The 86620-nt window shown below is 69.0% G+C and carries 72 protein-coding genes, 1 tRNA gene and 8 pseudogenes (1 of these 81 only partly in view); 29 read left to right on the top strand and 52 right to left on the bottom strand.

The annotated features are described in order from the left end of the window. Positions 1-267, top strand: a 267-nt coding sequence (locus StrepF001_RS22935; protein ID WP_346656960.1) for a beta-propeller fold lactonase family protein, incomplete at its 5' end; no start/stop codon positions are given. A gap of 118 nt (positions 268-385) precedes the next feature. Here the strand turns inward: StrepF001_RS22935 and StrepF001_RS22930 are convergent. Together StrepF001_RS22930 and StrepF001_RS22925 are read right to left on the bottom strand one after the other, a co-directional pair. Next, a pseudogene (locus StrepF001_RS22930) lies at positions 386-643 on the bottom strand (transposase); the annotation flags it as partial. 268 nt (positions 644-911) lie between these two features. Then, positions 912-1124, bottom strand: a complete 213-nt coding sequence (locus StrepF001_RS22925) for a hypothetical protein (protein WP_129800062.1) — start codon at positions 1122-1124, stop codon at positions 912-914. A gap of 988 nt (positions 1125-2112) precedes the next feature. Between StrepF001_RS22925 and StrepF001_RS22920 the strand changes: the two genes are divergently transcribed. Next, positions 2113-2682 carry a GrpB family protein gene (locus StrepF001_RS22920; protein WP_240797625.1) on the top strand — a complete coding sequence of 190 codons (570 nt, stop codon included), beginning with the start codon at positions 2113-2115 and terminating at the stop codon, positions 2680-2682. 447 nt (positions 2683-3129) lie between these two features. Here the strand turns inward: StrepF001_RS22920 and StrepF001_RS22915 are convergent, their stop codons facing one another. The 3 genes from StrepF001_RS22915 to StrepF001_RS22905 all read right to left on the bottom strand — a co-directional run bounded on the left by StrepF001_RS22915 (position 3130) and on the right by StrepF001_RS22905 (position 4671). Beyond that, positions 3130-3510: a hypothetical protein gene (locus StrepF001_RS22915; protein ID WP_129800060.1), complete on the bottom strand. Its 381-nt coding sequence runs from the start codon at positions 3508-3510 to the stop codon at positions 3130-3132. A 406-nt stretch (positions 3511-3916) separates the two neighbouring features. Then, positions 3917-4288, bottom strand: coding sequence for a VOC family protein (locus tag StrepF001_RS22910; RefSeq protein WP_129800059.1), 372 nt, complete (start codon positions 4286-4288; stop codon positions 3917-3919). Positions 4289-4332: 44 nt separating this feature from the next. Then, the gene (locus StrepF001_RS22905) at positions 4333-4671 is read right to left on the bottom strand and encodes a helix-turn-helix transcriptional regulator (RefSeq protein ID WP_240797624.1); all 339 of its coding nucleotides are present in this window, start codon (positions 4669-4671) and stop codon (positions 4333-4335) included. 222 nt (positions 4672-4893) lie between these two features. Here StrepF001_RS22905 and StrepF001_RS22900 point away from each other — a divergent pair, with 222 nt between their 5' ends. Further along, on the top strand, positions 4894-7329 hold the full coding sequence (locus tag StrepF001_RS22900) for a SpoIIE family protein phosphatase (RefSeq protein ID WP_129800058.1): 2436 nt from the start codon (positions 4894-4896) through the stop codon (positions 7327-7329). A 28-nt stretch (positions 7330-7357) separates the two neighbouring features. On the opposite strand, the gene StrepF001_RS22895 is transcribed toward StrepF001_RS22900, so the two are convergent. The 3 genes from StrepF001_RS22895 to StrepF001_RS22885 form a co-directional block, all read right to left on the bottom strand. Next, positions 7358-8215: a hypothetical protein gene (locus StrepF001_RS22895; protein ID WP_129800057.1), complete on the bottom strand. Its 858-nt coding sequence runs from the start codon at positions 8213-8215 to the stop codon at positions 7358-7360. 93 nt (positions 8216-8308) lie between these two features. Continuing rightward, on the bottom strand, positions 8309-10144 hold the full coding sequence (locus tag StrepF001_RS22890; protein ID WP_129800056.1) for an MFS transporter: 1836 nt from the start codon (positions 10142-10144) through the stop codon (positions 8309-8311). A gap of 199 nt (positions 10145-10343) precedes the next feature. Beyond that, positions 10344-12881: a D-alanyl-D-alanine carboxypeptidase gene (locus StrepF001_RS22885; protein ID WP_129800055.1), complete on the bottom strand. Its 2538-nt coding sequence runs from the start codon at positions 12879-12881 to the stop codon at positions 10344-10346. A 225-nt stretch (positions 12882-13106) separates the two neighbouring features. Between StrepF001_RS22885 and StrepF001_RS22880 the strand changes: the two genes are divergently transcribed. From StrepF001_RS22880 to StrepF001_RS22870, 3 genes are all read left to right on the top strand, one after another. Continuing rightward, on the top strand, positions 13107-13859 hold the full coding sequence (locus tag StrepF001_RS22880) for a GPP34 family phosphoprotein (protein WP_129800054.1): 753 nt from the start codon (positions 13107-13109) through the stop codon (positions 13857-13859). A 356-nt stretch (positions 13860-14215) separates the two neighbouring features. After that, entirely contained in the window at positions 14216-15073 is an 858-nt protein-coding gene (locus tag StrepF001_RS22875) for a helix-turn-helix transcriptional regulator (RefSeq protein WP_129800053.1), read from the top strand. A 184-nt stretch (positions 15074-15257) separates the two neighbouring features. Then, complete coding sequence (locus tag StrepF001_RS22870) at positions 15258-15446, top strand: DUF397 domain-containing protein (protein ID WP_129800052.1); 189 nt, start codon at positions 15258-15260, stop codon at positions 15444-15446. Between the two features lie 107 nt (positions 15447-15553). On the opposite strand, the gene StrepF001_RS22865 is transcribed toward StrepF001_RS22870, so the two are convergent. Continuing rightward, positions 15554-16405 carry a MerR family transcriptional regulator gene (locus StrepF001_RS22865; RefSeq protein ID WP_240797623.1) on the bottom strand — a complete coding sequence of 284 codons (852 nt, stop codon included), beginning with the start codon at positions 16403-16405 and terminating at the stop codon, positions 15554-15556. Between the two features lie 217 nt (positions 16406-16622). Between StrepF001_RS22865 and StrepF001_RS22860 the strand changes: the two genes are divergently transcribed. Continuing rightward, the gene (locus StrepF001_RS22860) at positions 16623-17636 is read left to right on the top strand and encodes a LuxR C-terminal-related transcriptional regulator (protein WP_165396330.1); all 1014 of its coding nucleotides are present in this window, start codon (positions 16623-16625) and stop codon (positions 17634-17636) included. Between the two features lie 3 nt (positions 17637-17639). Here the strand turns inward: StrepF001_RS22860 and StrepF001_RS22855 are convergent, their stop codons facing one another. The 12 genes and pseudogenes from StrepF001_RS22855 to StrepF001_RS45695 form a co-directional block, all read right to left on the bottom strand. Continuing rightward, positions 17640-18968, bottom strand: a complete 1329-nt coding sequence (locus tag StrepF001_RS22855; protein WP_129800049.1) for a methylaspartate mutase — start codon at positions 18966-18968, stop codon at positions 17640-17642. After that, positions 18965-19384 carry a cobalamin-dependent protein gene (locus StrepF001_RS22850; protein ID WP_129800048.1) on the bottom strand — a complete coding sequence of 140 codons (420 nt, stop codon included), beginning with the start codon at positions 19382-19384 and terminating at the stop codon, positions 18965-18967. Before StrepF001_RS22850 ends, StrepF001_RS22855 begins: the two co-directional genes overlap by 4 nt. A gap of 129 nt (positions 19385-19513) precedes the next feature. Further along, positions 19514-20746, bottom strand: coding sequence for a fatty acid desaturase (locus StrepF001_RS22845; RefSeq protein ID WP_206306911.1), 1233 nt, complete (start codon positions 20744-20746; stop codon positions 19514-19516). Then, entirely contained in the window at positions 20743-22167 is a 1425-nt protein-coding gene (gene pcaB / locus StrepF001_RS22840; protein ID WP_206306910.1) for a 3-carboxy-cis,cis-muconate cycloisomerase, read from the bottom strand. The genes StrepF001_RS22845 and pcaB overlap by 4 nt, the downstream gene beginning before the upstream one ends. Next, positions 22164-24098 (bottom strand): annotated as a pseudogene (locus tag StrepF001_RS22835) (FAD/NAD(P)-binding protein). Before StrepF001_RS22835 ends, pcaB begins: the two are co-directional and overlap by 4 nt. Continuing rightward, positions 24088-25326, bottom strand: a complete 1239-nt coding sequence (locus StrepF001_RS22830; RefSeq protein WP_129800047.1) for an ATP-grasp domain-containing protein — start codon at positions 25324-25326, stop codon at positions 24088-24090. Before StrepF001_RS22830 ends, StrepF001_RS22835 begins: the two are co-directional and overlap by 11 nt. Position 25327: 1 nt before the next feature. Continuing rightward, on the bottom strand, positions 25328-26563 hold the full coding sequence (locus tag StrepF001_RS22825; RefSeq protein WP_129800046.1) for an MFS transporter: 1236 nt from the start codon (positions 26561-26563) through the stop codon (positions 25328-25330). Continuing rightward, positions 26560-27789 (bottom strand): ATP-grasp domain-containing protein, encoded by a 1230-nt coding sequence (locus tag StrepF001_RS22820; protein ID WP_129800045.1) that lies wholly within the window; start codon positions 27787-27789, stop codon positions 26560-26562. Before StrepF001_RS22820 ends, StrepF001_RS22825 begins: the two co-directional genes overlap by 4 nt. Continuing rightward, positions 27773-29044: an ATP-grasp domain-containing protein gene (locus tag StrepF001_RS22815; protein WP_129800044.1), complete on the bottom strand. Its 1272-nt coding sequence runs from the start codon at positions 29042-29044 to the stop codon at positions 27773-27775. The genes StrepF001_RS22820 and StrepF001_RS22815 overlap by 17 nt, the downstream gene beginning before the upstream one ends. Then, the gene (locus tag StrepF001_RS22810) at positions 29037-31043 is read right to left on the bottom strand and encodes a hypothetical protein (RefSeq protein ID WP_129800043.1); all 2007 of its coding nucleotides are present in this window, start codon (positions 31041-31043) and stop codon (positions 29037-29039) included. Before StrepF001_RS22810 ends, StrepF001_RS22815 begins: the two co-directional genes overlap by 8 nt. Then, positions 31027-31377, bottom strand: coding sequence for a 4Fe-4S dicluster domain-containing protein (locus StrepF001_RS22805; protein WP_129800042.1), 351 nt, complete (start codon positions 31375-31377; stop codon positions 31027-31029). Before StrepF001_RS22805 ends, StrepF001_RS22810 begins: the two co-directional genes overlap by 17 nt. 69 nt (positions 31378-31446) lie before the next feature. Continuing rightward, positions 31447-31608, bottom strand: a complete 162-nt coding sequence (locus StrepF001_RS45695) for a hypothetical protein (protein WP_165396329.1) — start codon at positions 31606-31608, stop codon at positions 31447-31449. A gap of 268 nt (positions 31609-31876) precedes the next feature. On the opposite strand from StrepF001_RS45695, the gene StrepF001_RS22800 reads away from it, so the two are divergent. Then, positions 31877-33103 carry a pyridoxal phosphate-dependent aminotransferase gene (locus StrepF001_RS22800; protein WP_129800041.1) on the top strand — a complete coding sequence of 409 codons (1227 nt, stop codon included), beginning with the start codon at positions 31877-31879 and terminating at the stop codon, positions 33101-33103. A 54-nt stretch (positions 33104-33157) separates the two neighbouring features. Here the strand turns inward: StrepF001_RS22800 and StrepF001_RS22795 are convergent, their stop codons facing one another. Together StrepF001_RS22795 and StrepF001_RS22790 are read right to left on the bottom strand one after the other, a co-directional pair. Further along, the gene (locus StrepF001_RS22795) at positions 33158-33664 is read right to left on the bottom strand and encodes a glutathione peroxidase (RefSeq protein ID WP_129800040.1); all 507 of its coding nucleotides are present in this window, start codon (positions 33662-33664) and stop codon (positions 33158-33160) included. A 10-nt stretch (positions 33665-33674) separates the two neighbouring features. Then, a pseudogene (locus StrepF001_RS22790) lies at positions 33675-34657 on the bottom strand (winged helix-turn-helix domain-containing protein). Positions 34658-34730: 73 nt separating this feature from the next. Here StrepF001_RS22790 and StrepF001_RS22785 point away from each other — a divergent pair. After that, entirely contained in the window at positions 34731-35915 is a 1185-nt protein-coding gene (locus tag StrepF001_RS22785) for an MFS transporter (RefSeq protein WP_129800039.1), read from the top strand. A gap of 110 nt (positions 35916-36025) precedes the next feature. Here StrepF001_RS22785 and StrepF001_RS22780 read toward each other — a convergent pair whose 3' ends face one another. Both StrepF001_RS22780 and StrepF001_RS22775 read right to left on the bottom strand, forming a co-directional pair. Beyond that, on the bottom strand, positions 36026-37603 hold the full coding sequence (locus StrepF001_RS22780; protein WP_129800038.1) for a CBM35 domain-containing protein: 1578 nt from the start codon (positions 37601-37603) through the stop codon (positions 36026-36028). 216 nt (positions 37604-37819) lie between these two features. Beyond that, positions 37820-40630, bottom strand: coding sequence for a BTAD domain-containing putative transcriptional regulator (locus tag StrepF001_RS22775; RefSeq protein WP_240797622.1), 2811 nt, complete (start codon positions 40628-40630; stop codon positions 37820-37822). A 213-nt stretch (positions 40631-40843) separates the two neighbouring features. Between StrepF001_RS22775 and StrepF001_RS22770 the strand changes: the two genes are divergently transcribed. After that, positions 40844-41146 carry a hypothetical protein gene (locus StrepF001_RS22770; RefSeq protein WP_129800037.1) on the top strand — a complete coding sequence of 101 codons (303 nt, stop codon included), beginning with the start codon at positions 40844-40846 and terminating at the stop codon, positions 41144-41146. Between the two features lie 25 nt (positions 41147-41171). Here StrepF001_RS22770 and StrepF001_RS22765 read toward each other — a convergent pair whose 3' ends face one another. Beyond that, positions 41172-41462 (bottom strand): zinc-ribbon domain-containing protein, encoded by a 291-nt coding sequence (locus StrepF001_RS22765; RefSeq protein ID WP_129800036.1) that lies wholly within the window; start codon positions 41460-41462, stop codon positions 41172-41174. 180 nt (positions 41463-41642) lie between these two features. On the opposite strand from StrepF001_RS22765, the gene StrepF001_RS22760 reads away from it, so the two are divergent. Further along, the gene (locus StrepF001_RS22760; protein ID WP_129800035.1) at positions 41643-43328 is read left to right on the top strand and encodes a SpoIIE family protein phosphatase; all 1686 of its coding nucleotides are present in this window, start codon (positions 41643-41645) and stop codon (positions 43326-43328) included. A 149-nt stretch (positions 43329-43477) separates the two neighbouring features. On the opposite strand, the gene StrepF001_RS22755 is transcribed toward StrepF001_RS22760, so the two are convergent. The 3 genes from StrepF001_RS22755 to StrepF001_RS22745 all read right to left on the bottom strand — a co-directional run bounded on the left by StrepF001_RS22755 (position 43478) and on the right by StrepF001_RS22745 (position 46406). Then, complete coding sequence (locus StrepF001_RS22755; protein WP_129800034.1) at positions 43478-45067, bottom strand: multicopper oxidase family protein; 1590 nt, start codon at positions 45065-45067, stop codon at positions 43478-43480. A 166-nt stretch (positions 45068-45233) separates the two neighbouring features. Further along, entirely contained in the window at positions 45234-45782 is a 549-nt protein-coding gene (locus StrepF001_RS22750) for a cupin domain-containing protein (RefSeq protein ID WP_206306909.1), read from the bottom strand. Between the two features lie 63 nt (positions 45783-45845). Beyond that, the gene (locus tag StrepF001_RS22745; protein ID WP_129800033.1) at positions 45846-46406 is read right to left on the bottom strand and encodes a DinB family protein; all 561 of its coding nucleotides are present in this window, start codon (positions 46404-46406) and stop codon (positions 45846-45848) included. A gap of 379 nt (positions 46407-46785) precedes the next feature. Between StrepF001_RS22745 and StrepF001_RS49560 the strand changes: the two are divergent. Then, positions 46786-46962 (top strand): annotated as a pseudogene (locus StrepF001_RS49560) (serine hydrolase); the annotation flags it as partial. A 165-nt stretch (positions 46963-47127) separates the two neighbouring features. Here StrepF001_RS49560 and StrepF001_RS22730 read toward each other — a convergent pair. The 4 genes from StrepF001_RS22730 to StrepF001_RS22715 all read right to left on the bottom strand — a co-directional run bounded on the left by StrepF001_RS22730 (position 47128) and on the right by StrepF001_RS22715 (position 49734). Further along, the gene (locus StrepF001_RS22730) at positions 47128-47358 is read right to left on the bottom strand and encodes a helix-turn-helix transcriptional regulator (protein ID WP_240797621.1); all 231 of its coding nucleotides are present in this window, start codon (positions 47356-47358) and stop codon (positions 47128-47130) included. A 221-nt stretch (positions 47359-47579) separates the two neighbouring features. Further along, entirely contained in the window at positions 47580-48248 is a 669-nt protein-coding gene (locus StrepF001_RS22725) for a PaaI family thioesterase (RefSeq protein ID WP_129800032.1), read from the bottom strand. Between the two features lie 51 nt (positions 48249-48299). Beyond that, positions 48300-49310, bottom strand: a complete 1011-nt coding sequence (locus StrepF001_RS22720) for an alcohol dehydrogenase catalytic domain-containing protein (protein WP_129800031.1) — start codon at positions 49308-49310, stop codon at positions 48300-48302. After that, the gene (locus StrepF001_RS22715) at positions 49303-49734 is read right to left on the bottom strand and encodes a tautomerase family protein (protein ID WP_129800030.1); all 432 of its coding nucleotides are present in this window, start codon (positions 49732-49734) and stop codon (positions 49303-49305) included. Before StrepF001_RS22715 ends, StrepF001_RS22720 begins: the two co-directional genes overlap by 8 nt. Before the next feature lie 104 nt (positions 49735-49838). Here StrepF001_RS22715 and StrepF001_RS22710 point away from each other — a divergent pair, with 104 nt between their 5' ends. After that, entirely contained in the window at positions 49839-50423 is a 585-nt protein-coding gene (locus StrepF001_RS22710; RefSeq protein WP_129800029.1) for a TetR/AcrR family transcriptional regulator, read from the top strand. Between the two features lie 101 nt (positions 50424-50524). Here the strand turns inward: StrepF001_RS22710 and StrepF001_RS22705 are convergent, their stop codons facing one another. From StrepF001_RS22705 to StrepF001_RS22690, 3 genes are all read right to left on the bottom strand, one after another. Continuing rightward, on the bottom strand, positions 50525-51001 hold the full coding sequence (locus StrepF001_RS22705; RefSeq protein ID WP_129800028.1) for a tautomerase family protein: 477 nt from the start codon (positions 50999-51001) through the stop codon (positions 50525-50527). Between the two features lie 82 nt (positions 51002-51083). Then, entirely contained in the window at positions 51084-51419 is a 336-nt protein-coding gene (locus StrepF001_RS22700; RefSeq protein ID WP_240797620.1) for an NAD(P)H-binding protein, read from the bottom strand. Positions 51420-51831: 412 nt separating this feature from the next. Beyond that, the gene (locus StrepF001_RS22690) at positions 51832-52053 is read right to left on the bottom strand and encodes a hypothetical protein (protein WP_129800027.1); all 222 of its coding nucleotides are present in this window, start codon (positions 52051-52053) and stop codon (positions 51832-51834) included. A gap of 217 nt (positions 52054-52270) precedes the next feature. On the opposite strand from StrepF001_RS22690, the gene StrepF001_RS22685 reads away from it, so the two are divergent. Continuing rightward, on the top strand, positions 52271-53287 hold the full coding sequence (locus StrepF001_RS22685) for a DNA-directed RNA polymerase subunit alpha (RefSeq protein ID WP_129800026.1): 1017 nt from the start codon (positions 52271-52273) through the stop codon (positions 53285-53287). Between the two features lie 911 nt (positions 53288-54198). Here the strand turns inward: StrepF001_RS22685 and StrepF001_RS22680 are convergent. From StrepF001_RS22680 to StrepF001_RS22660, 5 genes are all read right to left on the bottom strand, one after another. Then, on the bottom strand, positions 54199-55158 hold the full coding sequence (locus tag StrepF001_RS22680; protein ID WP_206306908.1) for a bile acid:sodium symporter: 960 nt from the start codon (positions 55156-55158) through the stop codon (positions 54199-54201). Between the two features lie 4 nt (positions 55159-55162). Beyond that, a complete protein-coding gene (locus tag StrepF001_RS22675) occupies positions 55163-56497 on the bottom strand; it encodes a Dyp-type peroxidase (RefSeq protein WP_240797619.1) in 1335 nt (444 codons plus the stop codon). A gap of 20 nt (positions 56498-56517) precedes the next feature. Next, a complete protein-coding gene (locus StrepF001_RS22670; protein WP_129800025.1) occupies positions 56518-57531 on the bottom strand; it encodes a hypothetical protein in 1014 nt (337 codons plus the stop codon). A 10-nt stretch (positions 57532-57541) separates the two neighbouring features. After that, positions 57542-58075, bottom strand: coding sequence for a hypothetical protein (locus StrepF001_RS22665; protein WP_129800024.1), 534 nt, complete (start codon positions 58073-58075; stop codon positions 57542-57544). A gap of 258 nt (positions 58076-58333) precedes the next feature. Then, entirely contained in the window at positions 58334-58729 is a 396-nt protein-coding gene (locus StrepF001_RS22660) for a nuclear transport factor 2 family protein (protein ID WP_206306907.1), read from the bottom strand. 232 nt (positions 58730-58961) lie between these two features. On the opposite strand from StrepF001_RS22660, the gene StrepF001_RS48175 reads away from it, so the two are divergent. From StrepF001_RS48175 to StrepF001_RS48170, 3 genes are read left to right on the top strand one after another with little or no spacing between them, the layout of a single operon-like run. Beyond that, on the top strand, positions 58962-59291 hold the full coding sequence (locus StrepF001_RS48175) for a hypothetical protein (RefSeq protein ID WP_240797618.1): 330 nt from the start codon (positions 58962-58964) through the stop codon (positions 59289-59291). Then, on the top strand, positions 59282-59518 hold the full coding sequence (locus StrepF001_RS50135; protein ID WP_346656959.1) for a hypothetical protein: 237 nt from the start codon (positions 59282-59284) through the stop codon (positions 59516-59518). The genes StrepF001_RS48175 and StrepF001_RS50135 overlap by 10 nt, the downstream gene beginning before the upstream one ends. After that, positions 59425-60078, top strand: a complete 654-nt coding sequence (locus StrepF001_RS48170; protein ID WP_240797617.1) for a site-specific integrase — start codon at positions 59425-59427, stop codon at positions 60076-60078. Before StrepF001_RS50135 ends, StrepF001_RS48170 begins: the two co-directional genes overlap by 94 nt. A gap of 73 nt (positions 60079-60151) precedes the next feature. On the opposite strand, the gene StrepF001_RS22650 is transcribed toward StrepF001_RS48170, so the two are convergent. The 4 genes from StrepF001_RS22650 to StrepF001_RS22635 form a co-directional block, all read right to left on the bottom strand. Next, positions 60152-60493 (bottom strand): hypothetical protein, encoded by a 342-nt coding sequence (locus StrepF001_RS22650; protein WP_129800022.1) that lies wholly within the window; start codon positions 60491-60493, stop codon positions 60152-60154. Positions 60494-60605: 112 nt separating this feature from the next. After that, a tRNA-OTHER gene (locus StrepF001_RS22645) sits at positions 60606-60672 on the bottom strand. A 105-nt stretch (positions 60673-60777) separates the two neighbouring features. Beyond that, positions 60778-61194 carry a hypothetical protein gene (locus StrepF001_RS22640; RefSeq protein WP_240797616.1) on the bottom strand — a complete coding sequence of 139 codons (417 nt, stop codon included), beginning with the start codon at positions 61192-61194 and terminating at the stop codon, positions 60778-60780. A gap of 278 nt (positions 61195-61472) precedes the next feature. Further along, positions 61473-61793 (bottom strand): GYD domain-containing protein, encoded by a 321-nt coding sequence (locus StrepF001_RS22635; RefSeq protein WP_129800020.1) that lies wholly within the window; start codon positions 61791-61793, stop codon positions 61473-61475. Between the two features lie 2089 nt (positions 61794-63882). Here StrepF001_RS22635 and StrepF001_RS46485 point away from each other — a divergent pair. From StrepF001_RS46485 to StrepF001_RS48165, 4 genes and pseudogenes are all read left to right on the top strand, one after another. Beyond that, positions 63883-64725 (top strand): annotated as a pseudogene (locus tag StrepF001_RS46485) (IS5 family transposase); the annotation flags it as partial. 12 nt (positions 64726-64737) lie between these two features. Further along, a pseudogene (locus tag StrepF001_RS46480) lies at positions 64738-65100 on the top strand (replication initiator); the annotation flags it as partial. A gap of 2 nt (positions 65101-65102) precedes the next feature. Next, the gene (locus StrepF001_RS22620) at positions 65103-65312 is read left to right on the top strand and encodes an excisionase family DNA-binding protein (RefSeq protein ID WP_129800017.1); all 210 of its coding nucleotides are present in this window, start codon (positions 65103-65105) and stop codon (positions 65310-65312) included. Then, the gene (locus StrepF001_RS48165; RefSeq protein WP_240797615.1) at positions 65312-66817 is read left to right on the top strand and encodes a site-specific integrase; all 1506 of its coding nucleotides are present in this window, start codon (positions 65312-65314) and stop codon (positions 66815-66817) included. The genes StrepF001_RS22620 and StrepF001_RS48165 overlap by 1 nt, the downstream gene beginning before the upstream one ends. A gap of 231 nt (positions 66818-67048) precedes the next feature. Here StrepF001_RS48165 and StrepF001_RS46475 read toward each other — a convergent pair. Continuing rightward, positions 67049-67195 (bottom strand): annotated as a pseudogene (locus StrepF001_RS46475) (IS5/IS1182 family transposase); the annotation flags it as partial. A 295-nt stretch (positions 67196-67490) separates the two neighbouring features. Here StrepF001_RS46475 and StrepF001_RS22600 point away from each other — a divergent pair. Then, positions 67491-67706: a hypothetical protein gene (locus StrepF001_RS22600; protein ID WP_129800016.1), complete on the top strand. Its 216-nt coding sequence runs from the start codon at positions 67491-67493 to the stop codon at positions 67704-67706. Positions 67707-68082: 376 nt separating this feature from the next. Beyond that, positions 68083-68829 carry a phosphotransferase gene (locus StrepF001_RS22595; protein ID WP_129800015.1) on the top strand — a complete coding sequence of 249 codons (747 nt, stop codon included), beginning with the start codon at positions 68083-68085 and terminating at the stop codon, positions 68827-68829. 76 nt (positions 68830-68905) lie between these two features. Here the strand turns inward: StrepF001_RS22595 and StrepF001_RS22590 are convergent, their stop codons facing one another. After that, the gene (locus tag StrepF001_RS22590; RefSeq protein WP_129800109.1) at positions 68906-69706 is read right to left on the bottom strand and encodes an IS5 family transposase; all 801 of its coding nucleotides are present in this window, start codon (positions 69704-69706) and stop codon (positions 68906-68908) included. 372 nt (positions 69707-70078) lie between these two features. Further along, positions 70079-70954, bottom strand: coding sequence for a hypothetical protein (locus tag StrepF001_RS22580; protein WP_129800014.1), 876 nt, complete (start codon positions 70952-70954; stop codon positions 70079-70081). A gap of 519 nt (positions 70955-71473) precedes the next feature. Between StrepF001_RS22580 and StrepF001_RS22575 the strand changes: the two genes are divergently transcribed. Continuing rightward, a complete protein-coding gene (locus StrepF001_RS22575; protein WP_129800013.1) occupies positions 71474-72232 on the top strand; it encodes a hypothetical protein in 759 nt (252 codons plus the stop codon). Positions 72233-72853: 621 nt separating this feature from the next. On the opposite strand, the gene StrepF001_RS22570 is transcribed toward StrepF001_RS22575, so the two are convergent. Together StrepF001_RS22570 and StrepF001_RS22565 are read right to left on the bottom strand one after the other, a co-directional pair. Next, positions 72854-73864 carry an alpha/beta hydrolase gene (locus tag StrepF001_RS22570; RefSeq protein WP_129800012.1) on the bottom strand — a complete coding sequence of 337 codons (1011 nt, stop codon included), beginning with the start codon at positions 73862-73864 and terminating at the stop codon, positions 72854-72856. 257 nt (positions 73865-74121) lie between these two features. After that, on the bottom strand, positions 74122-75075 hold the full coding sequence (locus StrepF001_RS22565) for an alpha/beta hydrolase (protein WP_129800108.1): 954 nt from the start codon (positions 75073-75075) through the stop codon (positions 74122-74124). A gap of 1114 nt (positions 75076-76189) precedes the next feature. Between StrepF001_RS22565 and StrepF001_RS22560 the strand changes: the two genes are divergently transcribed. The 5 genes and pseudogenes from StrepF001_RS22560 to dnaA form a co-directional block, all read left to right on the top strand. After that, complete coding sequence (locus tag StrepF001_RS22560; protein WP_206306920.1) at positions 76190-77428, top strand: IS256 family transposase; 1239 nt, start codon at positions 76190-76192, stop codon at positions 77426-77428. A 489-nt stretch (positions 77429-77917) separates the two neighbouring features. Continuing rightward, a complete protein-coding gene (locus StrepF001_RS22555) occupies positions 77918-78397 on the top strand; it encodes a hypothetical protein (protein WP_240797614.1) in 480 nt (159 codons plus the stop codon). Beyond that, complete coding sequence (locus tag StrepF001_RS22550; protein WP_129800011.1) at positions 78394-79941, top strand: ISKra4 family transposase; 1548 nt, start codon at positions 78394-78396, stop codon at positions 79939-79941. Before StrepF001_RS22555 ends, StrepF001_RS22550 begins: the two co-directional genes overlap by 4 nt. Positions 79942-80733: 792 nt before the next feature. Then, complete coding sequence (locus StrepF001_RS22540) at positions 80734-82332, top strand: DUF4041 domain-containing protein (RefSeq protein WP_240797613.1); 1599 nt, start codon at positions 80734-80736, stop codon at positions 82330-82332. 1668 nt (positions 82333-84000) lie between these two features. Beyond that, positions 84001-85254: pseudogene (gene dnaA, locus StrepF001_RS22535) on the top strand (chromosomal replication initiator protein DnaA); the annotation flags it as partial. Between the two features lie 145 nt (positions 85255-85399). Here dnaA and StrepF001_RS22530 read toward each other — a convergent pair. Then, a complete protein-coding gene (locus StrepF001_RS22530) occupies positions 85400-86281 on the bottom strand; it encodes a nucleotidyltransferase (protein WP_129800010.1) in 882 nt (293 codons plus the stop codon). A gap of 2 nt (positions 86282-86283) precedes the next feature. Continuing rightward, positions 86284-86620 carry the 3' portion of an SLATT domain-containing protein gene (locus tag StrepF001_RS22525; protein WP_129800009.1) on the bottom strand. The gene runs 185 nt beyond the window's last position, so only the last 337 of its 522 coding nucleotides appear in the window; its start codon lies off the right edge, out of view; the stop codon is at positions 86284-86286.

Raw genomic sequence — 86620 nt, 5'->3', positions numbered from 1 at the left:
AACACCGCGACGAACCGCAAGGAGGGCAATCCCATCCCCGTCGGCCGCGGCCCGACAGGAGTGGCGGTGTCCCCGAATGAGGACCGGGTCTACGTGACCAACTTCAGCGAGGGTTCGGTGTCGGTGATCAACACCGCGACGAACCGCAAGGAGGGCAAACCTATCCCCGTCGGCCGCGGCCCGCTGGGGGTGGTGGTGTCCCCGATTGAGGACCGGGTCTACGTGGCCAACTTCAGCTCGGATTCGGTGTCAGTGATCCCAATCTAGAGGACGTCTGAAAGTCAGGACTGCGCTCGGCCGATTCGGCGGACCAGCAGCATGGCCATCCGCCCGGAAAGGAAACGTCTCCCCCGGAAGCGCGACTGACCCGCGCAGGCGCTGGCGCGGTCTTTGTCCGGTGGCCTGCTCGGCGGCGGTCCCACACGGCGTCTTGCCGGGCGCAGGCCATGACGGTGATGGCCTGGGCCAGTTCGCTGTCCGCGGGCAGGGGCCGGTGTTCGGCGATGCCGGTGCGCAAGAGGTGCGCCAGGACCTTGGCGTCCAGGTGGTCGGACCTTTTGCGGCCCAGGGCGTAGCGGTCGCGGTAGCAGGCGGTCAGCGGGTTGATCGCATAGACGGATCGGCCGGTGGCGCGCAGGCAGGCCGCCGCGTCCAGCGGTTGCCCCTCGGCGCAGTGGTGCCGACGGGGACCGGCTCCTCACAGCCGGAGCATGCGGCACAGGGGAATCGTGCAAGTGCTTCTTTCCGCGCAGCCAACAGGACCCTCGACGATTCCTGTTGTTGCGGGTCAGAAGCGTTTCTCGGGTTTGTGATCAAGCCTTGGGCGACACACTTGATGAAAGCGTGAGGCCACTGTCGGTGACCCACCCCAGGTCTGGTGAAAACGCGAAGTCCGTGGTGGTTGCCTCACCTCATGGCGGGATGCAGCCCGGCGGTGCCCACGTGCCGTCCTTGTTTTGCTTCTTGCAGGTCTCCTGTGGTGCCGCGCTCGACGATTCCACCGTAGCCTTCGTTGTCTGAGGCATCGCCTCGGCGCTCGCCACGCCCACCGTTCCGGCGAGCAGCGCAGCAGCGCAGGACGCGCCGACGAGGTGTCGGATACGCCTTCGGGTGCTTGTCTCCATGATGACCTCCTTTGGGGGTGGATGGGCTGCTTACCCACCAGCGTGGGAGGTCGGCCATGAGGGCGTCAACGGACATTGGGGGCTTGTCACAGTATCGGGACATTCCATTGCATTGGTGACTTTCTGTAGGTCTTCCCCCTCGCCCGGAGGCCCCTCCCAGACCCTTAACACCGGCGCTCGTGGTCGGCATGGGGTGCATCGCCAGCCGTCCTCGGCCGCCCGATGGTGTTGGACCAGCAAAGAAGCCACAGCGTCGATGGGGTACCAGGAACGCATGGCGAACCCTTTGGGTCACGGCAACGTGACCCATTGCCTGGCCCCGGCAATGTCTGGTCCCGGCCGGCACGTGCCGACTCGACTCCAGGTGATCTCGGGTCCGTTCTGGCCTGATGGCTCTTGTGTCCGGTGCTCGTTCTGTAAGTCACGGATTCACGCCGCTGGGCCTGCTCGCCGCCTCGCCATTCCATGGAAGGTACTTCAGGTGTGACCTGAGGGAACGGAGCACGTCATGCCTGTTGATCCGAAACTCAAATGGTTCTATTCGAGGATGTAGCGGACGTGGGGCCGCCGCAGTAGCCGCGGATGATGTGCGGCTGGCGCTGGCGGCGGTGGAAGAAAGGTCCGCACCTGGCTCGCCGATCACCGAGATCGGGTAATGGCCCTTATCCTCTTCGTCTCTTTGCGTTGGCGTTGATGAGTGCCTTCGCGCCCACTCTTTATCGGAGAAGTGTCCGACCGGTGGCCTGCCCGGTCTGGGGGCCCGCGGAGCCGACCGCCCCAGCCACAGGCCGTGTCTGCGCTGGTCAGCGCCTGACCACGGGATGAGCGAGTGATCGCGGCTGGCTGTGGTTGTGTGCTGCTGTCGGCGTACGGCATAGCGTATGCCTACTCCTTGATCGTGGCCTTCGACAGTGACGTGATGCCAAGGAACGGAGCCTTCCCCATGCCGGAAGAGGAACGTCAGGCCCCGGGGACTCCACGCGTGCCCATGACCACCGCTGAGATCGAGGCGGCCCACCTCGGCGAGGCCCGCAAGCTCAACGGCCAGGTCACCTTGGTGGAGTACGACCCACAGTGGCCGCAGGTATTCGAGCGGGAAGCCGAGCGCATCCGCGACCGGCTCGGCCATGTCGAGCACCGGATCGAGCACGTCGGCTCCACGTCAGTGCCGGGGCTTCCCGCCAAACCTGTCATCGACATGCTGCTGATCGTCCCCGACTCTGCGGACGAGACGGCCTATGTGCCGCCCCTGGAGGGCATCGGGTTCCAGCTGGTTATCCAGGAACCCGAGTGGTACGAGCACCGCGTCCTGCGCCGGCACGGTCTCGCACCCAGCGCTGAGTCGGCCAATCTGCACGTGCTGTCGACTGGCTGTCCCGAGGTTGGGCGCATGCTGCGCTTCCGCGACCGGCTACGCACGCACAGCGGTGACCGCGAGCTGTACGCCCGTACCAAGCGATCCCTGTCCCAGCAGTCCTGGCAGTACATGCAGAACTACGCCGACGCCAAGACTGAAGTGGTCGAGGAGATCCTCGGACGAGCAGGTCACGAAGCCTGACACGCCCAACCGCCCGACAGCAGCGTGGCAACGCGCAAGGGCCCCGCGCCGGGTGCTGGCGGTCCCTCGGGCGAGGCTACGGGTTCGCGTGAGAAGGAGCTCATGCCCCTCAGGCCGTGTCTGCCCTGGTCATGGCCTGATCACGGGGTGATCGGGTGACCTCCGTCGGTCGCGGTTGTACGCCGCTGTTGGCGTACGGGTTGGCGTACGCCAACGATGCGGTGCACTGTCCCCCTGCGAGGCTCTTCGGTGAACGGCCCTGCGATGGACCTGAGGGGATTGAACCCCTGACCCCTCGATGTGAACTACCGGCGGGGCGGTCGCTGAGGTTGGCTCGGGCTCGGCTGGTCAGTTGGTCGGCTGCGGCTCGTGTCGCCACACCCGTTCGCGCAGATCGGCCCCGGGTCCAGGAAGATCAGCCCCGGATCCAGGACAACCGCGTGCCTCTCAACTGCGGAACCTCTCAACTGCGGAAGTCGGCTTCCCGCCGTTGCTGGCGGCACCGCCGGTACCGCCCGTTCCGCCGGTGTCTGCGGGGTGATCCCATGGGCCGACTACACCGGTGCAACCTCCCTCGCCGGTATCGCCGCCGCCGTTCCCGCTGAGCCCCTCACCGGTGCCGCTGCGGCTACCCCATCGCTCGTCACCGCCCTTTCCGCCGTCGGTGACGACGCTTGCGACCGTGGACTGGCTCACGGCCGTCGTTGCGGCGGTTGCCGGAAGGATGACGCTTCCGGAGATCAAAGCGGTCGAGGCGAAGACCATGGCGAGGCGGAAGCCCCGCCGCTTGAGCTGTGCGTCGTTGTGTGTGTGAACGCCGTGGGTCATGGGTTTTCTCCTTCTGCACCGAGGGGTTTTCCGACGCGCCCGGGAATTCGGGGTGACGGCTGGCGGACTGGTTCTGACCGTGACCGCCCTGCCGGGATAGCCGACGGTTCGGTGAGCGGGAGAATCCTCGCTGAGGATTTCCGCCCTACCGCGCGGCCCCGTCTCCTTGACCGGTGAGGCCCGCACTTTCAGTAGGTCCGACCGGCACAACGCCGTCACGCTCCGACAACTCGTGACTTGACGGAGCCGGAGGCGCCCGGTAAATGCCCGCCGAACTGCCGCCGGGCAGCCCCCGACCGTTCGGGAGCGCGGCTGCTGAGCGGTGCAGGGCCGAGCGGGCTCGAGGCCGACGGCCGGGCGACCGGCCTCGCTCACGGGCCGCCGGGCGAGTAACGGGGTTGGTCGGTCATGGCGAGGTCTCCTGAGGTTCCCAGTACGTTTCGACCTGGTGGCCGTCCGGATCCGTGCATTTGAACGCGACGTAGGCCGGCTCGTCATGGTGCTCGATGATGTTCAATCCGTCCGCTCGCATCCGGGCGAGCAGGGCGCGTACCTCGCCAGGGTCGGAGAGCCGGAAGCCGAAGTGGAGGAACGGGGGCAGTGGCCCGACGTCCTGGCCGCCGTGCAAGGCGAGATCGAAACCGTCGGCGTTGCGGATGATGACCGTGCCGTCGTCGTACTGCTGCGCGGTGCCGGGGTCGAAGCCGAAGTAGGTCTCGTAGAACCGCCGGCTGCACAGCATGTCCCGAACGGGCAGGCCGAGATGCATCAGATGCATGACCCTTCCCGGAAGGCATCCTGTTCGGCGGCCGGGCGTCACTGTCACAGCCCGAGGGCGATGGCCAGCCGCGTGAGTTCTGCCGTGCTGTTGATGCCGAGCTTGGCCCGGATGCGGCGCAGATAGGCGTCGACCGTGTGCTGCGAAAGCTCCATGCGGCGGGCCGTTTGGGCGTAGGTGTGCCCTGCGGCGATGTGCCGCAGAACCTCCTGCTCGCGCGGCGCCAGGGGGGCCTGAGCGGCTGTGGGGGCTTCGTTGTACGGCGTGGGTGTGGAGCTCATGGGATTACTGGGGCTTTCCTCCGACGGATCGACTCGGTCGTCGCCGCTCACACTCTCGAAGCGGTTGATATGCACCGAGATGTCGCTGTTGCCGTACTTCACGCGGAGAGCTCGGGACGCGGTTCCACGACGTATGTACTTTCTGAAGATTTTTTCGGGCCGCCCGGCCGGGGCGGGACAGCGTGCCGACCGGCTTCCTGCCGTCTGATTCGCCCGCAGCCGGCTGGACCCCTCCTGACGGCGTTGCGTTGGTGCTGTGTGCCTCGCAGGATCATGCTTGTCAGTAGGCGGGGAAAGGATCTAGCGAGGACGAGATGAGCGGCGATGGAGCGACTTCCCACCCCTCCTGGTGAGTGGCCCGACAGGGCGGACGACTTCGGTGAGTCGGCGTACACGGCCGCGGCCACCGTCGATGCGCAGGGCATCGTGACGGGGTGGAGCGAGGGGGCGCGGCAGCTGCTCGGCTATGAGCCCCCGCAGGTCGTGGGGCGCCCCGCCGCCCATCTGCTCGCCGACGAACCCGGCGGGAGCGCGCGGCGGGATGCACCCGGGCGGGACAGGTGGAGCGGCAGCGTGGCGGTGCGGCACCGCGACGGCAGCCGGCTTCGGCTGCGACTGCTCGCCAACCGGCGCCCGCCCGGCGGGCAGGCCGACGAGTGGCTCGTGGTGTCCGCCGTGGCGGGCCGGCCCCGCACGCCCGGCGAAAAGACGCTGGGGGAATGGGTGTTCACCCAGTCCCCTTGCGGTCTGGCGGTCTTCGACACGGATCTGCGACTGGTGCGGGCGAACGTCGCCATGGAGCGCGCGCTCGGCTTCACGGAGACCGAGATGCGCGGGCTGCGTCTGCCGGAGATCGCGCCGCATCCCGCGAGCGAGGAGGCCGACAGGAGGATGCGCCTGGCCTTCGAAACCGGCGAGCCGCAGTACCTGCAGGCCGACATCCGCCCCGCGACGCCGCCAGGCCCGCAGCACGGCCGGCCGGCCTCGCTGACCCCGATAAGAGACACGGACGGCCGGGTACGCGCCGTATGCCTGGTGGCACACCACAGGGCGCAGGAGCCGCCCGCCCGGCAGCACACGCTCCTGCTGAAGGACGTCGGCGCCCGCATCGGCACCACCTCGGACATCGCGCGCACCGCACAGGAACTGGCCGACGCCGCCGTCCCCCGCCTCGCCGACTTCACCGTCGTCGACCTGCTCGATGTCCCCGGGAGCAGCGAGGAGTTGTCCTCCGCCCTGCTGACCGGGGCCGTCACCCTGCGCCGCACCGCGGTGCAGTCGGTTCTCGACGAGCACCCCGAGTCCGTGGCCGGGGCGGGCGAGACAACCGCCTACCCGGCACTGTCACCCGTGGCCGAATGCCTGGTCCAGGGCCGCGGCGCCCTGTACGCGACGGCTGACTTCGCCGTCGCCCGGTGGGCGGGCGAGGACCCCCAGGCCGCCCGGCTCCGCGAGGTGGGGACACACTCACTGCTGGTGGTGCCGATGCGCTCACAGGACACCACGGTCGGCGTGGCCCTCTTCGGCCGTCACCGGAGCCCGGAGCCCTTCACGCCGGAGGACCTGTGGCTTGCCGAGCAGCTCACGGCCCGGGCGGCCGTCGGCATCCACAACGCCCGCCGGCCCGCCCGCGATCGCACCACCACCATGACCCTGCAGCGCAGCCTGCTCCCGCAGACACTGCCCCACCAGGCGGCCCTCGAGATCGCCTCCCGCTATCTGCCCGCCGGCAGCCGGGCCGGCGTGGGCGGCGACTGGTTCGACGTGATCCCCCTGTCCGGCGCGCGGGTGGCCCTCGTGGTGGGCGATGTGGTCGGCCACGGCATGCGCGCCTCGGCCACCATGGGCCGGCTGTGTACCGCGGTGCGCACCCTGGCCGACGTCGACCTGCCGCCCGACGAGCTGCTCACCCACCTCGACGACCTCGTCATCCGCCTGTCCGCCGACGAGGCCGTCACGGGCGGCGCCGCCGAGACCGCCGGGGGCATCGGCACCACCTGCCTGTACGCCGTCTACGATCCGGTCTCCCGCCGCTGCACCCTCGCCCGGGCCGGCCACCCCCCACCCGCCGTGGTCACCCCGGACGGCGCCGTGTACCTCCTCGACGTCCCGGCCGGCCCGCCGCTGGGCCTGGGCGGCCTGCCGTTCGAGACCAGCGAGGCCGAACTGCCCGAAGGCAGTCTCCTTGCCCTGTACACCGACGGTCTGCTCGAAATCCGCGACCGCGACATCGACGAGGCCCTGGACAAGATGTTCGCCGCCCTCGCCCACCCCGTCCAGACACCGGAGTCGGTCTGCGACCGGGTACTCACGGCCCTGCTGACCCACCGCCCGGACGACGACATCGCCCTGCTCATCGCCCGCACCCGGGCCCTTGACACCGACCGCGTCGCCGCCTGGGACCTGGCCTGCGACCCCGCCGACGTCGCCCGGGCCCGCCAGCTGGCCACCGGCAAGCTGGCGGCCTGGGGACTTACCGACGCCGAGTTCGTCACCGAACTGATGGTCAGCGAACTCGTCACCAATGCCATCCGCTACGGCCGGCCGCCCATCCAGCTCCGGCTGATTCACGAGGGCAACACCCTGATCTGCGAAGTCTCCGACTCGAGCAGCACCACCCCGCACATGCGGCGTGCCCGGATCTTCGACGAAGGAGGGCGCGGCCTGCTGCTGGTCGCCCAGCTCGCCCGCCGCTGGGGCACCCGGCACGCCCCCGCCGGCAAGACCATCTGGGCCGAGCAGTCCCTGACCGGGAGCTGAGTGGGGATTCAGGCGGTCCTGAAGGGGGTCACCGCAGCTCGTCCGCGTAGCGGTCCGTCCCCGGGACGGTGGGGATGAAGGGGGCGACGAACGTGACGTCGCCCAGCCCCGACGCGGCGACTGCCGTGTCCAGGTCCGTGAAGTGGTCCTGCCAGGCGTCGCGTGGGTCGTGCTGGAGGAACCACAGCAGGGTCAGCCGGGTCCCGACGCCCTCGACCTGCTTGACGTAGGTCATCCGGTCCAGGGGCAGCGGCGTCGGCGTGAAGACGGTCACGATGGCCGCGGGGGAGCCCGCCAGCCGTTTCGGGAGGTGGTCGTTGCGCAGCCAGGCGAGCAGTTCCTCGCGCCTGCCGGGGGAGCCGGCGTCGATGACCTGGACGACGAGCCCGGCGTAGGGGTGGTCGAGGGCGTGGATGTCACGCGGGCCGTGGCCGCCGTCGCGGTAGACGGTTGCGGTGTGGTCCTGGAAGGCGGTGAAGATGTGGGTGCGGTCCTGGAAGACGCGGTGGTCGCGGTTGAGGCGCTTGTTGATGCCGACGGTCCACCGCATGTGGTCGGCGTAGCGGCCCGCGGTGATCCAGTAGACGGATAGGTAGCATCCCGCCGTGACCGGCTGCGCGATGGCGGACTTCTCGGGGTAGCGCAGGAGCTGCAGTTCGCGTGGGGCCACCCAGCGGCGCCCCGCGTACATCCAGGGCATGGCCATCGCGCCGGCGATGTAGTGGTCGTCCTCGTACCAGCGGTTGTACTCGCGCTCCCGGCCGGGGTGCGGCTCGACCATGGTGATCAGGGCGTGTCCGAGGTCGGCTCCGTAGGGGCCGACGGCGGCCAGTTCCGCGTACAGGTCGCTGCGGGTATCGGCTGTGTGTGCCGCGTCGTCTGTCATGCGTCCGGTCTAGCTGACGCTACGTCAGATGGGGAGAGGTATTCCGTCCGACTTCGCCCGGAGTCCGTCCAGCAGGTGGAGCTGCGCCGAGCGTCACCGCAGCTCCTGAGGGCACGGTGTCCCCCGGGGCAGGTCGTAGGGCGAGGCCAGCCGATACGTCCCGGCCCGCGGAGCGAGCAGCACCGTCCACCTGTCGCCCTCCGCGTCCTCCTCCGTCTCCATCAGACAGCCGCTCACGTTGCGGTACGTCTTCGGAGTGCCGTCGGGGCGGTCCTTGGACGCCTCCGTCTCCTGCGGTGCCTGGACCCCCTTGCCCTCGGCGTCGACGAGCTTGAGCCAGGGGGAGTAGGGGACGCGGATCAGGACCCGGCCCGGCTGGGTCACATGGAGGGTCATCTCGCCCTGCTCGGCCCGCTCGACGGTGGCCGGCGGATCGGCCAGCGGCGTCGGGTCGTCGACCGCGAACAGCTGCCAGTTGGCGTCGCCCCAGATCTGCTCGAGATACGGCAGCCCGCGCTGCACCAGCTCGCGCTCCCGCTCACCGCCGTCGCCGTCCGGGTCGTCCTTGGGCAGGACGACGTAGCGCACCGCCCAGCGCCCCAGCCACTCGCGGTAGTTCGCCGAGTTGAGGGTGTCGTCGTAGAAGAGCGGGTTGCGCTTCATGTCGGCCTGGCGGTTCCAGCCGCGGGCCAGGTTGACGTACGGGGCGAGGGCGGAGGCCTCGCGGTGCGAGCGGGCCGGGACCACCTCGACGCGGCCCTTCTCGGCGCCGGCCTCCTGGAGCTGGTTGACCAGCGGCGCCAGCTCGCGCGCCCAGGACGCCGTCGGAGTCGTGTGGACGACGTCGTCGACCGACTTGAAGCCGATCCAGGCGACGAAACCGGCGAACGCCACCACGATCGCGTACCACTTGCGCGAGCGCGGCACCGTGAACGGCAGCGCCGCCAGCAGCGCCACCCCGGCGAACAGCATCGCCAGCCGGGTGATGTTCGAGCCGATCTGCGAGCTGATCAGCCACACCAGCAGCACCGCGAGGCCGTACACGGCGGCCGTGATCCGCACGGTCTTCCAGCCGTGCGGGACCAGGAGGAAGACGAAGACCGCGTAGAGCAGCGGAAGGGACGCCGACCCGAAGGACATCGGCTGGGTGCCGGAGAACGGGAACGCCCACGCGGACACCGCCACCACGGCGCTCGGCGCCAGCCCCAGCGCCCACGCGCCCGGCCGCCGCTTCTGCAGGAACAGCGCCGCCGCCACCAGACCCACGAACAGACCGGCGACCGGTGAGGACATGGTGGCGAGCGCGGCCAGCGGCGCCGCGCACAGCGCCTTCGCCCACCGCTTGTAGCGCCAGCGGTACGGCCAGCAGAACACGACGGCCACCGCGCCCAGCGCGAACATCGTGCCCAGCCCGAACGTCACCCGCCCCGACGCCGCGTTGCACAGCAGCGCGTACACCCCCGCCAGCGCCGGCCAGAGCGGCTGCCGGACCACCCGGCTGCGCACCAGTATCAGCGTCAGCAGCCCCGCGGACAGCGTCCCCGCGATCATCATCGTGGTCCGCACCCCGAGCACCGACATCAGATACGGCGAGACCATGCTGTACGACACCGGGTGCATCCCGCCGTACCAGGCGAGGTTGTACGCCGAGTCCGGATGCCGGCCGACGAACTCGGCCCAGGCGTCCTGCGCCGCCAGGTCGCCGCCACTGTTCGCGAACGTGAAGAACCAGATGACATGGAGGATTCCGGAGAGGCCGGTGGCGACGAGGACGGGGTGCCGGGTCAGCCGCTCACGCAGAGCGGCGGCCATCTTCCCGCGGCCGGGCCGGCCGGACCCGTCCGGCCGATCCGCGGGCACGCGTATTCGCGGGCCGGACCCCGGGCCCGGACCGGTGTCGTCGGTGCGTGTCGGCTCCGCAGTGGCCACCTCTTGGCACTCCCCGTGTCCCGTCTTCTGTTCTCGGCCGTACGCGCCGTTTCCGGCCGGTTCTCGGCTCTGTGGCCGGGGGTTTCCGCGCCCGTCGGTCACGCGGGCACCCTGTCCCGATTCGTGACGCTAGCACGCACCCCGCCGACGAGCCCCCGGAGGAGGGCCTCGCCGACGGGGTGCGCCGGGACTGCGGCAATCAGCCGATTCGGGTCAGCTTGGCCGTGAAGCCCGGCTCGGCGAGGTCCGACTGCAGGGCCACCGGCACCTCGACCGCGCCGCCGCTGCCGTCGCCCACGGTGAGCGTGCCGACCTTGGTGCCGGCCTTCGCGGTGTGCGGTACGTCGTCGGCGGCGAAGGACAGCTCCACCTTCAGCCCCGCCCAGCCGACCGCGGCGACGTCCTCGGTCACGACCACCGGCGTACGGCCGCCGAGCTGGTCGTCCACATACCCGACGACGTCACCCTTCTTCAGGATCTTCGCCGAGGTCAGCGCGTCCTGCGCGCCGAGCATCGCGGTCTTGCTGACCGCGTTCACCGTGTCGATGATCGGCGCCGTGTGCTGGCCGAGGATCGCGCCGACGACGGTGACCGTCTCGCCGTCGATGTCCTTGGTGGCGGCGAAGAGCAGATTGCCGCCGGCCGCGGTGGTGGTGCCGGTCTTGATGCCGATGGCGCCGTCGTACGGCACGAGGGTGTTCCAGTTGCGCCACTTCTGGCCGGAGGGGTCCGTCCAGTTGGGCAGCTTGGTGATCTCCACCAGCGCCGGCATCCGCACCAGCTCGTTGCCGAGCTTCACCTGGTCCTCGGCGGTGGAGACCGTGGACTCCTGCAGACCGGAGGGGTCGGTGTACGTCGTGTTCTTCATGCCGAGTTCCTTGGCGGTGTCGTTCATCTTCTTGACGAACGCCTCCTCGGAACCGGCGTCCCAACGCGCCAGCAGGCGGGCGATGTTGTTCGCGGAGGGAATCATGATGGCGGAGATCGCCTGCCGTTCGGTGAGCTGGTCGCCCTTCTTGACGGTGTTCAGCGTCGACTCGCCCTGCTGGTCGTAACCGCCCTCCTTCTCGGCGGTGGCGTCGACCTCGATGTTCGGGCCCTCCTCGCCCGCCTTCAGCGGGTGCTCCTTGAGGATGATGTACGCCGTCATGGCCTTGGCGACCGAGCCGATGGCAACCGGCTTCTGCTCACCGAAGTTGCCCATCGTGCCGATGCCGGTGACGTCCATGGCGCCCTGACCCTCGGTCGGCCACGGCAGGGCGACCTCGTCGCCGTCGAAGGTGTACGACTCCTCGGCGGTGAGCTCCAGGGTCGGCGTCGGCAACGGGCGTACGGCCTGCACGATCGCAAACACGATCGCCAGCAGCAGTGCCAGCGGCGTCCAGATCTTGACCCGCCGTACCGCCGTCCGCAGCGGAGTCTCCGGGGGCGGCGGGGTGTTGGTCAGCTCGGCCAGCAGATCCAGCGGCGGCTTCGGCGGCAGAGGCTGCTGCGTCGTCCGCTCCGGGCCGACCTGCGGCACGGAAGCGGTCGCGTCCGCGGGAACCCTGGGCAGCGCGGTGGTGGCCTCGGCCGGACGGGGCTTGCGCGCCTCGGGATCGTCCAGCGGCTTCAGCGCAACGAACTTACTGGTGCGCTCGGCTTCGGCTTCGGCTTCGGCAGCGGAGGCGGAGGCGGCCTTCTCGGCGCCCTCCTTCGGCGCCTTCTTGACGTCGCCCAGCTTCAGCATGGTGGTGGGCTGGTCGACGGCGGGCTCGGCGGGGCGTACGGCCCGGAAGACGGCGGTGGGCTGGTCCACGGGCTTGGAGGTGCCGCCGGTGCCGTCGCCGCCACGGCCGGACTCGTCGCTGCCGTCGGCCTCTTGGACGGCGTCGGCGTCTCCGGCGTCCTCGGCGTCGGCAGCTGCTTCGTCGGCGGTGTCGCCGACTTCGGCAGCGTCCGCAGCCGCTTCTCCGGCCGTCTCCTCGGCCGCGTCTGCTGAGCCCTCCTCAGCAGCCTCCGCAGACGCCTCCCCGTCGGTTTCCCCGTCGGGCTCGGTGTCGGCGTCCGCAGCGGTCTCTTCGGCCGTCTCCTCGGCCGCGTGCGAAGCCGCTCCTTCGGCCGCGTCCGCTGAGGCCTCCTCGGTGGCTTCCGTGGATGCCTGCTCGGCGGTTTCCCCTTCGGGCTCCGCGTCGGTGTCCGCAGAGGCTTCCTCGGCGGCCTCCGTAGACGCCTCCCGGTCGGGCTCCGCGCCGGTCGCCTCGTCGGCGTCCGCAGCGGTCTCTTCGGCCGCCCCCGCCGAGGCCTCCTCGGCTGCCTCCGTGGACGCCTCCCCGTCGGAGTCCACCCCGGAGCCGTCCTCCCCGGCCGCGTCGTGCCCGTTCTGCTCGGCGTTCTCCCGGGCGTCCTCGTCCGTCTCCGCGGGAGCGGCCGTCACCCACGCGGCCACAGCCGCGCGCAACCGCTCGTCGCCCTCCGCCTCGGCACGGTCCCGCTCCTCGGGGCCGTCGGCGTCACCGGCGTCACCGCCCTCCGCCGAACCCTCGGAGAGCTCCCGCACGGAGAGCACCTGCGTCGCCGTATCCACGCGACCGCCCGCGTCGCCCGACGCGGACTCCCGAGCCACGGCGAGCCGAGGGTCCGCGGCGGCCTTCCTGGCCTCGGGAACCGGACCCGCGCTCCCCGACGTCGGTTCTGCCGACGACTCGCGCTGCTTCGACCTGTCGGGGGACTCGCCCGCCACCGATGCCTCCTCCATGCGGCGCACGTACCCCGTGCGCCTACCCGAAACCGTGGAACAGCCGCCTGGGCCACCGTTCCACAGCGCTGTCCGAACCATGTACCAGTGTCCTGTGTGCGGACCTGACCCCTGCAGTAGACGAGAACGACATACCTACTGGTTCCACTACGAACCGGTCACGCACCCTCGACAGACCAATGTGAGAGGGGTCACCCTGTCATTCATCCACGCGGGGAGGCATGGATGGGCAGGAGCCGCAGAACACTTCCGGAGGAGCTTCTGCTGCTGGCACTGGACCCGGCCACGGGTACCACTGCACAGCCGCAGTCGCTCGACCTGGGTCTGGCCGGAGCACAGCTAGTGGAGCTGGCGCTGGCCGGACGGATAGCCCCAGACGGGGATCGTATCGCCGTGGTCGTACCACGGCCGACAGGAGATCCGACGCTGGACTGCGCGTTGGAGTTGCTGCGCAGGCGCGGCGCTCCGGTACGTGCAGTTCACTGGATCGGCGGGCCACGACTGGGGCTCCGCCAGACCTACCTCTCGCATCTGGAGCGGTGCGGCATGGTGCATGCCGTGGCCGGCCAGATGTGCGGGGTGTTGCCGACGACTCGTTACCAGGCGACGGACAACGCCATCAGCCGGGAGATCAGGGCCCGGCTGGATTCAGCGATCCGCACCGGCGTACCGCCGGACCCGCGGACCGCGGCGCTCGCCGCACTGGCCCACGCGGTCGGTCTCGGCAAGCACCTGTATCCGGGCAACGAGGGCCGCTCGTCCCGTTCCCGGCTACGGGATCTGATCCGGCACGACCCGATGGGCGGTCTCGTGGCGCACGCCGTGATGGATGTCCAGAACGGCGTGGCGGCCCAGCCACGCCGCAGCGCAGCACCGGCCAGCCGAGCGGCCGCCGGAGCCAGGCCCGCGGCGGAGCCCGCCCGCGGGGTCCCGGCGCAGCCACGCCGCGGATCGATGGCGCGCGCCGTGGCTCACTGAGCCGCAGTCCCACGGCACCGCACCACGACCGCACCACAGCAGAGCAGCACGACAGCAAGCAGCACGTCCGCACCACGCGCCGCCACGCGCCGCCGAGCCATGGAACAGGGCCCCACAGACGCCCCACAGACCCGGTTCGGGAGCCGCAGCGGTCCGCGCGGGGCGGCGGGACCCGTCGTCCGGACGACAGACGGGTTCCACCGCCCCGCGCGGTCGCATGTGCGCGGGCGAACTGACGCGTACGCGCCGCATATCCGCTGTTTCCCAGCGGTAAGAAGCACCTTGGTGGCAGTCTGCTCAGCAGCAGATACGCAAAGTGGCAAAGTTCGAGGCATGCAGCCGGAGGTGCACGTCCCGTGGCGTCCAATGTCAATCCCACCGTCAGGCGGCGCCGGCTCGGCCAGGAGCTGCGCAGGCTCCGCGAGCTCAAGGGCATGACGGCCGAGGAGGTGGCGGAGCGGCTGCTGGTGTCACAGTCGAAGATCAGCCGGCTGGAGAACGGCCGACGCAGCATCAGCCAGCGCGACGTCCGTGACCTGTGCGGGGTCTACGAGGTGGAGGACCACCGGATCGTCGACTCGCTGATGCAGATGGCCAAGGACTCACGCCAGCAGGGCTGGTGGCACGCGTTCGGGGACATTCCGTACAGCGTCTACATCGGTCTGGAGACGGACGCGGCCTCGCTGCGGGTCTACGAACCGCAGGTGATCTCCGGCCTGTTGCAGACGCGGCCGTACGCCGAGGCGCTCATCCAGGGCGCACTGCCCGAGACGTCGGAGGCCGAGGTCGACAAACGCGTCCAGGTGCGCCTGCGGCGGCAGGAACGCATCTGCGCCGAGGAGAACCCGCTGCGCCTGTGGGCGGTGCTCGACGAGGCCGCCCTGCGGCGCGTCGTCGGAAACCGGCAGGTGATGCGCGAACAGCTGGACCACCTGGTCGAGATGTCCCGGCTTCCGCACATCACCGTTCAGGTCATGCCGTACTCGGTGGGGGCGCATCCCGGCCTCAACGGCCAGTACGCGGTCCTGGAGTTCCCCGATGCGGGCGACTCGAGTGTCGTCTACATCGAGGGCGTCACCAGCGATCTCTATCTGGAGAAGCCCGCCGATGTCCAGAAGTACTGCGTCATGTACGAACACCTCAGGGCGCAGGCCCTGAACGTGGACCAATCACGCCAGTTCATTGCAGACGTCGCGAAAGAGTATGCGGGCTGACGCTCAACACCCGAGTAAGGGCGCCGGAGAGTACACGTTCACCGGGCTGAAAGGAAGACTCCTCTGGAATATGCCATCCGGTCGAGTGAATCGCTTCTTCAGGCGGGGAAGTTGGCGAGTAGCGTCGATCACGCCATCGATCAACAACGTTGGCGACTCGTCAACTTGCCAGACCGGAGCAACCATGGCAATTCAGCAGGGCGCCACCCCCGAGTGGACCAAATCCTCGTACTCGACCGGAAACGGCGCTTGCGTCGAGATCAAGTCTCCTGTCCCGTCGGCGCTCGCCGTCCGGGACTCCAAGACCCCCGAAGGCCCCGTTCTGGCCTTCCCCGCCGATGCGTGGAACGTTTTCGTGGCGTCGGTCAAGTAACGCCCGTTCAACACCCACGCGCACCACAGAAAGAGCCCTCTCGACTGGCCCGCCGTCCCGGCCGAGGGGGCTCGGCCCTGTTCAGGCCCTGCTCAGCACGGCCTCCGTCACCTCACCGGAAACGCCACATCGCACACCGGGTCCTCGGCCCCCGCCGTGTCCCAGTCCGCGAAGTACACCTCCCGGCACGGGCCGGCCTGCCACAGCCCCTGCTTCGGGATCCACTCCTCCACCGCCTCGAAGGCGGCCAGGATCTGCGGATGGGCCACCTGCGCCTTGGTGATCCGGGTGTACGCCAGCCGCTGAGCCGGCTCCACACGGACCTTCGTCTCCCGCGTACGGCCCTGCTTCTCGACCCATGCCCGGGCCGCCGCCTCGTCGGCCACCGGCACGCACGACTCGGCCGGTCCGTCGCTCTCCATCGACACCTCGGAGTGGTACACGACGAACGGCGCCGCCGTGCTGCCGCCGCACTCCCGTGCCCCCTCCTCCAGACGCCCCAGCGACGCGCCGATCCACGCCGGCAACTCGCCCGCCAGCACATGCCGCGTCTCGGTGATCAGCACCTGCTCGGGCACGTCCACCGTCTCGACCACGAACTTTCCGTACATCTCGGAGCTCCTCCCCGACAGTCGTCCACGGAGGTACCCGGCGAGCGTCCGCTGCCCCGCGAACCGCGCCTCCACGTCCGCCCAGTACGCGTCGAGCCGGTCGGCGGCCGCGGCCCCGTCCGGTGCCTCGACGACCTCGGCGATCCGCGCGAGCGGCATGTCCAGCTGGCGCAGGAGCGCCACGAGACGGGCGCGTTCGATCTGGTCGGCGCGGTAGTAGCGGTAGCCGCTGACCTCGTCGACATGCGCCGGGGCCAGCAGCCCGAGGCGGTCGTACAGCCGCAGCGCCTTGGCCGACAGCCGGGCCCGCGCGGCGAACGCGCCGATGGTGAGCAGTTCGTCGGTCACCGGTTCATCCTCCGTCACCGGGCGCCTTCCGCCCGGTGACCAGGAGGCTCATCTCTGCCCCAGGGGCAAGGTCAACCGGGCGCGTGTTCCACCCTGTGAGCAGCTACTGGTCGGTCGCTTAACGCGCCTGTTACCGTTCGGCCGGGTTACGGCAATGGCGCCGTCCTCTGGTTCTTTGCAGTGTGGTGGAACGGGGACGTGGGGCACCATGGGCCGCTTGGTGTGGGACAGGCTGACCGATCTGAGGCTTCAACCGGATGACGCGCGTGTATACGGGCGGGTGCTCGACGGTACGGCCGTGGACGTGCCGTCGCTGGCCGGAGAACTCGGCGTCACCGAGGGCGAGCTGACCGATTCGCTGGAACGGCTCCTGGGCCTGGGCCTGCTGCACCAGGAGGACCCCGACACCCACCGCTACACACCGGTCGGCCCGGAGTCCGCGGCGCTGCTGACCCTGCTGCCGCTGGAGACGGAGCTGCGCAAGCAGACCGAGCTGATCGCGCACGCGCGCCGGGACCTGGAGAGCCTGGTGCCCGTCTACCACAACAGCCTGGCCTGGCGGCAGCGCGCCAAGGGCGTGCAGGTGCTCAGCGAACTCCAGGACGTGCGCAACGTGCTGGCCGAGCGCGCCGCCAACTGCCAGGAGGAGGTCCTCACCGCCCAGCCCGGCGGCGGCCGCCGCACCGAGGTACTGGAGGAGGCCGTCGAGCGGGACGAGGCGATGCTGCGCCGGGGCGTGCGGATGCGCACGCTGTACCAGCACAGCGCCCGCTTCAGCCTGCCGACCGCCGCCTACGTCGAGCGGATCACCCTCCAGGGCGGCGAAGTGCGCACCGCTTCGGCCGAGTTCATGCGGCTGATCGTGTTCGACCGGCGGGTCGCGGTGATCTCCCAGGCGGGCAACAGCCTGGGCGCGGTGCTCATCGAGGAGCCGAGCGTCGTGAACTTCGCCGTGCAGGCCTTCGAGCACGTGTGGTTCAATGCCGAGCCGTTCGAGGTCGACACCTCCCGCGAGCACATCGAGTCGCTGTCGGAGGACGTCGACAAGGCGCTGCTGAGGCTGCTGGCCAGCGGCATGGACGACGCGGCGATCGCCCGCCGGCTGGGGGTCTCGCTGCGGACCTGCCAGCGCCGGGTCTCCCGTATCCTCGACAGTCTCGGCGCCCGCAGCCGCTTCCAGGCCGGCTATCTCATCCACAAGCACGGGCTGCTGGCCGAGCCCACCAAGTGACGGTCACTCCCCGAACAGGCGGGGGAAGTGGTCGATGTCCTTGGTGAGGGCCTCGTACAGATCCGTGGGGCGGGTGCGCAGCGCGTCCGTATTCCGGTCCCGCAGGGCCCGCGGCAGCGGCAGGGCGCCGGCGGACAGGATGCGGATCGCGCCGTCCTCCGCGCGGCCCGGGATCACCGCCGAGCGGGCGTGCCGGCTGGCGCTGAACGGGATGTCCAGGGTGCCGTCGGCGAAGGCGGCGGCGATGGCGTCGTAGAGGCCGAGGCCGCTGTCCAGCACCGGCGTCACCAGGGCGTCGACCTCGGCGAGGATCCACTCCAGCTCCTCGGCGATGCGTGCCTCGTCCAGCCGCCAGCCCGCCAGAAGCGGCGAGTTGGCGCGGGCGGCGAGGTGCAGGCCGTCGATGATGGCGCGGGTGTCGGGGATGCCGTACGCCTCCTGGTACGTCTTGGTGATCAGCTTGGTCGCGCCGCCGTACCGGGCGACGAGGGCGCCGTAGAGGATGAGGTCCTCGGCGTGGGCGCGTTCGCGCGGGTAGACGCCCATGAACTCGTGCAGGACCGGGTGGACTTCGACGCCGGCCGGCAGGTGGCGGGCGGCGAGCAGCGGGATGGCGCGCAGGGCCGCCACGTCCTGCTCGGCGTGACCGCCCTGCGGGTAGGCGACCGAGATGCAGCGCACGCCCTCGCGGGCGGCGGCGACGGCCTCCAGGACGCTGACGGCGAGACTGACCGAGGGCGGCATCAGGACGGCCGTCAGCGTGCCGAACAGCTCGCGGTCCACGACCAGTCCGAGCTCCGCCAGCTCACCGCAGGCCGCGTCGACCTCGCGCCAGGCGGCCAGGGACCGTCGCAGCGGTACGTCCTTGGAGTACGGCAGGTTGTACGAGATGCCGCCGCCCTCGAAGGACGTGATGCCGGCGGCGACGGCCGTGCGGAACAGCACCCGGGCGTCGGGAGAGCCGTGCCGGATCTCCAGGGGTGCGCGGACCGCCTCGTTGAGCTCGCGGCCGCGCCGCCAGCCGTGGGTGACCAGCGGATAGCCGTTCAGATCGGCCGGGTTGCGGTCGAGGACCGACCGGGCGTGGTCGAAGCGGCCCAGCCGGGTGTGTGCGTCGATGGTGACGGACAGGACGTCCGGGGCGGCGTGCTGCTCGATGTCCCTGAGCAGCGTGGACATCTGGGGGTGCGAGCCCACTCCGCAGCGCGGCTGGAGGGCCAGGCGGCCCGCCGTCCGGGCCTCCCGCAGCACCTCGGCCGCGGTGGGCTTTCCCGACTGGCGCACGTACGCGACGGATTCATGGAGCGAGGGCAGTTCGGTGGCGGTCGTCACGCGGCGCCCGCCGAGGTCCGGGCCGCCAGCTCGTCCAGCACGGCGGGCAGGTCGGCCGCGTCGCCCAGGACCCGGTGGACACCGAGCGCGTACAGCCGCTCGATGTCCGCGGACTGCTTGTGGCTGCCTACGGAGAGATTGCCGCCCACGATCACCGGGCAGCCCAGCAGACCCCGGGCGCGGGCTGCGGGAAGGTCGCGCAGATCCTCGTACGCATGCCCGTTGAGGCTCCCGATCAGAACGGCCTCGGCGTCGGGATGCCCCCGATGGGCGGCGGCGAACTCCTCGACAGTGGTGCAGGTTCCCAGGTTGACCACCTGGAACCCGCGGGCGCGGAGAGTGTGCGCGATGAGCTGATTGGCCACCGCGTGGCTGTCACTGGCGGCGACACCGAGGATCACGGTGCGTCGATGCATGGGGGCGGCTCCGGTCGGTAATCGGGAGGGGTGCGGTGTCGCGCCCCTTAGGGGCGCGGGGAACTGCGCGACCAGCCACGACGAACCCGCAGACAAACGACGGCCCATCGCGGCACTGTCTCGGAGCGGCTAGTCATCAAACGCTGCGAACAACTCCCGTCGGCTGACATCCCGCACCCGCCGTACGTCGAACTCGACGGGGTCGGCGGCGGACAGCGAGTCGAAGACGAGGTTGATCGCGGGCACCAGCCCCCACGCGTGGTGGTAGGACGGCCAGCCACCGCTGCCGCGGTCGGCGTCGGCCTGGCGGGCGAAGAGGTAGTCGGCCCACTGCCGGGTGGCCGGGTGGCGGTGGTGGAAGTCGTGCACCACGGTGTCGCCGGTCAGGACCAGGTAGCGGGACGGCAGGTGCACGAAGAGCATGCGCGCGGTCCAGCGTAGCCAGGCCGCGGTGGCCTTGAGGGGCGCCTGTCCGGCGGCGGGGGCCGGCTCGCCGATGAAGATCGCGTTGGTGAGCGAGCCGAAGTACGCCTTGCCGCGCCGCTCGGTCAGGGACGGGTCGGGGAAGGTGTGCTTCACGCACAGGCGCAGGGTGTTGCTGATCTGGAACAACGGCACGAGAGGCACGAACCAGACGACCAGCAGCGCGGCCCACGTGCCCGTCGCGATGCCGGCCGTGAGCCCGCCGCCGTACAGCACGGTTGCCGTGATGCGCTCGCTGCGGGAGGAGCCGTGCCAGAAGGAGCGGGCCCGCGCCACGGCGAACGTCATGTGGAAGACCGGCGAGAACAGCTTGCCCAGGCTGCGCCGCCACATCTGCCGGCGGGTCATGCCGGGGTGCAGGTCGAGGCTGATCAGGAAGGCCTGCACGGTGGGGTCGCGCAGCGTCATGTGGTGGGCGGCGTGGTGGTCGCTGACGTGCTCCTCGCTGTAGCGGGAGAAATGCTGCACGATCAGCAGACTGGAAGTGGCCCGGCCGATGGCCGCGTCCAGCTTCTTGCGGCGGAACATGTTCTTGTGCGAGCACTGGTGGTAGATCATCATGCGCAGGTTGCGCATGCCGTGCAGCGTCATCGCCCAGCCCGGCAGCAGCAGAAGCAGCCAACTCCCCGCCAGTGCCCAGCCGGTGACCGAGAGGGCGACGCCGGCCAGCATCGAGAACAGCGCCGAGAAGAGATGGAAGGCGGGCGTCCACCAGCGCAGCGGGGCCTGTCCGGCGAGGGGTCTGCCGGTGAGGAGCGTCAGCGGGTACTGGAGGGCGCGGGGGAGACGCCGCATGGACTCACGTACCGGATCGGGTGCTGCGGATACGTCGGCTTCCGGTGCGTGGTCCGGGACGGTGAGGTCGGACACGACGGTCATCGGGACTCCTCCTGGGGCGCCGAGCCGAGTTCCCGCTGTACGAGCGGGCCGGCCGCGCCGGTGTAGCGCGTCGGGTCGAGCAGGTCGGCCGGTGCGGTGGCCGAGAGGGCGTCGGGAAGGCCGGGGGCGAGCACCTCGCCCAGAGGCCGTTCCGTGAGTTCGGCCTCCAGGGAGGCCCGGGTGAGCAGTGCCTTGGCGGCGGCCCTGCCGAGCCGGGGTGCGAGGACGGCGGCGAGCCGCTCCGACACCACCTGGCTGCCGGTGAGTTCGAGGTTGGTGCGCATCCGCTCCGGGCGTACGACGAGGCCTTCGGCGAGTTCCGCGGCGCAGCCCGCCGCACCGCCGGCCAGCCGCAGGGCCTCGCGCAGCGGCTGCCACTCGGCGTGCCAGGCGCCCGCGGACCGCTCGTCCTCGGCGAGCATGCACTGCTGCACCACCGAGGCGAGCGCGGGCACTTGGAGCGCCGCCGAGCGGATCAGCGTGGACAGCACCGGGTTGCGCTTGTGCGGCATCGCGGAGGAGGCGCCGCGTCCGGCGACGGGCGGCTCGGCCAGTTCGGCGACCTCGGTGCGAGCCAGGGACTGCACGTCGACGGCGATCTTGCCGAGGGCGCCGGTCGTCAGGGCGAGCGTGGCGGCGATGTCGGCCACCGGGGTGCGCAGGCTGTGCCAGGGCAACTTCGGGATGTGCAGGCCGAGTTCGTCGGCATATGCGGCGGCGAGCCGGGCGTCGTAGTCGGCGGGGCGGTCCGGGCCGGCGTACTCCAGGTATCCGGCGAGGGTGCCGGCGGCGCCGCCCAGTGACACGGGGAGGCCCTCGCGCAGGATCCGCTCGATGCGCTCCTGTGCGTCGAGGACGAGTCGGCGCCAGCCCGCCGCTTTCAGACCGAAGGTGGTCGGTACGGCGTGCAGGGCGAGGGTGCGGCCGGTCATCGGGGTGTCCCGGTGGCCGGCGGCGAGCCGGGCCAGCGCACGGGCCGTACGGCCGAGGTCGGCACGGATCAGGCCGAGAGCCTCCCGGCACACCAGCATGGTGCCGGTGTCCAGGACGTCCTGGCTGGTCGAACCCCGGTGCACGTACTCGGCGGCGGCCGGATCGCGCCGGGCGACGACCGCGGTGAACGCCGCGACCAGCCCGACGACGGGGTTCGCGGTCTCGCGTGCCGCCCTCGCGACGGCCACGGTGTCGAGCAGCTCGGCATGGGCGGCCTCGGTGATGACCCGGGCGGCGCCCGCCGGGACGGTCCCGAGCCGGGCCTGCGCCCTCGCGAGCCCGGCCTCGGCGTCCAGCATGGCCTGCAGCCAGGCGGTGTCCCCGACAGCGGCGGCGACAGGCGTGCCGGCGCGGACGGGGGAGAGGAGACCGAGGTCGGCTTCGGGGGCGGGTGAGGTCAGGGTGGGGTGTTCGGTGGTGGAGGTCATGCGAGCGCTCCCGCGAGATCGGCCGCCGGTGCTTCGCACGCGCCGAGTTCCAGCACTGCCCTGGCCACCGCGTCGCTGTCCCCCAGCGTCACCGAGTCCACGCCCGGCCGGAATGCCCGCCGCCGTGACCCAGTGGACGGACTCGGTGGGGACGCCGTGAGCGAAGCGGCGGGGGTGGGGCGGCCGGTGGCGTCGACGACGTGATAGGGGCGGTCGGTGACCTCCAGGCCGCCGGTCTCGTACGAGGTGCCGTCGGCGGAACGCACCCGGAACGGGCGGCAGTGGCCGGCCGCCAGCAGGTGCCGCAGCAGCGGGTCGGCGGTGCGGCGCAGGTCGGGCTCGGGCAGCCGGGCCTCGATCAGGACGCGGGCCGGGATGCGGACGCCCGGCACGTCGGACTCCAGGGCGAAGCCTTCCGGGGTCGTCGTCACCCGCGTACCGGGGCCCGCGATGCGCAGCACGCCCCCCTCGATCAGTGCCGTCATCTGCTCGATCCGGTGCGTGGGCGGGCCGATGGACAGGAACGCGTTGAGCGGCGTGTACCAGCGGTCGAGGTCGTCGCGGTGGGAGCGGCCGTCGAGGCCGCCGTGGTCCACCGCGAGGCGGATCTCGTTGCGCAGGTCGCGCAGGACGTCGAGGGCGGCCTTCAGCGGACCGCTGACGTTGCCGAGCCGCGCGGCGCGCACGTCGGCCCGCAGATGGTCCAGCAGCCAGTGGGTGAAGTCGTCGTGGGAGGTGAACTCCCGCTTGCCGTACGGGTGGTGGATCAGGTCCCAGTTCCAGCGCTCGGCGTCCGGGACGCCCGCCTCCGTCAGCAGCCGCTCCTCGGCGCCGCGCGGTGCCGTGACGAAACGGGCCGCGAAGGCCTCGGCCTTGCTGCGGTGCATGCGGCCGGCCAGCAGCGTCTCGTAGTAGACGGTCTCGACCTCCTTGGCGATCAGCGGCCACAGGTCGGTGCGGAAGTCCAGCCGGTCGTCGGCGCGCAGCCGGTCGATGCGCTCCGACGTCAGCAGCCGGGGCAGATGGCGGCCGTGCGGACCCTTCTCGTTCTCGCCGCGCGCCTGGTACGGCACCCCGCGCCGCGAGCCCGCGCAGATCAGCGGTTCCCGCCCGGAGGGCCGGTAGACCAGACCGTCGGCGGTGCGCTCGTACGTGCCGCCGCGCCCTTCCGTGAACAGGGCCATGTGATCGAAGAAGTTGAGTCCGAGCCCGCGCAGCAGCACGGTCTCGCCGGGCGCGACGAGCCGGTCCAGGTCGAGGTCGGCCGGGTTGGCCGGCGGCACGTAGGTCAGGTCGCGGTCGATCGCGAAGAGGGCCAGCTCCTCCTCGGCGCGGGACATACGGGCGGGCACATGGCCCTGGGACAGGACCACCGCGTCCAGCCGGGTCAGCAGCGTTCCGTCGTCCAACAGGACTTCCTGGTACGGCGGTTCGTCCGCGTCATCGACGGCGACGGCCCGCGAGCGGTGCACGCGCACGGTCACCCGGTCCGGGGCCCTGCGCACCACGCGCCCGAAGGCCCACTCCAGGTAGTGGCCGTACAGCGCGCGCGAGGGGTAGGTGTCGGGGCCGAGGTCGCGGGCCTCGGCGACGGCGGCGTCGTCCAGATCCTCGGTGCCCTTGAAGGGGCCCATGAGGGTGCGGAAGCGGGCCCACTCGTACAGGCTCGGGCCGGGCTCGTCGGGGCCGTCGATCCGCACGCTGGCATCGGTGAACAGGGTGATCTGCGAGGCCACGGTGTTCATCAGCAGATGCCGCGACTGGTCCGTGCGCCACACCCGCCCGGCGCCGGGCCGGTCCGGATCGACGACGTGCACCACGACCGGTCCGGCCGGCCTGCGGCCGCGCGCGTTGGCGCACAGCCGCTCCAGCACGGACAGTCCGCGCGGCCCGGCGCCGACGATGCAGATCTCGAGTCGTTTACCGGTCATGGGCGTCGGGCTCCAGGGCTTCGTGCACGGTTACGGTGATCAGGTCCGCCGCCTCCTGTGCGGCGCGCTCGGCGTCCTCGGCGTCGGCCCCCGTGGTGATCACGGAGCCGAGCCGGTCCCAGGAGGAGCGCACGTCGGTGACGGTGTCGCCGGGCCCGCGCGTGAGGTCGACGCGGACCACGCCGGGCCGGGCGCGCACGGCGTCGGCGCCGTCGAGGGCGGCGATCGTGCCGGGGCGGGGCGCGGCCAGGAAGCGGATCGCCGCTGCCCGTACGGGAGCCGGCGCCTCGCCGGTATCTTCGCCGAGGAGGGTGGCGATCCAGCGGTCGTGGAGGTTGACGTCGTACGCGAGGTCGATCAGGTCCATGATCCGGTCGCCCGGCGGACGCCCGGCGCACTCGATCAGCCGGGGCCCGTCGGCGGTGCGCACCCACTCGGCGTGCAGGATGCCGCTGCCGTAGCCGACGGCGTCGACGAGGGTCTGCAACTCCCTTGCCCAGAAGGGTTCCTGGGCGTGGACGGTGTGGCCGGTCTCGACCGGGCTCGGTCCGTCGAGGGTGTACTTGCGGGTGACGTTGCAGAAGACGACCCGGCCGCCGTCGACCAGCCCCTCGGTGGAGAACTCCGGCCCGTACAGCCGCTCCTCAACGAGGTAGCGCCAGGCCATGGGCCGGTTGGCGAGCTGGCGTCCCTCGTCGGCGCCGGTGCAGTGCCGCCAGGCCGCCTCGGGGTCGGCGCCGGCGTCGAGCAGTAGCACACCGAGGCTGGCCTGCCGGCCGGCGGGCTTGACGACACAGGGGCCACCGGACGCGAACGCGGCGATGTCGGCGGGGGAGTCGACCTCGCGGAACGCCGGGGTGGGCAGTCCGGCCGCGCTCATGGTCTCGCGCAGCAGCAGCTTGTCGCGCAGGACGGCGGCGGCCTTGGTGCCCGGTCCGGGCAGTCCGAGCTCCTCGGCGGCGCGGGCGGCGGCCACGACGGCGTACTCGAGGCCGGCCACCACCGCGTCGACGGGGCCGAAGTCCCGTACGACGTCCAGGAACTGCTCGTCCTGCTGGTAGCGGCCGAAGCGGACCTCGCCGAGGCAGGGGTGGGCGGCGGCGCGGGCGGCGAGGCCCTTCGCCCCCCACAGGTCGGCCTCCTCGACGAGGACGACACTGCCGGCGGGACGGCTGCCGTCGAGTGCGGCGAGGACGCCGTCGTTGTAGCCGATGAGCATCAGACGCATGTCAGTGGACTCCCTTCGGGGCCGTACGGACAAGGGCGGCGGCCAGCAGGCCCAGGGCGGCGAGCGTGAACCAGTAGCCGGCGGCGAGGCCGTGCGCGGTCGCGAGCAGGAAGAGCGAGCCGCCCGCGAAGGAACCGGCCGACTCGCCGGTGGCGGTGGCGACCTGGCGCAGGTTGAACACCTCGACGACCGGCCGGTCGCCTCCGAGCCCGGCGAAGGTGGTGGAGACGGTCGGGGTGAACACGGTCTCGGCGAGTGTGAAGACGACGAGCGCCACGAACGCGGTGGCCAGGCCGTCGCCGTCCGCGCCGAGCAGCACGAAGGAGAGGGCGAACACCGCGGTGCCGAGCCGGAGATGGCGCATCGGCGACACTCCGCGCGCCAGGTCGCGGTTCATCCACACGGTGACCGGGATCTGCAGGACGACGACGAGGACGGCGTTGAGCGTGAAGTATCCGGCGCGTACGGCGGCGCTGTCGCTGAGCTCCGCGATCCGCAGGGCCAGCGCCGAGAAGAACTGCGCGTACAGCAGGCTTCCGGCGGCCGCCAGCAGGGACACCCGGCGCACGGCGGGATCGGTGACGACGACCTTCAGCAGGCCCAGCTTCAGCGGAGGCCGCGTGTCACCGTCCGACAGCCTGAGACCGCGCGGCACGGTGAGCGTCACGGCGACCGCCGCGGCTGCGTACAGGGCGCCGACCAGGCCGAGCAGCAGGCCGTAACGGGCGCCGTCGAAGAGCAGGTTGGCGACGACCGGGCCGAGCGCGGCGGAGATGTTCACGGCGACCTGGATCGCCGAGAAGACGGTGGAGCGATCGGCGTCGGCGTCCAGTGTCACGGCCACGTAGGCCCTTGCGGTGAGCGCGTTGACGCTGATTCCGAACCCGGCGACCACCAGACACAGCACCACCGCCCACATCTCCGGCACCAGCGGCAGCGTGGCGAAGGAGGCGCCCGCGAGCAGCAGCCCGCCGACCATGGCCGCCCGCACCGATGTCCGCTGCAACAGCCCACCGCAGGTCAGCGAACCGGCCCGGACGGCGACGGTCAGCGACAGCAGCGCGGTACCGACCCACCAGGCCCCGGCGGCGGCATCCAGCCTCGGGACGAGGAGGGGGAGGACCGGGAGGAGGGTGAAGTAGCCGAGGTGGGAGAGGAGGTAGTCGAGGGTGATGGTGGTGAGGACACGGCGGACGGGACCCGGTACGGCGGACGGCTTCACGGCGGTCGTGGTCACGGGGCTTCTCCTACGTCGGTCAGCCGCACGTCCAGCCGGGCCTTCGCCGCGCTCAGCGTCGCGTCGACCGCTGCGAGGTCCGGCCCCGTGGCGACGAGCACCCCGTGCCGATCGGCGGAGCTGGCGACCTCCGTCAGGACGTCGCCCTCGCGGACCGAGAGGTAAGCGGCGACCAGGGCCGGGTCCGTGGTGAGGGCCTCCCAGCCGGTCACCGACGCGACCCGGCCGGGGCCCAGGACCAGGAAGTCGGCGCCGGCGGCACCGCGGGAGACGGGCGGTTCGGGGACTGGGCGGCCCAGCAGGTCGTCCAGGAGGGTGCCGTAGAGCTCGAAGCCGGGGTGGGTCTCCTCCACGAGGGCGTGGATGAAGTCGCCGCCCGGGCGGGCGTGGATCTCGCCCAGCACGATCGCACCGGCCGGCGTGACCCAGAACTCGGCGTGCAGCACCCCGTGGGTGAGCCCGGTCGCCGTCACCGCACCGGCCACCGCGTCCCGCGCGGCGGCGGCCGTGACCGCGTCCAGCGGGGCGGGGGTGCGGTGCCCGGTCTCCACGAAACCGGCGCCGGTGCGCTTGGCGGTCAGGGCCAGGATCCGCGGCTTGCCGCCGACCATGACGCCCTCGGCGGAGTACTCGGCGCCCTCGACGAACTCCTCGACCAGAAAGGGGCGTTCGAGCTGGGCGACCACCGCTTCCAGCTCCGAGCGGGCTCGTACGAGCGAGACGCCCGCGCTGCCCATGCCGTCCCGGGGCTTGACGATCCAGGGCCCCTCGGTGGCGGCCAGGAAACGCGCGGCCTCCTCCCGGCCGGCCGCGACGGCGAACCCGGGCTGCGGGAAACCCGCCTCCGCCAGTACCGCCCGGCACAGGTCCTTCGTACGGACCGTGCGCACCGCCTCCGGATCGTTGCCCGCCACCTCGAACGCCCGCGCGAGATGAGCCACGGCGAGCACACAGCCCTCCTTGACGGTGACCACGGCGGCCACGCCGGGATGCGCGGCGGCGAACTTCCGGCAGGCGTCCGGATCGGCGTACTCCAGCGGCAGCGTCACGTCGGCGGGCATCCGCCACACCCCGGCCTCCAGTGCCCGGGCCGTGTCCGCCCCGACCAGCCGGAGCCCACGGGCGCGAGCCTGGGCCGCCAGCCGGGTCAGCTGGTCCTGGCCGTGGGGGGAGGGGGTGGTGGAGCCGACGACGAGGACGGTGTCGCGTTCAGCCGGCGTCGGCATCCGAGATCCTGATCGTGATCGCGGCCTCGGCCGCGTCCAGGGCGGCCTGGACGGCTGCGGCGCTGTCGCCGGTGGCGATGATGACGCCGATGGTGCCGGACATGTAGTCGGCGGGCGGGAGCTGGACCTTCGCGCCCACCGTCCGCTCGACGGCGATGTGCTCGACGCCCGGCACCCGTAGCGCGTCCTCGACGCCGTCGATGCCCGCCAGGACACCGTCGGCAGGGGCGAGCAGCTTGCGCAGGCCAGAGTGGAGGGGGGCGCCCTCCGCCGCCCGCGGGGGCTGCCCGGTCGCGACGCGCACGGTGTTCTCACAGAAGGAGACGCCCGTGGCCAGACCCACCAGGTGCGAGGTGATGAAGTCGCCGCCCACCCGCGCCGCGCACTCCACCATCCGCGCCTTGCCGTCGGGCCCGACCATGGCCTCCAGATGGAACGTGCAGTCGTCCATGCCGAAGCCCTCGGCGACCGCGTGCGTCAGCTCGTGCACCGCGGCCACGGAGGCCGCGGGCAGCGAGGTCGGGAAGGCATGGCCCACTTCGAGGCGGTACGGCTCGGTCGTGGTCTTGTCGGTGATGCCCGCGATGTGGACCTGCCCGCCCTGCACCCAGCCCTCGATGCTGTGCTCGGTGCCGGCCAGGAACTGCTCGATGACGATCTCGCCCGTGTGCCCGGTGAAGACACGGTCCACGTCCGGGCGGACGTACGCCGTCAACTGTTCGAAGGCCGGGCGGAGTTCGTCTTCCCCGTGGACCTGGTGGATGCCCTTGCTGCCGTTGCCCGTGGCCGGCTTCAGCACCAGCGGATAGCCGAGGTCGGCGGCCGCCTTGGCGGTCTCCTCCCAGGTGGTGACGCGGGCGAAGCGCGGGGACAGGTCGGGGCGTACGGCGGACAGCGCCTGCCGCATCAGGAACTTGTCGCGGGCGATGCGCGCGGTCTCCTCCGAGGCGGCCGGAAGGCCGAGGTTCCGGGCGATGCGGCTGACGGTCTCCACGGCCGGGTCGGACCAGGTGACGACGGCCGCGACGGCGAACTCGGCCGCGATGGCCGCGACCGCGGCGTCCACCGCGGCGTCGTCGTAGGTGTCGACCTGGTGGACCGTACGGACGATCTCCGTGGGCAGCCCCGTCGGCGGCGCGTCGGCGATCAGCGCGACGCCGTAGCCGAGGCGGTGGGCGGCGTACAGGGCGGAACGCTGCTCCAGCGGGGTGCGGCGCAGATTGACGTAGATGATGACCTGCTGCGGCTCAGACATGACTCTCCGGGGAAGGAACGGGACCGGCGATGGAAGTGCGGTGCCAGCGGTGGTCGAAGGAGGTGACCTCGATCGGGCGCCCGGCGACGGCGGCCCCGGCGACCCGCTCGGACAACTGGGCCAGGAACCGGGCGACATGGGTGACCCCGATGAGGTCGGCCTGGTCGAAGGGCTCTCCGGTGCAGCGCAGCACGCGCAGGTCGGTGAGGCTCTTGAAGGTGATCTCGTCGGTGATGCGCACCGGCTCGGGGCTGCGCGCCGAGAAGCGGATCAGGTTGGCGACATGGCCGCGGTGGTGCAGGTCGGAGTGGACGGCGAGGTCCGGCAGGACGTGCGGGGCGAGGAAGTCGCGGGCCTGCACGGCCGGGTCCTTGGGCAAGTTGCCCGGCATGACGTGCCAGGTGTTGTACTGCATGCGCGCCGACATGGCCCACGCCGAGTCCGCGACCTTCACCTTGTCGCCGCCGTGCAGCTCGAAGGCACGGGCCGAGGGGACGACACAGCAGTAGAAGTCGGGCAGCTCCCAGGAGACGATCTCCGCCCAGTCCCGCCGGCCGAGCGCGTCGATCAGCTTCGGCAGCGAACGGATACCGCGGCTCATCGCGAAGTCGGCGCCGAACAGGTCGACGGAGGCGTCCACGGTCGTGTGCACCAGCGCCTCGAACCCGGTCGCGAAGCCGCCCCGCGGCGCCTCGAGCCAGGCGTCGTCCAGTACGTCCAGTACGGAGGCGAAGTCCCGTCCCGTGCCGGGCAGCAGGTCCGCCAGCCGCTCGCAGACGCCGAGCTCGTGTGGCCCGGGACGCTCGGCGCGCGGCAGCGCCCGCTCCGACTTGCGGCGGATGGTGGCGTTGATGTCGTAGTGGATCCGCCGTTCGGCCACCAGCCGGGCCCGGGCGGCGGCGATCTGCGCGGCCGCGGTCAACAGGGCTTGCGCGGACGGGAGTTCCTCGGCCGGGATCTCCTCGATCTCCAGCTCCGGAGCCGCCTCCAGGTAAACGGCCCTGGTGGTACGGAAGTTGTCGGTGACGTTCTCCAGCGTGAGCTGCACACCGTTGAAGCTCTCGACGCGGTTGGGGCCGCCCGAGGAGTACGCCAGCCACAGGCACGCGACGACCACGGCCTCCTCGTCCGTCCACAACTCCAGCGGCAGTCGGTCGAGATGGTGGAAGAAGCAGTCGGGGTGCGTGGGCAGCAGGCTCTTGCCGGTGAGGTTCTTCTCGTCCTTCAGGTTGGAGAAGACCGAGTCGTCCTTGTAGAGCATGACCGGCGGCACGAGGAAGACGGCGCCGCGGATCGCGTCGACGGCGGTCGTACGGCCCTCCGGCCCGAGCTCCGACAGCAGTGCCCGGCACTCGGCGACCTCGTGCTCGGTGCGCCTGCGTACGTCCGCGAACAGCCGTACGTACTCGGCGAGATCCTCCCGGCTCCAGGAGATCCGGGCGGCGACCCCGGTCGCGGCGGCCTCGGCGGGCAGCGACCGGCGCTGCGGCACGGTGACGACGAGCCGACCCTGGGGCGACAGGGCGAGGGTGCTGGTGAACGCGGAATCCACCGGCGGCTTTCCGGGCCCGCCCGGCTCACCGGCGCCGGGAGCGCGGCCGGGCGCGGTCAGCAGCCGTACGGCCGCCGTCTCCGCGCGGGTGAGCGACCGCCAGGCGGTGTCGGCGTCGAGCCGGCCGCCGAGGGTGACCAGGGTGTCGACCATCTCGCGGGTGCTCGCCGCGGTGCGGGCGGCGGTCAGCGTCTCCTGGAGCAGCCGCGGGAACCCGGCGTCGTCGAGGGTGCGGTCGGGGTACGGGGTGGTCCCGGCCTGCCGGTCCGCCCGGCTGGGCCGCTTGCTGCGCCGGGCCTCCTCCATGGCGAGGCGCCGGGCGCTCTTGGGGCGGGCCTCGGGGGAGGCGCCGGTCACGGTCGTCCCCGTGTGCCTGGGGCTCTTCTCCGGCGCGGACTGCTTGGTGTGGGCGTCCGCCTTGGGCCGGGTCTCAGTTGCCGACTGCACGGAACTCCTCCTGTCCCTCGACGTAGGTCCACATGGCCTGGCTGGTGGGCTGCCAGTCGTCGTCCGGGTAGATGCAGTCGACGGGGCAGGCCTGGACGCACTTGGCGCAGCCGTTGCACAGCTCGGGGATGATCACGACGTCGAGGCCGTGGTTGTAGATCGCGCTGAACTGCGGCGGGCAGGCCCGCATGCACGAGTCGCAGCCGATGCACTCGGCCTGCTCGATACGGCGCGGCGCCTTTTTCCACTCGTCATTGCGGCGGTGTTCCTTGAGGCGCTGCGCGAAAGTCGTGGCGGGCGGCGGCGCGTCTTTTCCGGTCTCGTCGCTCTGCATCGATTCGCTTTCCTGGATAATTCCTGGAGAATTCCAGAAGAAATGGATTGAGGGATTCCGGGGTGCGGCTCAGCCCCAGCCGGTGTCGTTGGTGGATACCGATGCCGCTACGTTGACCTGCGACGACGTCTGGCTCTGCGTCTCCGCTGAGGCGACGTACAGCCCGGCGGAAAGCGTGACGGCGGACAGGGCGAGCGAGAGGAAAGCGGTGATACGGGCACGGCTCGGCATGGCGTTGTTTCGCTTTCTGGCACGATGGACACCGGGATGGAGAAATCCCGGGAGGGCTGGGTGGAAGCGCCCGGGCGGGAATGTGCGAGCGGCTCGGACGTCACTCATGGTCCGGTCCGGGGAGCACCGAGATCAATGCCCGCCGACCGTCCTGATTGCGTCTGTCGTAACGCGACACAGGGGCGTTACCGGCAAAAGGTATGGATGCGGATCAACGGGGGTGGCCGTGCATTGCCGCCCGTCTCGGGCCGGTGCGATGCTGCCGCCCATGACCGCTGCAACCCCCGAGCCCCAGGGCCGCATCTCGGCCCGCGTCGCCGCCATCTCCGAGTCCGTGACCCTCGCCGTGGACGCCAAGGCCAAGGCCCTCAGGGCCGCCGGGCGTCCCGTCATCGTCTTCGGCGCCGGCGAGCCCGACTTCCCCACCCCGGACTACATCGTCGAGGCCGCCGTGGCCGCCTGCCGCGACACGGCCAACCACCGCTACACGCCTTCGGCCGGACTGCCCGCGCTGCGCAAGGCCATCGCCGCCAAGACGCTCCGCGACTCCGGCTACGAGGTCGCCCCGTCCCAGATCCTGGTCACCAACGGCGGCAAGCAGGCCATCTACAACGCCTTCGCCGCGATCCTCGACCCGGGCGACGAGGTCGTCGTCCCGGCCCCGTACTGGACGACGTACCCGGAGTCGGTCCGCCTCGCCGGCGGCGTCCCCGTCGACGTCGTCGCCGACGAGACGGCCGGCTACAAGGTCACCGTCGAGCAGCTGGAGGCGGCCCGCACGGAGAAGACCAAGGCCCTCCTCTTCGTCTCCCCGTCCAACCCGACCGGCGCGGTCTACAGCACGGCCGAGGTCGAGGCGATCGGCCGCTGGGCCGTCGAGCACGGACTGTGGGTGCTGACCGACGAGATCTACGAGCATCTGGTGTACGCCGACGCCCAGTTCACGTCGCTTCCGGTCCTCGTCCCCGAGCTACGCGACAAGTGCATCGTCGTCAACGGCCTCGCCAAGACCTACGCCATGACGGGCTGGCGGGTCGGCTGGATCATCGCCCCCGAGGACGTGGTGAAGGCCGCGACGAACCACCAGTCGCACGCCACCTCGAACGTCAACAACGTCGCCCAGGCCGCCGCGGTCACCGCCGTCTCCGGCGACCTCTCCGCCGTGGCCCTGATGCGTGAGGCCTTCGACCGCCGCCGCAACCTGATCGTCCCGATGCTCAACGAGATCGACGGCGTCATCTGCCCGATGCCCGAGGGCGCCTTCTACGCGTACCCGTCGGTCAAGGGCGTGCTCGGCAGGGAGATCCGCGGCAAGCGGCCGCAGAGCTCGGTCGAGCTGGCCGAACTCATCCTGGAGGAGGCCGAGGTGGCGGTCGTACCGGGCGAGGCCTTCGGTACGCCGGGCTACCTGCGGCTGTCGTACGCCCTCGGTGACGAGGACCTCGTCGAGGGCGTGAGCCGGATCCAGAAGCTGCTGGCCGAGGCGCGCGACTGACATGCGGCGGCGGTTGCCGGGAGCGCCCTGGCAACCGCCGTACCTCCTGCGGAGTTACTTGATCGCCGACTCCACGGCGGCCACCACCTCCGCCGCCTCCGGCTCGGTCTGCGGCGAGAAGCGGGCGACGACCGTGCCGTCCCGGCCGATCAGGAACTTCTCGAAGTTCCAGCGGATGTCGCCGCTGTGTCCCTCGGCGTCGGCGAAGCCGACCAGGCGGTCGTACAGCGGATGCCGTCCGTCCCCGTTGACCTCGACCTTCTCGGTCATCGGGAAGGTCACGCCGTACGTCGCCGAGCAGAACTCGGCGATCTCCTCGGAGGACCCGGGTTCCTGCCCCATGAACTGGTTGCAGGGCACGCCGAGCACGGTGAAGCCCTGTGCGGCGTACCGCTCGTGCAGCCGCTCCAGGCCCGCGTACTGCGGGGTCAGCCCGCACTTGGAGGCCACGTTCACGACGAGGACGGCCCGGCCCTTGTACTGGCCGAGGTCCGCCGCACCGCCCTGGAGCGCATCGATGTCGACGTCGAGTACGGAGTTGCCGGTGGTGTCAGTAGTCATGCAGCGGATGCTAACTCCGGTCGGTGCCGGCACCCTGCTGGGCCTTGACCAGAACCTCCCCGGCCGCCGTCCGCGAGTACAGCACCGACCGCCCCGCCCGCCGCCGCTCCACCAGCCCCGCGTCCAGCAGCACCCGCAGATGCCGCCCACCGAGCCGAGCCCCTGTCCGGTCACGGCGACCAACTGGCTCGTACTCATGGGTGAGTCGAGGAGGACGAGCACCCCGGCCCGCGCGGTGCCGAGCAGCGCGCCGAGGCTCGCGGGCACGAGCCGGGCGCCGGGGTCGGCGAGGGCGCCCGTGCAGCCGTAGACGATGGCGTACCGCTTCGGTATCTCCCAGTACACCCAGCCGTGCCCTGGTGTGACCGGCACGAGGACGAGTTCGGCGCCGGAAATATCGCGGGGCGGGTACTCGTGCACGTTCACCTGGAGCCGGTTGTCGCCGAGCCAGCGCGTCTGCCCCGGCTTCAGGGAGTCCAGTACGGCCGCCCAACCGCCCCGGCTCACCTGCGAGGTCCGGGCGACCACGTCCGCCTCCAGGATGCGCCGCCGACGGTCCCAGTGCGGCCGTACGGTCTGAGTCCAGACGTACTCCAGGAGCGCGGCCGCCCGGTCCGGCAGGTCATCCCGTTCCAGGGCGGCAGGGAGGGGGCCGGGGAGGGAGACGCGGAGGTTGGCGCGGGCCTCGGCGGGGTCGGTCGCACGCACCTGGGCCAGCGTCTCTTCGAGGGGCTCCCCGTCGCACGGGAGGGGTGCGAGGAAGTCGGCGATCCAGGACTTGCCGAGCCCGGCGCGGACGAGCTGCGCGGTCACCGGGTCGGCCGCGAGGAGCGCACGGTAGCCGGGCAGGTGGGCGCGCAGCCAGGCCTCCTCGCCGGGATGGGCGCCGGTGCCGGCGTGCAGCAGCTTCAGGCTCGCGAAGGTCTCGGCGAACGGGGACAACGCGAACCGGCTGCGGGCGAGGGTGTCGGCGTTCAGCTGCCACCAGCCCATGACCACCCCCGTAGGTTTCGCCGACGAGCGAAACAATAACGACCGCCTCCCGGCTGTTCCGAGACTCCCGTGCATGCGCAGCTACCGCGATCTCTTCCGCACCCCGGAGTTCACCCCCTTCTTCCTCTCCTACGCCGCCTACAACGCGGCCCTGACGATCGGCGGTCTGTCGCTCGCCACACTGGTCTACCGGGCCACCGACTCGCCGCTGCTGTCGGCGATGAGCATGTTCGGGCCGCAGCTGGCGCAGGTGCTGGGTGCGACCTTCCTGCTCTCGGGCGCCGACCGGCTGCGCCCGCGGTCGACGCTGGCCGGGATGGGTCTCGCCTTCGCGGCCCTCACGGCGGTGCTGGCACTGCCCGGACTGCCGATCTGGGCGGTCTTCGGCGTCGTCCTCGTGCAGGGCCTGATCGCGTCGCTGGGCGGGGGAGTGACCGGGGGGCTGCTGAACGAGATCCTCCCCAAGGACGGTTTCGTGCTGGGGCGTTCGGTGTTCAACATGGCCTCCGGGCTGATGCAGGTCATCGGTTTCGCGACGGGCGGCGCGCTCCTGGCGCTCCTGTCCCCGCGCACCTGTCTGCTCCTCGCGGCGGCGCTGTACCTGATGTCGGCCCTGGGCTACCGCCTGGGCCTGACCGCCCGCCCGCCACGCTCCTCGGGCCGCCCCTCGGTCGCGGCGACCTGGCGCACGAACGCCCTCCTGTGGTCCTCGCGCCGGCGCCGCCTCACCTACCTGGGCCTGTGGATCCCCAACGGCCTGGTCGTCGGCTGCGATTCCCTCTACGTCTCCTACGCCCCCCACGCCGCCGGGGCGCTGTTCGCGTGCGGGGCGCTGGGCATGTTCGTCGGCGACGTGATCATCGGCCGTTTCGTACCGCCCGCCCTGCGCCCCCGGCTGGCCACCCCGCTGCTCCTGCTGCTGGCGACGCCGTATCTGCTCTTCGTGTTGCGGCCAGGGGTGGTCCTCGCCGCCTTGGCCGTGTGCCTCTCCAACGTCGGGTTCGCCGCGAGCCTGGTCCAGCAGGAGCGCCTGATGTCCCTCACCCCCGACGCCATGGCGGGCCACGCCCTCGGGTTGCGCTCCGCCGGGATGCTCACCATGCAGGGCGTGGCCGCGGCCCTCGCGGGCACGGTGGCCCAACTGACCTCCCCGGCAACGGGAATGACGGTGATGGCGGCCGCGTCGCTCGCGGTGACGGGTTGCCTGGCCTGGGGCTGGCGGAGGGCCGGGGCGAGGCCGGCAGCCGTGGAGGCGTGAAGCGGGACGGCGCCACGAGGCACGGACGGCGGGATCCTCGCCGACGCGAACCACTGACCCGGCCGGCACCTCGGGGTGCCGGCCGGGTCGCGAGGGGGGTTCCGGTGAAGTTACGGCGTCACCTGATTCCCGCCGAACGTCACGACCAGGCGCCCGTCCGCCGCGTAGGACCAGCGCAGGGCACCGGCGTACGAGGAGCACCGGGAGCCGTTCGAGCCGGACCAGAACTGGTTCGAGCTGTCGGCGTCGCCGACGATCCGGTCGTTCGTCCCACTGCCGCTGCGGCACGAGGTGTTGCTGCGGAACACCGAAGTGCCCGCGTCGAAGGAGAAGTTGCGCTCGGTGTTGTCGATGCTGACGTTGTCCGAGACCGTCATCGTGCCGGGGTTCCTGTTGTAGGTGAACCCGTGCTTGCCGTTGTCGTAGGCGATGCTGCGCCGGACGACATGGTTGACCGGGACGTCCTCGCCGCCGAGCTTGTAGCCGTTGCGGTCGCCGTTCCCGGCCTGGGAGCCGTCGCTGAGGGTGCCGTTCTCGTAGGCGAGGGAGTCCTCGATGGTCACCGCGCCGATGGGGCCCTCGTCGGCGTAGGTGTAGAGGTCCCAGCCGTCGTCGATGTTGTGGTGGGCGACGGCGTGGCGGAAGACGTTCCCGGGGCCGGAGGTGAGCTTGGTGGCGAAGCCGTCGGCGTCCTCGCCGTCGGAGTCGGCGTTGTCGTGCGACTCGGCGCTCAGGATGAGGTTGTCGGACGGCCACTGCTCGCGCGGGGTGGTGGAGGCCATCCGCGAGAGCTGCAGGCCTGTGTCACGGTTGAAACGGGTCACCGTGCGCTCGAAGACGTTGTTGCTGCCGCCGACGAAGATCCCGTTGTCGCCGGCCCGCTCGACGACGATGCCGGAGACATGCCAGTACGACCCGTTCACGGCGAGCCCGCGGTTGGACGAGGACTCGCTCTGGGCGGAGAAGTTCAGGACCGGGGTCTCACCGGGGTAGGCGGACAGCTTCGTACGGGCACTGGAGGTGCCGTTGTTGCCGGCCGGGATGGTGATCGTCTGTGCGTGGTGGTACGTCCCGCCGCGCAGGTAGATCGTGCCGCCGGGGGTGATGCGGCTGATCGCCGAGGTGAGCGTGGTGGGGGCCGTCTGGGTTCCGGCCGCGCTGTCGGTGCCGTTCGGCGCCACGTACAGCGCGTCGGCGGCCGGTGGCGGGGTGGTGTCGCCGCCCGTCTCGACCTCGAGGTGGTCGATGTTCGGCAGACCGGCGGCGGTGGTCGGGTTGAGCCGTACGGTGTTGCTGCCCGCGTTCAGCGACACGGTCAGGGTCTGGGTGACCCAGGTCGACCAGGCGCCCGTGCCTTCGAACGACGGCGTCTGCACCGTGGACCCGTTGACGACCAGGCCGGCCGGGCGCGCGGTGGTGGTTCCGTTGGCGAAGCGGACCCTCAGCGTCGCGGTGCCCGCGGCAGGCGCGTTCACGGTGAACTGTGCGTGGGCGCCGACCGCGTTGGTGCCGTTGCAGAACCCGCTGCCCGAGTAACCGGCCCAGTCGGAGTCGATGGTGCCGGTGCAGACGGACGGTGAGCTCTCGGCCTCGTACCGGGTGGTCGCGGCCTGCGCCATGGTGCCGGAGAGCGCGACGAGCGGGCCGGTCAGCAGGCTGACGCACATGAGGGCGGCTCTTCGTTGCATCGTTGTCTCCTGGTTGGTCAGCGGGTGCCATCAGGTTCATGAACGTGAAACGGGCGTGAGTGAGCTGGACGACCGGATACTGGATCCGGGCGCCGACAAAGCACGGGAGAAAGCGCTTTCCCGAGACGTTAAAGCGGTCGCCGTGAACGCGTCAATGGACGTGTACTTGATCCTTATTCATGAACATGAACAAGCGTGCTGCTGCCGCCACCGCTGCTACCGGGCTGCGCGGTCCCGCACGTCGAGCACGGCCTGGAACTGCCCCCGCGCCTCACCGACGCGACCCGTCGCCAGGTAGGCGCGGCCCAGGCGGGATCGGATGTCCATCTCCAGCCAGTCGTAGCTGGGTTCGGTGAGCGGGGACAGCAACCGGTGCTGGCGGAGGGCCTGGTGATGCAGGGCGATGGCCGCGCCGAGGTTTCCCTCGCCCTGCTCCGCCGTGCCCAGCCCGGTCAGGCTGCGGGCGTAGAGGAACGGGTCGCCGACCTGCTCGACCAGGTGGATCGCCTCGCGGTACAGCCTCCTGGCCTCACCGTAGTTGCCCAGGCGGAGGTGGACGTCGGCGGCGCAGCTCAGAGCTCGTCCGAGCATGCGCGGTCGGCCGTCCGTGCCGGCGTGGGTGTGGGCGTCGGCGAAGCAGGCCAGCGCCGCCTCGTTGCGCCTCTCGAAGTAGTGGGAGAGGCCGAGGACGACGAGCCCCATCGAGGCGACCCAGTCGCTGCGCTGTCGCTTGGCCAGGTCCAACCCCGGGGTGAGCTGTGTGATGGCCCGGTCGCCTTCGCCCACGCTCAGGTCGAGAGCCCCCAGCCCGACCAGAGTCCGGGCCTCCTCCCAGGGTTCGGGGCGGCGTCGGCTGAGCTCCAGTGCCTCGGTGAAGTAGGTCCGCGCCTGCTTGTACCGGCGTTGGTATACGGCGGTGTAGCCCAGGCAGTTCAGCAGTGCGCCGGCCATCCGCTGGTCGGTGGCCCCGTCCACCTGCGCGTAGGCGATTTCGAGGGCGGTCTGCGACTCGTGGTAGCGGCCCTGCCGTACGAAGTAGTCGACCAGCGCCTCGGCGATCCAGCAGGCGTAGTCGGCTTCGCCGTGGGCCACCGCGTACCCCACGACGTCCGTGAGCTCTCCGGCGGCCGCGTCCAGCCACGCCTCCGCCTCCTGCCAGGTCGTGAAGGGTGCTCCGGCGGGTTGAGGTCCCGTGGGGAAACCGCCCGGCCCCCAGTCGCTGGCGATCCGGGCCGCGTCCAGGCAGAGGCGGAGCGCGGCCGTGCGTGCGGCGGCGGCTTCGCCGGGCGCGGCTTCCGCGAGGCGCCGCGCATGCACCCGTACCAAGTCGTGCAGGCGGTAGCGGCCGGGACGCGGCTCCTGCAGGAGACTGGCGTCGACCAGATGCTCCAGGACCCGCTCGGTGTCGTACGACGGCCGGCCGAGCATCGTCGCAGGCGTCAGTACGTCGAACTCGACCGTCGGCGCCAGGCCCAGGGCGCGGTATCCGCGCTGCTGCTCGGGTGCGAGTTGGTCGTACGACACCTGGAAGGTCGCCTCCACGCTGCGGTCCCCGACGCTCAGTTCCCCGAGCCGCCGCTGCTCGTCGCCTGCCATGCGGCCCACCAGGTGCTCCACCGTCCAGGTGCGGCGGTTCTGCAGCCGTGACCCGGCGATGCGCAGGGCCAGCGGCAGCCCGTCGCACAGCCCGACCAGCTGCTGCGTGGCCTCCGGCTCCCTGCTCGCGCGTTCCGCTCCGATGATGTGCGTGAGCAGGGACACCGCGTCCCCGCTCTCCAGGGGCTCCAGGGTGACCCGTCGGTCGGCGTCCAGTTCGGCCAGCCGTCGGCGGCCGGCCACCAGCACTCTGCTTCCCGCACCGGCGGGCAGCAGAGGCCGTATCTGGTCGGCGTCCAGGGCGTCGTCCAGCACGAGGAGCAGTCGTAGCGGGCTGGTGGCCGCGCGCCATACGGAGGTGAGTTCGTCGAGGTCGCTCGGCAACTCGCCCGTGGCCGCGCCGAGCGACCGCAGCAGCCGTTGCAGCGCCTGCTCCGGCGACTGCCGCCGCTGCGTGCTGTGCGCGCGCAGGTCCACGAACAGGCAGCCGTCCGGGTACTGGGCGCTGAGCTCCCGTGCCGCCCGGACGACGAGCGCGGTCTTGCCGACCCCGGCCGTGCCGTCCACCGTGATGAGGGACACGGATCCGGGCGCAGACGGCGCGATCAGCTGCGCCAGTTCGGCCTCTCGTCCGGTCAAGTGACCGGCGTCGCCCGGCAGTTCGTTGACCGTACGGCGGGAGCGGCGTGGGCCGGGCAGCAAGGAGGCGTCGTCCCGGCGCAGCACCGCCTCATGTACGCGGCGGAGTTCCGTACCGGGATCGACCCCGAGCTCCTCGCGCAGGCGCTCGCACATGTCCTGATAGACGGTCAGCGCTTCCGCCTGACGTTCGCTGCCGTACAGGGCGCGCATACGCAGAGACGTGAGCGACTCGTCGTACGGACTGGACACCGACAGGGCGGCGAGGTCGTCCAGCGCGTCGGTGAAACGGCCGAGCAGGACGAGGCATTCGAGCCGCTCCACTCGTACCGTGCGCAGCCGCTGCGACAGCCGTTGCCGCTCGACGTCGGCGAAGGGTCCGGGCAGCCCGGCCAGCGGTTCGCCGCGGAACAGGGCGAGCGCCTCGGAAAACCGGGCGAACGCGGTGGCCGGATCGCCGGCCGCCTTCGCGCGCTGCGCGCCGTCGAGCTGCTCGTCCAGCTCCGCCACGTCCAGGCCGACGCCGTCGGCGGTGAGCCGGTACCCGCCCCGTTCCCCGCGAATCACCGAATCGGCGGGACCGGTGCCCCGGGCGTCGAGGGTCCGCCGTAACGCGTAGACATAACTGGGCAGTACGCTGCGGCCGGTCTTCGGCGGCTCGTCTCCCCAGACCCCGTCGAGCACCTGCTCGTGGCTCACCAGCAGGCCCGGACGCAGCGCCAGCGCGGCCAGCACGGCCTGGCGCCGGACGGGCCCCAGATCCAGCGGTGTGCCGTCCCGCCAGGCCCGCATGGGCCCGAGCATCGCGAGCCGAAGCCGCCCAGGCGATCCAGATCCCCCGCTCACCCCGAAGCCTCCGCCCTGCGCCGCGCATCATCAGAATTTCATCGGCATTGCAGCGTCTGCCGCCACGGTTTGCAAGTGCCGGGCGGCGGCCGTATGCGGGGGGAACGGCCGCCGTCCTTCAAGAAGCCTTCGAGAAGCTTTTGAGGAAGGAACACGGACGTGGCGGTCGACGACGGGTCTCTCAAGAGCTTGCTGCAACAGCGCAGGCTCTTCCTCATGCCGGAACGCAGGCGTACCGCGGTGGTGGTGTACGTCTGCGTCGACGACGGGTTTCCCGGCGGGTTTCCGGTCGGCCGCGTCATCCCGTCCGAGGCCGGAACCTGGTCCGCGTACGCCCGGGTCCGGCCTGGCCACGTCTTCACCGACGACCGGGTGTCGGCCGGGTTGCCGAGCCTGAAGGAGGCCGTACGGGCCGTTGTGGACCACGCCCACTTCGGGGACGTTCAGGCCACTCACAGGTGAATCCTGCGACAGCTCTCCGCCTGGCTCAGGACTGGTACGGCTGCTGGTGCGACTGCCCGTACGCCTGGCCGCGTGGGCCGCCGGCAGCCTGCGCCTGAAGCTGCTCCGCCTGTGCCTGGGACACCTTCTGCTCCGCGCCGCAGAAGGTGCACTGGGTCATGTACTTCGTCGAGACCGGGAACAGCGGCACGAAGAACAGCGTGAACTTCGTGACGCGCTTCCTGAGCGTGTGCGCGGCGGGGGTGGCGCACTGCCCGCACACGAGCGTCAGTATCGCGAGCTGGTACAGGTATCCCTTGGTGCCAAAGATGATCATGATCTCGATCCTTCCAGGTCGGCGCCTACCGACAACACAGTGCCATCGTGGCCGACCCCATGTCCGTGCCCTGGGCTCTGTACGGAGCTGGGCCGAGATGCGCCACGCCGGTCTCTGCCACAGGATGGGGGGAGGGATTTCCCTGGTCAGGACGGTGATCAAAGAGAGGCGCCGAGGTCGATGGACGACCTGATGGACGACCTGATGGACGGGGAGTGCGAGTGCGGACTGCTGCGCCGGATCATCGAAGAGACCCTGGCTCCCGTGGTGATGCTCGACGAGCGGCTCCGCTATCTCTACGTCAACCCTGCCTGGGTCCGGGTCAGTGGCGTCCCCGCCGCCGCGTATCTGGGCCGGCCCCTGGGTGAGGTGCTGCCCGACGTCTCCTGGCCCGATGACGTCCTGCTCAAGGTGCTGGAGGACGGGCAGCCCAGGGAGGCGACCTTCACGGGCACCACACGCGTCCCCTCCCACCTCGGTCGCAGACTGTGGCGTGGGGTCTTCCACCGGCTGAAGACGCGGGACCGAGGCCTTGCCGTATGCGGGATCGGCGTCGAGGTCAGCAACCTCGGCCGATACCTGGACGACCTCGAGAACGCACACCAGCGGCTTGCCCTGCTGGACCTTGCGGCCACCCGGATCGGCACCACACTCGACATCGAGACCACGTGCACCGAGCTGGCCGACTTCCTTGCGCCCTCCATGGCCGATGTCGCCGCGGTCGGGACCGTCGAGGACGAGTTCTGCGGTACGCCTGCTCCCGGCATGCTCCGACTGCGCAAGACGGCACTCTCCGCCCCGCAGGAACTGAGATGGCACTTACGTCACCTGGGCGGACCCGATGAGTACCTGGACCTGCCGCGGACTTCGGTCACCCGGCGGTGCATGGACACCGGGCGGCCATGGCTGGGCAATCTGGCCACGGACGAACTGATCGAGAAGGTGACGGTCGACCCCGAGCGGGTGAGGATCTTCCGCGCGGCCGGGGTCCACTCGGTTCTTGTCGTCCCGCTGCCCACAGCAGGACGCTGTGTCGGTGTCGTGATCCTGGGGCGGGCCGGTGCGTCAGCGCCTTTCAGCGAGGACGACGTCGTCACGGCCCAGGGCCTGGCCGGGCGAGCAGCCGTGGCCATCGACAGCGCCCGCCGATACACCCGTGAGCACACCATGGCACTGGAGTTGCAGCGTGCCCTGCTGTCCGAACCGGGCAGCCCCCACGCCGGTGTCGAGGTCGCCACTCGCTATCTGCCCTCCGGCCGCAGCGCCCTCGTCGGCGGTGACTGGTACGACTCGCTCGCCCTGCCCGGCGGCCGCACCCTGCTGGTCATGGGCGACGTGATGGGCCACGGCTTCCAGGCCGCCGTCACCATGAGCCAGTACCGCTCCCTCCTGCGCACCGTCGCCGCCTCCGACATGCCCGTCGACGACATCCTCGGCGAGGTCGACCGCCGGGTCGCGCACATCGGCCTCGACCGTGTCGCCACCTGCCTTCTCGTCCTCATGGATCCCCAGGCCGGCATCTGCACCGCAGCCAGCGCCGGGCACCTGCCGCCGCTCGCCGTTCACCCCGGGGGAACCTCCGAAATGCTGTGGCTCCCGGCCGGCCCACCCCTCGGCGCCGAACTCGGAGACTACGAGTCCGTCACCGTCCCGACCGAGCCCGGCACAGTCCTGCTGCTCTACACCGACGGGCTGGTGGAGCAGCGCGGCACGGACATCGACACCCGGCTGCGCGCCCTCACCGAGCTGCAACTGCCCACGGAGAGCCCGCTGGAGGCCATGCTCGACGCCCTCCTGGCCCGCCTGGCGCACGGCGCCCACGAGGACGACGTCGCGCTGCTCGCTGCCCGTCAACGGCCGAACTGACGGCCGACTCGGCCCCGGCGCACCGCTCTGGGCGAGGGCGTCGCCGACACCGCCGCTCGCACCCGTGGGCCGGTAACGCGGCCGATCGCGCCGCGGGTACGCTTCCGCGGCCCCGGTACACGCAGCCCGTAGCGGAACCTGAGCAATCGTCACTTCCGGTAGCCGAGGATGGTCATCATGCCGGACTCGGAGTGGTACTGGTTGTGGCAGTGCAGCATCCACAGGCCCGGGTTGTCGGCGTAGAAGTCGATGACGAGCTTGCGGTGGGGCCGTACGTGGGCGGTGTCCTTGCGGGCTCCGGCCGCGTCGATGCCGGTGAGGGCGAACGTGTGGCCGTGCAGGTGCACGGGGTGCCACATGTCGGTGGCGTTGATGAGAGTCAGGCGGACCCGTTCACCTTCCCGGACCGGGACGCGTTGCTCGATGGAGTAGGGCTTGTGATCGAAGCCCCAGTCGAAGTTCTCCATACCGCCGGTCAGTTTGATGCGCATCTCGCGGTCCGGTTCGTCGTCGCCGAGGGCCACGGATTCGTCCGGCAGGAGCCGTCTGGCGGGCACAAGCCGGCCCTCGAGCTCGTCCGGATGCACGGAGGGCGGGGGAAGCGTCCCGCTGCCGGTGCGCAGGACTGCCAGGGCGTGCGCGTTCTTGCCCTCGGCGAGCGCGACCAGCGGGAACACCCCGTCCTTGGCGGTGATCAGCACGTCGTAGCGTTCGGCCATACCGAGCAGCAGCGCGTCCGTCTTCGTGTGCTCGACCGGGTAGCCGTCCGTGTGTGTCACCGTCATCTCGTGATCACCCAGTGCCACCCGGAAGGCGGTGTCGCCCCCGGCGTTGATGATCCGCAGCCGGATGCGGTCCCCAGGGCGGGCCCGGAAAACCGAGGGAGCCTGCGGAAGGCGGCCATTGACCAGGTAGTACGGGTAGTCGACATTGCCTCCCTCGCTGTCCAGGATGCGGCTGTGGGAGTCCCGCAGGATGCGGGAGGGGCCGGCGGACCTGTCATGGTCCGAACCGTTGTGTACGTCTCCCTCACCCATGTCCATCGGCTCGCCCTTGCCGTTCCGCAACTGCGCGAGCACGCCGTCCGGGGTGGATCCGGCCACGCCGTCCAGCCAGTCGTCCAGGACGACGACCCACTCCTTGTCGTAGGACAGCGGCTCCTTGGGGTCCTCGACGATCAGCGGGGCGTACAGGCCGCGGTCGAGCTGCATGCCCGAGTGCGAATGCAGCCAGTACGTGCCCGGGTCCGCCACGGCGAAGCGGTAGGTGAAGTCCGCGCCGGGCTTGATGGAGTACTGGGTCAGGCCCGGTACGCCGTCCATGTCGCAGCGCATCCGGATACCGTGCGAGTGCAGCGTCGTCGCCTCGCGCAGATGGTTGGCGAGCGTGAGATCGAGTACGTCGCCCGCGGTGATCCGGACCTCCTTGCCGGGCAGCGTGTCGCCGTACGCCCATGACCTGACGGTCCGTCCGCCCAGGTCGAGGGAGGTCTCGGTGGCGGTGAGCGTGAACCTGCGGACGGGACCGGCGCCGCGCTTCTTCTCGACGGCGACGACCTCGGGATCGGACGGGTTGACGTATCCCTTGGGCCCCTTGGGGACGAAACCGCCGCTGTGCCTGCCACCCGTCCGGCCGGTGGCACCGGGGTACGCGCCGGACCCGGTACAGGCGGTCAGGACTCCCGAGCCGGCCGCCACGATCGAGGCGCCGAGCAAGGTGCGCCGCGTATATGTGTGCATGGGTAAATAAGACCTGTCTTGTGGTCTTATATGTGAGAACTGATGCGGCGCGTCTCACGAATCGGGGGCGCGGCCCTTGCGGACGCAAGTGCCGCGCACCAAGGCTCCTCGCCCAGACCCGGTGGGGCGAAGCCGACGGGAGGACGGGCGGCGGCGTGTACCGCGGTCACGGTTCGCCGAGCAGCTTGAGCCCGTACCTGGCGGTGAGTTCGGCGACCCACTCGTCCGAGAACCCCAGGCCGTGCCGCTCGCCCAGCTCGGCGCGTCGCTGGAGGAACTCGGCAGGATCGGCCGCCGTCTCGGCGGCCCTCCCCAGCTCTTCGAAGAACCCTTCGAAGCCGGCGGGGGAGATGATCTCCAGGACCCTCGCCGGTTCCGGTCCGGCGTTCCAGACGGTATGCAGGATCTCTCGCGGCTTGATGATGTACGAGCCCGGCCCTGCCGTTGCCTCGTGGTCACCCACCCGGGCGCCGACCCGGCCCTGCAGGACGTAGGTGAACTCGTCCTCGCGGCTGTGCACGTGCGGCGGTATGAGACGGCCCGGTTCGATCAGGTGCTCGAGGATCGAGAACTGGTTGCCGGTGTCCTCGCCCCCGAGCTTGAAATCGACGCCCAGGCCCGCGAGCCAGATCGAATTTCCCTCGTCCGGTTCGACTACGAGGCGGAGAGCCGCCATCACGGCCTCCCAGGTGTCGCTTTCACTACCTTCCGTCATCCTATGCACGATTCCTGGAAGGTGCCCGGCGGGTCCACCCAGTAGGTCAGACACCCGGACTCGTCACTGGCCCACCCTTCCGTCGATGCACTCGCGCAGCAGGTCGGCGTGCCCGCAGTGACGGGCATACTCCTCGATCCTGTGCACCATCAGCTCCCGAACTGCGATCCCGTCCTTCCCCAGACGCTCGCCCAGATCCGGGTGCTCGGCCAGCGCGGCATCCGTCGAGGCCTGCTCACGCTCCAGATCGGAGTACGCGGCGTCGACCTCGGCCTGCTCGGCGACAGCCCTGTCGAAGTCCGCGTCACGCTCGCCGTACAGCTTCGGCAGCGGATCACCGTCGCTGATCCAGTTGCGCCAGTCCCGCTCCACCTCGGCGAGGTGCCGGATCAGGCCGAGCAACGACATCGTCGACGGCGGAACCGACCGACGGGCCAGTTGCTCCGCATCCAGCCCCTCGCACTTCATCCGCAGGGTTGTGCGGTAGTTCGTCAGGAAGTCCTGCAGCGTCGCAAGCTCGCCGTCCGGACTGGCGCCTTCGCTGTTGCGGGGGTCGTCGTCCGGGTCGGCCCACATGTCGGGGTAGACGGTGGCCTGGCTCCATCGCGTGGGTTGGTCACTCATGCGCACATGCTCGTCCGTGAGGGCCCGAGCTCGCCAGTAAGTTTCGGTCCGGGCGAACGGGCGGGCGCGGTCGTTCCAGCCGTGTACTGCGTCATCGGCTTACGCCGGCTGTGGCTGTGGCCTGTTCGAGGTCTCCCTGGTGAAGTTGAGCGGGCGAGTCGGGCGGTCGCGAGCGCTCTGTTGCGTCGGAGGACGGGCGGGATCCTGGCCAAGGCGCGGTGGGTCATGGCTTCGCCTCAGGACTCGAGTCGCACCGGCGCACCGCCTCCTCCTGCACACCCTTGGTGACGAGACCGCTTCGCCCTGTGGGCCCATGTACGCCAGGGGCGCCCGACCCTGCAGATAGGGCGAACGGCAATAGGCGGAGGACCCGGTCGCGCCCGACGGGCAGAAGTACGGGTACGGCATCGCCTACCAGCGCTTCGCTCCACAGGCCGCGATGTATTACCACGGCGGTGAACTCCCCGGCTTCAACTCCTTCATCGGCCATGACCCGGACAATGACGTCACGCTCGTCATCTGGACGAACCTGACCCTGTCGCCCGACGGCAGGACCACGGCCCAGGCCCTGCTTCCCACGGTCCTCAACCAGGTCTACGCCGGCCTCTCCTTCCCCACCGGCCCTAGGTCACTCCTGAGGCGGGCGCTCGACCTGGAGCTCGTGACCGGTGTCGCGGATCGACTGCTCCCGCCCGGTCGGTCGGACTCGGACGGCCGGGCGTCACAGCCCCAGGGAGATGGCCAGTCGAGTGAGTTCGGCCGTGCTGTTGATGTTGAGCTTGGCCCGGATACGTCGGAGATAGGCGTCGACCGTGTGCTTGGAGAGCCCCATGTGGCGGGCCGTTTGCAGGTAGGTGCGCCCTTCGGCGATGTGGCGCAGTGTCTCCCGCTCCCGCGGAGCCAGCGCAGGTGCGGGGGCTTCGACGTACGGCATGGTGACTGTGAGGCTCATGGGATTTCCTCCGACGGATCGGCTCGGTCATCACTGCTCACACCCGCGGAAGCAGGAGATGTATGCCCGAATAGTGCTGTTTGCCCTCTTTTGAAAAGCCTGCCCGAGCGACTTCACGACGGTGTCCGCCGACTGTCACAGACGTGTCACGGGGCACGTCGGCAGGAACCTGATGCCAAACGTCCCGGACCATGACCGGTCCGGGATGTGGAACCGGCAGCTCAGGCGCGCTGCAGACCTGGGAACAAGGCGCGGGCGCGGTGAAGGTCGGGGGCAACGAAGACCCCGTCGGCCGTGACGAGGCTTGCGTCAGGGTCTGTCCGGCTGGTGATCGAACCGCTCACGAAGATCTTGCGGTCATCTGTGCCGGTGACGCGGGCAAGAATCAGCAGCGTAGTTTCCAGCGGGACCGGGCGGTGGTAGCGCATCTGAAGAGAGACGGTCAGGCCGGGCATTCCGGCTGCCACGCAGGCGCGGCCCATGAGTTCGTCCAGGAGCATGGCGCTCATGCCGCCGTGGCCGTAGCCGGGCGGGCCTTCGTGGGCGATGCCGAGGGTGCACTCGCCGGTCAGCCCATCGGCGGTGGGCGTGATCTTCACCGGCGGGGCGAGCGGGCTGCCGGCTCCGGTGACCGGGCTGTAGATCCTCGTCCCCGCCGGGAATTCGTCCACCTCGGGGATCTCGGCTCTCGCACGCCGTCGCCCCGTGAGCTGTCCGGTAATGGTGCGGACGCCGTCCGCCACCCGGTGAAGGGTTTCCGGGGAGGCGGCGGTGCGGACGGTGGCCTCCACCAGGCCGCGCAGTTCGTGGCCGAGGCGGGTGATGGCCGCCTTCTGATGTTCCAGTTCCTCGTTGGCGGTGGCCGACGGGCCGGTGGGGGAGATGTGCATCGGGTTTCTCGCTGCGCTGGGGTGGTGGGGCTGGGGCTGCGGTCGGGGCGGTCAGTCATCTGTCCGGACGAAGACCGGCTTGAGGTGTTTCTCCGGCAGCGCGGTCGGCAGGTCCTCCCAGTCGATGACGTGGGAGACGACCCGTTCGGGGGCGACCTTGCCGGAGGCGGCGAGTGCGAGGGCGTCGGGGATGTGGGAGCGGACGTTGTCGCGGGCGATGCGCAGGGTGACGCCGGTGAGGTACATGTCGAGCAGAGGCAGCTCGCCGGGGCGGAAGTGGTTGCCCGCCGATTCACAGATCCCTTCCGGGGTCAGGCACTTGACGGCCAGGGCGAGCTGGTCGATGCGGCCGGTGGCCTCGACGGCGATGTCGAAGCCCTGCGGGATCGGCTCCAAGGTCTCGGCGGTGGTGGCTCCGAAGGTGCGGGCGAGTTCGCGGTGTTCGGGCTCGGGGTCGACGTAGAGCACCGTGGAGGCGCCGAGGGCGCGGGCGATGTCACACACGTACAGGCCGATGCTTCCACGGGCGACGACCAGCACCTGTGCTCCGGGGCGGGCCTTGAGATGGGGTGCGACCAGGCGCCAGGCCAGGGACCAGTTGTCGCTGGCGGAGGCCATGGCGACCGGGGCGAGGCCGGTGGGCAGGGGTACGAGCATGGCGTCGGCGTAGGGCACGCGGACCAGGTCGGAGAAGAGTCCGCCCCAGCTGCCCCCGATCGGTGCGCCGTACATCGCCATGTAGGGGACGGTGGTGCAGTGCGCGGTCAGTCCGGCGCGGCAACGGTCGCAGGTACCGCAGTTGATGGACCAGGGGACGACGACCAGATCGCCGGGGGTTACTGCGGTGACGGCGTCGCCGGTCTCGACGACCCGGGCGACGCACTCGTGGCCGAGGGCGAAGGGCGGATCGATGAAGCCATGGCCGGCCAGGATGGAGGAGTCGACGTCGCAGGGGGTGGCGGCCACGGGCGCGACGATCGCCTCGCGGTCGAACTGGAGCTTGGGGTCGGGTGCCTCGCGCCACTCGACGGTGCGCTTGGCGACGTAGGTCAGTTCACGCATCGGTGCGCTGCCCCTTCGCCAGTGCCACCAGGTCGGCGTAGCGGACGACGGAGCCGCCCGCGCCCCAGGTGCCGTCGGGCTGTTCGTGCACCAGCACCCAGACGCGCAGGGCGTCGTCGGCGGTGAGGCCGGCCGCGGCCAGGACGGTCTTCGTTGCATCCTCGACCAGGCCCGCCTTGCGTCGCTCGGACAGGGCCCCCTGCGGGACGGTGACCTCCACCAGGAAACGCGGCGCGTCGTCCTCCGCGGTGGTCTGCGCACTCTCCGGCAACTCGACCAGGTAGCTCCACGCCTGCGCGCGGAAGAAGGCGGTGTCGGGTGCGCCCTCCCAGCGCAGCAACACCGCGGCGAGGTCGCGCTGGATGGTGGTGCGGCCCTGTTCGGTCAGGGAACCGGTGGGGGCGGTCAGCCGGATCATGGGCATGGTGGCTCCTTGGTTTCTTCGACGGCCACTTGCTATGACGATCGTTATAACGAGAGGTCACGGTAGACTATGACGATCGTTATAGCCAGAGGGGATGTGCGCAGGTGGCCAAGAGCAGTACGCCGTCACGCGAGCGGATCGTGGCCGGTGCCGCCGACATGATCAGTCGGCGTGGTCTGAGCGCCACGAGCATCCGGGAGATGGCCAAGCACGCCAAGGCCCCGCTCGGCTCGACGTACCACTACTTCCCCGAGGGCAAGCAGCAGCTGGCCACGGAAGCCGTCCGGTACACGGGTGAGTGGGTCGCCCGCGCCTTGCGCAAGGAACTGGAAGCGGGGCCTGTCGAAGGGCTGCGGGCGTTCCTTGCTCTGTGGCGCGCGATCGTCGTCGAGAGCGACTTCCGTGCCGGCTGCCCCGTCCTGGCCGTGGCCATCGAGGAAGCCCCGGCCGACGAGATCCCGCCCGCCCTGGCGGCCGCGGCCGAGGTGTTCGATCAGTGGGAGAGCCTGCTGGCCGCCTCCCTGCGGGCGCACGGCGCCGAGGCCGAGCGGGCCGCGCAGCTTGCGACGCTCGTCGTCGCGTCCGTCGAGGGCACGGTCGCCATGTGTCGCGCCAAGCGCAGCATGGAGCCGCTCGACCGCACCGCCGAGCAACTGGAGGCCCTTGTCGCCGGCGCGATCAGGGGCTGACATCCCCCAAGGGGCGCACTGGGTGCGGGTCGGCGCCCTGATGCCTGCAGCTTCTCGTGCTCAGGTTCCTGACGTCGGGAAGGCGGACGCGCGGGCCCGGGTCACGCGCCGAGAGCGGCGCGGACGGCCTTGGCTTTGTCCTCGGTGAACACACCGCTGTCGAGAAGGGAGAGGGTGGAGAGCACGCCGCCGCGCGAGCCCCAGCTGCCCTCGTCGATCACCCGGAAGGTGACCCACCAGGCCGGGGACGGCTCGGCGAGTCCGCAGGCGTCGGCCATCGCGGCCAGCACGCGTTCGATGACCTCGGCCCGGACCTCCTGTCGCCAGTCCCCGTCCATCACCGTCACGTCGATCACCATGACGTCGGCGTCCGGGCCGGCATCTGCGAGGAGCCGTCCGCCGATGGCCGTCATGTCGGCCTCACGCTCGACGAAGTGCACCTGGAACCCGACCCGCGCGGCCGGGGCGAACTGCCCGACCTCCGGCACGAGCACCGCGTCCGTCAGCGTCTCGGCCAGCTTTCGGCGCTGCTCCTTGCTCAGACGTCCCTTCGGGGCGCTCACGGTGATGATCGTCACGGCATCCTCCTATGACAGTCGTTATAGCCGCCGGCTCAGGTTACACCCCGTCTATAACGACTGTCATAACCGGTGCGGATGCTCAGTCCGAGATGACGGCTGTGCGGTGGATCCACTCGTTCCCGTGTGCTGCCTGATGCATGAAGGCGGCGCCGTCCGCCCGGCTGATCGTCGGGTTGCCCTTCATCGGCAGCCGATCGTCCGCGCGGTACGTACCCTTGGCCGGGCCGTGGGTCAGCCTGGTCGGGTAGACCACGGTCCAGTCCAGCCCGCTGGAGCGGATGCTGTTGTCGGCGATCTCCTTGTTCGCGTAGATCGATCGCAGGACGTGCGGTACGTCAGCTTCTGAGGGGCGCAGGAGACAACCTGCCAGCGCCAGCCGCGCTCCACCTCTCGCGCGGACTGGGGACAGGCGCACACTTTCCCACTGTGTTGGCGGGGTGCTGGGCTGTGTGCCAGGGCGTTCACCTGCGTTCTCGCCTGAACGACCGTGAACGGGGCCGAACGAGACGGAAACCGAGGCGGCCGCACTCCTCATCGCAGCACCGGAGACAGCCCGCCGGTAGCTGTCGAAACCACCGCTAGGCAGCCTTGGGCCGCGCCGCACGCATGCCCGAGGCGGGCACCTGAGCATCCTCGGACCAGAAGATCTCGTCTTCTCCGAAGTCCGGGGCCTGGAAGGGTTTTGTCGTCGGAGGCGGCGATACTGCAGTGGAACGGCGGGGTTGCCCTTCCAGGGCGGAGAACAGCGTCGTCAGGTCGATGAGAGGTCTGCCTTTCGTTGCAGGTCCCTGATGGGGCCTGGCGTGCCGTGACCGGGCACAGCGGTCCTACAGCTTGGTCATCTTGGCGTACGGGCTCAAGATCCGCATCTGCGCAGAACTGAAATCCACGAGCGCGGCGATCCCATCCTCGATGCCGATCACCCGGCCGAGGCCGTACACGTCGTGTGTGACCTGGTCTCCCACAGCGAAGTGCTTGGGAGCAGGCGCGACCGGGGCCTTGAAGGGGCTGGTGGGCAAGTGACGCTTCGGTGCAACAGGCTTTGTCATTGCCCCCAGTATGCGCCTACGAACTGCGCTGGTGGCTGGCTCTCAGGATCAGAAGTAGTTGATCAGTGGACTTCACTCGGCAAGCCCTGAGCATGTCGACCGGCCGGCAGACGGGCGGGGCCGGGCGGTTCGGCCTCATAGGCGGCCGAACCGGCCGTACCCTTCGTGGTGTCTACGGCGTCACATAGCGGGCGCCAAACACTGGAGGCAATTCCTCGTGCTGATCGCTCAGCGTCCGTCACTGACCGAAGAGGTCGTCGACGAGTTCCGCTCCCGGTTCGTGATCGAGCCGCTGGAGCCGGGCTTCGGCTACACCCTCGGCAACTCCCTGCGTCGTACCCTGCTGTCCTCGATCCCCGGTGCGGCGGTCACGTCCATCCGCATCGACGGTGTCCTGCACGAGTTCACCACCGTGCCGGGCGTCAAGGAGGACATCACCGACCTGATCCTCAACATCAAGCAGCTGGTGGTTTCCAGCGAGCACGACGAGCCCGTCGTGATGTACCTGCGCAAGCAGGGCCCGGGTCTGGTCACCGCCGCCGACATCGCGCCCCCGGCCGGTGTCGAGGTGCACAACCCCGATCTCGTCCTGGCCACGCTCAACGGCAAGGGCAAGCTGGAGATGGAGCTCACGGTCGAGCGTGGCCGTGGTTACGTCTCCGCCGTGCAGAACAAGCAGGTGGGCCAGGAGATCGGCCGTATCCCGGTCGACTCCATCTACTCGCCCGTTCTGAAGGTCACGTACAAGGTCGAGGCCACGCGTGTCGAGCAGCGCACCGACTTCGACAAGCTGATCGTCGACGTCGAGACCAAGCAGGCGATGCGTCCGCGTGACGCGATGGCTTCTGCCGGTAAGACGCTGGTCGAGCTGTTCGGGCTCGCCCGTGAGCTCAACATCGACGCCGAGGGCATCGACATGGGTCCGTCCCCGACGGACGCCGCGCTCGCGGCCGACATGGCGCTGCCGATCGAGGAGCTGGAGCTCACCGTTCGGTCGTACAACTGCCTCAAGCGTGAGGGCGTCCACTCCGTGGGAGAGCTCCTGGCGCGCTCCGAGGCCGACCTGCTGGACATCCGCAACTTCGGTGCGAAGTCCATCGACGAGGTCAAGGCGAAGCTGGCCGGTATGGGCCTGGCTCTGAAGGACAGCCCGCCCGGATTCGACCCGACCGCTGCTGCCTTCGACGCGGACGATAACGGGAGCACGGGTTTCGTGGAGACCGAGCAGTACTGAACGCTGCGCTGGGTCGCGGGGAGCCGGGAAGGCAGAGGAGCAAGCGGTGAGCACCGGCCGACCGCACCCGGCTCCCCGATATCAGCGTCGATCGCCCAGCGCGAACGCCTCATGCAGGTGCTCACTGACCTGGCCGAAGCCGAGCCGGATCCCGCGCGAGGGGAGTTCTTGGAGTCGTTTCCCTTCGCCTGCGGCCTTGTCGAGGAGCAGGAAGGCTGAGCCCAACGTCGGCGGGGAGAGCACCGCTTGAGGAGCAAGGTGGGGCCGCGTGATGGTTGACCTGCGGGATCCGTGCTCGTGCTGGTGTCGGCCTGAGGAGCCGTCAGTCTCCCAGAGTCCCCGTGATTTCCCGCTCCTTCTGGCACGGCTGTGACACGGGCTGAGCCTCTCGTTCCCGGCCGAACTGCTCGACGGGGTGACGCGCCATCTGGAGCAGTTCGCCGCTCCAGGCCGTGACGGTCGTGTCTTGCACGCCGAGTGCCCCCTGAGCCGAGGGCGTCACCCGTCGCGTCTGCCTGGCCTGGTGTCTGGGGGCGGAGCTCGCCCTCGGGGTCCTCGATCACGGTGATGGTCTGCCCGACGTCGAATCGGTCGGATGTCTCAGGGCAGGACCCGGGACCTTCGTGCCATCCTGACGCTGTTTCCCGGCCTCATGTGTGCTGGATGTGTTCTGGCTAGAGGTCTGCCCGAGAGGCGGTCGGTGGCCCAGCTGTCGGCACGTGTGAGCCGTCTGATGAGGAACAGCCCGCGACCCGACTCGTCGATGGTGCGCATGTTTCACCAACGGAGCCTCGCCCATGAGTGAGGCCGCGGGCTGGCCTGACAGCCTGTGTGGCGGACCGTCCGAAAAGCTCCTCGGCGGGACGGTGCCACTCGATGACAGGCCCGTCCCGTCGATGAACATGAGCGCGTCATCGTCGGCCATTCGTCCGCACACCCGTCTCCGCTGCCGTAGGGGCTGTTCGCCGGCTGCTGAGAAAGGTGGCGATCGGCAGGGCTGCTGCCAGGCCGCTGAGCAGGATGGCGGCGAGCGCTCCGAGAATGGCGGGCTGGTTGTCGAAGGCGATACCGATCGCGGCCAGCGCGGGACCGGCATTGCGCACCGACGCGACACCGCCCATGGTGGTGCGCCGCACGGGCGGACCCGTGGCCAGCAGCGTTCCTACGGCGAAGGCAATGGCCGAGAGCAGGAACCCGGCGAGGAGCGCGAGGGAGCCGAGGAGCGCGACGACGCCCTGCCAGTTGCCGAGCAGCATGCCCGCCAGCACGATCAAAAATGTGACGTTGGAGACCGCCGCCGCCGGGGGGTGCCACGACCGTGCGGTGGGCTCGGCGTATCGGCGTATCAGCAGGCCGATGGCGAACGGTACGAGTTGCAGCAGGGCCACGGTCCGCACCAGTGCTCCCACGTCGAGGGAGACGTTGGTGCCTACGTCGGCGGCGGTCAGGAGGCCGTTGACGGTGGGGGCGAAGGTGATACTGCCGACGGAGGCGAGCAGCACCTGCATCGCCGCGCCGCCGGCGACGTCACCGCTCTGCACCATGGCCAGTTTCGCCCCGAAAGGGCCGCCCGGGGACGAGGCGACCAGGATCAGTGCGATGAAGGCGGCCGAGGGGAGGCTGAACAGCGCACCGATGCCCCAGCCGAGCAGCGGGACGATCACCATGTTGGTGATCAGGGCCAGCAGCAGGAGCGGGACATTGGTGAAGATCCCGCGCAGTGCCGAGACCGTGGCGCCCAGGCCGGCGGCGAACATGGTGGCCGCTATGAAGATGACGGTGACTGCGTTGAGCACCAGGTGCAGGGTCTCCATCAGCTTCCCCTCGGGCGGCGGAGCACGTGGGGACGGCGCCGGGGCGTCCGTCGTCACGCTGTCAGTCGTGCAGGCCGCCTAGCCAGCGCAGGGCGGTCAGGCTCGGCAGGAAGCAGTACTCGCCTCCTCGGGTGACGACGAACCGCGGCAGTGGGGCGAGGCGTCGGCGCAGCGGCCGCCGGGGAATGGTGAAGCCGGTGGAGCCGTCGCGGGATCCGGTCACGGGGTCCTGGGCGTTGTTCGCGCCGAAGAAGACGCCGTCGTTCATCCACTGCGACTGGACGAACTCGAACTGCCGCCCCGGATGCGCGCCGACGAACGCGAACATGAGGCCGCGGTCGGCCCCGTCGTCCTCCAGTACCCCCTCGGGCAGCGGCGGACCGTAGACGGCGCCGCGGCGGATCATGCGGTGCAGTCGCACCTCTCCCGCCACCGCGGCGTCACGGGGGTTGGCACGGCGGATGTGACAGCCTCCGGGCGTCTTGAATCCCGACGGATCGTCGCTCTCGTACAGGAAGGTGTTACGGCGGTACGGGTCGGCGCCGAGCGCGGGCTCGTCGGCTTGCGGGGCCAGCGCCAGGGGAGCACCGCTGCGCCAGCGTCCCATGATCTTCGCGGCGATCAGTTCTTCGTCCTGGGGCCCGGTCGAGTTGTCCCGCAGGTAGCGGCGGAACTCGGCGACCTTCTGATGGAGCTTGCGGAAGACCGCGTAACTGCCGTTGCGGCCCAGGACGGCGGGCTCGGGGCTCTGGATGCCGCCGATCTCGTCCCGGTAGCCCAAAACGAACTCACCGGCCTTCAACGGCACTTCCAACTGGTTGGATCCCGGTATGCCGCTGCCTTCGACGGCCGGATGGCTGACCCCGTCGCGATAGCCGAAATGCTCGGTCTCGGTGGGCAGCGCGTAGCAGTCCTGCCGCCATATCGCCGTCACGCCGGACAGTCGGTCGTACGCCGGACGGGCCCGGTCGACGGCCGCCTCCAAGCGCGCCGGGTCGGGCGCGACCGCGGTGACCACCACATGGACGTCGGGGCTGCCCAGCGGCGCCTCCCAGTGTTCCGGGCTGCTCTCGCCCACATCGCCCAGCGCTTGGGCGCGGGCCGCCATCCCCTGCCGGAATTCCCAGGCGAACGTATCCAGCGAGGAGCGCGGCACCCCCAGCGCCTCCAGGCCGCGACAGGTGACGGCCACACTCACCCAGGTCTCTCCCAACGGGCTGACCGAGTCCGCTGCGGAGGTCACCGCTGTACTCGCGCGCCGCATCAACTCCCGCCCATCACCCTGATCGTCGATGCGGAAGGCGAGGTAGGTCGCCGCGTATGGCGTCGGCCGAGGACTGAGAACTCCACGCTGGATGTCGTCGAGTTCCAACGCGACGTCCATGTGCACGCTCACGGTTGACCTCCGCGCCAGCCTTACTTGGAGACGAGGTTTCGCCAGAAGTTCCGCAGGCTGTCGTCCCCGCCGAACAAGGAACTGAAGATCGTCGAGTCCGCCAGCAGCAGATCGGCCGCTCGGTCACCGCCGGGAGGCATCCACAGGAACATGTTGAACTCCGTGTTGCCGGCCTCGGTGAACGGATGCGGCCTCGACACGTCGATCGGCTGCCTGGCCAGCACATGGATGGCGTCCGGGTCATCGGTCGTCACGTCGTAGTGGGGCAGGTGCATGTGGAAGTTGAAGTTTGTCACCCCGTCGAGCCAGCCCTTCGGATCCAGGTCCCGGACCGTGGACAGCGGGACGATCTGGTTGCCCTCGCGCGTCGCCGGACGCAGCCCGTACCGGTTCATGACCGGCACGCCGAGGCCCTTCATCAAGTCCCTCACGTAGGTGGCGAATCGCTGCTGCCGGGGCACCAGCGGATCGCCGTGGTGGCGGTATTCCATCTCCCGGACCTTCAGGTCGTCCGAGGCGCCGACATCGTGGTGCGGGCCCAGGACGAGGCAGGCGTCCTCCCGGCCGAGGAACGCACGCAGGGCCTCGATCTCCCCCGGCTGGGCCTCCTGCTCGGTGACCGCGTGGTCCAGCCCGAACACGAACAGGACGTCCGTGTCGCCGAGCACCCGTTCGTCGAGTGGTGTGAAGAAGCCGGCCTGGTCGATGCGCTGGTACACCGGGACGGGATGTCCCGTGACCTCCTCGACGAAGTCCTGGAACGGCACCCAGGCCCAGAAGAACAGCTCCAGGGAGCCGGCGATGCCCTGCTGGAACCGATACGGGTCCGACCACTTCGGGTCCTCGTACGCGGGCCAGGCCACCCGCCTGACCTCGGTCATCGTGGAGAAGCGGTTGTCCAGCTCGGCCGCGTTGCGGCCGGCCTCGGCCGGATAGCTCCACGAGACGTAGATGCTCACCCGCCGCCCGTCAGGGGTGTACGTCCGCGGAATGTGCCGCTGGTTGTACGTGCGCGCGGTCCTGACCTCGCTCATTTCGCTCGCCTCACTGCATCTGATCGAGCATCTCCGACAGGGCGCTCTTGATCCGCAGAGCCTTCTTGATCTCGTCTGCCGTCACGTACGGATACTCTCCGTATTCAATGAAGCTCGGACAGTGGTGTTGCCGTACGAACCGCACGAACGCTTCGGGGTTCGTCCGCCAGTCCTCGGGAAACCCTTCGAGGTTCTCGAACGTGGTGCTCACACCCGACTTGCTGAACAGGGCGACGGCGTCCTCGGTGTACTTGTCGAAGTCGGTGTCGAAGATCCCCTGGTACATGAAGCGGGTGTCGTCGTCGAAGAGAACCCAGCGCAGGTAGTGCAGCTTCAACGGCGCGAGAAGGTGTGGATTCTGCTCCAGCGCCTTGGCCAGGGTGTGGCCGTGCTCCCGTATCGCGTCGGCCCTGCCCGGTTTGACGTTCGCGATGATGGTGAACCCGTAGCAGGCCGGGGTTCGCGGAAAGACGGGCCCGTACTTCCCCTGTTCCAGGTGGTCCGTCTCCTTGGGGATGACGACTGCCTGCGGCTTGATCTCCATGTCCGCTCCTCCGCATTCCACAGGTCGGAGCCCACTTCCAGCGTGGCACCGGACGGCTGGGCGCGCCCACCGAGCGGGAGGGGCTGACGGGTCCGCTGCCGGCCACTGAAGTCGGGCGGCTCGCGCGGTGCGGACGACCGGCGGAGACGGCTGACCAATGCTCTCGGACCGGGGGATCGCGACGACGAAGGTCCTGAGGCAAGCGATAGCGCATCCCGCGTGCAGAGATCGAGCGCGGATGGCACCACAGGAGTTCGGTCACGCGCCTTTTGCCCACGCCCAAGCCGTGAGTCGCCACTCTGTGTCCACCTTGCGAAGCGCCACCGTGAACACCGAGCCGGTTTGGGTGACCTGTCTGCCCTGCAAGGCGAATGTCATGGTCGCGGGAACAACGACATAGGCATGATCGCCGGTGACATCGACATGCCGCGGCTCATCGAGGGTGATGTGGTAATCCGAAGCTCCTACGTGCTCGCCCTCGGTAAGTACGTCCCTCCACCATTCTTCGCCGGCTGTTGGCCCCTGCCACACATGCGGTGCCATACCGTCCAGTATCTGCATCGGGTCAGCGCACGTTGCTGCCATCGCTTTCGCGTCACTGTGGTTAAAGGCATCGACGTATTGCACCACCGCCGCCATGGGATCGTTCGACACCACAGGTCTCCTCTTCTCGCGACCTTGGAGCGTTCCCTTCATTCGGTCTCTTTCATCGTCGCTGGAAGTCGGGACCTTCGCCCGCTACGCGGTACGAAACGCCCCGCCTCCGGGGCAGTGGGTCGAAGCGGGTGGAGTTCACGCCCAGCGGGTGCCAGGGGCGGGCGGTGGCCAGAGCCGAGGACGAGGGCGGCCCGGTCGGTATAGGTGGGCCCCACGGGACGGGGTGCTGATGGCGCGAGTCTGGATCGAGGACCGCATCGGGCACACGGCGTACGCGCGGGCGTTGGCAGAGGCCAAGCGGAACGGCCGCACCCCTCCTGGGCGCTACCGCGTACGCTGGTACGACCCCGACGGCAAGCCGAAGATGAAGACGCTGGCCCGCAAGGTCGACGCCGAAGCGGAGCGGACGAGGATGGAGTCCCGCCTCAACGACGGCTCCTACCGTGACCTGGCCGCAGCGCGTGTGAAGTTCGTGGAGGTGGCCGAGTCCTGGCTGCGCAGATCCACCTCAAGCGCTCGACCCGCAGCCGCTACCGGGGTGTTCTCGACATGCACGTGATCCCGCGATGGGGCACCACCCCTCTGGACCGCATTCGCTTCGAGGACATCGCGGAGTGGCTGGCCGACATGCTGTCCGGCGAGGCCACGGGCAGCAGGGAGCTCAGTCCGCGTTCGGTCCGCAAGGCGTACAGGTGGAGGCGCTGGCCAACGCGGCAGGTGCCTACCGGGCCTTCATGCTGCTGCTGGCCTACACGGGTCTGTGCTGGGGGGAAGCGTCCGCGTTGAAGGTGGGACGGGTGGACCTCGATGCCTGCCGAGCCCACATCGTCGAGGCGTACGGCGAGGACAACGGCAAGCTGTACCTCGACATGCCCAAGAACCACGAACGCCGGTCCGTGCCGATCCCGAGGTTCCTCGCCGAGGAGTTGAAGCCCCACGTCGAAGGGCGGAAGGACGACGAGCTCCTCTTCACCGCTCCGCAGGGCGGGCCGCTGCGCGCCCGCAAATTCCGCCAGCGGTTCTTCGCGCCGGCGGTCGTTAAGGCCGGGCTGGGGCACCTGAAGGTCACTCCGCACAAGCTGCGGCACACGGCGGCCTCGCTCGCCATCGCCAGCGGGGCGGACGTCAACGTCGTACAGACGATGCTGGGCCACAAGTCCGCGACGCTGACGCTGGACACGTACGGGCATCTCTTCCCGGACCGACTGGACGAGGTGTCGAAGAAGATGCACAAGCGCCGCGCCAAGCAGTTGGCCAAGGCGAAGGCCAAGCTGGAGAAAGCGGAGCGGAAGGCCCGCGAGGCCGCCGAGGCTGTTGCCGCCCTGGAGGTGGATGGAGCTGCCTGATGTGTGCCTGATCTGTGCCGGGGAGCCGTAGGCGAAGCAGTCGCGCCATCGTACGCACGATGGCGCCACCCCTTCAGTTTGTCCGATGAGCGGTTCGCCGGGCCCGGTCCATGGCCTCTGCCGAGGCATCCGCAGCCAGTTGCCTGATCTCCTGCGGCGGCTTGCGCTCATCGAGGACGAACAGCCGGCCGCCGGTCAGGTGCGTGGTCGTCTTCCAGCCGAGACGGCGGCCCGCTTCCCGTGCGGCACGCCGGATGTCCTTGAGTTCGCCCATCTCCGCGAGATCGTCGCCGCTCAGGATCAGCTGCCCGTAGTAGCCGTTGTACTGCGGTTTCAGGGCGGCCCGCATCAGCGACTCAAGCCGGTCGACCAGCTTCTCGTACCGGCGCCGGGCCAGCTCGTTCTTCGCGGGCATCTCGCACAGCTCCCCACCTCTGCCCGCAGCCCATGTGTGCCACATGTGTGCTGCGAGTACGAAGGCCCTCCCGTCCGTTGGACGGAAGGGCCTCTGACCAGGTGTTTCTCTGTGCCCCCGGCAGGATTCGAACCTGCGACACCCGCTTCAGGAGTCGATCACTGACCGCTCACGAGGGCTGCACCCGCCCTCGCGCATGCCGCCAACGGGCACCTGAGTCTGCTGGCGTACGTCCTCGTTGGTGTCAGGCGTGGATGTCAGCCGCAGCGTGCTTGGCCTGCAGTTCAGTCGCCTGAGTGGCCCCAGAAATGGATCTCTTGGGGGTTCCCCTCGTCGTCGTGCAGCACTGCGCATCGTCCGATCCATCGTGACCGGGGGAAGACGTCGAAGTCCTTGACGTGCGCACGCGTCAGCTTGTCAGTGCCCAGCAGCTCGCGCGCTTCCTCGGCAGTCACGGGTTCCACGGTGTTGTAGTCCGGGGTGTCGTCGGGCCCCACGACGCGGAAGATGTCCAGGATCGAGTGGGTGCCGGTCTCCTGGACCAACTCGTCCTCCCACAGCTCCTCCAGCGACTGCGGCCGCGGTTCTCGCTCCTCCTCCGGCCGCCAGTCACCGCCGTTGACCCAGTAGTAGTCCCCAGCCTCGAACACCTCACGCCGCAGCTGCTGAAGCGCCGCGTTCAGGTCTTCCTGGTACGGCACGTAGTAGTCCCACCCCGAAGCCCCACCAGCCCTCATCCCCTTCCGTTCTCTTGGATAGCGGAAGCTAGCACCCGTCTCTGACATCGAAAGCCCTCAGCTTGGGAAGCTGCGGATCTCTAGGACCTGATCGGTGGGCTGACCTGCCCGAATGGCTGGTTCGTGGTCTCTTCGGGCTCGGGTGCTTTCACCGTGATTCCCCGCTGTTCCCCGCTCGATCTGGTGCGGTTGTGGTGCGGGGTGAGGATCGCGGGAGCAGATGTGTCCCCGTCTCCGAGGGCTCACGTGCCGGGGGCGCGAAAGGTGACCTGTCGGCGGGCGGCCTCATCGATCTCGTCGAGGGTGATGAGAGGGGTGGCCCGGGTGTGGAGGGCTCCGCTGGCCTTGACGGTGAGGCTGACGGCGGCCATGGAGACCGAGTCGGGGAAGTCGACGATGAGCACGATGTCATCCTCCCCAAAGGCGAAGTACATGGCCTCGACCTGCCCGCCGAGGCCGGTGACGACCTGGTCGACGGCGGCGCGGCGGCCGCTCGCGCCTTCCTTGAGCAGCCCTTTGGTGCCCTCGGGCGTGTAGGTGGCCTGAATGAGGAACTTCGGCACAGGCGTGTCTCCTGCTGATTGATTGTCCGGTGTGCAATGGCCTTCCCGCTGCCGCATCGATCGCTATTCGCGGACCGATTGGATTCACTCGTTGGAACCCGCGCCTCTTTTCTGCTGATCGCTGTCGAGGAGCTGCAGTAGCGCCGAGCGGCATACGGCTGCACAAACGCGAAGACCCCGGCCTCAGCGTTTCCGCTGGTGACGGGGTCTTTGGGCGCCTTATACAGGGTGCCCCCGGCAGGAATCGAACCTGCGCACACGGCTCCGGAGGGCTCGTGCATCCCATACGTCTTAGCAGGGCAGGGTGCGCGCGGGGCGGACCGGCTCGTGTTCTCGTCCACGGATGGTCCAGGAACGCGGCACAAGTGGTCGCTGCCCTCGGACACGCGGCTAAGCGGCTCAACGGATCGTGTTCCACGGCCGCAGGAGTCCTCGCGAACGACCGTCGGCGGGTGGAAGGCAGCCATTCCCCTTCGCAGTCGCACATCCTCGCGATGGGTCGGGTCTCATCTGGCAGGGAGATCCTGCACGGTACCACCATGGTCTCCCGCACACGGTCTACGGCCGGAAGCCTTGACCTGCGTGACGAACCGCGTCTGCATCTGGCGGCAGTGGGAGGCGGCGACGCGAGGCGTTCGAGAGGACGATTCCGGCTACTCGCAGTCGTGGGCGCCTGCCGAAGCCCGCCCTTGCCGGCAGCCGACTGTGCTACGAGTTCAAATTAATCTTCACCATGGGGTATGTCCTCTCATGGAATCGCATGCGTGCGTATGGCGAAGACTAAGCAAGACGCCGCCTTTCTCCTGGTTCTGGAGGGAGAATCGATCCAACCTGGAAAACCCCAGGCTGAATCTCGGTAGACTTCCCCCTGATCCAGCTAGCAACGTTCTTGGGCCACTTCGTTTCGCGCGACCATTTCACGCCCGCGAGATTCGCTTCTGAGAGTACCGCCTTGTCCATTGAAGCGCCAGACATATTTGCGCCTGTCATGTTGGCCTTAGAAAGGATTGCTTTTGACAGGTTGGCCCCCACTAGATTGGCTCGCGATAGATCGGCGGAAGTTAGGTTTGCTCCTTCCATGTTGGCGTCCACGAGCATCGAAGTCTGCAGGTTTGCGAAGCTCAACTCTGCAGAAGTCAAGCTTGCATCCATGAGGCCAGCATTATAGAGAACTGCGTGAGTAAGAATGGCTCCGTCTAGGCGGCCACGACTCAAGTTGGCGCGACTCAGGTCGGCTCGCATAAGATTGGCCCGACGGAGGTCAGTATTGTAAAGCCTGGCGTCGGACAGTTTGGAGTTTGAGAGGTCTGCATTGTAGAGCACGGAATTGCTTAGGTCCGCCCTGCTTAAGTCACCTTGCGGTAGGAGTGCAAAACGCATGTCGAGATCGCGTAGAATCGCGCCTCTCAAATTGGAGGGGCTTACGCTTGCGACGCGTGGATGATAGGCAATCGTTGTGTGTGCGAGAGCAGAACGCAATTGGCGTGCGATGCCGTTTGGGGCGATTTGGATTGGAGGATTCGCTGCCGGTGACACCCTGCCAAGTGCCATCAGTACCTGATGGAAGAACTCAGAGCGCATGACTCTGGCCTCCCGTCACATCTGGAGAATGCGGCTGCGAAGTACTCACCGCGGGATTGACGTCGGTAGCTGGTGGCGGTGGCGTTGCTGTAGGAGCAGGGAGCTGTTCGACGGCAGGATGGGAAAGTCCTCGCCGAGCGAGTTGCTCTAGGATCTTGGGAGCGGCTACACCAGCGGCGACTGCGCCCACAGGGCCGGCAACTTGCTGGGAAGCACCTAGGGCAGCCGCCAGCCCAGCACCAACAGCTAACCGGATGAAAACTGACAAAAGATAAGGGCCGAAGGGGACTTCGCCTTTGATTGTCCAGGGGTAGCCCTTAACGCGCCGGATGGCCGAATAGAGGTCTAGGCCCTCGATGAACCCTGCACCCGCTAACCCCCAAAGTAGGGCGATCCACCACTCCACAGGGGCCTCCTATCGACGCGGCGCACGTGCCAGGGTAGAGCAACGACTCAGGGCGCGCTGGTTGATCAGCGAAAGACAACTGGTCGCAGGGCAGCCCTCATCATGCAGCAGTCCCGTTGGTCCACCCCTGAGTGTGACTGTCTCGCCCACAGGTTCGGGAACGCGGCCGACCGGCCGGGCCGCCGGCCGCGCTACGACTCCGACATGAGCGATGCCGAATGGACCCTGGTGCGGGATCTGCTGCCGATGCCGGGATGGCTGGCGGGCCGCGGCGGCCGTCCGGAGGGCTACTGCCACCGGCAGGTGATCGACGCCGTGCGCTACCTCGTCGACAACGGCATCAAGTGGCGGGCGATGCCGTTCGACTTCCCGCCCTGGCCTCGCGTGTATGCCTTCTTCGCCCGCTGGCGGGATGCGGGCCTGGTGGCCGAACTGCACGACCGGCTGCGGGGAGCCGTCCGTGAGGCGGAGAGCCGTGAGGAGGAGGCGAGTGCGGCGGTCGTGGACTCACAGTCGGTGAAGGCGGACGCCACCGTCGCCCACGGCTCACGGGGATACGATGCCGGGAAGAAGATCAACGGAGGCAAGCGGCACCTGCTCACCGACACGCTCGGACTCCTGCTGGACGTGGCTGTCACGCCGGCGTCCACGACCGACCGGGACGCCGCCCGCATCCTGCTGCCCGCGGCGACGAATCGCTTGCCGCGGCTTTCCCTGATCTGGGCCGACGGCGGCTACCGCGGCCACCTCCAGGACTGGGCTGTCCAGCACCTCGGACTCGTTCTCGACGTCGTCCGCCGAAGCGACGACGTCCAAGGTTTTGAGGTCCTGCCCCGCCGCTGGGTCGTGGAAAGATCCTTCGCCTGGCTCCTGCGCAGCCGGCGCCTGGTCCGTGACTACGAACGGCGCACCGACACCAGCGAAGCCGTCATCCGGTGGTCGATGACCATGCTCATGAGCCGCCGCCTGATCACCGCATGCCGGGACCTCGACAAGTTGTACCCGGATCGCCGCCTTTGGGCCTGGGCTCACATGCTCGGCTTCCGCGGCCACTTCTCCTCGAAGTCCCGCCGCTACTCGACCACGCTCGGCGCTCTCCGCCAGGCACGTGCGGACTTCCGAGCCGCACAGGAACGAGAAGCGCTCGGCGTCGACCGCGAGCCGGACACCGTGCTCGTCCTCGACGACTGGCAGTACGCCGGACACGGCCACACCCCCGGCGAATCCGCCCTCGCCGCCACCATCGCCCGCGACCTCCAGCTCAACCGCGAAACCGCCCGCGAAGCACTGGCCGCGTTGCCGGTAGAGGGGGAGTGGTGACCATGGATCGCCTGCTCACCGTGAACCAGGTCGCCGAAGTCCTCGGCACGACCGTGCGCTTCCCGCGGCGTCTCATCGAGGAACGCCGGATCACCTTCGTGAAGGTCGGCCGACACGTCCGCATCCCCGAGAGCGCCGTGTCCGCCTTCGTCGCTGAGCACACTGTCCAGCCGGTGACCCTCCGGCCTGTTGTTCTCAGGAGGGTTGCCTGATGGCGAACAATCGGGGCAGGCGTCGCCGGTTCGGCTCGGTCCGACAGCTCAAGTCCGGCCGCTGGCAGGCCCGTTACTGTGATCCGAGCGCGGGGCAGCTTCGCAGCGCAGAGGAGACGTACGCCACCAAGACGGATGCGGAAGTCGCGCTGACCCACATCGAGGCGGACATCACCCGTGGCCAGTGGGCCGACCCTGAGGCGGGCAAGGTCCACTTTGGTGAGTACGCCACTGCGTGGCTCAAGGACCGCAAGCTTGCGGCCCGTTCGCGCGAGCGTCATGAGTCGGTGATCCGGTTGCATCTGCTGCCCACCTTCGGTGACCGGTCGCTCTCCTCGATCACGACGGCTCAGGTTCGGGCCTGGCGTACGGCATGCCTCGCGCGGATCGGTGAGCCGACCGTGGTCAAGGCGTACCAGATCATGCGGGCGATCCTGAACACGGCCGTTGACGATGAGCTGATCCGGCGCAACCCGTGCCGGATCAAGGGAGCCGACCGCTACGACGTGCCAGAGAGGCCTGTCCTCACCGTGGCCGAGGTGTTCGCCGTGGGCGACGCGATCACGCCGCGTTATCGGCTGCTCGTCCTACTGGCCGCCTTCACCGGGCTGCGCTTCGGTGAGCTGGCCTCGCTCCGTCGGCGGGACGTCGACACCACGAACGCGGTGCTGATGGTCCGGCGCTCACAGGCGGAGATGCAGACGGGTGCCCTCTTCGACAAGGCGCCCAAGTCCGATGCCGGTGTCCGGCCGGTGGCCTTCCCGACCGAACTCCTGCCGGACGTGAAGCGCCACCTCGACGCCTACGCCGGACCGGGCCGTGATGGTCACGTCTTCCGTGGTCCCCAGGGCGGTCGGCTGCGGCGGAGCAACTTCCGGGACGACTGGATCAAGGCGCGGACCAAGGCGGGCCCGCGAGGCGAGGCTCGGCGCCGCGCCCGGGCGGTCACTGCCCGGCCCCAGAGAGGCATGACGTCACCGACCTCGACCGGCCGCATCGGTACGTCGCGTGCGCGCCGGCAGGAGCGGAGCGACGTCGATGTCCTTGGCGGTCGAGACTGCCCACCGGGGCCGCGTTGTGTCAGGGCAGGCCGGGGGTTGAGGAGGAGACGGGCCGTACCTGCCTCCGACCGGTGCCGGCGGGCGGCTGCGGCGCGCGGTCCTCTAACGCGGCTCCTGGGCCGCCGCCCGGCAGGCACCGGTCGCGGCGCCGCCCGCCACTCCGGCCCCGGTCAGCCCGGTCACACAACTCTGCAGGTCTCCGACCACGCCACGGCTGCAGGCCGCTGTGACGGAGTCGGAAGCGGTGGCACCGGCCAGTTCGGCCATCTGTGTACAGGCGGGGATGTCGGCCCGGACCGGGGGAGCTGCGAGGACCGCACCGCCGAGGGTGAGGGTCATGCCGGTGAGGGCACCGGCGATACGGATCGACGTGCGCATGGGACGCACCTGCCTTCCGGGTTGGTCGCGCGGTCCTGGTCCCGGCGGGCCGGATCCACGCGGTAAGGCCGCCTGGCGACGCTCGGTGAGTGGTACCCCCGGCCGGCGCGCTCACAGACTGACCGCACGATTCTGCGTCGCATCCATTGAGCCGCACCGGGACATGGTCGCCAGGCCGAAGGAGAGGGCCCCGGACCTGATGAGACGCACTCGGACCTCCACTCGCGGGCCCCTCACTCCAGCGTCGCATCCTCTCCCCCGCCCGTCCCGGGCACCCGGGGGGCGGCCGCGCTGAGTAACTGCGACGATGGCCGCGAACAGGGTCTCATCAGGGGTGTCCTGCGTCCCTCCACCCTGAGGCCGCACCTTCGACGGCGGTATCAACGGCTTGGCAATCTCCCACAACCCGTCCGGAACAATCCAACTCCATGTACCCCGCCCCATGACGAGACCAACGACGCCTCACCACGTAGGACGCCGTTTAAAGCGCGTTTCCGCAGGTCAACACGGCTCTTAGCATTGGGCCGGTTGCGGACGTTGCCCCCTCCGGAACAACGAAGAGACCATCCATCCGGCCGGGGTGGTCTCTTCGTTCCAGGGCCTGTCCGACGGGTTGCGTCACCGACCCCGCATCCGACAGCACTGTCACCCGAATGGCCCAATAAGACGTGCCACCCATATGGGTGAACATGAAGCTGATTAGTGCCCCAACCGAGGCAATCCGTGAAAGGCGAACCAAATGCGCATTCGACGAATCCTCGCCACCGTCATCGCCACGGCAGCCCTCGCCGGACTCGGCCTCACAGGCGCCGCCACCGCCACCGCCGGCAGCGTCACCCCGCCCGGCAGCGTCACCCCGGGTGAGTGCACGGACGGCGGCGGAACGATCGATCGGTCGACGCCCGTGCTCCCGACCTGCAGGGGCGGCATGTACGACGGGCAGACGGTCGACTAAACCCCACTAGGGCCTGTTGCGAAAGTGGATCGGCGCCCCGCAGCCACGCGCTGCGGGGCGCTCCCTCGCGAGCGTAGCCGGGAGAGTCACAGGGACTGTGCCGACCCTTCGGGCACGCCAGGTCCGAGTCGGCCCGGAAGCACGCGGCGGGCGGGAGTTCCCGAACGCCGTCGCGCGCGAGCGCAGCGAGCTGCCAAGGTTTGCGCGGCCGTAGGTCGCACCTTCTGTTAGGACTCCTAACAAAACTGGTGGGCTTGACCTGGTCAGAGGTTGGTGTCGTGCACGAGGCCGCCGGGTAGCGGGACGCGGTCAGCCGCGTAATCGCACGCGATAATCCCGGCGACGTCGGCGATCATCCCCGGGATACTGGTCGCCCATGGATGAGGTCAAAGTCGTCGTCGCCCATTCCGAGCGCGCGACTCTGCGCGTCGGTGACGTGTTCTTGAAGGTGGACGCCGATCAGGCGCGCATCGACGTCGAGGTCGAGGCGATGTCCCTCGCGCCGGTCCCGACCCCGGAGGTCCTGTGGCGCAAGCCGCCCGTGCTCGCGATCGCCGCCGTCCCGGGGACGGTGCTCGGCCGTCTCGGTGAGCCGTCGACCGCGTCGTCGGCGGCGTGGGCCGCGGCGGGTGCCGCCGTCCGGCAGTTGCACAGGGCGCCGTTGCCGCCCTGGCCCGGCCGGCGCCGCCGGGGCCCCGACGAGTTGGCGGCGGAACTCGACGGCGAGTGCGAGTTGCTCGTGACGAACGGCGTCCTGCCCGCCGACCTGGTCACCCGCAACCGCCAGGTCGCCGAGGCCGCGATCCGGCCGTGGACTCCGGTGTTCACGCACGGCGACCTGCAGATCGAGCACGTCTTCGTCGACGGCGACGAGGTCACCGGCATCATCGACTGGTCCGAGGCGGGCCGGGGTGATGCCCTGTTCGACCTCGCCACCTTGACGCTCGGACACGAGGGGCACCTCGACGACGTCATCGCCGGGTATGGCACCGACGTCGACCTCGACGTGATCCGCGCGTGGTGGTCGTTGCGAAGCCTGCTGGGGGTTCGCTGGCTGGTCGAGCACGGCTTCGACCCGTCCGCGCCGGGCTGTGAGGTCGACGTGCTGAGATCCCGGATGTGAGGCTGCGCGGGCCCGACTGCTACGTATGCGTTCTGACGCATCGAGCAGGCCATCCCCTGGGGCGTATCGCCTGCCCTTACTCTCGACAAAGTGCGGTGCGCAGTCGTCGCCAGCAGATGACGGCGCAGCCGAGGGTGACGAACGCGTGGTGGATGTCGTCGCGGATCTCCCAGCGGGTGCGCAGGCGGCGGAACCAGTGCAGCAGCGCGATCGCTCCTTCCACGACCCAGCGGTACACGCCCGGGCCGGAGCCGTGCCCGGTGCCGCGCCGGGCGAGGTGCGGGGTGATCTGGAACCGGCGGACCTTGTCCCGGTAGACCTCGTGGTCATAGCCGCGGTCGGCGTACAGGTGCTCGGGGCGGCGCAGTGGCTGGCCGCGCTTGCCGCGGATCGGCGGGACGGCCTGGATCAGCGGGATCAGTTGGGTGACGTCGTTGCGGTTGCCGCCGGTGGTGATTGCCGCGAGCGGGATGCCGTGCGCCTCGACGATCAGGTGGTGCTTGCTGCCGGCCTTGCCCCGGTCCACCGGGGACGGACCGGTGGCCGGCCCGCCCTTCATCGCGCGGATGTGGCTGGAGTCGACCGCTGCGCGGGAGAAGTCCAGCAGGTCTGCGGCCCGCAGCTCGGAGAGCAGCAGCTCGTGCAGGTGCTGCCAGACCCCGGCCTCGTTCCAGTCCCGCAGCCGTCGCCAGCAGGTCATCCCCGAGCCGAAGCCCAGCTCCTGGGGCAGAAACTCCCAGCGGATCCCGGTGTACAGCACGAACAGGATCCCGCACAGCACCCTGCGACTGTCCAGACGCTTACGACCTGGACGCCGCGGATTACGTGGGACGACCGGCAGCAGCGGCTCGATGCGCGCCCACAACCTGTCGTCGATCTCCCACGGTCTGGCAGCGGTCTTCCTCGTCTCGACTGGCTCGCACCCCCTTCGGCCAGCATCAACGAGAACTGACACCCCGTCATTCCCAGAGGTCCAGAAGCCTCTTTTTGTTAGGAGTCGTTAGCGGACCTTGTGGCACGTGTGTGGCACGGCCGTGATCATGGCTAAGGGCCAGTTCGAGGGGATCAAGCCCCTGAACTGGCCCTTAGTCGTGTGCCCCCGGCAGGATTCGAACCTGCGACACCCGCTTTAGGAGTTCGATCCATCCCCGGCTCGGTGGGGCCTTCCTGCGTGCCCTGGAGCTACCAGCAACCGCTGACGTCTGCGGCTGTTCGTAGCCGTTGATGTCAGCGTTGGATGTCATTCGGATCATCCAGAGAGCGCCAGGAGGATCAGTTGCAGGGGCATCATGAGGAACGCGAGCGACAGCAGCAGTCCGCCAGCCAGCGTCACGCCCGCTGTGCGCCACACCAGGGTCGAGGCTGCCAGTGAGCAGACAGCCCTGCTGGGGTGCTGACGGTCGTAGACGACTTCGATGCGTTTCGGGTCGCCGCCGATGCCCCTGGCCGCGTAGTCAGGCTCGATCTCGTGCGTCCCGCCCTCCAGGTCGGTGTACCGGAAGAACGTCCGCTTGCCCTCTTTCCGGGCGAACACCGCGACGACCATGACACCCCGCCTGCGCACGGTCCACCGCTTCCACGCCCACCGGAGCGAGGGCACCACGATCAACAGACCGAAGAGGGCGGGCATCACCCCGAGCAGCCACAACGCCGCCTGCTGCGGTTCGCCGGCCCACGCCAGCAGGGCGAACCCGCCGACGTATACGTGGAGGAGAGCGATCCCCACGGCGCGTTCACGGCGTGTCAGCCCCAGGCCCTTCTTCCGGCCAGAGGTGCTCGTCGGCCGCTCCTCGACCAGGGCCGCGCCGCCCTGCGGCGGACCGTTCCTGGACCGTGCTCGGTTGGCCGCCTCGACGAGCCGGCCCGCCGAGGCGGCGTCGCGGCCTTTCAGGATGAACACAGGCCCCGGAGCGCCGTCCACGCCCCACAGCGCTATCTCGACCGAGCGCCGCCCCCGGCCCACGGCCCGCGCCTCCTCTACGGCCTCGACCGGTATCCGCCGTCGCAGCCCCTTCTGCTCCAGCACTACGGCCCGGCCCTCCAGCCACATGGTCTCGCCGTACCCACGCAGCGTGATCGACGGCAGTGGCGACAACGGCGGTGACGGCTCGTAGTGACGGGACATCAGGACCTCTTTCGTTGGCGCTGGAGGGGGTGGCCCGAGCACGCAAAGCATCCTACGTATCCGTCCCCAGGGAGCGGCCATCACCGTGAACCGGCTGGCGGACGCCGTCTGCCTCGCCGCGATCCAGGTTTCTCTGCAGGAGCTGACCCTCTGCAGCCAGGCGCTTAGAAGGCGCTTCGCGCGTTTGCCCGCAACAATGCTCTGACCTGGGCAGTAGCTCGACCCGGTGACGGGTTGTCTGCCGACTTCGACACGCATTCGACTCGCCCTCGTGAGACCTGCAAAAGGCCCCTCAGTAGCCGGTCTACTGATCACCGGTTTCGCTGACCAGCGAGGCTGAGGAAGCCCACGGCTCTGAACAGCTCAGATGCCGTGGGCTTCTGTCGTTGTTGGTTGGCGTTGGGCGGCCTCGCACGGCCCAGGGACGGCCCAGCCGGGCAGCTGACTGAGCCACCCCCGTTGTCAGCGCATGCGGCTATGGTGCGTTCGCCATGGACGGCAACGCTCTGGGGAGGGGCTTTGGGAGCCAAGACGGGACTGCTGGTGTACTCCGACGGCGACGCGCCGGAGTTGCTGCGGCAGGTGGACGCGGCGGACCTTGACCGGACGACTGCCATGATGCGGCGGCTTTACCCGGGCTGTGAGATCGAGGAGTGCGGGGGCTCGAATCTATGGGACGGCGTCTACCCCTCGAAGGGAACGGCGTACGCGGCCAGCTGGCCGGGCGTGGATGTCATCGGCGATCAGAGGGTGATGATCGACGCCCCCTCCGAGCTCCCGGAACACCTCGTGGCGGCAAGCGCCGGCCGACGACTCGTCCTGCATGCGATGCACAGCGTCGTCGATTGGCTGGCGTTCGCCGTATGGGAGGACGGGCGCCTCGTACGCTCCCTGAGCCTGTCCCCAGACAGCGGCATCATCGAGAACATCGGCGAACCGCTCCCCTTCGAACTGCCCTACTGGGCCGGCGACCGCCCGGCCGACATCGTCCCCTGGCCGGGGGAGGAGGAAGAGCCCTACGCCCTGCCCTTCCACCCCTTGGACCTGGGCGAGGACGCCTTGCGTGCGCTCTGCGGCTTCATCCAGGAAGGCCGTCCGCAGCCCGATGATGTCGACGCGGAGGCCATCGCGCTGTACGGATTCCACGTGCGAGACCCACATGGGCCTGAGCCTGCCGAGCAGGAAGCCGCGCTACGGAGGGCGGTTGAAGCGATGCCGCCGCCGCGCGTTTACACCCTGGGGCCTGATGGCTCGTTGATCGAGCGTGACGGCCTGTAGCTCAGCTCAGCCACAACTGACGACCGGCGGCCGTGACCTGCGGCCGCCGAATCGATCAACGCCCTGACCTGCTGTTGAGCCGTCGGCAGTTGTCGACGTTGGTCACCATTGAGCGCCCTTCCACGGCCCGAGGACGGCCCGGGAGGGCGTTCGTGCGTGGGTGATTCGGCCGCCCGACATGGCGCACGACCTCTTCGTCCCGAAGCAACTTGAGTAGTGGCTCGACCTTGAGTTGATGTACCTCTCACCTGCTGCGATGGTCCGTAGGCGTCCGCGGTCGTCCGCCGCTGTCCGTCGGCGTTGTCACGCAGTTAGACACTCACCTCGAATTCGGCATCGTTAGTGGGGCAACCAAGAAGGCTCTGGGACGGCGTCCGTGAGGGTAGGGGGCGCAGGGTGCAGGTAGCGCCAGTCCAGCGCGATATTGCGCAGCGCCTCTGTGACGGCGCCCGGGAGATCGCCGATAGCTACAAGGTCCTTGCGCAGGAAATCGCTACCTCGACGAACTTCGCCGCTCCCCGTCCTCTGACCGAGGAAGTCGAAGTTGAGTGCGCTCAAGGGCGCGTGTTGCTTACCGGGAGCGACGTGCAACTCGATGGGCGGCGGCTATCCGAGGACGGGTCAGCCGTTGCCGAGGAACGCCAGGAGCCGGTTGGTCATCTCGGTCGGCTGCTCCTCGTACAACCAGTGGCCCGAGTTCGGGACCACTTCGCCCGTGACGTTCGTGGCGTAGCGGCGGACCTGGTCCGGGACGGACTGGCCGAGGCTGTACTGGGCGCCGATGGCCAGGACCGGCATGGTGAGCTTGGTCTTGGCGTTGAGTTCGTTGTCCGACACGTCCTGGTTGAGGGTGCGGAACCACTCGAAACTCGCCCGAGTGTGTCCGGGCTGCTTGAGGTAGTGGCCGTAGATGGCGGCGTCGTGCGCGGTCACGCCGTCCTTGTTGTACGCGAGCATGTCGGTGAAACGGTCGATCCACTGTGCCTCGCGGTCCTTGACGGTCTGCTCGGGCAGTCCGTTGGTGACGTTGAAGAAGCCGAAGTTCCAGAAGCCCGGACCCTTAGACGTGAGGGAGGGGAAGTTGTAGAGCGTCTGGTCGGGTATGGGCGCTTCACTGAGGACGAGCTTGGTGACGTCCTGGGGGTGGGCGGCGGCGTAGGCGTAGGCGACCATAGTGCCGATGTCGTGGCCGACCAGTCTGATGTCGTGGTCCCGGTGGAGCTGGGTCAGGAGGCCGTGCACGTCAGTGGCGAGGGTCTTCTTGTCGTATCCCGTGGCGGGGGCGTCGCTGTCGCCGGCGCCGCGCAGGTCCGGGGCGATGACGTGATAGTGCTTGGCAAGTGCGGGCATGATCTTGTGCCACTCGTACCAGGTCTGCGGATAGCCGTGCAGCAGCACGAGGGTCGGGCCCTCTCCGCCTTCGACGAAGTTGATGTGGACGTCGCCCACCTTCACCTTGCGTCCGGCGAAGCCCGCGGGCGGCTTCGGGGTGAGGCCGGAGGAGTCCTGCGCGGCGGCATGGGTCGTTCCGGAGGCCGAGGACCGCGCGGAGAGGACCGTGGCGGACGCCGCGACGACGACACCGGCAGCGGTGAGGGCGGGGATCAGAAGCTTGACCTTCACGACGGTCATACCTTTGGTTGTGGGATGGACTTGGGATCGGACGGGTGTGAAGGGCCGCCGTCGACGGTGATGCCGGAACTCGCGAGGGTTCCTGAGCGGTCGCAGTCCTGCGGGATGCGGCCGCAGGACGTTGGGGTCGTCGGCCCGCCGGTTGCGAAGCCTGTTGAGCTACGGACGGATACCAGAGGGGCCGAGGAGACCGCCGTCGATGCGCTGCTACTCGGCGAGTACCCCCGGCAGGATTCGAACCTGCGCACACGGCAGGCTCAGAGCGTTCCGAGTGCCTTCCTGAGGACATGAACGGCCTGCTCGATCGCCCCCGTCGTCGCCTGCGTGGGCCGCACGGGGTTCAGCATCATGAAGTCGTGGATGATGCCGTTGTACCGGACGCTGGTGGTGGGAACTCCGGCCTGGGTCAGCCGTGCTGCGTAGGCTTCGCCCTCGTCACGCAGAACGTCGTTCTCGTCCACGAGCAGGAACGCCGGGGGCAGGTCGCGAAGGTCGTCCAGCGTGGCGCGCAGCGGCGAGGCCGTGATTTCGTTGCGCTGCTCGTGGTCGGGGATGTAGGAGTCCCAGAACCACGCCATGGCCCTGGCCGTGAGGAACGGGCCGTCGGCGAACTCCTGATAGCTTGCGGTGTCCTGGGCGGCGTCCGTGACTGGGTAGTACATCGACTGGTGCACGAAACTCACGTCACCCCGCTGCTTGGCCATGATCGCCACGGCGGCCGTCATGTTCCCTCCGACCGAGTCGCCGGCCACCGACATGCGGTTGGCGTCGAGGCCTTCGCTCGGCCCATTCTTGGTGATCCACTGCGCGGTCGCGTACGCCTGCTCGATCGCCACGGGGTAGTGGGCCTCGGGCGAGCGGTCGTACTCGACGAAGGCGATCGCGGCCTTGGCGCCGTCGCACAGTTCCCGGATGAGCCGGTCGTGGGTGCCCGAGTTGCCTAGGACCCACCCGCCTCCGTGGATGTACAGGATGACGGGCAGGGGGCCTGCGGCTCCCAGCGGCTTGATGAGGCGGACTCGGACGTCGCCGACCTCGGCTGGCACCGTGAACCACTTGTCTTCGCCGACCTCGACCTTAGCGACCGGCGCGGCCTGAACGTCGTCGAGCACCTTGCGGGCGCCCTCCGGACCGAGTTCGTACAGGAAGGGCGGGCTGGCAGTCGCGTCCGCGAATTCCTGCGCCTCCGGTTCAAGGGTGTGCTTTCCCATTGTTTTCTCCTTTTGTTTTCTCCTTTTGGCGGTTCTCTTGAAACCTGGCTTTTTAACCGGCAGGGATCGGCCTGTGGCGGACACCCCATATTTCCCTCCTTATCCGTGAGGGTTTTCCGTACGCGGATATCCGGGAAACCATCGCCTCTTGCGTTCCCGGTTCGGTGTACACCGGGTCCAGGTCGGCGTGAGGCCCTCGGATCGCGGTCTGTGGATGCACCCGATGCGGGGCGGGCCGCTGCTCTATTGCCCACTGTGCGGGCCGGGCCGCGCGCTCATGGCGCCTGCCGCCCGCGGCCTGGCACACCTGGCCCAGCACGGAAGGCACGAACACTGTCCATTCTCCCCCTTGAACACGGCGGCCGCCTTGCGGCGGCTGGCCGACGTCTGCACCGCCTGCGCGCCACCTCGGGCAGCGCCGCGCCGTCGTCCCAGACTCCACTGCCTCGTCAGCGTCAGCGAGGCCTACGCCTCGCCCGCCTGAGGCAAGGCGCGGGTGGCCTGTGCAGCGGCGTCCGCGGGCTGTCCGAGCGCAGCTCGGGCCAGAAGAAGGATGGCGACGCCTTCCACGGCCAGGCTCAGTAGCGCGATGGGTAGTCCAACGAGTGTGGCGGCGTCAGCAGCGTCCTGCCCGCACTGCGGGCGACCGCTCTTCACGGTGTGTCGGAGGTGTGTCGCGACCAGTGAGAGACAACGAGAGAAGGCGGGAGTCATTGAGGCTGACTCCCGCCTTCTGATGTCGGCATCCGCCCTGGTCAGAGCTTGATTTCTGCTGATCCCAGGCGAGTGCCCCCGGCAGGATTCGAACCTGCGCACACGGCTCCGGAGGCCCCTTGACAGCCAGGCAACGCGGCAGGTCGCGGCCCTGCATCTGGCAGATCAGGCGGAACGAGTCCACGGATAGTCCACAGCCGTTTGAGCCCTGCTTTAGGAGTCGATCCGAGACCCTGCCCGTTCCGGCTACGATAGTGTCCCGCGTGATGGTGTAGCCGATCGACGGTGAGTAGTGCGCCGGTGTGCTCCGGCCGGTGGTGTCCGCTCCCTGCGCAGGGGACGGGCCACCATGCAACTCTCCCTGATGAACGCCCAGTTCATCGAGAGGAGGAGACGCACAGTGGCCCTGTCCCAGTCTGAACTCACCCGCCTGCTTCAGTCACTGCATTCGACCGAAGGACTCGAACTCGTCCGCAGTGTCGCCGAGCGGATGCTGCAGGAACTGATCGAGGCCGAGGCCGCGGCGAAGATCGGCGCCGAGTGGAACGAGCACACCGACACCCGCACCAACTACCGCAACGGGCACCGCGACAAGACGCTCACCACCCAGGCCGGCGACCTCGACCTGGCCATCCCCAAACTGCGCTCCGGCAGCTTCTTCCCCTGCCTGCTGGAGCGTCGGCGCCGCATCGACCAGGCCCTCTACGCCGTCATCATGGAGGCATACGTCGAAGGCGTCTCCACCCGCTCGGTCGACGACCTGGTCAAAGCCCTGGGGGCGGACACCGGGATCTCCAAGAGCGAGGTCTCCAGGATCTGCGCCGCCCTGGACGAGCCGCTGACCGCGTTCCGCACCCGGCCACTGGACCACACCCGCTTCCCCTACATCTACCTCGACGCCACCTACTGCAAGGCGAGGGTCAACCACCAGATCGCCTCGCGGGCCGTGGTCATCGCCACCGGCGTCACCGAGGACGGCGGCCGCGAAGTCCTCGGCGTGATGGTCGGCGACAGCGAGACCGAGGCGTTTTGGACCGAGTTCCTGCGTCACCTGCGCGAACGCGGCCTGTCCGGAGTCCGTCTGGTCATCGGTGACCATCACAGCGGCCTGGTCGCCGCGATCGGCAAGGTGATGCTCGGCGCCGCCTACCAAAGATGCCGGGTCCACTTCCTGCGCAACGTCTTCGGCGTGATCGACAAGCACGCCGGTGAGATGGTGGCCGCGACGATCCGCACGATCTTCGCCCAGTCCGGCCCCAGCGCGGTCAGGACCCAGGTCGATACCGTCGCCGACATGCTCGGCGGACAGTTCCCCAAGGTCAAGCAGATGCTGCTGGAGGCCAAGGACGATCTGACCGCCTTCGCGGTCTTCCCCGAACGGCACTGGAAGAAGATCCAGTCGACCAACCCGCTGGAGCGGGTCAACCGGGAGATCAAGCGCCGCACCGACGTCGTCCAGGTCTTCCCCAACGACGACGCCCTGTTGCGCCTGGTCACCGCCGTGCTCTTCGAGATGCACGACGAATGGATCGCCTTCCCCCGCCGCTACCTCCCCGAAGGCAGCATGGACGACCTCTACCCCGAACTCCCCGAAAGCGCCCCGGCGCTAACCAACACACCAAACGCGCCCACCAGCTGATCGACTACACCATCACGCGGGACACGATCCTTGTTCGAGCACTGACCTGGGCTGACGGCCGAGCTACGGCCTCGTCGGTGTCGTCTGCTTTCACCGTGATTCCCCGCTGTTCCCCGCTCAATCTGGTGCGGTTGTGGTGCGGTCTGTTGACCCTATCGGTCGGCCCTGCTGGGCGTCTTCTGCTTTGGCGGTCACCTGGCCGGCGTTCGCTGCGCACTCAACACAGAGATCAGGCTCATGGGCAGAGTAAGGCTCAAACAGCTTGGAACAGGACGAGCACATCTCCAGGTCCCGCCAAGTGCTGCCGCAGCCAAAGCACATGACAAAGCCTGGGCCACACTCAATAGCGGTTGGGTGCAGATCTTCTGCGGGTGCCTCGTTGGGGTGATTCGCAGAGGTTCGGGATGTGGCCGGTCGTGCCGACTTCTACCGTCGCCGGGGTCGAACCCGCCCTGAGGGGTGCGGGTGCCGAGCGAGGGTGGGTGTGGTGTGCCGTCGTTGATGGAGGCGTTGGAGGCCAGGCGGGCTGAGGTGCTGGGTCAGGCCGAGCGGCTGCGTGAGCAGATCGCTGGTCTGTCCGAGGAGTTGGCGCGGGCAGAGGAGCGGCTGGCGCGGTTGCAGATCGCGCGGGAGACGGTGGAGGAGGTGCTGGCCGCACCGTCTTCTCCGGTGCCGGGCACGGACGCCACGGGTGGGGGTGCCAGCGGAGTCGCCGTGGCGCTGGTGAAGGCCGAGGCAGAGCTGGACGTGACCGTGATGTCGCCGGAGTACCGGGAGATCATCGCCTTGTTCGCGACCTCGGGGGCGGCGATGCGCTGCAAAGAGGTCTGCCAGCACCTGGGGCTGGGGACCGAGCCGCGGCATGTCGAGGGGATGCGCTCGAAGCTGAAGCGGCTGGTGGAGCGCGGGATTCTGGCCGAGCCTTCGTCCGGGCTGTTCAAGGTCGACGGCAGGAAGCAGGGGTGGTGAGCGTGGTGGGGCCGACCCAGGGTGCGCTCGCGGAGTGCGAGGACGCCTTCGCCGCCTCGGCGGGCATGTTCGCCGCGGCGTGTGCGGAGCTGGCGGCCCCGGATGCGGCGGTGATGACGCACGCGGAGCTGGAGGATTTGCTGGGGGCGAGGATGCGCGAGGTCACCCGGCAGTTGTTCCAGGACCACCTGACCCTGCGGGCCAGCAACGAGGTGCGTCGGCAGGAGGTCGTGGACGCCGCCGGTGTCGAGCGCTCCCGGATCGAGCGGGGCCGGCGCCGGATGCTGGCCACGGTGTTCGGCAAGGTCACCGTGGTCCGGATCGCCTACCGCGGCACCAGGGTGGCGGACCTGCATCCGGCCGACGCGGTGCTGAACCTTCCGGGCGGGATGCACTCGCACGGGCTGGCCAGGCTCGCCGCGATCGAGTCCGCCCGCGGCAGCTTCGCCGACGCCTGCGAGCGGATCAACACCCACACCGACTCCGGTATCGGGCACCGGCAGGTCCAGGAACTCGCCGTCGGCGCCGCAGCGGACATCGACGCGTTCTACGACGCCCTGGTGCCCGCTCCCTGCACCGACACCACACCACTGGTCTTGTCGGTCGACGGCAAGGGCGTGGTGATAAGGCCCGAAGCCCTGCGCGAGGACACCGCCAAGGCCGCGGCGGCCAAGGGCGGCAACGCGATGAAGACCCGGCTGGCGTCCGGGGAGAAACACGGCAGGAAACGGATGGCCACCCTGGGAGCCGTCTACGATGCCGAACCCGCGCCGCGCACGGTCGACGACATCATCGCCGACCCAGACCAGCAAGACGACGCCGTCCACGGCGCGGCGCCCGAGCGCCGCCAGGGGCCCAAGGCCCGGTCGAAATGGCTGTGCGGCTCGGTGAACGACACCGCCGCGCAGGTGGTGGCCGCCGTGTTCGACCAGGCAGAGCACCGCGACCCCGGCCACCGCCGTCCTTGGGTCGTCCTGGTCGACGGGGCCCGCCATCAGATCGACCTCGTCAAAGCCGAAGCACAGCGGCGCGGCGTGGACGTCCACATCATCGTCGACCTCATCCACGTGCTCGAATATCTGTGGCGAGCAGCCTGGTGCCTGCACGACAGCGGCGATGCCTCCGCCGAGAGCTGGGTCGCCCGCCACGCCCGCGTCCTGCTGGGCGGCGGCGTGCAGCAGACCGCCACCGCACTCGAGGCAGCCGCCCACGCCGCCGGACTGCGCGGCGCCCAGCGCAAGGGCATCGACGAGGCCGTGAACTACCTGTCCGGCAAGGCCGAGTACCTGCGCTACGACACCGCCCTTGAACGCGGCTGGCCGATCGCCACCGGGATCATCGAGGGAGCATGCCGGCACCTGGTCAAAGACCGCCTGGACATCACCGGCGCCCGCTGGGGCCTCTCCGGTGCTGAAGCCGTACTCAAGCTGCGTGCCGTCCGCGCCAACGGCGACTTCGACGCCTACTGGACCTGGCACCAGCAGCAGGAGTTCACCCGCAACCACCAGACGCGCTACCGCGACCAGGTCATACCCACCCCCTAATCAACAGCACCCTCATTGGATCTGCACCCAAGCTGGATGTCAAAGGCCCCGGACCATGATCGGTCCGGGGCCTTTGCGCTGGTGCCCCCGGCAGGATTCGAACCTGCGACACCCGCTTTAGGAGTTTTCTCTGATCAAGGTCGTGACCTGGGGAAACCCCGTCATGACCGCGTTTGACCTGGAGAAACATGTCTCGGTGGTTCTTGCAGGTTCCCAGGGTTTCCCGGCCTCATGTGTGCTGAATCCGTTCCGGGCCGACTGCAGGGGGGCGACCTCGTGCCACAGGTCGCGGGCGCGCACGGCGTTGGCCAGGGGGAGGCACAAGACGCGGAAGAGTACCCGCCCGTGTGGTGGATCATCACCCCGTTCACGGGCCCCAGTTGCCGTGCTGGTCGCGGTTGTGGGTGCGCCAGGATCCGTGTTCGACAACGCCAAGTCGTGCGTTCTTGAGAACGGACAGGAACTTGTCCGCGGACAGAGGGGTGGCCGCCTTCGCTTCACCTTCACCCGGTGCGTCACGGGCGGTCGGCCGTGCCCGGGGGCGCCGGACCGGTCCCTCGAGGACGAAGGGCACTTCGCTGCCGGCGGAGGGCCGTCCTGACAGCGGCCGGCGTCTAACGGCTCCCTGCGGCTTACCCACCTCGTCGGATCTGCTGCAAGGAGGGCCAAAAACAGGAGATGGCAGGACGAAGGTCCACAAGGCCGAGTACGTTCGACTCGGCCCGCTGACTGCCGGACGGCATCGGGGTTACGCCGGCCGTCTCTCGCCCTCGCGACAGGAGTCGTTGCTCCATGACCTACCGGTTCAACCCGCCGCCCACCTGGCCCGCCCCGCCGGAGGGGTGGAGCCCGCCACCGGGCTGGGAACCGGATCCCGCATGGCCCACACCCCCAGGCTGGCAGATCTGGATCCCGGAAGGGGCCGTGCCGCAGCCGAGCGCACCCGTTCCTCAGCAGTCCCCCTACGGTCCCCAGGCGACGGTCCCGGCCACAGGTGGGGGTCTGTTCGGCCGGCGCCGTAAGCAAGCGGAGTCCGAGGCGGCGCGTCTGGCGGGCGAGCTGGCGCTGATGGAAACACAGGTACGCGGACTACAGGAAGACAACCGTCAGCTGACGGAGCAATTGAGTCGTCTCATCGGAGCCGACAGCGCTCAGATAGCCGCCGAGCAGCAGCGACTGCGCCGCGCGCATGAGGAGAAGCTCCAAGAGATCGGACGGATCGACGCTCTCCTCGACGAGAAGATAGAGCACGCCGCCGAGAGCGCCGCTCAGTCCCTGGTCGACGTGCGCCGCCAAGCCGACGACATGGCTCGGCAGACGGCGGAGGCCGAACAGCGCCTCACGGCCGCGCGCCGGGATCTGGTGCTCACCGATGAGACGCGGATGCTGCAAGAGGCCGGCATTTACGAGTACCGCCATCCGCTCGCCGACGCGCTCGCCTACAAGGACCGGCTCGACAGTCTCAAGGCCCGCTACAAGCAGTTGGCGAGGGACGATCGGGCAGTGCTCGGGAACCAGTACTGGATGGTGGACGGCTCAGCTGCCAAGGGCCGCAAGATGGTCCGTGACTTCTCCAAGCTGATGCTGCGCGCGTACAACGCCGAGGCGGACAACGCAGTGCGCGGCATGAAGCCGCACCGGCTCGACTCGCTGATCGACCGGCTCGGCAAGACGCGGGAGTCGATCGCCCGGCTCGGCGCCACCATGCAGATCCGCATCGGCGATGACTATCACCAGCTGCGGGTCCAGGAGTTGGAGCTGACGGCGGACTACCTGGTAAGGAAGGAGACCGAGCGGGAGGAGCAGCGAGAGCTACGAGCCCAGCAGCGCGAGGAGGAGCGCCTGCAGCGCGAGATCGAGCGCGAGCGGCAGCGGCTGGAGAAGGAACGCAGCCACTACGAGGGCGCCCTGCGCCGCCTGCGCTCCGGCACCGGCGATGAGGCCGCCATCGCCGAACTTGAAGGAAAACTTGCCGAGTTGGGCGCCGAACTGGAGGCGGTCGAGGCCCGCGAGGCCAACATCCGGGCCGGATACGTCTACGTCATCTCCAACGTCGGAGCGTTCGGCGAACGCATGGTCAAGATCGGTATGACCCGGCGCCTCGATCCCATGGACCGCGTCATCGAACTCGGGGACGCGTCCGTCCCCTTCCGCTTCGACGTACACGCCCTGATCTTCAGTGAGGACGCCGTCGGCCTGGAACGCCGCCTGCACCAGGAGTTCGAGTCCCGCCGCGTCAACCGGGTAAACCTACGCCGGGAGTTCTTCTACGTCACACCGGCAGACGTACGCGCCGCCCTGCAGCGGCTCGCCGGACAGCACCTCCTGGAGTTCCAGGACACGCCCGAGGCTCCTGAATGGAGGGCCAGCCAGACCGCTGCCGGGCACTGACGGCTCGACTCAGTCAACCTCGTCGGGTGCCTCCAGACGGCAGGCGGCGCCATCCAGACTGATCCAGGTGACCTTGAGGTACTCCCCGCCGCGAGGAGAGCGGTCACTTCTCCGGCTGGGGTGATCGCGAGCCACACGGACACCTACACCTCGCTGATGCCCCAGTTCGAGCAGGAGGCCGCCGACGCCCCCGTGGGGTCGGTAGAAAACCCCGTAACCAGGACGTCGCCTAGCGTTACGTCCCCGCACACACGAAAACAGCCCCCTCGGAGATCACTCCGAGGGGGCTGTTCGAAGCTCCGTGCCTGGTCAGGCACTGTGCTCCCGGCGGGACTCGAACCTGCGACACCCGCTTTAGGAGTGGGATTGGATCCTTTCCCGGGGGGGCCTGGCTGTGCCGCGTGGTGCTGTTCTTACTGATCAGCGTCACACGGCATGGCGCTCTGTCCGGTGCTAGATGGCCTGTCCGCGGCAGTGCGCTCACGCATCGCTCACGCGTTTCACCCTCATGGTTAGGCGTGCCGTCAACCATTTTCGCGACACGCCTCACCACTTTCCAATCACTCCGGCACTGAACAGTTGCAGACGCCGCCGACGCTGTCTCCCTCGGCGTGTACCTCACGCCTCGACGTACGGAGCCGTGGGCCTGCCGGTGGAGTTCCTGCATCCTTGGACGGCGCGGTCAGCAGCTTGCGGGACTCGGCCGGCATCGTGACCCCCGGCTCCAAGGTTCCGCCATGCTTGGTGTCTTGGCTCGTCTTGTGGTCGGTGCTCCCGGTTCGGTGGTTCTCCGTGCTGGGTCGTCGCCAGGCGGCGTACAGGGTGGAGAGTCCTAGGGCGACAGTTGAGACCGCCTCAGGCCGAACCTTGCACGCGATCAGAACCACACCCGTCAGCAGTACCGATACGAAGGCGACGAGATCGACGCGGGGATTAGGGTTTCGCATGCCGAGCCTCCCTGATTGGTTTTTCGTGGGACACGATCAAGGCTGCGGCGTGTAGGAAGTGTTGCGGTAGCAGGCACAGTTGCCACTTGCTGCAACACCGACGGGAGGGCAGCTTGTGACGAGTCTTGAGCCACTGGTAAGGCAACTGCCGGATGATTCGCGTGCGCTCGCCGAAGCCTTGAGAAGCATGTTCGATGGTCTGAGGGTTAGCGTTCGTCGCTATGCGGCGCGTCGGCACAGAGACGCAGGGTCTGTCTCCCGATACCTCAACGGGACGCGGATACCACCTTGGGAGTTCGTCAGCGACTTGATGCACGATGTCGCGGAGGAACAGGGAGCCGCCCCGACGCCTGAGGCGATGGAACTGTTGCGTCAACTGCATCGCAAGGCGCTGGCTGTGAGCGGATCCACAGCGCAGAAGCTGCAGCTACTGGAAGATCAGCTTGCTGACGCTGACAGAGAGGTCAGGCGTTCGGCCGTCCGCGAGCGTGCGCTCACCGATGCGTTGCTCGACGCGCAACACCGTGCTGCTGATCTTGAGGTGCAGATCGGACAACTTCATGCCGATCACGACCGGGATCGTTCCGAGACGCGGAACGCTCTGCAGCTACACGAAGACCAACTCGGTGATCTGCGGGACGAACGGGCTGAGCTTCTAGCGCAGGTAGAGATCCTCGAAGAAGAGCTGAGGGAGGCACACACTCTGCGACTCCGTGCCGAGGCGAGATGCGAGGTGCTGGAACGGCAGCTGGACGCAATCGACAATCTGACGGAGCGGACAGACACGCCTGAACGTGGCGAGGCGCGACAGGGCCAAGTAGAGGATGAGGCAGTGTCCGCTGAAGAAACCCTGCTACAGAAGGTAGGCGGAGAGTACTTTGAAAACCGTGTGTCTACGTCGAGGCACGCCCCAGTCTCAAACCCGCGACTGAACTCGAAGTATCTATTTGAGACGTTCGTCGTCGGCGCCTCAAATCACTTTGCGCATGCGGCCGCCGTTGCTGCCGCCGAAGCGCCGGCGAAGGCGTATAACCCCCTGTTTATTTATGGCGAGTCGGGTATCGGTAAGACACATTTGCTTCACGGAATCGGGAACTATGCTCGCAGCCTGTACCCAGGGGTGAAAGTTCAATGTGTGAGCTCGGAGGAGTTCACTAATGAGTTCATCAACTCAATTCGTGATGGTAAGACTGACGCCTTCCGTAATCGGTATCGCGACGTCGATATCCTACTCGTGGACGACGTTCAGTTCCTGTCGGACAAGGAGGTGACGCAGGAGGAGTTTTTCCACACGTTCAACACGCTACACAATGCGAACAAGCAGATTGTCCTGTCCAGTGATCGGCCGCCTAAGCAGTTGCTGACGGTGGATGAGCGGTTGAGAAACCGTTTCGAGTGGGGTCTGGTCACCGACATTAAGCCGCCGGAGCTGGAGACGCGGATCGCGATCCTGCGCAAGAAGGCGATGCGGGAGCAGTTGAATGCGCCAGTCGAGGTCTTGGAATTCATCGCTGCTCGAATTCGGCGAAGCATCCGCGAACTGGAGGGTGCTGTGCTTAGGGTGGCCGCGTTCGCTGCCCTTAATCGGCGGGAGGTGGATATCGAGCTAACGAATTCAGTTCTCAGTGACATGTTTTCGGGGGTTGCTGTATCAGATCCGCAGGGTGCTGTCACGGGTGACCTTGTTATCGAGCTTACAGGTGACTATTTCGGAGTCGCGGATGAGCTTCTACGTGGGCGCGATGGCGGACGAGTGGCCACGGTCGCGCGGCAGATGGCAATGTATCTATGCCGCGAGCTGACGTCGCATTCCGCTACCGAGATCGGCTCCCTGTTCGACGGCCGAGAGCGGACAGCAGTGGACCGAGCTCAGCGGAGGATCCGCGAGCTCATGAAACAGCAGGGCACCGTCTACGAGCAGGTCACCGAGCTGACACAGAGCATTAGCCAGGCTGCAGTTGCCGCCCAGGGCTGACGCCCTTTACTGTCAACCGGCGAGAGCACCGCTCGTTAGTCCCCAGTCGCACCGTTTACCAATGGAGTAGTGGCGACGTCATTGAAGTGGGATTACTCGCCGGGTGTTCGGGCACCGTTGACCGCTCGATCCACTAATGCAACGGTCACCCGTAGGTCGGGAACTTGTCGCCAAGGATGATGCGCCACAGGCGCATCGCCTCCTTATGGTCCCCATTTATCTCGGCTCGATTCGCTGCTGCAGCGCGTTCCCACGCGCGCTCCATCGCTGTTTGGGCAGCAAACCGAGTTGTCCACGACATTCCGTCCGATAGATCCCCGCTGTAACCGGCAGGATCTTGTACCGACAAGTTCCCCTTGTTGTATCGGAAGAAGTCTTCCAAGGCGTCGCGTGAGTCGGTACCGAGCGACCATTCAAAGGTGCGAGCGACCAAGGCTTCGAGGTGGAAGGAGCCGAAGTAGTTACTGTGTGCCTTGTTCCACTGTTTCGCGAACCGGATGATCTTCTTGATATCTCCATCTACTCGGTTGTTGATTTCATTCAGGTGGTCCTCGTGCTTCACTGGATCGGTGGTGAGCCACCTGCCTGACCCATCTGGGATGCCGTATCCGCCGCTGTCATACTTCACGACAGCGGCCACGTCCACCTCTAGGCCATCGGTGTAGAAGAGTCGCACTGCCTGACCCCGTGCGCCGATCTTCCTTACCGTGGAAGCGTTATTCAGGCTGCGCCGCACGCGATAGAGGAAGTCGGTTGAGTTATCCCGGTAACTTCGACTCCATAGGTCAGGGTCCACATACAGGTGCGTCAGCAAATCGATGTCACTGACAGGACGACTCGCGGTACGGCGCCCCAAGGAGCCGATGATCTTTGTTGACTTGTACGTAATGGTGCTGGTGGCGGGGAAGGCGCTCTGCAGGGCCTTCACGACGGCGTCGCGCCGTTCGTAGACCTTGTCCCAGGTTGCTTGACGAGGCTTGATGTCGTCATCGAACTGATTGAAGGCAGATGCCACTGTGAGCGCCATACTCACACCACCTGATCGGTTTCGTAGGTCTGTCTGCCTCTCTCGATATTGCGAGTGGCCAACTTGAAGGCCAGGCGTCCTGGCGGATCGGAGGTCTTGTTCAGCTCGTCCCGCGTGTTGGTCAGACCGCGCAGGGCATCCCGCGATTCCTCGCGGGTCAGGTCGGCCAGGTCAATCGTGAGGAACTGGCGGGCTGCCGTTTGCAGTTCTAGGTAGGCGTTTGCCGACGCCTGGGCCTGGGTCATCCTCCGTGAGGCGTTGACGGTCGTGAGGGTCGCACTGAAGGCCGCCGCCGCAAGCGCCAGGACACCTGGCCAGATGCCAACGTCACCAGCGAGC

Origin of the sequence: Streptomyces sp. F001, from assembly GCF_004187715.1 — a bacterium.
In the GTDB taxonomy this organism is placed as follows: domain Bacteria; phylum Actinomycetota; class Actinomycetes; order Streptomycetales; family Streptomycetaceae; genus Streptomyces; species Streptomyces flavusporus.
The sequence above is the reverse complement of the archived record's forward strand: the minus strand, read 5'-3'. Positions and strand labels throughout refer to the sequence as shown.

What these genes read in the sequence shown, in the direction of transcription:
- StrepF001_RS22880 (WP_129800054.1), top strand. Translation starts at nt 13,107, where the DNA reads ATGGGCAGGAGCCGCAGAACACTTCCGGAGGAGCTTCTGCTGCTGGCA.
- StrepF001_RS22720 (WP_129800031.1), bottom strand. Translation starts at nt 49,310, where the DNA reads ATGCGTGAACTGACCTACGTCGCCAAGCGCACCGTCGAGTGGCGCGAG.
- StrepF001_RS22670 (WP_129800025.1), bottom strand. Translation starts at nt 57,531, where the DNA reads ATGAGCGAGGTCAGGACCGCGCGCACGTACAACCAGCGGCACATTCCG.
- StrepF001_RS22690 (WP_129800027.1), bottom strand. Translation starts at nt 52,053, where the DNA reads ATGACAAAGCCTGTTGCACCGAAGCGTCACTTGCCCACCAGCCCCTTC.
- StrepF001_RS45695 (WP_165396329.1), bottom strand. Translation starts at nt 31,608, where the DNA reads ATGCCGAGCCGTGCCCGTATCACCGCTTTCCTCTCGCTCGCCCTGTCC.
- StrepF001_RS22540 (WP_240797613.1), top strand. Translation starts at nt 80,734, where the DNA reads ATGACCTACCGGTTCAACCCGCCGCCCACCTGGCCCGCCCCGCCGGAG.
- StrepF001_RS22745 (WP_129800033.1), bottom strand. Translation starts at nt 46,406, where the DNA reads ATGAGTGACCAACCCACGCGATGGAGCCAGGCCACCGTCTACCCCGAC.
- StrepF001_RS22620 (WP_129800017.1), top strand. Translation starts at nt 65,103, where the DNA reads ATGGATCGCCTGCTCACCGTGAACCAGGTCGCCGAAGTCCTCGGCACG.
- StrepF001_RS48175 (WP_240797618.1), top strand. Translation starts at nt 58,962, where the DNA reads ATGGCGCGAGTCTGGATCGAGGACCGCATCGGGCACACGGCGTACGCG.
- StrepF001_RS48165 (WP_240797615.1), top strand. Translation starts at nt 65,312, where the DNA reads ATGGCGAACAATCGGGGCAGGCGTCGCCGGTTCGGCTCGGTCCGACAG.
- StrepF001_RS22755 (WP_129800034.1), bottom strand. Translation starts at nt 45,067, where the DNA reads ATGCACACATATACGCGGCGCACCTTGCTCGGCGCCTCGATCGTGGCG.
- StrepF001_RS22530 (WP_129800010.1), bottom strand. Translation starts at nt 86,281, where the DNA reads ATGGCGCTCACAGTGGCATCTGCCTTCAATCAGTTCGATGACGACATC.
- StrepF001_RS22805 (WP_129800042.1), bottom strand. Translation starts at nt 31,377, where the DNA reads ATGCAGAGCGACGAGACCGGAAAAGACGCGCCGCCGCCCGCCACGACT.
- StrepF001_RS22580 (WP_129800014.1), bottom strand. Translation starts at nt 70,954, where the DNA reads ATGTCCCGTCACTACGAGCCGTCACCGCCGTTGTCGCCACTGCCGTCG.
- StrepF001_RS22760 (WP_129800035.1), top strand. Translation starts at nt 41,643, where the DNA reads ATGGACGACCTGATGGACGACCTGATGGACGGGGAGTGCGAGTGCGGA.
- StrepF001_RS22595 (WP_129800015.1), top strand. Translation starts at nt 68,083, where the DNA reads ATGGATGAGGTCAAAGTCGTCGTCGCCCATTCCGAGCGCGCGACTCTG.
- StrepF001_RS22895 (WP_129800057.1), bottom strand. Translation starts at nt 8,215, where the DNA reads ATGACAGACGACGCGGCACACACAGCCGATACCCGCAGCGACCTGTAC.
- StrepF001_RS22870 (WP_129800052.1), top strand. Translation starts at nt 15,258, where the DNA reads ATGGCAATTCAGCAGGGCGCCACCCCCGAGTGGACCAAATCCTCGTAC.
- StrepF001_RS22600 (WP_129800016.1), top strand. Translation starts at nt 67,491, where the DNA reads ATGCGCATTCGACGAATCCTCGCCACCGTCATCGCCACGGCAGCCCTC.
- StrepF001_RS22765 (WP_129800036.1), bottom strand. Translation starts at nt 41,462, where the DNA reads ATGATCATCTTTGGCACCAAGGGATACCTGTACCAGCTCGCGATACTG.
- StrepF001_RS22780 (WP_129800038.1), bottom strand. Translation starts at nt 37,603, where the DNA reads ATGCAACGAAGAGCCGCCCTCATGTGCGTCAGCCTGCTGACCGGCCCG.
- StrepF001_RS22925 (WP_129800062.1), bottom strand. Translation starts at nt 1,124, where the DNA reads ATGGAGACAAGCACCCGAAGGCGTATCCGACACCTCGTCGGCGCGTCC.
- StrepF001_RS22725 (WP_129800032.1), bottom strand. Translation starts at nt 48,248, where the DNA reads ATGCACATCTCCCCCACCGGCCCGTCGGCCACCGCCAACGAGGAACTG.
- StrepF001_RS22650 (WP_129800022.1), bottom strand. Translation starts at nt 60,493, where the DNA reads ATGCCCGCGAAGAACGAGCTGGCCCGGCGCCGGTACGAGAAGCTGGTC.
- StrepF001_RS22900 (WP_129800058.1), top strand. Translation starts at nt 4,894, where the DNA reads ATGGAGCGACTTCCCACCCCTCCTGGTGAGTGGCCCGACAGGGCGGAC.
- StrepF001_RS22785 (WP_129800039.1), top strand. Translation starts at nt 34,731, where the DNA reads ATGCGCAGCTACCGCGATCTCTTCCGCACCCCGGAGTTCACCCCCTTC.
- StrepF001_RS22750 (WP_206306909.1), bottom strand. Translation starts at nt 45,782, where the DNA reads ATGACGGAAGGTAGTGAAAGCGACACCTGGGAGGCCGTGATGGCGGCT.
- StrepF001_RS22845 (WP_206306911.1), bottom strand. Translation starts at nt 20,746, where the DNA reads ATGACCGTCGTGTCCGACCTCACCGTCCCGGACCACGCACCGGAAGCC.
- StrepF001_RS22815 (WP_129800044.1), bottom strand. Translation starts at nt 29,044, where the DNA reads ATGTCTGAGCCGCAGCAGGTCATCATCTACGTCAATCTGCGCCGCACC.
- StrepF001_RS22830 (WP_129800047.1), bottom strand. Translation starts at nt 25,326, where the DNA reads ATGCGTCTGATGCTCATCGGCTACAACGACGGCGTCCTCGCCGCACTC.
- StrepF001_RS22910 (WP_129800059.1), bottom strand. Translation starts at nt 4,288, where the DNA reads ATGCATCTGATGCATCTCGGCCTGCCCGTTCGGGACATGCTGTGCAGC.
- StrepF001_RS22715 (WP_129800030.1), bottom strand. Translation starts at nt 49,734, where the DNA reads ATGCCCATGATCCGGCTGACCGCCCCCACCGGTTCCCTGACCGAACAG.
- StrepF001_RS22570 (WP_129800012.1), bottom strand. Translation starts at nt 73,864, where the DNA reads ATGACCGTCGTGAAGGTCAAGCTTCTGATCCCCGCCCTCACCGCTGCC.
- StrepF001_RS22800 (WP_129800041.1), top strand. Translation starts at nt 31,877, where the DNA reads ATGACCGCTGCAACCCCCGAGCCCCAGGGCCGCATCTCGGCCCGCGTC.
- StrepF001_RS22850 (WP_129800048.1), bottom strand. Translation starts at nt 19,384, where the DNA reads ATGCATCGACGCACCGTGATCCTCGGTGTCGCCGCCAGTGACAGCCAC.
- StrepF001_RS22565 (WP_129800108.1), bottom strand. Translation starts at nt 75,075, where the DNA reads ATGGGAAAGCACACCCTTGAACCGGAGGCGCAGGAATTCGCGGACGCG.
- StrepF001_RS22820 (WP_129800045.1), bottom strand. Translation starts at nt 27,789, where the DNA reads ATGCCGACGCCGGCTGAACGCGACACCGTCCTCGTCGTCGGCTCCACC.
- StrepF001_RS50135 (WP_346656959.1), top strand. Translation starts at nt 59,282, where the DNA reads ATGCACGTGATCCCGCGATGGGGCACCACCCCTCTGGACCGCATTCGC.
- StrepF001_RS22775 (WP_240797622.1), bottom strand. Translation starts at nt 40,630, where the DNA reads ATGCGGGCCTGGCGGGACGGCACACCGCTGGATCTGGGGCCCGTCCGG.
- StrepF001_RS22920 (WP_240797625.1), top strand. Translation starts at nt 2,113, where the DNA reads ATGACCACCGCTGAGATCGAGGCGGCCCACCTCGGCGAGGCCCGCAAG.
- StrepF001_RS22885 (WP_129800055.1), bottom strand. Translation starts at nt 12,881, where the DNA reads ATGGAGGAGGCATCGGTGGCGGGCGAGTCCCCCGACAGGTCGAAGCAG.
- StrepF001_RS22730 (WP_240797621.1), bottom strand. Translation starts at nt 47,358, where the DNA reads ATGAGCCTCACAGTCACCATGCCGTACGTCGAAGCCCCCGCACCTGCG.
- StrepF001_RS22665 (WP_129800024.1), bottom strand. Translation starts at nt 58,075, where the DNA reads ATGGAGATCAAGCCGCAGGCAGTCGTCATCCCCAAGGAGACGGACCAC.
- pcaB (WP_206306910.1), bottom strand. Translation starts at nt 22,167, where the DNA reads ATGACCTCCACCACCGAACACCCCACCCTGACCTCACCCGCCCCCGAA.
- StrepF001_RS22915 (WP_129800060.1), bottom strand. Translation starts at nt 3,510, where the DNA reads ATGACCCACGGCGTTCACACACACAACGACGCACAGCTCAAGCGGCGG.
- StrepF001_RS22795 (WP_129800040.1), bottom strand. Translation starts at nt 33,664, where the DNA reads ATGACTACTGACACCACCGGCAACTCCGTACTCGACGTCGACATCGAT.